The following is a 114,667-nucleotide window of genomic DNA, read 5'->3' as shown; positions in this document are numbered from 1 at the left end:
GCTCCCGTCCCCTCCGCCGGGATCCGGGGCGGCCCCGCCCCGTCCCGTCCGCCGCTGACGGACCCGGCGCCGCCTCCGCCGGAGCCCGCCGCCCCGATACGCCCGCCCGGCCGGCCGCGGTCGGCGCGGGGCCGGGCTCTCGGGTTCGGCCTGATCGGGCTCTCCGGATTCCTGCCCAACCTCGGAGTGCTGTGGCTGCTCACCTCGCCCGCCGGTATGCACGAGGCGCCGGCCGTGGTCCTCGCCAACCAGGCCGGGATCCTGTGGAACTTCCTGCTCACCGACCGGCTGCTGTACGGCGGGACGTCTCCGGTCCCCCGCCGCGCCGCCTGGCTGCGGCTGCTGCCGTACGCCGCCGTCAACAACGCCGACCTGCTCGTCCGCGTGCCGGCGACCACCTGGCTGGTGTCCGGGCTCGGCTGGCCTCCCCTGCCCGTGTCGGGAGCGCTGCTGATCGCCTTCGCGGCGGCGCGCTTCCTGCTCGTGGACCGCCTGCTGTACCGCGCCCACCGGCCGGAGCGCTCCGGCCCGGACGTCCGGGCGCCCCTCACCGACCTGATCCCGGACCCGGTCCCGGGCCGAGCCCCGGACCGGGTCCCCGAGCCGACGACGCACGATCCGAGGAGCTGAAGGAGCCGCCATGAGCGCCCGCGCCCGTCCCCCGGTCCGCACCCCCGCCCGTCTCCACCGCCGCGCCGGCCGGCTGCGCCGGACCACCGCGGTGCCCCTGCTGCTGCTCTCCGCGCTGCTGGCGACGGGGCTCTCCCTGTCCCCGGCCGCCGCCGACCCGGAGCCCGCCGGGGAGAACCTGCTGGTCAATCCCGGTTTCGAGGCGGCCGACGGCGACGGCTTCGCCGACTGCTGGCAGCGGGCCGGATGGGGCGACAACACCTACGAGTACTCCCTCACCGCCGATGCCCGCAGCGGAGACCGCGCGGCGAGGCTGACGGTCACCGACTGGACGAGCGGCGACCGCAAGATAATGATCAAGGAGACCGCCGCGTGCGCCCCCGAGGTGGAACCGGGCGCGCAGTACGACCTGGCGGTCCACTACACCTCCACCACCGACAACACCGTCTTCACCGCCTTCCGCCACGACCCGCAGCAGGGCTGGCTGTACTGGACGGACCTCAAGACGCTGCCCGCCGCCGGCACCTACACCCGTGCCGAGGTGCGCACCCCGCAGGTCCCCGAGGGCACCGACCGGATCGCCTGGGGCGTCACCGTCTACGGCGGGGGCGGCACCGTCACCCTCGACGACGCCGAGATGACCGCCGTCGAGGTCGAGCCCCAGGAACCCCCGGACCCCGGGGCGCCCGGCGCGCGGGGGACCTGGGAGGTGCAGCGGATGGACGCGAAGGCGCGCGCCATGCACTTCGTCCAGCTCCATAACGGCAAGGTGCTGATGATCGCCGGTTCGGGCAACGACCCGGACCGCTTCGAGGCGGGCACCTTCACCTCCCACCTGTACGACCCGGCCACCGGGGAGATGACGGACGTCGACACCCCCGAGGACCTCTTCTGCTCCGGGCACGTCCAGCTGGAGGACGGCCGGGTGCTGGTCATGGGCGGCAACCTGGACTACCCGGCCGCCGACGGCTCGCACGGCTACAAGGGGCTGAAGAGCTCCTACGTCTTCGACCCGGCCACCAACGAGTACACCCGGGTGAACGACATGAACACCGGGCACTGGTACCCGTCGGCCACCGTGCTGGGCAACGGTGACGTGCTCTCGCTCGGCGGTCTGGACGAGAAGTCCGAGGGAACGGTCACCGCCGAGTACTTCTCCTCCGACGAGCAGCGCTGGCTCGGCCTCCACGAGGTCAACCAGACCTGGTCGTTCTGGGGCCTGTACCCGTCGATGATCCTGCTCCAGGACGGCCGGCTCTTCTACAGCGGCAGCCACGTCTTCGGCAACGGCCTGCCGGGGACGGGAGCCTCGCTGTACGACTACGGCACCGGGACGGTCACCGACGTGCCCGGGCTGCGCCGCAAGGACGAGCGGGACCAGTCGATGAGCGTCCTGCTGCCCCCGGCCCAGCGGCAGCGGGTGGCGACCTTCGGCGGCGGCAACGTCGACAGCAACCCCGCCGCCCACCGGCTCACCGACCTCATCGACCTGAGCGTGCCCGACCCGGCCTACACGCCCGGCCCGGACCTGCCGCGGGGTCACTACGCGGACGGCACCCCGCAGAAGGGCGACGAGGGCAAGATGTACGTCTCGGCGGTGATCCTGCCGGACGGCACCGTGCTGGAGACCGGCGGAGCGCTGCACAACCGGGCCGTGCCCGTGCACGAGACGTCGATCTTCGACCCGGCGACCGACACCTTCACCCCGGTGGCCCCCGACCCCGAGCCGCGCGGCTACCACTCCGGCTCGCTGCTCCTGCCCGACGGCCGGGTGCTGAGCTACGGCGACAACCCCGGCGACGGCAGCTACTCCACCACCCTGTCGCTGTACTCGCCGCCGTACCTGTCCAAGGGACCGCGCCCCGAGATCGCGCCACCGGCCTCGCGGGAGTGGAGGTACGGCACCGAGAACCGGATCACCGTCTCCGGGGGCGGGCAGATCACCAAGGCCGCGCTGATCCGGCCCGAGGCGGTCACCCACTCCTCCGACCCCAACCAGCGCTACGTCGACCTGCCGATGACGGTGCACGGCGAGGCGCCCGGCGGGGGCACCGAGATCGGCCTGAACCTGACCGACAACCCGAACCTGGCCCCGCCCGGCTGGTACATGCTCTTCGTCACCGACGCGAACGGCGTGCCGTCGGTCGCCCAGTGGGTGAAGGTCGAGGGCGAGGAGGAGGCGGCCCGGACGCTGCGGGCCGGCACCGACACGGACGCGCCCTCGCCGCGGGCGGGCACCGGGGACGGCTCCGGCAAGGCCGAACGGGGGAAGGCCGGGAACGGAAAGGCCCGGGGCGGCGAGGACCGGGGTGGGAAGCACGCGCACCACCGTCCGGCCGCCGAGGACGTCGAGGCGTGGGTGGACGGCTGCGACCGCTCCTACGGCGACCCCTCGCAGTGCGTGCCGGGCGTCTTCCCCGAGGAGGTGAAGGGCTCCGCCGCCAAGTGCCGCTGGCTGGACGGCCAGGGCTGGAGGCCCTTCACGGTCCACGGCCGCGACCGGCACAAGCTGGACACCGACCGCGACGGCACCGCCTGCGGGCGGGGCGACCGGGGAGGCCCCATCGGCTGACGGCCGGCCGTGGTGCCGCGGGTCCGCCGCGGTCCGCCGCCCGGCGGACCGCGGCACCACGGGGACGGAGCACCCTCCGGCGTCGGGTATGCTGGTTCCCGCAGGTCGGCACGGTTCGGCGCACATCGCGCGGATCGCGGCCCCTGCGGGCGCCGCTAGCTCAGTTGGTTAGAGCAGCTGACTCTTAATCAGCGGGTCCGGGGTTCGAGTCCCTGGCGGCGTACCACCCGATCCGGGCCCCACCGTCTCACGGTGGGGCCCGGAGGCGTTTCCGGGAGCGGACGCGTCCGGTCCGCCGGGGTCAGTCGATGCCCCGGCAGATGTGCGACTCGCCCTCGTCGTCGTCGGTGTCCCCGGCGAGCCGCAGCGGCGGCGGGAAGAGCGGCAGTTCGCCGAGGGCCCGCGCGGCGGCAGGCTGTTCGTCGGCTTCCGGTTGCGCTGTGTCATACATGGCGGAACGACAGCCTCCGTGTGCTGGGGGATCTCGGCCTTCAAGTACCGCACGCCCCTCCGTTCAATCCCCGACACGCGGGAGGGACGACCGCTTCGGCCGCAAGGTTCACCCCTGCGGCCACACCCTGTGAACGACGGAACCGCCTCACCGGCACGGCTCCCCGCGCGCACGGCACGCCGTGCGCGCTCCTTTCCGGACGGGCCGGGGCGGGGTCCGGCTTCAGCCGCTCCGGGCCGGCTCGCCGGCGTCCGCCCCGAGGGCGGGACGGACGCCGGTGAGGTACGCCGAGACCACCAGGTTGGCGGTGTAGGAGCCGTCGGCGCGGTCGAAGGCCCCGGTGCAGGTGATGAGCCTGAGCTCGGCCCGCCCGGCGCGGCGGGCCCCGTAGACCTCCTCCGGGTCGAAGTCGGCGCGTTCGGCGACCGAGACGTCCTCGACGGTGAACTCCGCGACCGTGCCGTCCGCCCGGGTCACGTCCACCTGGGTGCCCGGCCCCACGGAGGCGAGCCGGTGGAAGACCGCCCGCCCGGTGTCCGTGTCCAGGTGGCCCACGAGCAGCGCCGCGCCCCCGGCTCCGGGGGCCGGTCCGCCGCCGTACCAGCCGACGAGGCCGGGGGCGTCCATCGGCGGGGGGTCGACCGCGCCGTCGCGGTTCAGTCCCCGTTCGACGATCCGGGCGTGGACGCCGATGGCGTCGATGTCGAGACGCCTGGGTTCGGAGTCCGGCAGCGGGGGGCGGGCCTCGGGCAGCGCCCGGGCCGCGTCGGCGTGCCCCGGGGGGCCGGACGCGCCGGCGGAGTCCCCGCCGGGCGCACCGCCGAAAGCGCGGCCGGCCACGGGGACGCCGGGCTCCGGGCCCGGCGGCGGACCGGAGCCGCCGGTCAGGTCCCGTCCCCACAGCCACAGTCCGAGCAGCAGGACCGCCCACACCGCGGCCGCCACGGCGCGCTCGGCGCCGCTCGCGCGCGGCTCGCGGGCGGTGGTGTCGTCGTACACGGCCGGAGGCGTCAGCGGTCGGTGTCGGAGCGGTTCCGGCGGCGCAGGACGACGGCCCGCCGGGCGACGACCAGGGTGGCGGCGCCCGCCAGCCCGACGCCCAGGGCGGTGTGGAGGGCGCCGGGGCCGGCGTCCCCGCTCCTCTCCCCGTCCCGCTCCGCGGTGCCGCCGCCTCCGGCCGGCACGGGGGCCACCGGGCTCGGGGAGACGGCCGGGGTCCCGGTCGGGGAGACGGCCGGTGAGGTCTTCGGGGACGCGGTGGGGGACGCCGCCGGGGAGGAGGGCGCCCCGGAGGCGGAGCGGCGCACGGTCAGCCGGCCGGTGAGCCCGCCGTCCGCGCCCTCGCACTCCACCGTGATCCGGTGGCGTCCCTCCTCGGCGTCCGAGCGGATCCTGGTCTCCCCGAAGAGTCCGCCGCCGGCCGAGGGCGCCAGCGCCGCGTCGGCGACGAACACCGCGGAGCGCGCGGTTCCGCGGGTTCCCCCGCAGCCGGGGGCCGTCACCATGATCTCGGCTCCGGGGCGGGCGGTCGCGGGCGTGACCCGTACCGGTGCCGTTCCCGTCGCCCCGGGGGAGGCGGTGCGGGAGCCCGCGGGGCCCGGCTCCTCGCCGACCGCTGCGGGTGCGGCGGAAAGGGCCAGGGCGCAGGCGGCGAGTGCCGCCGCGAGGGCGGGTCGGACCGGTCGGGCGGTGCGGCAGGTGACCATGTCGAACCTCCGGGTCGGTACTCCCGAAGATCCGCCGCACCGCCCCGGCCCGCATCCCGGCACCCGTCCGCGCTGCTCCGTTCGGGGGTGCGCCGAACGTGTCCGGGGCCGGGCGCGGCCGGGCCGGGCGGGCCCGGCCGGTCAGATCCGCTCGACCAGGTCGGCGATCGAGTCGACGACCGTCGAGGGGCGGAAGGGGTAGCGGTCGATGTCGCCGGCCCCGGTCAGCCCGGTCAGGACGAGGAAGGTCTCCATCCCGGCCTCCAGCCCGGCCAGGACGTCGGTGTCCATCCGGTCGCCGATCATCGCGCTGGACTCGGAGTGGGCGCCTATGACGTTGAGCCCGGCCCGCATCATCAGCGGGTTGGGCTTGCCGACGAAGTACGGCTCTCGCCCGGTCGCCTTGGTGATCAGCGCCGCGACCGATCCGGTGGCGGGCAGCGCGCCCTCGGCGGACGGGCCGGTCTCGTCGGGGTTGGTGGCGATGAACCGCGCCCCGGCGTTGATCAGCCGGATCGCCTTGGTGAGCGCCTCGAAGCTGTAGGTGCGCGTCTCCCCCAGCACCACGTAGTCCGGTTCGGTGTCGGTGAGGATGTAGCCGATGTCGTGGAGGGCGGTGGTCAGCCCGGCCTCGCCGATGACGTACGCGGTGCCGCCGGGCCGCTGGTCGTCCAGGAACTTGGCGGTGGCCAGGGCGGAGGTCCAGATGTTCTCCACCGGCACCTCCAGACCCATCCGCCTCAGCCGGGCGTGGAGGTCGCGGGGCGTGTAGATCGAGTTGTTGGTCAGCACCAGGAAGGGCTTGCCGGACTCCCTCAACCGCTTGATGAAGGCGTCGGCACCGGGGATGGGCACTCCCTCGTGGACGAGCACCCCGTCCATGTCGGTGAGCCACGACTCGATCGGTTTGCGCTCCGCCATGCGTCACTCCTGCCTGTCGTACACACGTACCGGGGGCGGCGGCACCGCGCCGTGCTGCGCCGACGGCCCCCAGCGTAGTCACTCTCCGACGACCGGTTTCCCGCCCGGCCGGCGGCTACGTCAGCGCACCGGGTCCAGCCGGCCGAAGACCGGCGCCAGGACCAGGTGCGCCGCCCCGTCCGCGACCAGCCGCGCGCCGCCGGGCGCGGTGGAGACCGGGACCGGGCGGCCGTCGGTGCGCCCGGCCCGGGCGGCCAGGACCGCCCCGACGCCCGCGCGGTACGGCTCCGGGTCGGCCAGCACGGTGCGCCCGCCCAGCACCACGCGGTCGATGTCCAGCAGCCCGGCGAGGTTGGCGGCGCCCACGCCCAGGACACGGGCGGCCTCCGCGGTGTCGCCCCGGGCGGCGGCGGCCAGGCACAGCGCCTCCAGGCAGCCCCGGTCCCCGCAGCCGCACTCCGGGCCGTCGAGCTGGACGACCTGGTGGCCGAACTCCCCCGCCCCGGTGCGCGCGCCCCGGTACAGCGTCCCGTCCAGGACGAGTCCGGCGCCCAGTCCGGTGCCCAGGTGCAGGTAGGCGAACGACTCGCCGCCGTGTCCGCCCGCCGGGCCGTTCCCGCCGCGCAGGGCGAGGCCGAGCGCCGCGGCGTTGGTGTCCTTGTCCAGGGCGACGGGCAGCCCCAGGCGTCCGGCCAGCGCGTCCCGCAGCGGGAAGCCGTCCCAGTGGGGGAAGCCGGTCACCCGCCGCAGCACTCCGCTCCGGTGCTCCAGCGGCCCGGGGCAGGCCACCCCCACGCCCAGCACGCCGGCGTGCGGCCCGGTGCCGGGCGCCGTGGGGGCGAGCAGGGCGCGTACGGCCCCGGCCGCCGTCTCCAGGGCGTGCTCCGGGGGCGCGCCGAGGTCGAAGGGGGCGCGGTGGACCGCGACCGGGTCGCCCAGGAGGTCCGCCAGGACGGCGGTGAGCTCGTCGCGGTCCAGGTGGAGCCCCACCGCGTACCGGGCGTCGCGCACCAGGCGCCAGACCGTGCGGGGTTTGCCGCCCGTGGAGGGGCGGCGGCCCGCCTCGGCCACCAGGCCCGCCCCCCGCAGCCGGGCGGTGATCTTGCTGACGGCCTGCGGTGTGAGCCCCGTGCCCTCGGCCAGTTCCGTTCTGCTCGCGCCGGTCCCGCCCGCCGCGCGCAGCAGGTCAAGGACGAGCGCCGCGTTGTGGCCGCGCAGGGCGGGCAGGTTCGCGGCGCCGGAGAGGGACGCGGAGATGCCGTGGGGGAGGCCGCCGGGGAAGACAGGGGTCACCCGGTCATTGTCGCCCCCGCTTGCACTTCCGCAACACTGTTGCCAAAGTGGGCGCATGGACGCCACCGCCTCTGCCGCCGCCCCCTCCGCTCCCCGATCCTCCGGTCCGCTGCGCGTCGGGCTGATCGGCTACGGCCTGGCCGGAGCCGTCTTCCACGCCCCGCTGATCGCCGCCACCGACGGCCTCGTCCTGGACACCGTCGTCACCTCCAGCCCCGAACGGCAGCGGCAGGCCCGGGCCGAGCACGGCGAGGACGTGCGCATCGCCGCGGACGCCGACGCGCTGTTCGCCCGCGCCGGCGAGCTGGACCTCGTCGTCGTCGCCTCCCCCAACCGCACCCACGTCGAACTGGCCCGCCGCGCCCTGGAGGCGGACCTGGCCGTCGTCGTCGACAAGCCGCTCGCGGCCACGGCCGCCGAGGCGGAGGACCTCGCCGACCTCGCCGAACGCCGGGGCCTGCTGCTGTCGGTGTTCCAGAACCGCCGCTGGGACGGCGACTTCCTCACCCTCCGCGGTCTCCTGGAGGAGGGCGCGCTCGGCGAGGTGTGGCGCTTCGAGTCCCGCTTCGAGCGGTGGCGCCCCGCCCTCAAGGGCGGCTGGCGCGAGTCCGGCGACCCGGCCGACGTCGGCGGCCTCCTGTACGACCTGGGCAGCCACCTGGTGGACCAGGCGCTCACCCTCTTCGGCCCGGTCACCGCCGTCCACGCCGAGTCCGACGCCCGCCGCCCCGGCGCCCTGACCGACGACGACACCTTCATCGCCCTCCACCACGCCTCCGGCGTCCGCTCCCACCTGTGGACGAGCGCCACCGCCGCGCTCCTCGGCCCCCGCTTCCGCGTGCTGGGCAGCAAGGCCGCCTACGTCAAGTACGGCCTCGACCCGCAGGAGGACGCCCTGCGCTCCGGCGCCCGCCCGGTCGCGGGCGAGCGGTGGGGCGTGGAGCCGGAGCCAGCCTGGGGCGTCCTGGGAGCGGGGGACGCGACCGAGCCGGTGCCCTCCCGCGACGGCGACTACCCCGCCTACTACGCCGCCGTCGCCGCCGCCCTGCGCACCGGCGGCGAGCCCCCGGTCACCGCGCGGGAGGCCGCCCGGTCCCTGCGGGTGCTGGAGGCGGCGCGCGTCTCGGCGGCCGAGGGACGGACCGTGCGGCTCGGATGACCCGGCGGCGGTGGGCGCGGTCAGCCGCCCAGCAGGTGCGCCACCGTGTGGATCGCCAGCCCGGCCAGCGCGCCCACCACCGTGCCGTTGATGCGGATGAACTGCAGGTCCCGGCCGATGTTCGCCTCGATCTTGCGGGAGGTGTGCTCGGCGTCCCAGCTCTCGATCGTCTCGGTGATCAGGGACGTGATCTCGTGCCGGTAGGTGGTCACGACGTGCGCCGCCACGCCCTCGATCCAGCCGTCGACCTTGCCCCGCAGCCCGCTGTCCGCAGACAGCCGCCTCCCCAGCGAGAGCACCGAGGCCCGCACCCGCAGCCGCAGTGCGCTGCGCTCGTCCTCCACCGCCGCGACGATCATGGCCCGCACCGACGTCCAGACCGAGGCGATCACGTCCTGCACCTCGCCGCGGGCGATGATCTCCGACTTCACCCGCTCCACCCGGGCCCGGGTGTCGGGGTCGGACTGCAGGTCCCCGGCGAAGTCGCGCAGGAAGCGGTCCAGCGCCCCGCGCGCCGGATGGTCGGGCATGTCCCGCATCTCCGACACGAAGCGCAGCAGCTCCTTGTAGACCCGCTCGCCGATCTTGCGGTCCACGAAACGCGGCGTCCACCCCGGCGCGCCGCCGGCGACCGCGTCCATCACCGAGTCCTGGTGCCACACCAGCCAGTCGTAGGCCCGCACGCACACCAGGTCCACCGCCCGGCGGTGGCCGCCGTCCGCGACGATCCGCTCCAGCGTCCGGCCCAGCGTCGGCGCGATCTCCCGGGCGTGGACGCGGCGGGTGACGGCCTCCGTCACCACCGCCTGCACGTCGTTGTCCCGCAGCACCGTCAGCGCCCCGCGCAGCGCCGTCGACATCTCGGCCGTCACCCGGTCGGCGTTGTCGGGCTGGGCCAGCCAGTGCCCCAGCCGCCCGGCGATGCCCACCGCGCGCAGCCGGCGCCGCACCACCGCCTCCGACAGGAAGTTCTCGCCGACGAAGTCCCCCAGGCTGCGGCCCAGTTGGTCCTTCTTGGTCGGGATGATCGCGGTGTGCGGGATCGGCAGCCCCATCGGCCGCTTGAACAGCGCGGTCACCGCGAACCAGTCGGCCAGCGCGCCCACCATGCCCGCCTCGGCCGCCGCCGCCACATAGCCCGCCCAGGCCCCCGCCCCCGCGTTCTCCGCCCAGGTGGCCAGCGCGAACACCACGGCCGCCACGAGCAGCGCGCCCGTCGCGATGGCCTTCATCCGGCGCACCCCGCGGCGCTTCTCCTCGTCGGCGGCCGTGAACGCGGTCGGGTCGAACGCCGGCCGTGCCGCACGGGGCGCCGCCGCGGTGTCCCCGGGGGCTCCTCGGTCCGTCTTCTCGTCCGCTGTCGTCCGTTCCATCCCGCTCCACCCGTTCGAGACCCGTTCGAGCCGTCCCCCTCTGCATTGTCGCAAGGCACGGCCCGGTGGAACGCGAACGGCGCCACGGGCGTCCGACAGGACGGACCCGGTGGCCGACGACGCCCGCCGGCCGACCGCTCATCGATCGCGTAACGGACGGGGGATCCCGGCCGGACCGCCCCACCGCCCGTGGGATCATGGGCTTTTGCCGATCACTTCGCACACCTGTGGGCATCTTCACGCCCAGAGGGGGGACACCTTCGTGTACGAACGAGGCTGCCGCTCGTGACCAGGAACATGGGATACGCCCTGCTGGCAGGGCTCGCGGCCGTCGTCATCCTGGTCTCCACCGCCATCTTCGTCGGCGCCGGAGGCCGCAGACCCGCCCCGGACGCCTCCGCTCCGCGAGGCGGCGAGTCCGCCGCGCCCGCGTCCTCGGGCGCCTGGGTGGGCACTTGGTCCACTTCCCCGGCCTCCGCCGAGCCAAACGCGCCAGCGGACGGCTATCCGGACGCCTCCCTGCGGAACGTCGTCCACACCTCGGTCGGCGGGACCGCCGCGCGCGTCCAGTTCTCCAACCTCTTCGGCACCCGCCCCCTGACCATCACCCACGCCACCCTCGCCCTGGCCGCCGAGCCCAGCAGCCCCGCGGCCGCCGCGGGCAGCATGCGCCGGCTGACCTTCGACGCCCGGAACGAGGTGACCGTCCCGGCCGGCTCCACCGTCACCAGCGACGCGGTGCGGCTGAACGTGCCCGCCGCCGCCGACCTGCTCGTCACCCTCTACACCCCCACCGGCTCCGGCGCCGTCACCCACCACCCCCACGCCCGCCAGACCAGCTACCTCGCCCGCGGCGACCGGGCCGCCGACACCACCGGCACCCCCTACACCGAGCAGACCACCTACTGGCGCTACGTGACCGCCGTCGACGTGTGGACGAACGAGGCCGAGGGGGCCGTCGTGGCCCTCGGCGACTCCATCACCGACGGCGTCACCTCCAGCCCCGGGGCCAACCGCCGCTGGACCGACTTCCTCGCCGACCGGCTGCGCACCGAACGCGGCGCACCCCGCTACAGCGTCCTCAACCAGGGCATCAGCGGGAACCGGATCCTCCTCGACGCCTCCCCCCTCGACCTCAAGAACGGCCCGAGCGCCCTGAACCGGCTGGAGAGGGACGCCCTCTCCCGCACCGGCGCCAAGGTCCTGGTCGTCCAGCTCGGCATCAACGACATCCTCAAGACCCCCCACCAGACCGACCCCCAGAAGATCGTGGACGGCCTGGAACTGATCACCCAGCGCGCCCACCAGCGCGGACTGCGCGTGATCGGGTCGACGCTGACCCCGTTCGCCGGGCACCGCAAGCACACCCCGCAGCTGGAAGCCGTACGGCGGCAGGTCAACGAGCAGATCCGCCGCGGCGGCGTCTTCGACACGGTCGTCGACTTCGACGCGGCCCTGCGCGACCCCGCGGCCCCGCAGCGGCTCCGTCCCGCCTACGACTCGGGCGACCACCTCCACCCCAGCGACAGCGGCTTCCGCGCGATGGCCCAGGCCGTCGACCTCAAGGCCCTCAAGGGCGCGTCGCCCGCCGCGCTCTGACCGGCCCGGGACGTCCCGGCGGCACGGCGGCTACGCCGTCGGGACGTCCCCGGCGTCCACCGCGCGGGAGGGAGCGTCCTCGCCCCCGCCGCGGACCGCGGCGCCCCGCTCGTACATCCGGGCGATGACGTCCTCGATGTCCGGCTCCCGCACCGACAGGTCCACCAGCGGGTACTCCGCCGCGATCCGCGCCACCAGCGGCGCCGCGGACGCGCCCGCCGGAAAGGCCAGCCACTGGCGCGGACCCTCCACCCGGACCGGCCGCGCCCCCTCCACCCGGATCGGCTCCGCCTCCCGCTCCAGGTCCACCACCAGGACGCGCTCGCTGCCGCCCACCCGGTGCAGGCCCTCCAGCCCGCCGTCGTACACCAGACGGCCGTGGTCGATGACCATCACCCGGTCGCACAACTGCTCGATGTCCGTCAGGTCGTGAGTGGTCAGCAGAACCGTGACCCCGCGCTCGGCGTTGACGTTCCGCAGGAACTCCCGCACCCGCGCCTTGCTGACCACGTCCAGCCCGATGGTCGGCTCGTCCAGGTACAGCACCTCCGGGTCGTGCAGCAGCGCGGCGGCGATGTCGCCGCGCATCCGCTGCCCCAGCGAGAGCTGCCGCACCGGCACGTCCAGCAGCGCGCCCAGCTCCAGCAGCTCCACACACCGCTCCAGATTGGCCCGCCAGCGCGCCTCCGGCACTCGGTACAGCCGCCGCACCAGCACGTACGACTCCCGCAGCGGCAGGTCCCACCACAGAGTGGTGCGCTGCCCGAACACCACCCCGATGCGCCGCGCCAGCCGGACGCGCTCCCGGGACGGATCCGTGCCCGCCACCCGGATCCGGCCGCCGCTCGGCGTCAGAACACCCGTCAGCATCTTGATCGTGGTGGACTTCCCCGCCCCGTTCGGCCCGATGTACCCCACCATCGCGCCGCGCGGCACCCGGAAGGAGATCCCGTCCACGGCCCGCACCTCCCGCACCTCGCGGCGCCACCGCCCGGTGCGCCGCCGCACCCGGAAGACCTTCTCCACCCCGTCCAGCTCGATGAACCCGTCCACGTCCCCGCTCCCGTCCACGCCCGCCTCAGCTCCCCGTGCTCCGATGCCCCCGCAGCGCCGCCCGCCACACCCACCCGGCCGCCGCACAGCACACCAGCGCCACCGCCGGCGAGAGGAAGTCCGCCCACCCCGGCAGCCCCAGCGGATCGTCCCTGCCCAGCACCCGCAGCGCCGGCAGCCAGTTGACGAAGGCCAGCGGCACCACGAACGTCACCCCCCGCACCAGCTCCTGCGCGAAGAGCGTCGGCGGATACTGCAGCAGCGTGTTCCCGCCGTAGGTGAACGCGTTCTGCACCTCGGAGGCGTCCTGCGCCCAGAACTGGAAGGCCGCCCCCGCCACCAGCAGCGCGCCGAAGATCAGCGAACCGGCCACCACCGTCACCACCACCAGGACGGCCAGGCCCGGCGTCCAGTCCACCTCCAGCCGCGTCAGCGACCACAGCAGCACCCCCAGCCCCTGCACGACCCGCCCCACCCGGCGCAGCGCGAAACGGTCGGCCGCCGCCTGGGCCAGCACCGGCGCCGGACGCACCAGCAGCGTGTCCACCGTCCCGTCCCGCACCCGCGCGCCGATCCGCTGGAGGGAACCGAGCAGCAGGTCCGCGATCCCGAACGCGGTGGTCGCCGTCCCGTACAGGAACGCCACCTCGGCGAAACCGAACCCGCCGAGCACGTCGACGTGCGAGAACATGATCGAGATGCCGACGAACTCCAACCCGCTCACCAGCAGGTTCACCAGCACCACCATCGCGAACGACGCCCGGTAGGCCATCGTCGAACGCACCCACATCGCCACGACCAGCCCGTACGCCCGCAGCCCCTGCCACAGCACCCCGGCACGTCCCCCGGGCCGGCCCGGGACCTCCCCCGGCCCCGCGCCGGCCGCCCCCTCAGCCACCCTGCACCACCACCTTGCGCGTGGCCGCCGACTGCGCCACCCGCCCCGCCGCCAGCAGCACCACCGCCCAGCCGCCCTGGAACGCCAGCGCGCCCGCCAGGCCCGCGCCCCGGTACTCCCCCAGCAGCACATCGGCGGGCACCTGGAGCATCGCCGCCCACGGCAGCGTCCGCACCACCTCGCCGAACGCCCCCGGAAAGACCGTCAGGGGCAGCAGGTTCCCCGAGAAGAACACGCACAGCAGGCCGCTGACCGCGCTCACCCCCGAACCGTCCAGCAGCCAGAACGCGCTCAGCGCCACCAGGTAGCGCACCGCGAAACCCACCAGCAGTCCCAGCAGCACCGACAGCGCGAACGCCGCCCACACCAGCGGATCGGCCGGCAGCACCAGCGGGAAGACCAGAGCCCCCACGGCCATCGGCACCACACCCCGCCCCAGCAACTGGAAAGCGGCCCTCCCCAGGTCGGCCGAGAGCCACCACACCTGCAGATCGGCGGGGCGGTACAGGTCGACCACCACGTCCCCCGAACGGATGCGCTCCTGCAGCTCCTCCTGGAACCCCCCGCCCAGCAGGGCCATGGCCGCCAGCAGCGCCTGCCCGGTCCACACGAACGTCAGCGCCTGCTCCCGGTCGTAACCGCCCAGACCGGGACGCTCGCCCCACAGGGCCATGAACGCGAACGACAGAATGAACCCGAAGACGGTGTTGGTGAAGACCCCCGCGGCGGTGGCCGCCCGGTACGCCGCGTAGCGGCGGAAACCGCCGACCGCGACGGCGGGGAAGAGGCGTAACGAGTGCATCCGGCGGCCTCCGGGGTGACGGCGGAGCGTGACAGCTTAGCCACCCCGGCGGCAGGGCCGCAGAGGATTTCCGCCGCCCCGAAAGCCCGTTCGTCCTCTTGGACCCCTCACGCGCCGCCGCAGGTGTGATCCGGCCTCGCCCCCCGGGGCGAATGATGCAAAAGTTACCTCTGGGGCTATCCATGCAAAAGGTATGAAGGCGTCATAACGACAAGGAGCCCTGCTGCCATGAGCGAGGAGCCGAACAGCGAGGAGCCGCACGGCGAGGAGCGCGCCCGGCGCACCCGGCCGCGGCGACTGTCACCCACCTGGCGGGTGATCCTGGGCGCCGCCGTCCTGACCGCCCTGGCGGCCTCCGGCGCCTTCGTCGCCGGCTACCTCCTTGTGGACATCCCCGCCCCCAACACGGCCGCCGCCGCCCAGAACAACGTCTACCTCTACTCCGACGGCACCCAGCTCGCCCGCGACGGCGAGATCAACCGCCAGAACGTCGACCTGGACGACATCCCCGAGACCACCCGCCGGGCCGTACTCGCCGCCGAGGACCGCGACTTCTACAACCAGGCCGCCGTCGACGTCACCGCCATGATCCGCGCCGGCTGGAACATGCTCCGCGGCGAGGGGAAGCAGTCCGGCTCCACCATCACCCAGCAGTACGTGAAGAACTACTACCTCGGACAGGAGCAGACCCTCACCCGCAAGACCAAGGAGTTCTTCATCGCCCTCAAGCTCGACAGCCAGGTCGGCAAGGACGACATCCTCGCCGGCTACCTCAACACCAGCTACTTCGGGCGCAACTCCTACGGCGTCCAGGCCGCCGCCCAGGCCTACTACGGCAAGGACGCCGCCGACCTCACCACCGCCGAGGGCGCCTACCTCGCCGCTCTCCTCAACTCCCCCAACCTCTACGACGTCGCCGCCCACCCCGAGAACCGGGAACGCGCCCTCGCCCGCTGGAACTACGTCCTGGACGGCATGGTCGCCGAAGGCTGGCTCAAGCCCTCCGAACGAGCCGACATGACCTTCCCCGCCCCCGGCCCCGCCAAGCCCCCCCACGGCCTCTCCGGCCAGCGCGGCTACATCGTCGAAGCCGTCAACCGGTACCTCACCGGCAACGGCATCCTCAGCGAACGCCGGCTCTCCCGGGGCGGCCTCCGCATCACCACCACCATCGACCGCCGCAAACAGCGGGCCATGGTCGAGGCCGTCGAGAAGGAACTCCTCTCCCGGCTCAGCGACGACCGCGCGGTGGACCGCTACGTCCGCGCCGGCGGCACCTCCATCGACCCCCGCACCGGCGAGGTCGTCGCCATGTACGGCGGCGTCGACTACACACGGCAGTTCGTCAACAACGCCACCCGCCGCGACTACCAGGCCGGCTCCACCTTCAAGCCCTTCGTCTACGCCGCCGCCCTCGAACACGGCGCCAGGACCCGCGACGGCGAACGCATCGGCCCCGGCACCGTCTACGACGGCACCAGCGGCCGCACCGTCATCGGCCCCCACGGACCCACCACCTGGAAACCCGAGAACGAGGACGAGACCGACTACGGCGACATCCCCGTCACCACCGCCATGAACAAGTCCGTCAACGCCGTCTTCGCCCAGATGGGCGTCGACGTCGGCCCCGAGAAGGTCAAGAAGACCGCCCTCGCCCTCGGCCTCCCCGAGCAGACCCCCGGCGTCGCCGACGCCCACGCGTCCCTCTCCCTGGGCACCGCCTCCCCCAGCACCCTCGACCTCGCCCAGGCCTACGCCACCCTCGCCAACCACGGCAAACGCATCGATTACACCCTCGTCAAGGAGATCACCCGGAACGGGGAACCCGTTCGAATCCCCGAGCAGCGCACCGAACAGGCCGTCTCCCGCGCCACCGCCGACGCCACCACCGCCGTCCTGCGCGGCGTCGTCGAGGAGGGCACCGGCGCCACCGTCAAGGCCGCCGGCCGCCCCGCCGCCGGCAAGACCGGCACCGCCGAGGAAGACCGCGCCGCCTGGTTCGCCGGCTACACCCCCGACCTGACCACCGTCGTCGCCGTCATGGGCCAGGACCCCGAGACCGGCGTCCACAAGCCCCTCTACGGCGCCGGCGGACTCGCCCGCGTCAACGGCGCCGACTTCCCCTCCCGGATCTGGGCCGCCTACACCGCCCGGGCGCTCCAGGGCAGCCCCGTGAAGAAGTTCCAGCTCAAGCCCGGCGGAAAGCACCGCATGCCCAAGGCCTCGCCCGACCCCTCCCAGGAGGCCTCACCCGACGCCGACCCCACCCGGGTCGCCGACGAGCCCGGCGCCTCCCCCGCCCCCGAGCCGGACACCGGCGAGGACTCCACCACCGACGGCCGGGGACGAGCGGCCCCGGACCACCGCGACGGGGACGACGGAGCACACGACGGGGGCGGGACGGACCCGGCCCCGGGAGACGGCGACCGGAAGAACCCGGGCCGGAAGAACGACGACCGGAAGAACGACGACCGGAAGACGCCGTCCCCCGGGAACACGGACCGGGGGAACGACGACCGGAAGAACGGCGGCGGGGACCGGGGCAGGGGCCGCGACGGCACGGACACCCCGGGCCAGCCGGCCGACCGGGGCGGAACCGCCCCGGATCACAGGACCGGCAGCGCACACCACGGCGGCGGAACCGGCGACGCCGGGGAGGGCGACAGGACGAGCGGAGAACACGGCGAAACCGGCCGCGGCGCTCCCGGCGACCACGGGGAGAGCGCCCGCGCCACCCCCGGCGGCACCCCCGGACCGGCCCCGGCCGGCACGGCGAACGCCCCCCGGTAGGACACCGCCGGGCCGCCCGGCACACGGTCCGGCCCGCACCTGCGGGCCGGACCCTCCCTCACAGATACAGACCGGTGGAGTCCTCCGACCCCTGCAGCCGCTCGGCCGCCACGGCGTGCAGGTCGCGCTCGCGCATCAGCACGTACGCGACCCCCCGCACCTCCACCTCGGCGCGGTCCGCCGGGTCGTACAGCACACGGTCACCGGGCTCCACCGTCCGTACGCTCTGCCCGACGGCGACCACTTCGGCCCAGCTCAGCCTGCGGCCGACCGCCGCCGTCGCGGGAATGACGATGCCTCCGGAGGAACGGCGCTCGCCCTCCGGGTTGTCGGTACGGACCAGCACCCGGTCGTGCAGCATCCGGATGGGTAGCTTGTCGTGGTGGGACGTCTGGGAACTCACGGTACGACCGTATCTCAGCCGCTACCGGCGCCGGCGCCGAGCCGACACCAACAGCCCGGCCACCCCGACCACCACCAGCACCACCGGCACGATCCGCTCCGGCCGCGGCCGCCCCTCCTCGTCCACGAACCTCTCCCGCACGTCCGACACGGCACGGTTCACCGCCACGTACGCCCGGCCCGCCGTACGGTCCACGACCGCGGCCGCCCGCGCCTTCGCGTCCTCCGCGATCGTCCTCGGATGCACCCGCACCGCCAGTTCGTCCAGCGTCGCGGCGAGCTCCTGCCGCCTGCGGACGATCGCCGCCTCGATCTCCGCCGGGGTCCTGGCTTCCGACACCGCACTGCCTCCGTCGTCTCGTCCGTCTCATCCGCCCCACAAGGGCTGCCGCGCACCGGAATTCGGCTATCCGACAGTCTGGCAGCTCCGCCCCCTCCGATGCCCCGCGCCACCCCCGGCACACACCGTGACTAGGCTTCGAAGCGGTAACGCCCCAGAGAGACCCCGCCCGAGGAGCACCCATGAGCGAGCGACTGCAACCCGGCGACACCGCCCCCGCCTTCACCCTGCCCGACGCCGACGGCAACCCCGTCTCGCTCTCCGACTACGCCGGGCGCAGGGTCATCGTCTACTTCTACCCCGCCGCGCTGACCCCCGGCTGCACCAAGCAGGCCTGCGACTTCACCGACAACCTCGACCTCCTCGCCGGCGCGGGCTACGACGTGATCGGCGTCTCCCCCGACAAGCCCGAGAAGCTCGCCAGGTTCCGCGAGAAGGAGAACCTGAGGGTCACCCTCGTCGCCGACCCGGAGAAGAAGGTCCTGGAGGCGTACGGCGCCTTCGGCGAGAAGAAGCTCTACGGCAGGACCGTCACCGGCGTCATCCGGTCCACCGTGATCGTCGACGGGGACGGCAGGGTCGAGCGGGCCCTCTACAACGTCAGGGCCACGGGCCACGTCGCCAAGCTGATCAAGGACCTCGCGATCTGACGCCTCCCCTCCCCGGCTCCTCCTCCGCCCCTCCCCGGTCGACCGGCGTAACCGAACGTCACCGGACTCGTTGACCAGTACGAGTCCGCGACACACGACCGAACACCCGCGGACGGTCCACCAGGGAAGCAGGGGAGGGGCCGTGGCCGTCCGCTGCACCCGGGAAGCACTCGCCGACGCCGTCCGCGCGTCGGCGACCCTCTCCGAGGCGATCACCCGCCTCGGCGCGACACCGACGAGCGGCAGACGCGGACACGTCCGCACGCTGCCGGAACGGTGGGGCGTCGACACCTCGCACTTCACGCCCGTACGCCCGCGCCGACCCGAGGGCTCTCTCGGCAACCGACTCGCCCTGGGTCGCCCGGCACGCGCGAAAGCGCTGTTCGCGGGGCACCATGCCGGCTGATGTCCCACGTGAGACCCTCGTCGAGGCCGTGGCTCGCTCGTCGACATGGGCTGATCTCATGCGCGCGCTGGGTGTCCCGTCCAATGGGGGAAGGCGCCGCGCTCTCCAGAGACTCGTGAGCGAGCACGGTATCGACACCGGTCACTTCACACAGCGGAGCCCCTGGCGGAAGTACACCGATACGGCGATCGCCGAGGCCGTTGCGAGCTCGACCACCTTGCGCGAGGTCGTGGCCAAGCTCGGTGCTACGCCCGCGACGGGAACGCTTTCCCACATCCGGCGCCGTATCGCCGCCGCCGGAATCGACACCGGTCACATCCCCGCGCTGCACCGTCCTCGGGTCGACCTTCCGTTCACGCCCGAGGAGGTGAGGAAAGCCGCGGTGTTCGCGTCCAGCGTTCGCGCCCTGGCACGCGCCCTGGGCGTTCCCGACGACGGCAGATCGCGTGCCGCGCTGCGTCGCATGCTCACCGAACTGGACATCGACACCTCGCATTTCACACACGCACGGAAATCCATCCCCGAGGCACCGCTTCGGGAAGCCGTTTCCGGCAGTACCGGTTACGCCGACGTCATGCGTCGCCTGGGGCTGCCGGTCAATGACGCGAATCACCGGCGGGTACACCGACACGTGGTCCGGCTCGGGTTGGACACCTCCCATTTCAAGCGGCGCACTCGGCGTGAGATGCGACCCAAGGCGCCGAAAAGGATCGCCGACGAAGTACTGCGGATGCGCCCCGAGGGCGCTCCCCGCACGAACCATGCCCGGCTGCGCCGGGCCCTGGACGAGATCGGCGTGCCCTACCGGTGCGTTCTGTGCGGTAACCAGGGCGAGTGGCTCGGGGTTCCCATGACGCTCCAGATCGATCATGTCAATGGCGCCCCGCACGACAACCGACGCGAGAACCTGCGCTATCTGTGCCCGAACTGCCATGCGACCACTGGGACATGGTGCCGCCGAAACCGGCGAGGAGCCTCGTGACCGCCGCCCCTCCGGGGGCGACCCAACCGGTACGATGGACGGCGACCAGCGGCCGTGATGGAACTGGCAGTCATGCTGGGTTTAGGTCCCAGTGGGGATTTCCCCGTGTGGGTTCGAATCCCACCGGCCGCACCATATTCTTCCTTGAAATCAAAGGCCCGGCTCGGTGAGCCGGGCCTTCGGCGTCGTCGGCGGGATCACCTCCACGGACCGGCGATCAGCCCAGCAGCTCCCTGATCACCGGGGCCAGGGCGCGGAACGCCTGGCCGCGGTGGCTGATGGCGTTCTTCTCCTCCGGGGAGAGTTCGGCGCAGGTGCGGGTGTCTCCGTCGGGCTGGAGGATGGGGTCGTAGCCGAAGCCGCCCGTGCCGGAGGGCTCGTGGCGGAGGGTGCCGGGGAGGCGGCCCTCGACGACGCGCTCGGTGCCGTCGGGGAGGGCCAGGGCCGCCGCACAGGCGAAGTGGGCGGTGCGGTGGGGGTGGTCGATGTCGGCGAGCTGGGCGAGGAGCAGGTCGAGGTTGGCCTTGTCGTCGCCGTGCCGTCCGGACCAGCGTGCGGAGAAGATGCCGGGGGCTCCGCCGAGGACGTCGACGCAGAGGCCGGAGTCGTCGGCTACGGCGGGGACACCGGTGGCCTGGGCGAGGGTGCGGGCCTTGAGGAGGGCGTTCTCGGCGAAGGTGAGGCCGGTCTCCTTGATGTCGGGCACTTCGGGGTAGGCGTCGGCGCCGACCAGGGCGAAGTCGAGTCCGGCGGCGGAGAGGATGGCCTCCAGCTCGCGGACCTTGTTGGCGTTGCGGGTGGCGAGGATCAGGCGCTTGCTCATGGGGACCGATTATCCGTCTCGCCCGGATGGATGACCGTCTCCCCCGAAGTCGCCTCCCGAAGCCTCCGGCCCTCGAAGCCGCCGCCTTTCCCGGCCGGGCGGCGGCCCGTTCCTCCCGTCTCGCCCGTTCGGCTCGGCCGGGGGTGCGGCTCAGTTGGGCGTGCAGACCTTGGTGAGTTCGTCGGCGGCGTCGAGCACGGGGGTGACGTCGGGGGTTTCGCCCTTGTCGGCGGCGGCGCGGACGTTGTCGACGGCCTTCTGGAGGTCGTCGACGACCTTGCCGAGGTCGCTGTCCCCGGTGCTCTCGCCGATCTTGTCGAGGTTCCGGTCGATGCGGTCGAGGGATTCGGTGATCTCGGCGGGGTTCTCGGCTCCGTCGGACACGGCCTGCTGGAGGTCGCCCGCGCTGTCGGCGATGACGACGGCGGTGTTGGCGCAGTCCAGTGCGTTCTGGACGGCGCTGCAGCCCAGCAGGGGAAGCGCGAGGGCGAGGGGTGCGAGGGCGGCGAGGGTGGTCCGGCGGCGCATGGTGTCCTCTCTGGTGGGTGGGGCACCTGGACGGGCCGTACGGCTCGACCCGTACGGCCCGCACCCTCTAGGACGTGCAAAGCGCTCGTAAAGTTCCGTGCGGTGCCGCGGTCCCGCGGCGGGTCACTGGGCGGCCAGTGCCCGGCGCTGGATGTCGTCGAGCCGTGCGCAGCCGGCGACGGCCAGGTCGAGGAGGGTGTCGAGTTCGGCGCGGTCGAAGGGAGTGGCCTCGGCGGTGCCCTGGACTTCGACGAAGCGGCCGTCGCCGGTGCAGACGACGTTCATGTCGGTCTCGGCGTTGACGTCCTCCTCGTAGCAGAGGTCGAGGAGGGGGGCGCCTCCCACGATGCCGACGCTGACGGCGGAGACGGTGCCGGTGAGGGGCTGGGCCTTGGCGCGGACGAGTTTGTTGTCGCGGGCCCAGGCGATGGCGTCGGCGAGGGCGACGTAGGCGCCGGTGATGGCGGCGGTGCGGGTGCCGCCGTCGGCCTGGAGGACGTCGCAGTCGAGGACGACGGTGTTCTCGCCGAGGGCCTTGAGGTCGACGACGGCGCGGAGCGAGCGGCCGATGAGGCGGGAGATCTCGTGGGTGCGGCCGCCGATGCGGCCGCGGACGGATTCGCGGTCGCCGCGGGTGTTGGTGGAGCGGGGGAGCATGGCGTATTCGGCGGTGACCCAGCCTTCTCCGCTGCCTTTGCGCCAGCGCGGTACGCCTTCGGTGAGGCTGGCGGTGCAGAGGACCTTGGTGTTGCCGAAGGCGATGAGGGCGGAGCCCTCGGCGTGTTTGCTCCAGCCGCGTTCGATGGTGACGGGGCGGAGTTGGTCGGCTGTGCGGCCGTCGATGCGTGACATGGGGGCGAGCCTAGTCGGGCGGGGGGTGGGCTCGTTCCGGGTGGGTGGGGGGCGCGGGGCGGGGTGTGCGGGGGTGAGCGGGGGTCACATCATGTCCTCGATTTCGGCGGCGATGGGGTCGGCGTCGGTGCCGATGACGACCTGGATGGCGGAGCCCATCCTGACGACGCCGTGGGCGCCCGCGGCTTTGAGGGCGGTCTCGTCGACGAGGGAGGGGTTCTCCACTTCGGTGCGGAGGCGGGTGATGCAGCCCTCGATTTCGATGATGTTGTCGATGCCTCCGAGTCCGGCGACGATGTTCTCCGCCTTGCTGGCCATGTTCTCTCCTCCGTCTGCGCCGGTTCCGTCTCCGCTGCTGTTCGTGCGACGTTCCGTGTGGCGTTCCGGCGTCGGCTTCCCCTACCTGACCGTATTGGCACATTAACCTACGGTATGCCCGTCTCGCGAGAGGGCGTCCGGAGTGGTCCGAACCGTCTTCCGCGGGTGGATCGCGCGGTCCCACAGTCCCATGGCCCCACAGGAGGAAGCTGATGTCCACGGCCGATGTTCCGGCGTCCGCCGACAGCAGGAGCGGCGGTTCGGACCGCGGTCCGGGCCGCGGTTCGGCGGCGATGGCGGTGGCCCAGCGCATCGGCCGCAGCCTGATGCTGCCGATCGCCACGCTGCCCGCGGCGGCCCTGATGGTCCGTCTGGGGTACGAGGACATGCTCGGCCGGGAGGGTTTCCCGGCCGCCGTCAACCGTGTGGCCGAGTTCCTGGCGGCGGGCGGCGGCGCACTGCTGGACAACCTTCCGCTGCTGTTCGCCGTGGGCATCGCGGTCGGTTTCGCCAGACGGTCCGACGGTTCGACGGGTCTGGCGGCGGTGGTGGGCTATCTGGTCTTCCGGCAGGTGATGGCCACCTTCACGGATCCCAACCTGCCGCCGGAGGACGGTGTGCCGCAGCCCGCGGACGCGGGGGTGCTGGGAGGCGTGGTCATGGGCCTCGTCGTGGCCCTGCTCTACCAGCGGTACCACCGCAAGAAGCTGCCGGACTGGCTGGGGTTCTTCGGGGGGCGCCGCCTGGTGCCGATCCTGGCGTCCTTCGCGGGGCTGGTGCTGGGCGTGGTCTTCGGGTACGCGTGGCCGGCGCTGGGGGCCGCGATCCACGGGTTCGGCGAGTGGCTGGTGGGCTCCGGGGCGGTGGGCGCGGGGATCTTCGGGGTGGCCAACCGCGCGCTGATCCCGGTCGGGATGCACCACCTGCTGAACTCGTTCCCGTGGTTCCAGGCGGGCTCCTACGAGGACGGCGGGGTGCGGTACCAGGGCGACATCGCCCGTTTCCTGCACGGGGATCCGACGGCGGGGCAGTTCATGACCGGGTTCTTCCCGATCATGATGTTCGCGCTTCCGGCGGCCTGTCTGGCGATCTACCACTGCGCCCGGCCCGAGCGCCGCAAGGTGGTGGGCGGGATGATGTTCTCGGTGGCGCTGACCGCCTTCGTGACGGGGGTGACGGAGCCGATCGAGTTCACGTTCATGTTCGTCGCGCCGGCGCTGTACGTGGTGCACGCGCTGCTGACGGGCCTGTCGATGGCGCTGAGTTGGGCGCTGGGGGCGAGGGACGGCTTCGGTTTCTCGGCCGGCGCGATCGACTTCCTGCTGAACCTGGGGATCGCGACCAGACCCTGGCTGCTGGTGGTGCTGGGGCTGTGCTTCGCGGCGGTGTACTACGCCGTCTTCCGCTTCGCGATCGTCAGGTTCGATCTGCCCACGCCGGGCCGGGAACCGGAGGAGGAGGCGGAGGAGCTGGAGAAGGCGCAGTACAGGGCGTAGCGGCACAGTCCGGCGGACTCGGGGCCGCGGGGGCGGAGTTGGCGGAACGGGTGCGGCCGCCCGCGGGGCGTGGGTTTCCGCGGGCGGCCGCCGTGGGTCCGTGTACCCGCCTCAGAGTTCGTACACGGCCCCGGGGCGGGCCAGTTCCGCCGGGCCGCCGAACGCGGTCGCGGCGTCGCGCAGGTTGACCCGGGGGTCGGTCCACGGCGGGATGTGGGTGAGCACCAGGCGTTCGACCCCGGCCTTCCTGGCGAACTCCCCGGCTTCCCGTCCGTTGAGGTGGAGTTCGGGGAGGTCCTCCTTGCCGTCGGTGAAGGACGCCTCGCACAGGAAGATGTCGGCGTCGCGGGCGAGGCCGGTGAGCGCGTCGCAGGGGCCGGTGTCGCCGGAGTAGGCGATGGTCCTGCCGTTGTGCTCGACGCGGAAGCCGTAGGTCTCCACGGGATGCCGCATCAGGTCGGCGTGGACGGTGAGGGGGCCGAGGCGGAAGGTGCTCGCGGGAGCCAGGTCGTGGAAGTCGAACACCTCGCTCATGGAGGTGTCGGACGGGGTGTCGGCGTAGGCCGCGGTGAGCCTCTGTTCGGTGCCCTTGGGGCCGTAGACCGGGATGGCCTGGCAGCGGCCGCCCTCGAAGCGGTAGTACCGAGCCACGAAGTACGCGCACATGTCGATGCAGTGGTCGGCGTGGAGATGGCTGAGGACGACGGCGTCGAGGTCGTAGAGGCCGCAGTGGCGCTGCAGTTCGCCGAGGGCACCGTTTCCCATGTCGAGCAGGAGCCGGTAGCCGTCGGCCTCGACGAGGTAGCTCGAACAGGCCGATTCCGCGGACGGGAACGATCCCGAGCAGCCGACGACGGTGAGCTTCATGGGGAAGGAACCTCCGTGGCCCGGGAAGAGGGGTTACCTGAGCGTACGGCGCGCGGGGGCCGGTGGCTCCTCCGTGTGGCTCCGTTGTGGGCGGAATCACCAGGGCGGGGTAGGTCCGTGGGGGCGCCCGCGGCGGCGCGTCCGGAGGGGTTGCGGCCGGTGGCACCGGGGTGCCGCCGGGGGACGGCCGCGGGCGTTCCGCGGCGGGGCGCGCCGGGGGCCGGTGAGTGGTGGTGCGCCGCCGCTCCCGGCCGCGCGGTGGCGGCGGGGAGCGTGGCGGCGGGGCGGGTGCGCCGTGCGGGGGGTGGCGCGGCGGGTTCCGCGCGCGGCCCGTCGGCGGGTGTCACGCGGAGGTCGTCGCGGGGCTCACGCCCAGAGCTGTCCGTGGAGTGCCTCGACCGCGGCTTCGGTGCTGGGGGCGGTGTAGATGCCGGTGGAGAGGTACTTCCAGCCTCCGTCGGCGACGATGAAGACGATGTCGGCGTTCTCGCCCGCCTTCATGGCCTTGCGGCCGACGCCGATGGCGGCGTGGAGGGCCGCGCCGGTGGAGACGCCCGCGAAGATGCCTTCCTGGGCGAGGAGTTCGCGGGTGCGGGTGACGGCGTCCTCGGAGCCCACGGAGTAGCGGGTGGTGAGGACGCTCTCGTCGTACAGCTCGGGGACGAAGCCCTCGTCGAGGTTGCGGAGGCCGTAGACGAGGTCGTCGTAGCGCGGTTCGGCGGCGACGATCTGGATGCCGGGGACCTTCTCGCGCAGGTAGCGGCCCGCGCCCATCAGGGTGCCGGTGGTGCCGAGGCCGGCGACGAAGTGGGTGATGGAGGGCAGGTCGGCGTAGATCTCGGGGCCGGTGCCGGTGTAGTGGGCGCCGGCGTTGTCGGGGTTGCCGTACTGGTAGAGCATGACCCAGTCGGGGTGCTCGGCGGCCAGTTCCTTGGCGACGCGCACGGCGGTGTTGGAGCCGCCGGCGGCCGGGGAGGAGATGATCTCGGCGCCCCACATGGCCAGGAGCTGGCGGCGTTCCTCGCTGGTGTTCTCCGGCATGACGCAGACCATGCGGTAGCCCTTGAGCCTGGCCGCCATGGCCAGCGAGATGCCGGTGTTGCCGGAGGTGGGTTCGAGGATGGTGCAGCCGGGGGTGAGCCGGCCCTCCTTCTCGGCCTGCTCGATCATGTGGAGGGCGGGGCGGTCCTTGATCGAGCCGGTGGGGTTGCGGTCCTCCAGCTTGGCCCAGATGCGGACGTTCTCGGAGGGGGAGAGCCGCGGCAGGAGCACCAGGGGGGTGTTTCCCACCGCGGCGATCGGCGAGTCGTAGCGCATCAGCGCATGCCCCCGGCCATGGCGGATCCTCCGGCCACCGCGGGCAGGATGGTCACGCTGTCGCCGTCGCTGAGCTTGGTGGAGATGCCGTCGAGGAAGCGGACGTCCTCGTCGTTGAGGTAGACGTTGACGAAGCGGCGCAGCTCACCGCCCTCGACCAGGCGCTCCCGGATGCCGCTGTGGCGGGTCTCCAGGTCGTCGATGAGTTCGGCGAGGGTGCCGCCGTTGCCCTCGACGGTCTTCTGGCCGCCCGTGTGGGTGCGGAGGATGGTCGGGATGCGGACCTCGATGGCCATGGGTGTGCTCCTGTGGGAGAGGCGGGAAGCGGACGGTGTGGGGCCGTGCGGGATGTGCGCGGGTGCGGCCGGCGGGGGCCGCGCGGGGACGCCCGGTCAGTCGCGGGCGCGGACGCGGGGCCGACATGCGGCACTGGCGAGGCGGCACAGGTCCACGTGCAGGCGTGCCACGAGCAGCGTGCCCGGGGCGCTGCCCGGGTGGGTGTCGCTCACGTCGTGGTTAACCATGGGCTCATCGTAACGATTCCCGGCCGGGGATTCGGATGGGCATGTCACGATGCGGACCGTGCCGTCTCACCTTTCGTCTCGTCTTCCGTGCCGGGCGGCTCCGCGGGGCGTTCCGGCCGTGTCAGTCCTCGTAGGCCGGGACGATCCTGACCTCTTCCTCCGTGATCTCGCCGTCCACGATGCGGAAGGACCGGAAGGAGAAGGGGCCCTCGTCGTTGCCGCACTCGGCGGTGGAGACCAGGACGTAGTGGGCGCCGGGCTCGTTGGCGTAGGCGACGTCGGTGCGCGAGGGGTACGCCTCGGTGGCCGTGTGGGAGTGGTAGATCACGACGGGTTCCTCGTCGCGGTCGTCCATCTCGCGGTAGAGCTTGAGGAGGTCACCGGAGTCGAACTCGTAGAACGTCGGGGAGCGGGCGGCGTTCAGCATGGGGATGAAGCGTTCGGGCCGGTCGCTGCCGGCCGGGCCGGCGATGACGCCGCACGCCTCGTCGGGGTGGTCCTGCCGGGCGTGCGCGACGATCTTGTCGTGCAGCTCCTGGGTGATGGTCAGCATGGCCCACAGCATAGGCAGGGGGGACGCGGGCGGGGCGGACGGGCGGGGCCCCGCCCGTACCGGTGGTCGGTACGGGCGAGGCCCCGGTGGTGCGGTGCGGACTGTCCGGCCGGTGGGCGGGGGTCACTTGGCGAGCGGGGCGGCCTCTCCGGCGGAGCCGGCCTCGTCGGCCTCGATCTGCTCCTCGGTCTCGCCGGCGTCGCGGCGGCGGACGTAGTCGAGGACCTTCCCGAGTTCCTTCTTGACCATGGGGGCCAGCAGGTACAGGCCGATGATGTTGAACACCGCGGCGATGAACAGGAAGGAGTCGGCCATGGCGACCAGGGAGCCCAGGGACATCAGGGCGCCGGCGACGACGATGAGGCTGAACAGGACGTTGTAGAGGGTCTCGCTGGCCTTGCTGCGGCCGAAGAAGTACGTCCAGGTCTTCAGGCCGTAGTAGCCCCAGGTGATGATCGTGGAGATGGCGAAGAGGAGGACCGCGACCGTCAGCACGTACGGGAACCAGGAGATGACGGTCTCGAAGGCGTCCGAGGTCAGGGCCACGCCGGACTCGGGGGCACTGCCGTCCGCCACGGCCTCGCGGGCCGCCTCCCAGCTCGGGGTGCTGGCGATGACGATGGTCAGCGCGGTCATGGTGCAGATGATGACCGTGTCGACGAAGGGCTCGAGCATCGCGACGACGCCCTCGGTGGCGGGGCGCTTGGTCTTCACCGCGGAGTGGGCGATCGGGGCGGAGCCGATGCCGGCCTCGTTGGAGAAGGCGGCGCGCTGGAAGCCGACGATCAGTGCGCCGATGACGCCGCCGGCGACGCCCTCGGGGGCGAAGGCGCCCTCGAGGATGGTGACGACGGCGGACGGGACCTCGGTGATGTTGACCAGGATGACCGCGAGGCAGGCGCCGACGTAGACGATCGCCATCGCGGGGACCAGCCGGCTGGTGACGGCGCCGATGGAGCGCATGCCGCCGACGAGGACCAGGGCGACCAGGACGGCGAGCAGGATTCCGAAGGCGAGGGCGCCGCCGGAGGTGGCGAAGACGCTGTCGTCCTTGCCGGTCACGGACCGGAGCTGCTCCAGGCTCTGGTTGACCTGGAAGAGGTTGCCGCCGAAGAAGGCGAAGAACATCAGCGCGAAGGCGGAGCCGGCCGCGAGGACCTTGCCCAGGGCGCCGTATCCGCGTTCGGCCATGCCCTTGCGCAGGTAGTGCATCGGGCCGCCGGAGACGGTGCCGTCGGCGTGGACCTCGCGGTACTTCACTCCGAGGGTGCACTCGACGAACTTGGTGGCCATGCCGAGGAGGCCGCAGACGATCATCCAGAAGGTGGCGCCGGGGCCGCCGATGGTGACCGCGATGGCGACGCCGGCGATGTTGCCGAGTCCGACGGTTCCGGAGACGGCGGAGGTGAGGGCCTGGAAGTGGCTCACCTCACCGGGGGCGTCCTTCTGCTCGTACTTGCCCCTGACCAGCTTGAGGGCGGTGCCTATGTGGCGTACCTGGGCGAACCCGAAGTAGGCGGTGAACACCAGGCCGGCCAGCACGAGCCAGCCGACGATCCAGGGGAACTCCGTGTCGCCGACGGGGATGGTGTAGAAGACGATGTCGCTCAGCTTCGAGGCGATGGGGTCGGCGAAGTCGCTGATCCCCTCGTCGATTCTGGTCGTCCAGGATTCGGTCTCTGCCATGGGGTACCTCTGGCTGGTGCGGCTGCGGGGGCATACGGCGACGGGTGGTCGCCGGGAATGCGGCGGACAGGGAGAACGTCGTTGTCCAAAAGGCCGAGCGCGGTTCTGCCCGGGTTTCCGCCGGGGTCGCGGCCTCGGCTGAGGCCCTGGCGGAAAATCGGGTTGGGTGTTCCTACCACGCTGCGCCACCGGCAAGGCGTGACCTGGATCACATGTTCATATTACGGTCGCATCACAGCAGGAAATACACAACCAAACTGGACACCGTGTTCGGAAATCGGACGCACCGCCCCGGCAACCGGACACACCTCGAATGCGGAGCGTAATCGGAGCGCTCCGCTCAGCGCGTCATCGTCTCCAGCAGGGATTCCTGCAGGGCTCCCAGCCACAGGTAGGCCATCGCGATCGGCTTGCGCGGATCGCCGTCCGGCAGGTCGTACAGCTCGTCGCTGTCCTTGTCGTCGGCGAGCTCCAGGCGCGTGCCGATCGCCAGCCGCAGGTCGTTGAGCGTGCCGAGCCACTGCCGCGACTGCTCGGGGGTGAGGGTGAGCACCGCGCCCCCCGCGTCCTCGGGTGCGAGCCCGTCCAGGGCGCGCACGACGGCGAGGCCGTCCTCGCGCTTGCGGGCGCGCAGGTCGTTCTCGGTGTAGCGGCGGAACTCCGCGGCGGCGGCCCGCGTCCGCTCGTCGGACTCGGCGCCGGGGCCGCCGTAGGCGTCGGGGAAGAGACGCGCCAGCGCCGGGTCGGCGGGGGGCTCGCTGGGGCCGTCGGCCATCAGCGCTGCCAGCGGGTCCTGCTCGGCACCTCCGGCCTGCTCGCCGCCGGGGCCGGGGCCGATCAGCTCCAGGAGCTGGACGACCAGGCTGCGCAGGATGGAGATCTCCACCTCGTCGAGCGCGACGGCGGCCCCTCCGGGCACGGCGGCGGCGGGTTCGAAGAGCCCGGGCATCAGCGGTCCTGCTGGAGGGTCGCCCACAGGCCGTAGCCGTGCATGGCCTGTACGTCGCGTTCCATCTCCTCGCGGGTGCCGCTGGAGACGATCGCGCGGCCCTTGTTGTGGACGTCCAACATCAGCTTTCTGGCCTTCTCCTTCGGGTACCCGAAGTAGGTCTGGAACACGTATGTCACGTAACTCATCAGGTTCACCGGGTCGTTGTGGACGACCGTGACCCAGGGGACGTCCGGCTCGGACACCGCCCCGGGCGCCTCGTCCGACTCCGGGCGGGTGATCTCGGCGGGCTCCGTGGGGGCGACCGACGCGAGGGCTCCGCAGGCGGCCTCCGGGCGCGGGACGGCCCCGGCCGTCCGGCCCCGTCCGGCGGCACGGCCCGCCGCGGGGCACGGCACGGGCACGGCGGGAGGCGTCGGTGTCCGGCGTGTGTCGTCGCTCACGGTTCCATGCTGCCACCCGCACCGGGTGGACGCGCAAACGGGTCGGCGGGGGCGCCGACGCCGCCGGAACAGATATCGTCAGTCTGACGAAATAGAGGTAGCATCCGTCGTATGAACACAGCAGACCTGGGCCTGCCGGTCGCGGTGCCGTCGACTGCGCTCTTCACCGACCACTACGAACTGACCATGGTGCAGGCCGCGTTGCGCGGCGGGACCGCCCACCGGCGCGCCGTCTTCGAGGTCTTCACCCGCCGACTGCCCGAGGGCCGCCGCTACGGCGTGGTGGCGGGCACCGGGCGCGTGCTGGACGCGGTCGAGAACTTCCGCTTCGAGCCGGAGATCCTGGAGTTCCTGCGCGAGCGGGGCGTCGTCGACGAACCCACCCTCGCCTGGCTCGCCGACTACCGGTTCAGCGGCGACATCGCGGGCTACCCCGAGGGCGAGGTGTACTTCCCGGGCTCGCCGATCATGCGCGTCACGGGCACCTTCGCCGAGTGCGTGCTGCTGGAGACCGTGATCCTGTCGATCCTCAACCACGACTCGGCCGTCGCCGCCGCCGCGTCCCGGATGGCCGTCGCCGCGCAGGGGCGCCCGCTGCTGGAGATGGGGGCCCGGCGCACCCACGAGCTGTCGGCGGTGGCCGCGGCGCGGGCGGCGTACGTCGGCGGCTTCTCCTCCACCTCCGACCTGGCCGCCGGGTACCGGTACGGGATCCCCACCGTCGGCACCAGCGCCCACGCCTTCACCCTGCTGCACGACACCGAGCGGGACGCCTTCACCGCGCAGGTGGAGTCCATGGGCCGCGGCACCACGCTCCTGGTGGACACCTACGACGTGGCCGAGGCCGTGCGCACCGCCGTGGAGGTGGCCGGCCCGCGCCTGGGCGCCGTCCGCATCGACTCCGGCGACCTGCTGCTGCTCGCCCACCGGGTGCGGCAGCAGCTCGACGAGCTGGGCGCGCGGAACACGAAGATCATCGTGACCAGCGACCTGGACGAGTACGCCATCGCCTCGCTCGCCGCCGCCCCGGTGGACGCCTACGGCGTGGGGACCCAGCTCGTCACCGGCAGCGGGCACCCGACCGCGTCGATGGTCTACAAGCTGGTGGCCCGCGCGGACTCCGACGACCCCGGCGCGCCGCTGCGGCCGGTCGCGAAGAAGTCCATGGGCGGCAAGATGTCGGTCGCCGGCGTCAAGTGGGCCGCGCGGCGCCTGGACGAGCACGGCGTGGCGGAGGCGGAGGTCGTCGGCACCGGCGAGGTCCCCGGGGAGCTGAGGGACCGGCTGCTGATGGTGGACCTGGTCCGCGGCGGCGAGATCGTGGCCCGGGAGCGGCTGGACGCGGCCCGTGAGCGGCACGTGCGGGCCCGCGACGGGCTGCCGCTGTCGGCGACGCAGCTCTCGCGCGGCGAGCCGGTCCTGCCGACCGAGTACGTCTGAGCAGGCCCGAGTACGCTCCGACACGTCCGGGTACGCCATGGGGAGCGGGACGGCCCGTGCCGTCCGCGGACTCCCGCACCCGCGGCGGACGCCGGGCTCCCCGGACCGGGAACGTCCCCGCCCGTCCGCTCCCCGTCCCCCCGCCGGCCCCGGCGGATCCCTTCCCTCCCACAACACTCCAGCCGAAAGGTGTGCGCCATGCACCGGGCCCTGATCGTCGTAGACGTCCAGAACGACTTCTGTGAGGGCGGCAGCCTCGCGGTGGCGGGCGGCGCCGACGTGGCCGCGGCCATCACCGATCTGATCGGGCAGACGACCGCCGGCTACCGCCACGTGGTGGCGACCCGCGACCACCACATCGCCCCGGGCGACCACTTCTCCGACCACCCCGACTTCCGCCGCTCCTGGCCCGCGCACTGCGTGGCCGGGACCGAGGGCGTGGGCTTCCACCCGAACTTCGCCCCCGCCGTCGCCTCCGGCGCGATCGACGCGGTCTTCGACAAGGGCGCGTACGCCGCGGCCTACAGCGGTTTCGAGGGTTCGGACGAGAACGGCGTCCGGCTGGCCGACTGGCTGCGCTCCCACGAGGTCACGGAGGTGGACGTGGTCGGCATCGCCACCGACCACTGCGTCCGCGCCACCGCCCTGGACGCGGCCCGCGAGGGCTTCCGTGCGCGGGTGCTGCTCGGCATGACGGCCGGCGTCGCGGCGGAGACGACCGGGAAGGCGCTCCGGGAGCTGCGGGAGGCGGGCGTGGAGCTGACCGGCGAGCCGGTGGTCCGGGAGCCCTGAGGCGGCCGCCGGGCCTTCCCCGCGCCCGGGGTGCCCGGGGGCGCCGGGCCGTGCGGGCCTGTGCCGGGCCGTGCGGGGATCCTGCCGGAGCGGGCGGCGCGGCCCGTGCGGGGGGCGGTTTCCGGCTATCCGGCGGCGGGGCTGCGGAGCAGGGCGCCCACGGGTCTCCAGAAGTCGGTCTCGCGGGGCGTCGCCGAGCGCCAGACCAGGCCGTCGGGGTGGTGGAGCACCGCGCTGACCTCGTCCGGCGTGGGCGGCTCGGTGTTGCCGCGCAGGTAGACCGCGCGCAGGCCCAGGTTCCGCAGCCGGGTCAGGGCCCGGGCGCGGTTGGCGGCGTGGACCAGGAAGCGCACGCGCTGCCCCGCGGCCCCCGGTCTGGGCAGCGAGAGGGCCACCACCACGCTGCCGTCCGGCAACCGGATCCAGCCGCCACCTGCCATGCTCACCACTCCCCCGTTATACAACACGTCAGCAAAGGGTCTCGCAGGCGCATTCTCAACACGATCGGCCGCCGCCCGCTAGGGGGCGGCGGCCGACCTGTTCCCTCATTCCCGCAGTGACCTGCGGAAACGCGGTTCTACCTCTTGCTGGAGGGTCCGACCCGGACGGTGATCGTCTTGCCGTTCAGCGGCTGGCTGACGATCGAGATCCGCGTGTTGGTGTCGGGCACCTTCACACCGGCGGTCGGGTTGGACTCGTCCCAGTAGTCACCCTTGCGGTCGTCGAAGACCGGGTTGCCCAGCTTCCAGCTCACCTTGGCGGGTTCGCCGTTCTTGTGCAGGGTCATCCCCTTCGTCGGCCACCAGCTGAAGGGGGAGTCGTAGGACTGCACGCGGTTGCGCATCAGCGTGCCGTCCGACCACTTCTCGGCCTTCGGGTGGGCGTCGACCGGCAGGATCAGGCCCTCGCCCGGGTGGACGCTGGTGTTGTTGTCCAGCTGGGAGGTGTCCCACAGCCAGATCAGCAGACCGGTCTGGTACGCGTAGCGCTCGGTCCAGTCCGGGCGGCTGTTCTGCCAGCCGAAGTTGTACGGGCCGACCTTCAGGGTCTCGTCGTAGGAGACGTACTGGCGGTTCTCGGCGATGTAGAACTGCGGGTAGGAGTTGGTGAACGACCCGCCGATGCGGGAGAAGCCGTCCGCGGTCCAGCCGTTGTCGTCACCCTCGGCGCCGTCGGTGAGGACCTCCTCGCCGTCGGCGGTGACGGTGATCTCGTCGGCCGTGAAGCCCTTCTCCGCCACGCCGCCGTCGGTGCGGTAGTGGAAGCGGAGCTGGATCTTCTTGCCCGCGTACTCGTCCAGCGGGTACGACAGGTCCACCCAGCCGCCGGACTCGCCGTCCAGCGCCGGGGCGCCGCTGGCGTCGCGGCCGAGCGGCTCGCCGTTCTTCGTGCCGTCCAGGGCGGTCCAGGTGGCGCCGCCGTCGGTGGAGACCTGGGTGTAGAGGTAGTCGTAGCCGGCCTCGATCTCCCACCAGCCCTTGAGGTCGAGCGACGCGGTGGAGGCACCGGTCAGGTCGACGGTACGGGTCAGGGAGTTGCGGAGGTCGTCACCGCTGCCGCTCCACCACTGCTTGCTGCCCGCGGCGGGCTCCACGACCTCGGTCGTGACCTCCTTCTCGGGCAGCTCGACGATCAGCGCCTGCGGGTTCTTGCCCGGCTTCGCCGAAGCGCCCAGCTTGTGCGTGGACTTGGTGGCGGCCTTGGCCGTCTCGTAGTCCAGCCAGCCCAGCGTCAGCTTGTCCCAGGCGGTCATCTCGCCCGCGGAGTCGCCGATGGCGGTCTTGCCCTTGCTCAGCCAGGAACCGGACGACATCAGGGTCCAGTAGGCGGTGGAGTTCTCGCCGCCGTTGGTGTCGTACAGGTCCGGCAGGCCGAGGTCGTGGCCGTACTCGTGGGCGAAGACGCCCAGGCCGCCGTTCTCGGGCTGCACGGTGTAGTCGCCGACCCAGATGCCGGTGTCGCCGATCTCGGTGCCGCCGGCCTTGTTGAACTCCGGCCCGCTGCGGCCGTAGTCGGTGCCGTAGGCGTACCAGCGGTGGGCCCAGATGGCGTCCTCGCCCTGCGCGCCGCCGCCGGCGGACTCGTCCTCGCCGGCGTGGACGAACTGGAAGTGGTCGATGTAGCCGTCGGCCTCGTTGAAGTCGCCGTCGGCGTCGAAGTCGTACCGGTCCCACTGGTCGTACTCGGCCAGCTGGGCCTTGATCTGCTCGGTGGTGCGACCGGCGGCCTTCTGGTCCTCGACCCACTGGTTCACACCGTCGCGGACGGCGTCCCAGACGGTGCTGCAGACGTTGTCGCCACAGGCGTTGTTGCCGTAACGGGCCTCGTTGTACTCGACCTTGACCCAGTCGGAGACCATGCCGTCCACGGAGTACTTGCCGGAGGACTGGGTCTCGTAGTAGGTCTTCAGCGAGTTCTCGCCCTCGCCGAAGTAGATCTCCTCGAAGTGCTTCTGGTCGAAGTCCTCCTCCCAGTAGGTGGAGTTGTCCTGCTTCCTGTCCGGCTTGGGGATCTGGTTGTGCAGCGGACCGGGGGTGCCGCCGTACTTCGGGTCCACCTTGTCGCCGAACTCGAGCAGGATCGTGAAGATCTTGTCGGTCTTGGTCTGCTCCATCTCGACGTACTTCTCGTCGTCGAGCTTCATGACCTTGGAGCCGTTCTTGGTCACGGGCTTCTCACCCGAGGCCAGGCGCTCGAGGGCCGCGAGGCGCTGGGCGCGCTGCTTCTCGGTCAGAGGACCGGGCAGATCGTGGGCCACGTGCTCGCCGTGCCCGCCCTTGCCCTTCTTGTGACCCTTGGCGTGGTCACTGAGGCCCGCGGCGGCCGGGTCGCGGCCGTCGGGTGCGGTGCCCTCGCTGGCGTAGGCGGTGCCGGCGGTCAGAAAGGTCGCCCCGATGACGGCGACCGTCGTGGCCAGTGCGGCGGATCTGATGGTCCTCCGTTGGCTCTTCACTAGGTATTGCCCTCCCCATGCATGGCCATGGCACGTGTGCACACACGTGTGGAGGCATTGGACATGAGCAGCGGCCGAAAAAACAGACCTTGATTTGAACACGCCACGCAAGTACGGTGTTCGGCCACCCCGTCACGGATTCCGGACACTTGACCCGGCGTGAGACGGCCGCCGGAACCGCGGCATGAACCCGTGCGCCCCCCGTGCACCGGTGTGGCGCCGGCCACGGGCCGATGAGGGCTTACCCAGTTCACCGCACGGGCATGCGGCACCGTAGAGTCGTCCGGCGGACCGCGACCGCCGTCGTGCGACGCCAACTCCCGACACCCGAGGACGGATTCCGCCATGCCGCGTCCGAATCCCGCACAACTCGCCTACGGTTCGGCCACCGTCATCCTCTCGGCCCTCGTCATGCTGCTGGTGACGCAGGCGCGTTCGGGGGCCGGGATCGCGGCCGTCGCGGGCGCGGCGCTCGCACTCGGACTGGTCGTCGCGGTCAGGGTGCCCGCCGGGCGCGCGGCGCACCGCTCCCGCCCGGTGCCGGGCGGGGTGCCCGGGCAGCGCGGCGCGGACCGCGCCGGAACCGGACGGCGGCTTCCGCAGCCCTCGGTGCGCCGCTGACCCCCGCGACTTCCGCGCGGACGACCCCCGGCCTCCCCGGGGGAAGCGGCGCCGCTGCTGTGTCCTCATGGCCCGAGTGCACCGTGCCGCCGCGCGCCGCGCATCCGGCGTGTGCCGTTCGGGCGACGGCCGCCGGGCCGGGGCCGGCCTACTCCGAACCGCGCGCCACGAAGGTGCGCGCCGCCTTGTCGTGCCAGCACTGCCGCCACGGCTTGTCGACGACGCACCAGAAGGCGTCCACCAGGCCGATCCCCACCAGCGACAGCGGGCCGTACACCAGCCAGCGGCGCAGCGCGGCGCCGAACGACGGGGTGTCCTGCTCCTCGATGTCGAGCACCGTGAGGCCGAACAGCTTCTTGCCGAGCGTGCGGCCCCAGCGGGCGGTGGGCAGCACCTCGTAGAGGAGACCGAAGAGGAGGAAGGCGCCCAGCACGATCGCCAGGTAGACCCCGGTGGTCCCGTCGACCAGCCAGACCTGCCGCGTCACGCCCGCCTGTTCGACGGCCTCGATCTCCTCCCGGACGTGCTCGACGCTCGGGCCGACGAACGGGAAGGCCACCGCGCCGGTCACCGCCGCGGTGACGATCCCGTCGACGGCCCGGGCCGCCAGCCGCCGCCCCAGCCCGGCGGGGCGGGCCTGGCGCTGGGCGGCCTGGAGGAAGGGATCGACGGTGGGCGGCTTCCAGGGCACGACCCGCTCCGGTCCGGCCGGCGCCCCGGCCGGGGACTGCTGGGCCGGCACGGCGGGAGCGGGCGCGGCGCCCGGGCCGGGGGCCGGTGCGCCGGACGCGGGGGCGCGCTGCGCCAGTTCCTGCACCTGCCGTGTCCACGAGGGCTGTTCGGACGCGGCGGGCGCGGGCGCGGGCATGGGCATGGGGGCGGGGGCGGGGGCGGGTGCGGGCATGGGCGCGGGTACGGGCGCCGGGCGGGCGGCCTCGGGGGTGTGCGGTCCGGTGGCCTCCCGGCGTCCCGCGGCGGGCGCGGCGGGAGCACCGCCGTCCGCCGGCCGTACGGGCCGCATCCGCATGGTGCCCTCCGTCCGGGGCGGGGCGTCGCCGCCGCCCGCAGGCCCGGCGTCCGCGCGCTTCCAGCCGCCGCGCGGGTCGGAGCCCGGTTCCAGGGCCTGCGGGGCGCGTCCGGCGCCCAGCGCCGGGGCCGCGCCCCAGGAGACGCGGTCGTCCCGCTCCCCGTCGAAGCCGGACTGCCGGGAGGCGTCGGCCTGCCAGGCGGAGGCGGGCTCGGACCGGCCGCCGGGCCGGAGGTCCACCTCGCCGCGTCCGCGCACCTCCGGAAGCGTGCCGCTGCGCGGGGGCGCCGCGGGAGCGTCCCCGGGACCGTCCTCCTCGTCCAGGAAGACCGGGCCCGTCTCCTCGCGCGGCGCTTCCTCCTGCCCGGACGGCCCGGACGGCCCGGACGGCGCGGCGGGCGCGGACGGCGCCGGCTGCGGCGGGGCCGCCCCGTCAGGCGGGGCGGGCATCGGTTCGCCGTCGGGCGGCGCGGGCCGGCTGGTGCCGGGTACCCATGCGGCGCCGTTCCAGTAGCGGATGTACCCCGGGATGGACGGGTCCGGGTAGTAGCCCGGACCCGGGGTGCCGTGGGCGGATGCTGACGGAGGGGCGCTCATGTGTCCGGTCCCGTATCTGCTCGGCCGTTGCTTGGCGTTGTGCCGCACCCCGCCCGCCGACGCGGCCGGGGAACGCTTGGTCCACTATCTACCAGAGAGAGCGGACTCCTCGCCCCGAGCACGGGGCGCCCCTCCCTCCTCCCGGCTGCGGGGAACGGTCCCGCCGCCGACCAGGGAGCGTGAGGGGCGGATGAGGGCGCGTGGGGGCGTGTGCGGGCGCGTGGCGAACGTCAGTCGGCGTCCCGGGCTGCCTGGCGCACCAGCGGGATGATCCGCAGCGGGACCGGGTTCTCCATGACGATGGCCGTCGAGGCCCGCACGATGCCCTCGAACCCCACCACCTTGTCGATCACCCGCTGGAGGTCCGCGTTGGAGCGGGCCACCAGGCGGCAGAGCATGTCGCCGCGTCCGGTGATGGTGTGCAGCTCCAGCACCTCGGGGACGGAGGCCAGGTGGGCCCGGACGTCGTTGCCCTGCCCCTGGCTGATCTCCAGGGTGGCGAAGGCGGTGACCGGGTAGCCGATGGCCGCCGGGTCCACGTCGGGGCCGAAGCCCCGGATCACCCCCTTGCCCTGGAGCCGGTCCAGCCGCGCCTGCACGGTGCCGCGGGCCACGCCGAGGCGGCGGGACGCCTCCAGCACCCCTATGCGGGGTTCGGCGGCGAGGAGTTCCAGCAGCCGCCCGTCCAGCTCGTCGATGCCCATGGCCCTACCTCCGGTGGTCATCCTGTACAGATCGCCCGGTGTGACTGGGTCGTCACTGAGCAAAGTGCCCAGCGATTGCACGAACTATTGCGCATCTTGTGGTTCGGCGGGAGCCTGCCGCCATGACTGAGACCACCCACCACACCCCCAGCACCGCCCGGCAGGCCGATCCCTTCCCGGTGAAGGGGATGGACGCGGTCGTCTTCGCCGTGGGCAACGCCAAGCAGGCCGCGCACTACTACTCCACGGCGTTCGGCATGCGGCTCGTGGCCTACTCCGGCCCCGAGAACGGCAGCCGGGAGACCGCCAGCTACGTCCTGGAGTCGGGGTCCGCCCGCTTCGTCCTGACGTCGGTCATCAAGCCCTCCACCGACCGCGGCCGGTGGCTGGCCGAGCACGTCGCCGCGCACGGCGACGGCGTGATCGACCTGGCCATCGAGGTGCCGGACGCCCGGGCCGCCTACGAGTACGCCGTCGCCCACGGCGCCACCGGCCTGGAGGAGCCCCACGAGCTGAAGGACGAGCACGGCACGGTCGTGCTCGCCGCCATCGCCACCTACGGCGAGACCCGCCACACCCTGGTGGAGCGCTCCGGCTACGAGGGGCCCTACCTGCCCGGCTTCGTCGCCGCCTCCCCGATCGTCGAGCCCCCGGCCCACCGCTTCTTCCAGGCCATCGACCACTGCGTGGGCAACGTCGAGCTCGGGAGGATGGACGAGTGGGTGGCCTTCTACAACAAGGTCATGGGCTTCACCAACATGAAGGAGTTCGTCGGCGACGACATCGCCACCGAGTACTCCGCGCTGATGTCGAAGGTCGTCGCCGACGGCAGGCGCAAGGTGAAGTTCCCGCTCAACGAGCCGGCGATCGCCAGGAAGAAGTCGCAGATCGACGAGTACCTGGAGTTCTACGGCGGCCCCGGCGTGCAGCACATCGCCCTCGCCACCAACGACATCGTCGCCACCGTGCGGGCCATGCGCGCCGCCGGCGTGGAGTTCCTCGACACCCCCGACTCCTACTACGACACCCTCGGCGAGTGGGTCGGCGAGACCCGGGTGCCGATCGACGAGCTGCGCGAGCTGAAGATCCTCGCCGACCGCGACGAGGACGGCTACCTGCTGCAGATCTTCACCAAGCCCGTCCAGGACCGTCCCACGGTGTTCTTCGAGATGATCGAGCGCCACGGGTCCATGGGCTTCGGCAAGGGCAACTTCAAGGCCCTGTTCGAGGCGATCGAGCGCGAGCAGGCCAGGCGCGGCAACCTCTGACCCGGCTCCCGCCGCCCCCTCCGTACTCCGTGGCCCCGCCTTCCTGACGGCGGGGCCACGGCCCGTTCCCGGCACCGTCCGGCCCGCCGGCGCCCCGTTGCCGGGGCGGCGCGCCGGTGCCAGGCTGACGCCATGAGCGCGCTGATCGAACGGCTGCGGGACGGCCTGCCGCAGGACGCGGTCCTCACCGACCCCGACGTGACGGGCTCCTACGCCCGCGACATGGCGGGCTTCTGCGAGGCGGGCACGCCCGCGGTGGTGGTCCTGCCCCGCACGGTCGAGCAGGTGCGGCACGTGATGCGCACCGCGACGGCGCTGCGGGTGCCCGTCGTCCCGCAGGGCGCCCGCACCGGGCTGTCCGGCGGCGCCAACGCCGTCGACGGGTGCATCGTGCTGTCGCTGGTGCGGATGGACCGCATCCTGGAGATCGACCCGGTCGACCGGATCGCGGTCGTCGAGCCGGGCGTGGTCAACGCCGACCTCTCCCGGGCCGCCGAGGAGCTGGGCCTGTCCTACCCGCCGGACCCCTCCAGCTGGGAGCAGTGCACCATCGGCGGCAACATCGGCACGGCCGCCGGCGGACTGTGCTGCGTGAAGTACGGGGTCACCGCCGAGTACGTCCTGGGCCTGGACGTGGTGCTGGCCGACGGGCGGCTGATGTCCACCGGGCGCCGCACCGCCAAGGGCGTGGCGGGCTACGACCTGACCCGGCTGTTCGTCGGCTCCGAGGGCTCCCTGGGCATCGTCGTCGGCGCCACCCTGGCCCTGCGCCCCAGGCCGCCCCGGCAGCTCGCGCTGGCCGCCGAGTTCCCCTCGGCCGCCGCCGCGGGCGACGCGGTGTGCCGGATCATGGCCGCCGGGCACACGCCCGCGCTGCTGGAGCTGATGGACCGCACCACGCTGCGCGCGGTCAACGAGCTGACGCGGATGGGGCTTCCGGAGACCACCGGGGCGCTGCTGCTGGCCGCCTTCGACACCCCCGACCCGGCGGCCGACCTGGCCGCCGTCGGGGAGCTGTGCGCGGCGGCCGGGGCGAGCGGGGTCGTCCCCGCCGAGGACGAGGCCGAGTCCGCGATGCTGCTCCAGGCGCGGCGGTCGGCGCTGGTCGCCCTGGAGGCGGTCGGGGGCACGATGCTGATCGACGACGTGTGCGTCCCCCGCGGCCGGCTGGCCGACATGCTCCAGGGGGTCGAGGCCCTCGCGGAGAAGCACGGGCTGACCATCGGCGTCTGCGCCCACGCGGGCGACGGCAACACCCATCCCGTGGTCTGCTTCGACGGGCGCGACCCGGACGAGGCCCGCCGGGCGCGGGCGGCGTTCGGGGAGATCATGGCGCTCGGCCTGGAGCTGGGCGGCACGATCACCGGCGAGCACGGGGTGGGGATGCTCAAGAAGGAGTGGATGGCCCGCGAGCTGGGCCCGGTGGCCATGGAGATGCAGCGCGGCATCAAGCAGGTCTTCGATCCGCTGGGCCTGCTCAACCCGGGCAAGCTGTTCTGACCCCCGGGCCGCCTCCGGTCCGTCCCCGGGCCGCCGCCGGTCCGCCGCCTCCCCGTGCCGTCCGGTCGTCCGGCCGTCCGTTCCGGGCTAGCAGCTCGGCACGCGTCCGCCCTCCCGCAGCGCCCTGAGGGCGTCGAGGGCGCCGTCCAGGGTGGCGACGGGAACCAGGCGCAGACCGTCGGGGAGCTCCTCCCGGGCCGTACCGCACTCGGCCTCGGGCACCAGGAAGACGGTTGCCCCGTCGCGCCTGGCGGCCTGGGTCTTCAGCGGGACGCCGCCGACCGGCCCGACCTTCCCGGCCCGGTCGATGGTGCCGGTGCCGGCGATCGTCCGGCCGCCGGTGAGGTCCTCGCCGTCGAGCTTGTCGACGATGCCGAGGGCGAAGACCAGGCCGGCGCTGGGACCGCCGACGTCCTCCAGCCGCAGGTCCACCTCCACCTCGCCGGCGGACAGGCCCAGTTCGCGCAGCGCGGCGGCGACGGCCACGTCCTGCGACTCCTCCATCTGGGCGGTGGTGTGCTCCTCGATCTCCTCCGGGTCGTCGCCGACCGGGTAGACCGCGTCGCGCGGCATCACCGCGCGGTCGGTGTCGAACCAGCTCCCCAGCACGTCGGCCAGGCGCACGGTCGTCTCCGGAGCGGTCGCCACGATCGTGGTGGCCAGCAGCTCGCCCTTCGAGGGGCGGTCGCCGGCCCCGGGGTCCCCGTCCCCCGAGACGGTGATGACCGGCCTGTCCCGGTGTTCGCCCAGGACGTCCGCGGTGATACCGGGATGGGCGACCGAGAACGGCAGCGGGGCGAGGGCGGCGACCGCGAGCAGCGCGGTGACGAGCGCCCCGCAGACCGCGAGGGTCCGTGCGCGAGGGGTCAGAGCTGGCATGGGGGTGAATCTAGTTCACCTCGGCGGCGGGCGCGGCGGTGGGCGGGCGGCCCGCCGCCGCGCGGCCGGCCCCGGCGGGCGGCTACCTCAGGAAGTCGGCGACCTCCTGCGCCGCCTGGACCACGCGCGGCCCCACCTTCTGGGGCACCGACTCCGAGAGCATCACCACGCCGACACTGCCCTCGATGCCGTTCACCCCGAGCAGCGGGGCGGCGGCGCCGCAGGCGCCCGCCTCCAGTTCACCGTGGGTGAGGACGTAGCCCTCGGGCAGGTCCCGCTCCGGATTGCGGCCGGCGAGGATCGCGCGGCCGGCGGCCCCCTTGTCGAGGGGGTGGCGGAACCCGGTGCGGTAGGCGACGTGGTAGTCGGTCCAGCTCGGCTCGACGACGGCGACGGCCAGGGCGTCGTTGCCGTCCACCAGGGTCAGGTGCGCGGTGGCGCCGACGTCCTCGGCCAGCGCCCGCAGCGCGGGCAGGGCCGCCTCCCGCACCAGCGGGTGCACCTGCCGTCCCAGCCTCAGCACGCCGAGCCCGACGCGGGCGCGGCCGCCCAGGTCCCTGCGGACCAGGGAGTGCTGTTCGAGGGTGGCGAGCAGTCGGTAGACGACCGTGCGGTTGACCCCGAGCTTGTTGGACAGCTCGGTGACGGTCAGGCCGTGGTCGGTGTCGGCGAGCAGTTTGAGGACGCGCAGTCCTCTGTCGAGCGTCTGGGAAGTCTCCGCGGTCACGACGCCCCCTCCTCGGGTGTGTGCCGACGGTTCCGCTCCGGGGTGTGCCTCGCCGGTCCCGTCGGCGGGCACGAGTGCCTGGTTGTTCCCGGAAGGCCGCCGATCGGTCTGGCGGGTCGCACCGGCTGCGCTCCGGGGCAGAGCTGCCACGGGGCGTGTGCGTGTCGGGAAACTTAGCGACCTTCGACACACCTTCGAAAGAGCCCGTCCAGAATCCGGGCGTTGGTGAACTGGTTTATCCGCATTGCGTACAGCGGCCGCCTCCGGCGGTCCGGTCCATTCTCTTTGTACTGCCCAGTATGCGGACCGCGCCCGGACGTGCGCGGAGGGTCTCCGCCGGCCGGCGGAGACCCTCCGCGGACGGCGCGGACGTCACCGCATCCGCGTCGCCCACTCCCGCACCTTGGCGATCCGCTGCTGCAACTGGCCCGCCGTCGCCTGCGCCGTGGGCGGCCCGCCGCAGACCCGCCGCAGCTCCGTGTGGATCACGCCGTGCGGCTTGCCGCTCTGGTGGGCGTACGCGCCGACGAGCGAGTTGAGCTGCCGGCGCATCTCCAGCATCTCCTTGTGGGTGACCACCGGCCGGTTCTCGGCCGGCGTCTCCAGCAGGTCGGCCTCGCTGTCCGGCTTGCGGCGGCTGTGCGCGATCTGCCGCGCCTGCCGCTTCTGGAGCAGCAGCTGCACCTGGTCGGGCTCCAGCAGTCCGGGGATGCCCAGGTAGTCCTGCTCCTCCTGGCTGCCGGGGTGGGCCTGCATGCCGAACTCGGCCCCGTCGTACATCACCCGGTCGAAGACCGCCTCGGACTCCAGCGCCTCGAAGGGGAGCTGGTCCTGGTCGCCGGTGTTCTCGTCCTTCTGCTGCTCGGCCTCCTTGAGGAGGCCGGCCTCCTCCGCGTACGGGTCCTCGTCCTCCCCGCCCTTCTTGGGCTTGTCCAGGACGTGGTCCCGCTCGACCTCCATCTCGTGGGCGAAGCCCAGCAGCATGGGGATGGTGGGCAGGAAGACGGACGCGGTCTCGCCGCGCCGTCTGGAGCGGACGAAACGGCCGACGGCCTGGGCGAAGAACAGCGGTGTGGAGATGGTCGTGGCATACACGCCGACCGCCAGGCGCGGCACGTCCACGCCCTCCGAGACCATTCTGACGGCCACCATCCAGCGGTCCTCGGAGGCGCTGAACTCCTCGATCCGCTTCGAGGCGCCGCTGTCGTCGGAGAGCACGACGGTCGGCCCGGTGCCGGTGATCTCGCGGAGCAGCTTGGCGTAGGCGCGCGCCGAGTCCTGGTCGCTGGCGATCACCAGCCCGCCCGCGTCGGGGATCGACTTGCGGACCTCCGTCAGCCGGGTGTCGGCCGCGCGCAGGACGCTGGGCATCCAGTCGCCGCGCGGGTCGAGGGCGGTGCGCCAGGCCTGGGAGATGGCGTCCTTGGTCATCGGCTCGCCGAGCTTCGCCTCCAGCTCGTCGCCGCTCTTGCTCCGCCAGCGCATGTTGCCGCTGTAGGAGAGGAAGATCACCGGCCGCACGACGCCGTCGGCCAGCGCGTTGCCGTAGCCGTAGGTGTAGTCCGCCACCGACCGGCGGATGCCCTCGGCGTCCTCGGCGTAGGTGACGAACGGGATGGGGTTGCTGTCGGAGCGGAACGGGGTGCCGGTGAGGGCCAGCCGGCGGGTGGCGGGCTCGAACGCCTCGAAGCACGCCTCGCCCCAGGACTTGCTGTCGCCGGCGTGGTGGATCTCGTCCAGGATGACCAGCGTCTTGCGCTGCTCGCAGCGGTTGCGGTGCAGCATCGGGCGTACGCCCACGCCCGCGTAGGTCACCGCGACCCCGTGGTACTCCCGGCCGAGCGGGCCCGCGCTGTACTCGGGGTCCAGTCTGATGCCCACTCTCGCCGCGGCCTCGGCCCACTGCTTCTTCAGGTGCTCGGTCGGCGCGACGACGGTCACCTGCTGGACGACGTGGTGGTGCAGCAGCCAGGAGGCGAGGGTCAGCGCGAAGGTCGTCTTTCCCGCGCCCGGGGTCGCCACGGCGAGGAAGTCCCGCGGCTGCTTCTCCAGGTAGAGGTTCATCGCGGCCTGCTGCCAGGCGCGCAGCTTGTTGGCCGTGCCCCAGGGGGCGCGGCCGGGGAAGGCCGGCGAGAGGTGGTGCGACGCGGTGGTAGTCACGGTCTCCGTCGTGCTGGGTCGGCGATCGAACCGCGTCAGCCTATCGGGACCGCCCGGCCGTCCTCCGGTGACGCCCGGGGGACGGGACGGGGTGCGGCGGAGGTCACAACGCCGGTGCCTCCCTGAGCAGGCGCGGCCGTTCGCCGATCACCTTGACGTCCTCCGCCTCTCCCGTGGCCACGGCGATGACCAGAGCCTCAGCGGCGTCGATGTCCGGGCGCAAGCGCTCCCCGTGCAACGAGAGGAACGTGACACAAGGACAGCCACGCCGTGCGCTTGCCGCCGTCCGCGAAGGGGCGGTTGGCGGCCAGGGACCGGAGCAACGCGGCTGCCTTGTCGAACAGGTCCGGGTACGCCTCCTCCCCGGACATCGAAGCCGGAGGGCGGTGCACCGCCGATTCGAGCAGCCCGGGGTCGCGTAGCGCCACCCGCATGTCGTCACACGCGTACTCGGCGACGGCCAGGACGTCCTCGGACGTGAGGTACGGGAAGGTCACTCGAGCCGCTCCATCAGCTCGCGCCGCTTGACCGCTTCCTTCTTCGCGGTCTCGCGCACCATGGCTTCCCGCGCGTTCCGTGCCAGGTGGTCGTCCACCGCCCGGAGCACTACGGCGTGCATGCTGCGTCCTTCCGGCTCGGCCTGCTTCTTCAGCGCCTCGGCGCGTTCGCCGTCAAGACGGAGGTTCATGGCCATACCAGGACGGTGCCGGACACGACCCCGATGCGGTACCGGATCACTTGCCGGCCGGTTCCTCCGCGCGCAGCCGTCCCGCCACCAGGACGCCCACCAGGGCGACCGCCGCCGACGGGAGGTAGACGGCCAGGAACGCCACCGGGTGGGAGGTGGAGGCCGCCGCCTGGCCCGCCCCGTGGCCCACGTCCACCGAACCGCCGCCCAGGGCCGCGAAGACCGCGCCGCAGGCGGCGAGCAGCACGATGTTGGACAGGCCGTCGCTGAGCTGGAGGGCGGCGGAGTTGGCGCCCGCCTCCTCCGGCTTCGACAGCTTCATCAGCAGCACGCTCGTGGAGGAGATCACCACGCCCATGCCGAAGCAGCCCGTGGCCTGCGCGACGGTCGCGATCCACACCGGAACGGCCTCCAGCAGCACCAGCGGGGTGGCCGCGATCCCGGCGGTCACCACCACCATGCCGATCCGCACCAGCCGCTCGCGGTGCGGTTCCATCGCCGGGCGGGACTGGACGAAGGAGCCCGCCGCCCAGGTCGCGCCGCCCGCCGCCAGCGAGAGGCCGGCCATGGTCACCGACAGCCCGCGCTGGGTGACGAGCATCAGCGGCACGAAGCTCTCGGCGACGATGAAGGCGCCGGCCGCTATGCCGCGCATCAGCACCACCGTCGGCAGTCCGCGCGCCGCGCGGAACGTGCCCCGCGGCAGCAGCCCGAGCGCGGCCGGGACCATCAGCGCGGCGCCGGCCACCGCCGGGACGAGCGAGAGCCAGCGCAGGTCCTGCCCGGCGTACTGGAGGAGCCCGGCCCCCAGCGCCACCGCCACCGCCAGCTTCATCCGCCGCCGGTCCACGGGCCGCACCTCGCCGGGCGGCGGGCCGGAGGCCGCGCGGCGCAGCGCCGGGAACATGACCGCGGCCGGCAGGACGACCAGGGCGGGAATGCCGAGGAACACCCAGCGCCAGCCGAACTGCTCGGTGACCGTCCCGGAGATCAGCGGCCCCACGACGGAGGGGATCACCCAGGACGCGGCGAAGGCCGCCATCACCGTGGGCTGGAGGCGGGCGGGGTAGGCGCGGCTGACGGTGACGTACAGCGCGACGATCACCAGACCGCCGCCGATGCCCTGCGCCGCGCGCCCGAGGACGAACACCCACATGGACGTCGCCGTCCCCGACAGCAGCAGCCCGGCCGCGAAGGCCCCGATGCCCGCGGCGAGCGGCGGCAGCGGCCCCTTCCGGTCGGACCACTGGCCGGAGGCCACCATGCCCAGCAGGCTGGTGGTGAAGTACGCGGAGAAGGCGAACGCGTACAGCGCCACCCCGTCGAGCCGGTCGGCGGCGACGGGCATGGCCGTGCCGACGGCCGTCGCCTCGAAGGCGATCAGGAGGACGACGGTGACGATGCCCAGGGTCAGCGCCCGGTAGGACCGGCCGAGCACCCCTTCCCCGGTCCCCGGCTCCGGCGCGGGCGGCGGGGGCGCGAGGTCGGGGGCGGCGGGGGCGACGCTGCCCAGGGGGCCGCCGAGGTCGTCGTCGAGTGCGGTCATGCGGCTCAGCGTAAGGCCCGTCACCGACACTGGCGCCTGTCGGGGGACGGTGGCCGGCTCGTCCGTCGGTCCTGGGTCCGGTGCCGCCGCGTATCCGCCCGTCTCCGCGGTGTGATGTCCGGCACTGAAGCGGGAAGCCGGGGCATACGGACGGTGAGGAGCCGGTGCGGGCGCGAGGGGGCTCGGCATAGACGGACACGGGTTCGAGGGACGGGAGTCGGTGATGGCAGTCGGGTACGGCACCGAGCGGAGCACCCACACGGGGATCCTGGCGGCGGCCGAGGCCGCGTCGCCGGTGGCGTCCGTGGACGTGGTCGCGCACGAGCTCAGACGGCGCTTCGGCGCCACCTCGGTGTCGTTCCTGATCACCGACATGACGGGGCAGGCCGTGGTGCGGCTGAGCACGGCGGGCGAGGTCGGCACCACCGAGAGCGCCGAGCGGGTCGGGCTGTCCGGCACCGTCTACGGCGACGTGATCCGCACCCAGCGGCTCCGGCTGGCGGACGCCGTCGACGGGGACGGCGGGCAGCGGGTGATCGCCCCGGTCACCAACCGGGGCGATCCCATCGGCCTGCTGGAGGTGCGGGTGCCGGGCGGCCCCTCCACCAGGACGCTGCGGGAGATCAGCCGGGCCGCCCACACCCTGGCCTACATCGTCATCGCCAACCGGCGGTTCACCGACCTGTACCAGTGGGGCCGCCGCACCTCCCCGGTCAGCCTGGCCGCCGAGATCCAGCACAACCTGCTGCCCTCCTCGCTGTCGTGCGAGGCCGCGCAGTTCGCGGTGGCCGGGGCCCTGGAGCCGGCGGGCAACGTGGGCGGCGACACCTTCGACTACGCCCTGGAGCGCGAGGTCCTGCACCTGTCCGTCACCGACGCCATGGGCCACGACGTGAAGGCCGCCCTGATCGCCTCCCTGCTGGTCGGCGCGCTGAGGGGCGCCCGGCGCGAGCGCTGCGAGCTGGCGGAGCAGGCGCGCCGCGCCCACCGGGCGATGCTCGACCACAGCGACGGCGCGCTGGCGACCGGTCTGCTGCTGCGCGTCGGGCTGGGCGACGGCCGCGTCGAGCTCGTCAACGCCGGCCACCCCTGGCCCCTGCTGCTGCGGGACGGCGGGGTCCGGGAGGTCAGGCTGGCCGTGGACCTGCCCTTCGGGGTCCGCTTCCCGCACGGCTACCGGGTGCAGAGGCTGGGCCTCAGGCCGGGCGACCGGCTCGTCATCCTCACCGACGGCATGCTGGACCACCGCTCCGAGATCGCCCATCTGTTCCCCCTGATCGCGGGGACCGGGGGCCTCCACCCCCGCGAGGCGGCCCAGGTCCTGACCACCGCCGTCCTGGAGGCCCACAGGGGCGACCTCAGGGACGACGCGACGGTGATGTGCATGGACTGGTACGGCCCCGGAGCCATGCGCCTGAACGCCGACACCGGCGCCAGCCTCACCCAGGCCTCCCCCGCCGCGCTCCCCTCCCACCGGCACCGGATGCGGCTGCCGGCCTCCGGGGCCGACGGGGCGCCGGGCGACCGGGGAAGGGCCGACGGGGCGACCGGGAAGTCCTGACGGCGCGTCACCCGCCGTCCCGCCGGCCGGCCTCCCGTCCGGGCCGCACCCCGGCGCGGCCCGCTCCGGCGATTCCGGGCCGCGCGGCCGTCCGGCGGCGTTCCACAAAGGCCGAAACCGAGCACACGGCACACCTTGCCCGGGCCGCCCCGGGCCCGTACAGTCCGCCCAGTACCTATGGGAGCGCTCCCATGATCTTGGTAACCGCCGCCCCACCGGAGGGACCCATGAGATCCGACGCACGCTCCACCACGAGACCCCCCACCGCCGCCCCGCCCGGGCACCGGTCCGGGAGGCGGTCGTGAGAAGGCGGGGCGTCCTCGCCCCGGGAGAGGACCCTCCCGCCGTGCCGGACGGCCCGGCGACGGGAACGGCGGTGGCCGACCCCGTCGGCCGGCAGGGAGTGCGCCCCCCGCGCGGACCGCGCGCGATCCCCGCCTTCTGCCGCCGGCACAGCATCACCGCGCTGCGGGTCTCCGTCGGGCTGCTGTTCCTCTGGTTCGGGGCCCTCAAGATCCTGCCCGGCGTCAGCCACGCCGAGGACATGGCCACCCGTGTGATGAGCGTCCTGACCTCCGGCCACGTCCCCGCGGACCTCTCCAGACCGCTGCTGGCCATGATGGAGATGCTGATCGGAGCCGGCCTGGTCACCGGACTGCTGCTCCGCCTGACGCTGCTGGTCTTCTTCGTCCACATGGCCGGGACGTTCTCGGCCCTGGTCGTCCTGCCCGCCGAGATGTGGGAGGGCGGCCTCCCCGTCCCCACCATGGCGGGGCAGTACGTCCTCAAGAACGTCGTCCTCGTGGCGGCCGGACTCGCCGTCGCCGTCCACACGCCCCGCCCCGGACCCGGCGGACCGGAGGACGGCCGGTAGGCGGACCGGCGCCGCCTACCGCTGCGCCGTCACCGCGGCCTGCGGGCGGATCGGCAGCCGGTTGACCGGGCGCCCGGTGGCCGCGCGCACCGCCGCGGCCACCGCCGCCGGGGAGACCACCACCGGGACCGCGCTCACCGACTTCGCCCCGAACGGGGCGACCACGTCGCGCTCCTCGACCAGCTTGACGACCTTCACGTCCGGGGCGTCCAGCGCCGTCGGCAGCGGATAGGCCGTCAGGTCGGGATGGCGCACCACGCCCCTGGACACCCGCAGGTGCTCGGTGAGCGCCGCGCCCACGCCCTGGGTGACGCCCGCCTCGATCCGGGCCCGCACCTGCTGGGGGTTGAGGACGCGGCCCACGTCCTGGGCGACGGCCATCTCCACCACCCGGATCGCGCCCAGCTCCACGTCCACGTCCACCACGGCCCGGATCGCGGCGAAGGCCAGGCCGACGAAGGCGTCGCCCTGGCCGGTGTCGTCCAGCGGCTCGGTCGGATGCGGGCGGCACTGGGCGGTGGCCCACAGCTCCTTGCCCTCCAGCGCCTCGGCGACGGTGGTGCTGAGCACGCCGTCGTAGGAGGTGATCCTGCCGTCGGCGATCGTCAGCAGTTCGGCGGACATCCCGAACTTCGCGGCCAGCGGCTGGAGGAGCTGGGTGCGCACCATCTTCGCCGCCCGTTCCACCGCGCCGCCCGAGACCCAGGTGTGCCGTCCGCGCGCACCGGGTCCGGCCGGGGGCTGGTCGGTGTCCACGGGGACGACGTGGACCTCCTCGACGCCCAGCACCTCCTGCACGATCTGCCGGGCGAGGGTGGCGAAGCCCTGGCCGGTCTCCACCGCCGCGCACATCACCGTCGCCACGGGGCCGTTGACCTTCACCGTGGCCGTGGACACCTCGTCGGCGCCCTCCGCCCCCAGCATGTGGACCATGCCGAGCGCGTAGCCGATGCCGCGGCGCACCGCGCCCGGCTCCCCCGCGCCCTCGGGGCCGCCCGGCAGCAGCCACTCCTCCTCGGGACTGTCCTTGGGCAGCGGCGGCAGCGGTGCCTCCCGCACGGCGGTCAGCAGTTCGGCCACGGGCGCCGGGCAGGTGACGGTCTGTCCGGTGGGCAGCAGGTCGCCGGTCGCCATGACGTTGCGCATCCGCAGCTCGACCGGGTCCATGCCCAGCTTGGCGGCGAGCTTGTCCATCTGGCCCTCGTAGGCGGCGCACACCTGCATCGCGCCCTCGCCCCGCAGATGGCCCGACGGGGGGTTGTTGGTGCGGACGGCCCAGCCGTCGACCACGGCGTGCGGCACGACGTAGGGACCGGCGGCGAAGGCCACGGCGGCGGCCAGCGCGTCGGCGGAGTCGTCGGCGTAGGCGCCCGCGTCCAGCAGGATCTGCGCCTCCACCTTGACCAGGCGCCCCTCGGCGTCGGCGTGGTGCCGGTAGCGCAGCAGGGTGGGGTGGCGGTGGGAGTGGCCCAGGAACGACTCCTCGCGGGTCGCGGTGAGCTTCACCGGGCAGCCGGTCCGCATCGCCAGCAGCCCGAGGGCGAGCTGGACGCTCAGGTCCTCGCGGTCGGCGGTGGCGCCGGGGACGCCGGTGACGACGACCTTGACCTGCTCGGGCCTGAGGCCCAGGCAGGCGGCGGCCAGGTCGCGGTCGGTGTGCGGATCGGTGGAGGCCGTGTAGATCTCCACCCCGCCGTCGGTGCGGGGCACGGCGAGCCCGGCCTCGGCGCCGATGGGGGCCGGGTCCTGGCGGCCGATGCGGTACAGGCCCTCGACGATCACCTCGCCGGTGGCGGTCTCGTCGCCGTACCGCAGGGGGATGTGCCGGATCACGTTGCCGTCGGGGTGGATGGGCTCGGCCTCGAACGCCTTCTCCGGGTCGGTGACCGGCTCCAGCACCTCGTACTCGACGGCGATGGCGGCGGCGGCCAGGCGTGCGGTGTCGGGGTGGTCGGCGGCGACGGCGGCGATGGGCTCGCCGTGGTGGCGCACGACGTCGCGGGCGAAGGCCGGCCGGTCGGCGACGCGGCGGCCGTGGGTGTCCTGGCCGGGCACGTCCTCGTGGGTGACGACGGTCCGGACGCCGGGCATCGCGGCGGCCTGCGAGGTGTCGACGGAGACGATGCGCGCGTGCGGGTGCGGGGAGCGCAGGACCGCGGCCCACAGCAGCCCCTCGGCCCACAGGTCCGCGGCGTACGGGAAGGTGCCCTGGGTCTTGGCGAGCGCGTCGGCGGGCTGGAGCGAGGCGCCCAGCCCGTACCGTGGCGCGTCCCCGTTCGCCGTCTCCGCGGGGATGCCGGTGACGGGCAGTCCCCCGGCCGGGGTGGCGGTCGCCGCATCGCTGGTCACTGCGCGCCTCCGTCCTGCGGCAGGTGGTGGTCGTGGGGCGGCTGCCCTCCCGGTGCGTAACCGCCCTGGTGGGGGATCCGGGCCTGGGGGCCGTCCCCCTGCCCGGCCTGGGCGCCCTCCGCCTCCCGTGCCTCGGCGAGCGCGGCGGCCGCCGCCTCCCGCTCGGCGACGACCATGCGCACGGCGTCGAGGACGCCCCGGTAGCCGGAGCAGCGGCAGAGGTTGCCGCTGAGGGCCTGGCGGGCCTCCAGTTCCGTCGGTCCGTGGTTGCCCTCGAGCAGGTCGTGGAGGGTCATCGCCATGCCCGGGACGCAGAAGCCGCACTGCACGGCGCCGCAGGCGGCCAGGGCCCGCTGCACGTCGCAGGGGGCGCCGTTCTCGGCCAGCCCCTCGACGGTGCGGACCTCGGACCCGGCGGCGGTCGCGGCGGGCACCAGGCAGGAGGCGACGAGCCGCCCGTCGACCTGGACGGAGCAGGCTCCGCACTCCCCCTGCGAGCAGCCGTCCTTGGCCCCGGCCAGGCCGAGGCGCTCGCGCAGCACGTAGAGCAGGGACTCGCCGATCCAGGCGTCGACCACGGGCCGGTCGGCCCCGTTGACGCGCAGGACGTACGAGACGTGCGGGTGCTCGCTGTCGACCGCGGACGCCTCCGGGACGCTTCCGTCCCCGCCCAGCACGCCCCCGCCCGGGTCCGCCTCCCCGCCGTCCGGGGCGGGGACGTCCGGGACCTCCGGCGCGTCCGGGGTGCCCGGTGTGCCCGCGGCGTCCTGGGCGGGGGGCTCCTCCGCTGCCTCCGGCGCCTCCGGTCCGCGCATGTCCTCGGCCGGGGCCCCGGGGACCTCCGCGGCGGGTTCCGCGGTCGGCTCCGCGGCCGGTTCCGCGGCCGGCTCCGGAACCCGGTACGGCCCGGGGGCCGCCCCGGCCGCGGGGGCCAGGTACTCGCCGGAGTCGTCCGGGCCGCCCTCCGCCGCGAACGGGATCGACCACTGGCCGGTCGCGCCCGGAGCGGGGGACGCGCCCCAGTCCGCGCCGGGTACGGGCGCCTCCGCGGAGCCGCCGTGCGCCTCCCCGTGCGTCCCGCCGCCGTCCTCCTGGGTGTGGGGGGCGGGGCCGGCGTCCGGAGAACGGCGTGCGCGGGCCTCGTGCGAGCCGGCCAGGGCCGCTGCGGCACCCTGCCCGAGGGCGGCGGCGGGCGACGGCGCACGGGTCCCGGAGGCGTCCGGCGTCCCGTGGTGGGCCCCGGACGTCTCGGGCATCCCGTCGGCGGGGCCCGCCGGGCCGCCGGCGAACGGCATCGTCCACTGGCCCGGGGCGGCCGGGTCGGTGGTGGCCGCCGGGGTCACGGGAGGCCGGGAGTCGATGGGGGGCGGGGTCCAGCCCTGCCCGGTGCCCGGCGCGGCGAGCGGGTCGTACGCGCCTCCGGGCCCGGCGTGCCCGGGCTGGTACGGCCCGGGAAGCTCCCCGGGCAGCTGTATGAACGCGGTGGCGTCACCGTCGTACTCGCCGCCCCAGCCGCCCGGCGGCGCGGGCGTCCGGCCGGGCCGGTCCGGCTGGATCGGCTGCTGGTCGTTGCTCATGCGAGTGCCCTCCCGAGTCCCCGGCGGGCCAGTGTGGCCACCGTACGCCGCACGTGCAGCGCCGCGGGCGGAAGTACGGGGGGTTCCCCCCCGTCCTCCGGCGCCGGCGGGTCGGGGATGCAGGCCATGGCGACGTAGTCCCCGAAGGCGGCGAGCACTTCGGGGGCCAGGGCCCGCTGCCCGTCCCAGTCGATCAGCGAGGCCACCCACTGCTCGGCCTCCAGCGGGCGCAGCGGCATCGGGGCGACCGCGCCGACCGCGCAGCGGACCCCGCGCCGGGCGGGGTCGAGCACGACGGCGACGGACGCCAGGGCGCGCCCGGGGCCGGTCCGTCCGGTGGCCTTGAGGAAGGTCTGCGGGGCGTGGAGCAGCGGCACCCGGACGTAGCCGACGAGTTCGCCCGGTCCGAGCATCTCCATGCCGGTGAGCAGGTGGCTCACCGGGATCTCGCGGCGCGTCCCCCCCGGTCCGGCGATCAGCAGGGTGGCCTCCAGGGCGGCCAGGACGGGCAGGGCGTCGCCGGTCGGGGAGGCGGTGACGATGTTGCCGCCGAGCGTCCCGGCGTTGCGGACCTGCGGCGGGCCGGCGGCGCGCGCGGCGGCGGCGAGGGCGGGGATGAGGGCGGCGAAGTCGGGGCGGCCCATCCGGGCGTGGGTGAGGCCGGCGCCGAGCAGCGCGTGGCCGTCCTGGTACTCCCAGCCCCGGATCTCGCTGATCCGCCCCAGGCCGACGAGCCCGGCGGGCCTCAGCAGACCGGCGTTGACCTCCGCCATGAGGTCGGTGCCGCCCGCGACGGGCACGGCGGCAGGCGCGGCCTCCAGAGCGGCCACGGCCTCGTCGAGCGTGGCCGGCAGCATGACCGGCTGCGCCGCCCGTGGTGCGTGCGGTGCGTGCGTGCTCAATCCAGCGCCCCTTCCCCGGTCGTCCCGGCTGCCAGCCGTACGGTACGTGCTGGGAACCCGGACGTGGCAACTCTGGCACATCCCGGGGGGCGGCCGGTGCGGGGGTCCATGAAGGGACCATCCGTCCCCGACCTGGCCGATGACCCGCTTTCGGCGGTTGTCGCCGACAGGCGCGGCTTGCCACCCCTGGGAGACCTTGTCTTACTTTAAGCGCCCGCCGCGGGGCGTCCCCGTGCGTTCGCTCACAGGTTCGCCCATCCCCCGCCGGAGGGACGTCCGGGGATGCCGGGGCGGCGCTGCCAGGGGCGGGGACCGGACGGCGGACGGTAGGCCACGCCGAGCGCGTCGAGGCGGGCGTAGTGGGCGCCGGCCATCCGCCGCTCGAACCCCTCCCAGTCGCGTGCCTCCCGGGGCGACCACACCGCCTCGGCGAAGGCGGCCAGCCGGGGGAACGCCTGGTAGTCGGCGCGCTGCCGGTCCTCCACGACCTCGGTCCACAGGTTGGCCTGTGCTCCGAGGACGTGCTTCTCCGCCGCGGTGCCCGCCAGTTCCGGCGGCACGGGATCGAAGCGGTGGACGTCGCGCAGGGTGCGCGGGTCCCCGATGGGCACCGGCTCGTCCTCGCCGGCGTCCTGCCGGTAGTCGAGGTAGACGTACTCCTCGGGGCACATCACCACGTCGTGTCCGGCCCGCGCGGCGGCGATGCCCCCGGTCCAGCCGCGCCAGGAGGCGATCACGGCCCCGGGGCCCAGCCTGGTCCCCTCCGCCGCGCCGTCCCCCACCGCGCCGCCCTGGAGGATCTCGTCCCAGCCGACGAGGCGCCGGCCGCGCTCGGCGAGCCACGCGTCGAAGTGCCGCACGAACCAGGCCTGGAGCGCGTCCTCGCCGTCCAGCCCGAGTTCCGCGATCCGCACCCGCGCCGCCGGGGAGCGCCGCCACTGGTCCTTGACGCACTCGTCGCCGCCGATGTGCACGAACTCGCCGGGGAAGAGCTCCAGCACCTCCTCGAGGACGCCCTCGTAGAACCGCAGGACGGTCTCGGTGGGGGCCAGGACGTCGGGGCTGATCCCCCAGTCCGTCCAGACCTCCAGGGCCGCGGTGTCCACGACGTCCGTGTTGCCCAGCTCCGGATAGGCGGCGATGGCCGCCCGGGAGTGGCCGGGAACGTCGATCTCGGGGACGACGGAGATGTGCCGTTCGGCGGCGTACGCGACGATCTCGCGGATGTCGTCGTGCGTGTAGAAGCCGCCGTGCGGGCGCTCGTCCCACAGCGGGGAGGTCCGGTGGCCGAGCCGGCTCCGCCGCCGCCAGGAGGCGACCTCGGCGAGCCGGGGGAAGCGCCGGACCTCCAGGCGCCAGCCCTGGTCGTCGGTGAGGTGGAGGTGCAGGACGTTCAGCTTGTGGGCGGCGAGCAGGTCGATCCAGCGCAGCACGTCGTCCTTGGGCGCGAAGTGCCGTGCCACGTCGAGCAGGAAGCCGCGCCAGGGGAAGCGGGGCGCGTCCTCGATCTCCACGTGCGGCAGCGACCGGTCGCGGCCGGGCAGCGGGGCGCGGCGGTGGGCGTCGGGGCCGAAGAGCTGCCGCAGCGTCTGCGCCCCCCAGAAGACGCCGGCGGCCGATCCGCCGGACAGGTCCACGCCGTTCGCGGTCACGCGCAGGCGGTAGCCCTCGGGTCCGAGTCCGGCGGCGGTCCGTTCGTCCACGCGCAGCCTCAGGGCCCCGCCGTCCGTCCCGTCCCGCCCGGCCGCGGGCGGCGGCAGCGGCAGTCCGGTGGCCGCGCCGAGCGCGGCGCGCAGCCAGCGGGCGGTCCCCTCTGTGCCGGGGCCGGCGTCGAGCACCGTCGAGGCGCCGGGCGTGAACCGCGGGCCGCCCTCGGCGACGGACCGCGGCACGGGGACCAGGTTCGTTCCGGAGCCGGGCTCGGGCATGCTCAACCCCCTGTCGGGCGCGGGTGTCCGGGCCGTGCGGCGGCCCCCGCGCCGGACGTCCCGTCCCCACGGCCTCCGCAGGAGCGTAGGGACGGCCGCGCGACCCGGGCAAGGGCACGTGCCCTCCGGGCGGGGACACGCGGCGGCCCCCGGAACACACCGGGTGTTCCGGGGGCCGCCGGGAGACGCGTCCGGGAGCCCTACACGGGGGAGCCGGGGCGGACGGCCTGCCCCGGGGGAGGCGGCGTCACTTCTTGCCGCCGTCCTTGCCCTTGTCGCCGCCGGACCCCAGGGACTCGTAGATCTCCTTGCACATCGGGCAGACCGGGTACTTCTTGGGGTCGCGCCCCGGTACCCAGACCTTGCCGCAGAGCGCCACGACGGGGGTGCCGTCGAGCGCGCTGGCCATGATCTTGTCCTTCTGGACGTAGTGGGCGAAGCGCTCGTGGTCGCCATCGCCGTGGGACACCTGCGGGGTGGGCTCGACGAGGGTGCCGGTGCCCGTCCCGCGCTCGGGCTCTGGAGTGCTCATGGGGCCAGAGTACTGCGGTCCGTCCCGGAGCGGTCCCCGCCCCGTCCGGCCTCCGCTAGTTCAGCGAGGGGTCGTCCGGGTACGTCGCCACCATCGCCAGTTCGCTGCGCTGGCGGCGCAGCACGGCCCGCCACAGCCGCTGCGGATCGGGCGCGTAGACGTCGCCCGGTTCGGACTCCACGACGTACCAGGCCCCTTCCTCCAGCTCGTTCTCGAGCTGGCCGGGGCCCCATCCGGAGTAGCCGGCGAAGATCCGCAGCGAGCCCAGCTCGGCGGCGAGCAGCTCGGGGGGCGCCTCCAGGTCCACCAGGCCGATGGCGCCGTGCACGCGTCTCCATCCCAGCGGTCCCTCGCCGCCGGGGACGACGGCGATGCCGAGCGCCGCGTCCAGCGAGACGGGGCCGCCCTGGAAGACCACGCCCGGCTCGCCGGCCAGGGCGGCCCAGGGCTCCAGGACGTCCTTGACGTCCACGGGGGTGGGCCGGTTGAGGACGATGCCGAGCGAACCCTCCTCGTCGTGGTCCAGGAGCAGCACCACCGCACGGTCGAAGTTCGGGTCGGTCAGCGCCGGCGTCGCGACGAGCAGCCGCCCGGTGAGCGAGGTCACCTCGGTCATGTCCCCAATGATCCCGCACTTCGGGCTCCCGCGGGGACCCAACCCCTCCATGACGTTGCGGAACGGCGCGGAAAAGGAGCGGGGACGGAGCGGGAGGGGCGCGTCGCGCGGGCCCCTCCCCCGGGGCCCCGGCGCCCTTCCGTCCGCCGAGCGGCGGGCACGGGGCGGGCGGTCGGCCATTACCATTCGACGTGCCCCTGCTCTTTTACATCCTGGAACGCGAGGCCCATGACCGGCACTGACGACGTACTCCTTGTCCACGGCGGAACCCCGCTGGAGGGCGAGATCAGAGTCCGCGGCGCGAAGAACCTCGTGCCCAAGGCCATGGTCGCCGCACTGCTCGGCAGCGAACCGAGCCGCCTGCGCAACGTCCCCGACATCCGCGACGTCCGCGTCGTCCGCGGCCTGCTGGAGCTGCACGGCGTCACCGTGCGCAGCGGCGAGGAGCCGGGGGAGCTGGTGCTCGACCCCTCCCACGTGGAGAGCGCCAACGTCGCCGACATCGACGCCCACGCGGGCTCGTCCCGCATCCCGATCCTCTTCTGCGGTCCGCTGCTGCACCGGCTGGGCCACGCCTTCATACCGGGCCTGGGCGGCTGCGACATCGGCGGACGGCCGGTGAACTTCCACTTCGACGTGCTGCGCGAGTTCGGCGCCGTCATCGAGAAGCGCGAGGACGGGCAGTACCTGGAGGCCCCGCGCGGGCTGCGCGGCTGCAAGATCCGCCTGCCGTACCCGTCGGTCGGCTCCACCGAGCAGGTGCTGCTGACGGCGGTGCTGGCCGAGGGCGTGACCGAGCTGTCCAACGCCGCCGTCGAGCCGGAGATCGAGGACCTCATCTGCGTGCTGCAGAAGATGGGCGCGATCATCTCCATGGACACCGACCGGACGATCCGCATCACCGGTGTGGAGAAGCTGGGCGGCTACAACCACCGCGCCCTGCCGGACCGCCTGGAGGCGGCCTCCTGGGCGAGCGCGGCGCTGGCGACCGAGGGCAGCGTGTACGTCCGCGGGGCCAGCCAGCGCGAGATGATGACGTTCCTCAACACCTACCGCAAGGTCGGCGGCGCGTTCGAGGTGGACGACGAGGGCATCCGCTTCTGGCACCCGGGCGGCGCGCTCAACGCCATCGCCCTGGAGACGGACGTCCACCCCGGTTTCCAGACCGACTGGCAGCAGCCGCTGGTCGTGGCGCTGACCCAGGCGTCGGGCCTGTCGATCGTGCACGAGACGGTGTACGAGTCGCGGCTGGGCTTCACCTCCGCCCTCAACCAGATGGGCGCGCACATCCAGCTCTACCGCGAGTGCCTGGGCGGTACGCCGTGCCGTTTCGGCCAGCGCAACTTCCTCCACTCGGCGGTCGTCTCCGGCCCGACGAAGCTCCAGGGCGCCGATCTGGTCATCCCCGACCTCCGCGGCGGCTTCTCGTACCTGATCGCCGCTCTGGCGGCCCAGGGCACCTCCCGGGTCCACGGCATCAGCCTGATCAACCGGGGCTACGAGAACTTCATGGAGAAGCTGCCGGCGCTGGGCGCGCGGGTGGACGTCTCCTCCTGACCCGCCGGCGGCCCGGGAACGGCGAGAGGGCGGTCACCCCGACCGGGGTGACCGCCCTCCTTCATGCGCCTGCGGGGTCGCACGCCAGGGGCTCACTTGCCCTTGGCGGCCTCCTTCAGCTTGGAGCCCGCGGAGACCTTCACGCTGTAGCCGGCCGGGATCTCGATGGGCTCGCCGGTCTGGGGGTTGCGCGCGGTACGAGCGGCACGGTGGGTGCGCTCGAAGGTCAGGAAGCCGGGGATGGTGACCTTCTCGTCGCCCTTGGCGACGACCTCGCCGACGGTCTCGGCGAACGCGGCCAGCACGGCGTCGGCGTCCTTGCGGGTCACCTGGGCGCGCTCGGCCAGCGCGGCCACCAGCTCACTGCGGTTCATATTTCGTACTCCTGTGTTTTTCTTGCCTGTGAGGCGTGGGATCAAGCCGATGCTGCCAGGGCCCTCGGACAGTCTCCGGACCCGGGTCTGCTTTCCAGACCCTCGCGCCCGTAGGGGGACCCCCTGGACGCAGTCCTCGGGGGAGAATCCTGCCCCCATTTGAGGCGGGAACGCCAATCCGGCACCCTGCGATGTCACACGAAGACCACCTGTGACACGCCGCTATTACGCTCCGTAGCCACGCCTGGCGTCGTTTCCGCCAGCCTAAGGGGCCATCCGGGTGCCGTGTCCCCGGCGCGCCGTCCGGCGCCCCCGGGCGGACGGCTTCCGGGCGGGCGGCTCCCGTCAGGCGGACGCGGCGGACTCCCCGGTCGTCCTGACGGCGTCCCGCACCGCCCCGGCCACGGCCCCGGCGACCTTCTCGTTGAAGACGCTGGGGATGACGTAGTTCGCGTTCAGCTCGTCCTCGTGGACCACGTCGGCGAGGGCCCGCGCGGCGGCCAGCATCATCTCCTCGTTGACGGTGCGCGCCTGGGCGTCGAGGAGGCCGCGGAACACGCCGGGGAAGACGAGCACGTTGTTGATCTGGTTGGGGAAGTCCGAGCGGCCGGTGGCCACCACCGCCGCGGTCTGGCGGGCGATCGCCGGGTCCACCTCCGGGTCGGGGTTGGCGAGCGCGAAGACGATCGCGCCGTCGGCCATCGCCGCCACGTCCTCGGCGCCGAGGACGTCCGGGGCGGAGACGCCGATGAACACGTCGGCGCCGACGACGGCCTGCTTGAGGGTGCCGGTCAGGCCCTCGGGGTTGGTGTTGTCGGCGATCCAGCGCAGCGGCGAGTCGGGGGCGGCGTCCACCAGGTCCGGGCGCCCGGCGTGCACCACGCCGTGGATGTCGGCGACCACCGCGTGCTTGACGCCGGCGGCCAGCAGCAGCTTGAGGATGGCGGTGCCGGCCGCTCCCGCGCCGGACATCACCACCCGCACGTCGCCGATGCCCTTGCCGACCACGCGCAGCGCGTTGGTCAGGGCGGCGAGCACGACGATGGCGGTGCCGTGCTGGTCGTCGTGGAAGACGGGGATGTCCAGGGCCTCGCGCAGCCGCGCCTCGATCTCGAAGCAGCGGGGGGCGGAGATGTCCTCCAGGTTGATGCCCGCGAAGCCGGGGGCGACGGCCTTGACGATCTCGACGATGGCGTCGGTGTCCTGGGTGTCCAGGCACAGCGGCCAGGCGTCGATGCCCGCGAAGCGCTTGAAGAGGGCCGCCTTGCCCTCCATCACCGGCAGGGCGGCCCTGGGGCCGATGTTGCCCAGACCCAGCACGGCCGAGCCGTCGGTGACGACGGCGACGGCGTTGCGTTTGATGGTCAGGCGGCGGGCGTCCTCGGGGTTGGCCGCGATCTGGGTGCAGACCCGGGCCACGCCCGGCGTGTAGATCATGGACAGGTCGTCGCGATTGCGAATGGGGTGCTTGGACGCCATCTCGATCTTGCCGCCGAGGTGCATCAGGAAGGTCCGGTCGGAGACCTTGCCGATGGCGACGCCCTCGATGTCCCGCAGCTTGGCGACGATCTCGTCCGCGTGCGCGGTGGAGGACGCCGCGATGGTGACGTCGATCCGCAGCCGCTCGTGGCCGGAGGCCGTGACGTCGAGGCCGGTGACCGAACCGCCGGAGGACTCCACCGCCGTGGTGAGCTGGCTGACCGCCGATCCCCCGGCGGGCACCTCCAGACGGATGGTCATCGAGTACGAGACGCTGGGCGCCGTTGCCATGGCGGGTTCCTCTACTTTTCCGTGGTGCAGTGACGTGGGCCCGGCCGCCGGGCCGGGTCACGTCACCCGATCGTCGCACTTACCGACGAGTACGCGGTAACCCGGCCCGGTGGGCGGAAAGTGTTTTCCGCCATAGGCGGCCCCGCGGAAGGGCGGACGGCCGCGGAGCACGCCCGCGGAGGGCGGCCACGGAAAAGGGCCCGCCCCGCCTGGCCGGCGGAGACGGACCCCTGTCACTTCTCACGTTGTACGACACCGACCCGCCATGCTCGCCTCGCGGCAAGTGGTCGCTCGAAGCGACGAAGGTTGGGCCCGGGGGCTTGGATCGGGCCGGTGCCACTGCCAGGCTAACAAACGATCGGCCCCGGTGAGTCCACCCGCCGGACGCCGTCTCCGCCCGGCCCCGCGGACCTCACTCCCGCAGCAGGTCCGGGACGCCGTCCCCGTCCGGCAGGTCCCTCTCCCCCGACAGGACCGTCAGCCGCTGCGTGGCCCGCGTCAGCGCCACGTACAGCACCCGCAGCCCGGCGGGGGACTCGTCCGCGATCTCCGCCGGGGAGACCACGAGCGTCGCGTCGTACTCCAGGCCCTTGGCCTCCAGGCTGCCCAGCGGCACCACGCGGTCGCCCAGCCCGTCCAGCCAGGCGCGCGCCTCCTCCCGGCGGCCCATGGCCACCACCACGCCGACCGTCCCCTCCACCTCGTCCAGCAGCCGCCGCGCCTCCTCGCGCACGGCCTCGCCCAGGCCGCCGCCGGACGCCACGGCGAAACGCGGCACGAGCCCCGTGGAGCGCACCGCCCTGGGCGGCCGCACACCGGGCATGGCCAGGGCGAGCACCCGGGCGGACAGCTCGGCGATCTCGGCCGGGTTGCGGTAGTTGACCGTCAGCTCGAAGCGGCGGCGCGGCCGGGCTCCCAGCGCCTCGTCGCGGGCGGCGGCCGCCTCCTCCGGGTCGGACCAGGAGCTCTGCGCCGGGTCGCCGACGACCGTCCACGTCGCCTGGCGGCCGCGGCGGCCGACCATCCGCCACTGCATCGGGGTGAGGTCCTGGGCCTCGTCCACGATGACGTGCGCGTAGTCGGCGCGCTCCTCCGCCCGCCGGTCGGCACGGGCCGGGCGGGCGGCGAGGCGGTCGGCGTAGGTGGTCAGCTCCTCCAGGCCGGTGAGCTGGTCCAGCGGGTCCGCCTCCTTCACCCGCGGCCGGGCCGGGGTGCCGAGCAGCACCCGCAGCTCGTCCAGGAGCGCCACGTCGTGGACCGACAGCGGGCCGGACCCGTCGGCGTCCAGCCGGGACAGCGAACGCGCCAGCCTGCGCGCCTCCCGCGGCTGGAGAACCCGGCGCGACCAGCGGCCGAGCCGCCTCTCGTCGCCCATGGCGGCGAGCACCCGGCGCGGGGTCAGCTCCGGCCACCAGGCGTCGAGGAAACCGGTGAAGTCCGTCTCGGTGGAGACGTCCTCGTCGAACCCCTGCCGCGCCTCGGCCTCCAGCTCGGGGTCGGTGTACCGCCGGCCGGCCCCGGACTTCCGCCACAGGGCGTCCAGCAGGAGCCGCCGGGCGCGCGGGCGCAGCAGGTTGACGGGAGCGGTGCCGCCCAGCGCCTGGGCACGGATCCTCCGCAGCTCCTCGGCGTCCAGCTCGATCCGCGCGCCGAGGGCGACCACCCGCAGGCTCTCCGGCACCCCGTCCGATCCCGGCGCCCCGAGGTCCAGGGTGCCGCGCACCGCGCGGCGCAGCACCTTCACCATGCGGGAGGAGCCCTTGATCCGGGCGACGGCCTGCTCGTCGTAGGTGTCGGCCTCGGCTCCCTCCACCAGCGAGCCCAGCGCGCGGATGGCGACCTGGCCCTCCTCGCCCAGGGACGGCAGCACGCCCTCGGTGTAGGAGACCAGCAGCGGGGTGGGGCTGACGATCAGGATGCCGCCCGCGTACCGCCGCCGGTCCTGGTACAGCAGGTACGCGGCGCGGTGCAGGGCCACCGCCGTCTTGCCGGTGCCGGGGCCGCCCTCGACCTCGGTGACGGAGACGGCGGGGGCCCGGATGACCTCGTCCTGCTCGGCCTGGATGGAGGCGACGATGTCGCGCATGGAGTGCCCGCGGGCCCGGCCCAGCGCCGCCATCAGGGCGCCGTCGCCGACCACCGCCAGCTCCTCGCCGTCCAGGTGGGCGGTCAGCTCCGGGCGCAGCAGGTCGTCCTCCACGCCCAGCACCTTCCGGCCCCGGCTGCGGATCACCCGGCGCCGCACCACCCGGCCCGGTGCCACGGGGGTGGCCCGGTAGAAGGGCGCGGCGGCCGGGGCCCGCCAGTCGATGACCAGCGGGGTGTAGTCGGCGTCGAGCACGCCGAGCCGCCCGATGTGGAGGGTCTCGGCGATGTCCGCGGTGTTGTCCGGGCGCACCGCGTCGTCGGCGGGCTCCACGGAGGTGTACGCGCCGTCCGGGCCGCGCTCGCCGTCCTTGCCGAGCAGCAGGTCCACGCGGCCGAAGAGGAAGTCCTCGAACTCGCTGTTGAGCCGGTTGAGGTGCACCCCGGCGCGGAAGACCTGCGCGTCCCGCTCGGCGAGGGCTCCCGGCGTGCCCACCTGGGCGCGTTTGGCGGCGTCCGCCATCAGGAACTCCGCCTCGTGGATCTTCTCCTCCAGGCGCCGGTAGACCGCGTCGAGGTGCTGCTGCTCCCCGCGGATCTCCCGGTCCCGGACGCCGTCGTGGCCGCCGCGCCGGTCCTCGCCACTGTCCTCGCCGGTGGTCCGCCGCACCGACGGCACTGTCTCCTGCGCTCCCAACGCACGGGCCCCCTTCTGGTGTACTCAGGGCAGCCGTCCACCGTACGCGACGCCGGGTGTGCCGCGCACGCGCGTGCGCGCGAAAGGGGGCCCGGACCCGGGCGCCGGGCGGTCAGCCGCCGGCGGCCTCCCCGTGCGCCGCGCCGCTCTCCGGGTCGAAGGCGAGCCGGTAGCCGCGCTTGACCACCGTCTGGATCAGCCGCGGCCGGCCGAGCGCCGAGCGCAGCCGCGCCATGGCCGTCTCCACGGCGTGCTCGTCGCGTCCCGCGCCGGGCAGGACGCGCAGCAGGTCGGCGCGGGGGACGACCCAGCCGGGCCGCCGGGCCAGCGCCCGCAGCAGCGCCATCCCGGCGGGCGGCACGGGCCGCAGCTCGCCGTCCACGAGCACCGCGTGGCCGCGGATCTCCAGCCGGTGCCCGGCCACGGGCAGGACGGCCGCGCGGCCGGGCAGTTCGGCGCACAGGAGCTGGACCAGCGGTCCGATCCGGAAGCGTTCGGGGCGTACGGAGGGCACGTCGTGGGCGGCCAGGGGCGAGGAGGTGACCGGTCCGACGCAGGCGGCCAGCACGTCGCGCCGGAGCGCGGCGAGCAGGTCGTCCCGCAGGCCGCGCTGCCCGGCCCGGTCCAGCAGCGAGGCCGCGGCGGGGGCGCTGGTGAAGGTGACGGCGTCCACGGCGCGGGCCACGACGGCGTCGACGAGCCGGTCCAGCGGGGCGGTGTCCTCCGGCGGCAGCCAGCGGTAGACCGGCACCCCGACGACCTCCGCCCCCGAGTCGCGCAGGGACTCCACGAAGCCGGGCACCGGCTCGCCGTGGAGCTGGACGGCGACGCGGCGCCCCGAGACGCCCTCCGCCAGCAGCCGGTCCAGGACCTCGGCGAGGGACTCGGAGGGCGGCGACCAGTCCTCGGTCAGCCCGGCGGCGCGGACCGCGCCGCGCACCTTGGGGCCGCGGGCGAGGAGTTCCGCCCCGCCCAGCACGGCCCGCAGCGTGTCGCCCAGGCCCCAGCCGTCCGCGGCCTCCACCCAGCCGCGGAAGCCGATCGCGGTGGTGGCCACCACCACGTCGGGCCTGTCGTCGAGCAGGGCCCTGGTCGCGGCGAGGAGTTCGCCGTCGTCGGCCAGCGGCACGATCCGCAGGGCCGGGGCGTGCAGTACCTCGGCGCCGCGCCTCCTCAGCAGCGCGCCCAGTTCGTCGGCGCGCCGGGCGGCGGTGACGCCGACGGTGAAGCCTTCCAGTGGTCCGACCTGGTGCATGGGGTCCTCGTCCGCAGTCGTTCGCACGGGCCGCTCCGTACGGGTCGTGGGCGGACCGAGCCTGCCAAGTATCCGTGACGGGCCCGGTTCGCCGCGATGTCCCCCGTGTTACGGGTGCCGTGCCCGGGCTTCCTCAGACCTCCGCGCGGGCGGGGCGCGTCCCGGCTCCGGCCGGGGCCGCCCGCTCCCCGTCCGGGGTGCGGGGGGACGCGGGGGCCGTCCGCCGCAGGTATACGGACCGGGTCACCGCCGCGCAGAGCACGTAGTAGCCGAGGAAGACGGCGAACGCTCCGGTGCCGGTGCCGAAGGAGGCGAAGGACTGGCGCAGGGCCATGTTGATGCCCACGCCGCCGAAGCCGCCGATCGCGCCGATCAGCGCCATGGACGCGCCCGACAGCCGCCTGGCGTGGGCGGCGGCCGCCTCCCCGGCCATGCCCGCCGCCAGGGCCCTGGCCTGGAAGATGCCCGGGATCATCTTGAACGTGGAGCCGTTGCCCAGGCCGGTGAGCACGAACAGGACGGCGAAGGAGGCGGTGAACAGCGGCAGCGACTCCCGCAGGGACGCGATGACGACGGCGCCGGCCGCGGCCGTCATGGCGGCGAAGTTCCACAGCGTCACGCGGGCGCCGCCGAACCGGTCGGCGAGTCTGCCGCCGACGGGGCGGACCAGCGAGCCCAGCAGGGGGCCGATGAAGGTCAGGGAGGCGGCCTGGAGGGGGGTGCGGCCGAACTGGGTCTGGAGCACCAGGCCGAAGGCGAAGCTGTAGCCGATGAAGGAGCCGAAGGTGCCGATGTACAGGAACGCCATGATCCAGGTGTGGCGGTCCCCGGCGGCCTCCCGGGCGGCTCCGGTGTCGTTGCGGACCGGGCCGAGGTTGTCCATGTGCCGCGCGCTGAGCACGGTGGCCGCGACGATCAGCGGCAGGTAGGCGGCGAGCAGCAGCCTGGGGTGCGACGCCCCCGCGACGGCGATGACCAGCAGGCCGGCGAGCTGGACGGCGGCGACGCCGATGTTGCCGCCGCCCGCGTTCACCCCCAGCGCCCAGCCCTTCAGGCGCAGCGGGTAGAAGCTGTTGACGTTGGTCATGGAGGAGGCGAAGTTGGCGCCGCCGACGCCGGTGAGGACCGCGACCGCCATGAAGGCGGTGTACGAGGTGCCCGGCTCCATCACGACCAGCAGGGCGGCGGTGGGCAGCAGCAGCATCGCCGCGCTGACCACCGTCCAGTTGCGGCCGCCGAAGCGGGCCACGGCGAAGCCGTAGGGGACGCGCAGCGCGGCGCCGACCAGCGAGGCGACGGCGACCAGGAAGAACTTCCCGGCCGGGTCGATGCCGTACTCGGGGCCCATGAAGAGGGTCAGCACCGAGAACATGCTCCACACCGAGAACCCGATGTGCTCGGAGAGCACCGACAGGGCGAGGTTGCGCCGTGCGACCCGCCGGCCCTCCCGCTCCCAGAACCCCTCGTCCTCCGGGTTCCAGCGCTCGATCCAGCGGCCTCTTTCCCGTGCGCTGCCGCGTGTGCTGCCGCGTGCGGTGGTCGGAGCGGTCATGGGGCCTCCACGGTGTCGGGTCGTCGCCCCGACGCTAGGGACGGCGCGTTTCACCCCGATGCCGGAAGGTGACCTCCGCGCAACCTTGCTCTCACCCCCCGCTCAGCGCGCCTGTGAGCCCCCGGCGCCCGTTCCGGTGCCTCCTTCGCCGCCCGCGCGCCGCGGGCGGCGGCAGGACCCGCGGCGCCGAACCGGCCTCCTCCTCCCCCTCACCCCGCGCCGGTGACGGCGCCGGTGACGAGGACGTCGGGTTCGGGGAGCCAGGAACCGGCGGGGCGTTCCAGCCAGCCCCCCTCCGCGGCCAGCCGCCGGGCGGCCTCCAGGAGGGCGTCCAGCCCCGGGTGCCGCAGGCCGCGCCGCCACACCAGGGAGATCGGCGAGAGGGGCACCGGATCGACGAGCGGGCGCAGGACCGTGCCGGGCACCGCCACGAAGACCTCGCTGGCCAGCACCGCCCAGCGGCGTCTGCGCACGATCCGGGCGAACTCCTCCTCCCCCTCGATCTTCGGGAAGGACTCGGCGGGTACGATGCCGCGGCCCGCGAAGAGCCGGCGGGCGTAGTCGGTCCACTCGGCGGTCTCGGGGTTGCCCTCCCCCGCGTACAGCGTCTCCCCCGCCAGCGCCTCCAACGGGACCCTCGGCAGCGGGGCCAGCCGGTGGTCCTCGGGAAGCAGGACGGAGACCCTCTCGTACCGGACCAGCCGGTGGTCCAGGCCGGCGAGCACGGCCGGGTCCAGTCCGGCGACGCGGCCGAAGGAGACGTCGAGCCGTCCGCCGGCGATCTCGGCGGCGGCGCCGGTCAGACCCGTGTGGTGGCGGGCGACGAACTCCGGCTCGGGGACCAGCCGCCGGGCCTCGTCCAGCACCCGCCGACCGGTGGCGACCGGTGCGCGGACATCGACGATCAGGGGGCGCTCGTCGCGCACGGCGGCCGCGTTGAGCTCGTCGTGCGCTGCCAGTACGCGCCGGGCGTACGGCAGCAGCCGCTCCCCTTCCGGGGTGAGGGCGACATGCCGGGTGGTGCGGACGAACAGCGCGGCGCCGAGGGCGCCCTCAAGCCGCCGGATGTCCCGGCTGAGTGCCTGCTGGGCGACGTACAGCCGGGCGGCGGCGCGGGTGAAGTGCAGTTCGTCGGCGACCGCGACGAAGGCGCGCAGCAGCCGGGGATCGGTGTCTCGGGGCACGCCTCATGGTCCCGCCCGCCCGCCGCATTGACAACGGATATGAGTGAGTGGCCGCTGAGCAGGTGTTGGACGCGCCCCGAGCCCCTGCCCGACGGTATGTACATGCCGAATCAGTCCTTCCATCCCGTCCTCGCGCGCCGTCCCGAAGCGCCCGCCTCCCCGCTGTTCGCCCTGGGCGGCGAGGCCCTGGTGGCCGTGCCGAGGGAGCCGGCCGCCGGATCCCGGAACGGGGACCGGCGCGGGCGCCCGCGCGGCAGCCGCTCGCCGTCCCGCCGGTTCGGCCCCTACGCACGGCTGTTCGCCGCCCCCGGAACGGTCGCCTTCACCCTCGCGGGGCTGCTCGCCCGGCTGCCGATGGGCATGTTCGGCATCAGCGCGGTCGTCATGATCGCCGGTACGCGCGGCTCGTACGCCCTGGCCGGGGCCGTCACCGCCACCGGCCTGGCCGTGAGCGCCGTCGTGGCACCGCTGACCGCCCGGCTGGTGGACCGGTACGGGCAGGCCCGGGTCGCCGTCCCCGCCGTGTCACTCGCCGCCGCCGGCTCGCTGGCGCTGGTGCTGTGCGTGCGGTACGACGCCCCCGACTGGACGCTGTTCGCCGCCCAGACGGCCACCGTCACCGCCCCCAACACCGGAGGCATGGCGCGGGCCCGCTGGGCGCACCTGTACCGCGGCTCCACACCGGAGGCCGAGGCCGCGCGGCACACCGCGAACTCCTTCGAACAGGCCCTGGACGAGCTGTGCTTCATGCTCGGCCCGGTGCTGGCCGTCTTCCTGTGCGTCTCGCTCTTCCCCGAGGCCGGCACCCTCACCGCCGCGGTCCTGATGCTGGGCGGCACCCTGCTGTTCGCCGCCCAGCGCCGCACCGAGCCGCCCGTCGGACCGCGCGGCGACGGCACCCGTGCGGCCGCTCCCCTGCGGGCCCCCGGCCTGCCGCCGCTGCTGCTGGTCTTCCTCGCCACCGGAGCGGTCTTCGGCTCGCTGGAGGTGGTGACGGTGGCGTACGCCGACGGGCTGGGGCAGAAGGGCGCGGCGGGGACCGTGCTGGCCCTCCAGGCGCTGGGCTCGGGAGTGGCCGGACTGGTCTTCGGCGCGCTGCGTCTCGACGGCTCCCCGGGCGCGCTGCGGCGGCGCTTCACGGTGTGCGTGGGCGCCATGGCCGTCCTGATGGCGCTGCCGCTGTCCGCCTCGGCCGCCGGCAGCCTGCTGGTACTGGCTCCCGCGCTGCTGGCCGCCGGGATGGCGACGGCCCCGGCGATGGTCACCGGGATGACGCTGGTCCAGCGGCTGACCCCGCCCGGCCGGCTCAACGAGGGGATGACCCTGGCCGTCACCGCGCTGCTGGGCGGGATAGCCGCCGGCTCGGCGGCGGGCGGCTGGGCGGCGGAGCACCTGGGCGGCTCGTGGGGGTACACGGTGCCGCCGGCCGCCGCGGCGCTCGCCGCGGCAGCGGCCCTGGTGGCGGTCGCGGGCCGGCGGAGGACCCCGTGACGTCCGTCCCTGTGCGGCGCGTCCCGCCCGTCCGCGCCCCCGCGCCGGCGGCGGGACGCGCCCGTACCGGGGGGGACACAACGAAAGCGGCGGGAGAGTCAGAGGACTCTCCCGCCGCTTTCGTCAGTGGAGATGGCGGGAATCGAACCCGCGTCCAACGGTGCAGAACCAGGGCTTCTCCGAGCGCAGTCCGCTGTGATTTTCTCAGCCCCGGCAGTCACGCGGACAAGCTGCCGACGGGCTCAGTCACTGTTGGATGTCCCACACACCCCCGTGACCGGGATGGGTGGTGAGTTCCCTAGCTGATGCCAGGATCCAGGGCGGGAACGCCCCTGGGCTGACACTTCACCAGTCGCTGATCAGGCAGCGAGGGCGAAGGAATCGCGCTTGGTGTTGGCGATTATTTTTTCGCGGCACATGGTTAACGAGATCATTGCCGCGTTCCTCGGCTCGCTTCCCCTGCTTCAACAGCCGCTGTCGAAACCGATCATCCCCATGTTGAGTTGACAAGCACATCCGGCCGGAGCCGGATGGCGCTGCTGCCATTGTACGGGATCAACGCAAGAGGCTGCCAGTGCGTTCCCCGCCGGGGAACCGTCCGGGCGACCCGCGCCGACCGCCGTACGCATGGTCCAACCGGGGCGGGCACCGGATTGTTCCCCGCCGGACGATCCGCCCCACGCGTGCGGGCGGCCGGGCGGCGCGGCGGACGGGCCGACGCCGGCGCGCGCCCGGCCGTGGAGGACGGCTACGCCCGCTGCCGCCGCCGCACGGCGGACATCACCCGCTCGGCCTCGCGCCGGTCCTGCCGCTCCCGCAGCGCCTGCCGCTTGTCGTACTCCTTCTTGCCCCGCGCCAGCGCGATCTCGACCTTGGCCCGCCCCTCCTTGAAGTACAGCTGGAGCGGCACCAGCGTCAGACCCGTCTCCTGGAGCTTGCCGATCAGCTTGTCGATCTCCGCGCGGTGCATCAGCAGCTTCCGCTTGCGCCGCGCGCTGTGGTTGGTCCACGTCCCCTGGGCGTACTCGGGGATGTGGACGTTGTGCAGCCATGCCTCACCGCCGTCGATCTGGGCGAACCCGTCCACCAGCGACGCGCGGCCCTGCCGCAGCGACTTCACCTCGGTGCCGGTGAGCACCAGCCCGCACTCGTAGGTGTCGAGGATGAGGTAGTCGTGCCGCGCCTTCTTGTTCTGCGCGATGAGTTTGCGACCCGTCTCTTTAGCCATAGCCGGGTCATTGTCCCACTACGACCGGGTGCCGAGGCCACTCAATACCGTGCGGGCCTCCTCCAGCGCGTTCTCGCCGGGACGCACCTCCAGGTCGGGGGTGATGCCCTCCTCCTCGACGGTCCGGCCGGAGGGGGTGGCGTACTCCCCGACGGTCACCTCGGCCACCGAGCCGTCCGGCTGCTCCAGGGGGACCTGCACCGTTCCCTTGCCGAAGGTGCGGGTGCCGACCACGACCGCGCGCCCGCGGTCCTGCAGGGCCCCGGTCAGCAGTTCGGCGGCGCTCATCGTGCCGCCGTCGACCAGCACCACCAGCGGGGAGCCGGTGTTCCCGCCGGGGTCGGCGTGGAGGGCGTGCCGGACCTCGCCGTCCCCGTAGGTGGCGACGAGGCCGCCGTCGAGGAAGGCGGAGGCGGCGTCGGCGGCCTCGGCGACCAGGCCGCCGGGGTTGCCCCGCAGGTCGAGCAGGATCCCCTCGTCCGGCGGAAGGCGGTCGGCCGCGCGCCGCACCCGGTCGCCGGAGCCCTTGGTGAACGAGTCGACGCGGATGCGGGTGACGTCGCCGCCGAGGGGGGAGACGGTGACGGTCTCGACGGCCAGCCGGGCCCGTCTGAGTCTCTCCTTCCAGGTGCGGCCGTCCCGTTCGAGGCCGAGGACGACCTCGCTGCCGGGCGGGGATCCGGCCGCCGACCGGCCGCCGCGCAGCAGGGCCACGACATCGGTGACGGGACGGCCTGCGGTGCCGGTGCCGTCGACGCCGAGCAGCCGGTCGCCGGCCCGGATCCCCGCCTCGTCGGCGGGGCTGCCCGGCTGGACGCGGGCGACCTCGATCCGGTCGGCGGACGAACTGCGGACGGTTATGCCGACGCCCACGTACTCGCCGTCCAGGGCCCTGCGCACTCCCTCGTACTCGCGGGCGGTGTAGGCGGCGGACCAGCGGTCGCCGCTGCGGCTGACGAGCTCCTCGGCGTCGTGCGCGCCGCCCTCCCCGCCGTCCCGCGGAGGTCCGTCCTCACCCGGCCGGGGCGGTCGCGGGCTCACCGGAGACGCGTCACCCTGGGTGACGCCTCCCCACGATTCGGTGACGGCCCCGGTCGCCAGTACGGTCACGAAGACCAGGGTCAGTCCGGCCCCGCGGAGGACGCGGTGAGGGCGGCGCCCGCCGTCCGCGGACCCGCTGGCGGTCCGGACAAAGTCTCGTGGGGCGAACATCGACGGACCCGACATGCTGCGGAGTCTAGGACACGGACGGGCGTCACACGGAAGGTCGCCCGCGCGTCCGCTGCGTCGCCGGTCACATCCGGGCGGCGCCCGGGGGCGTCCGAACCGCCCCCGGGCGCCCCGGGTTCACGCCCCTCGTCACACCTTCAGGTACTTACGCAGGGTGAAGAAGGCGGCCAGCGAGGGCATCAGCACACCGACCACGAAGACCAGCGGGAGCACCTTGAACAGGGCGTCCCAGCCGATGAAGTTGATCAGCGGCATCTGCTCGGCCAGGGCGAGGCCCCCGTCGATCAGGAGGTAGCGGCTGACCACCAGCAGCACGGTGGCCCCGACGGCGCCCAGCAGGCCCGCGAAGGCGGCCTCCGCGATGAACGGCATCTGGATGTAGAAGCTGGAGGCGCCCACCAGCCGCATGATCCCCGTCTCCCGGCGCCGGCTGAACGCCGCCACCCGCACGGTGTTGACGATCAGCAGCAGGGCGACGATCAGCATCAGGCCCATCAGGCCGAGGGCCGCCCAGTTCATGCCGTTGAGCATCCGGAAGAGGTTCTCCAGGAGGTTCCTCTGGTCCTGCACCTCCTGGACGCCCTCACGGCCGGAGAAGGCGGTGCTGATGACCTCGAACTTGGTCGGGTCCTTCAGCTTGACGCGGTAGGACTCCTGCATCTGGTCCGGGGTCAGCGAATCGGCCAGCGGGGAGTCCTTGAACTGCTCCTGGTAGTGCTTGTACGCCTGCTCCGCGGTCTCGTGGTAGACCCGGTCGACGATGTCGAGCTTCTTGAGGTCCGCCAGGATCTGCCGCTTCTGCTGCGCGGTGACCGCTCCCCTGGTGCAGTTGGGGTCGGTCTCGGCGTCGTTCTCGTTGCAGAGGTAGATCGACACCTGGACCTTGTCGTACCAGTACCCCTTCATGCTGTCGACCTGCTCGCGGGCGAGCAGCGCACCGCCGAGCAGGGCCAGCGAGAGGGCGACGGAGACGATCACCGCGAAGGTCATCGTGAGGTTGCGACGGAGACCGACGCCGATCTCCGACAGTACGAACTGGGCGCGCATGGCGTCCTTTCAGTGCTGGTAGCCGTAGACACCGCGCGACTGGTCGCGCACGAGACGGCCCTTCTCTAGTTCGATCACGCGCTTGCGCATCTGGTCGACGATCTGCTGGTCGTGGGTGGCCATGACCACGGTCGCCCCGGTGCGGTTGATCCGGTCCAGCAGCTTCATGATGCCGACGGAGGTCTGCGGGTCGAGGTTGCCGGTCGGCTCATCGGCGATGAGCAGCTTCGGCTTGTTGACGAACGCCCGGGCGATGGCGACGCGCTGCTGCTCACCACCGGACAGCTCGCCGGGCATGCGGTCCTCCTTGCCCGCGAGACCGACCAGGTCGAGCACCTGGGGGACGGACTTGCGGATGTCGCCGCGCGACCTGCCGATCACTTCCAGGGCGAAGGCGACGTTCTCCCCCACCGTCTTGTTGGGGAGCAGCCGGAAGTCCTGGAAGACGGTGCCGATCTGGCGCCGCATGTGCGGCACCTTCCAGTTGGACAGGCGGGCGAGGTCCTTGCCGAGGACGTGCACCTGCCCGTGGCTGGCGCGCTCCTCGCGGAGGATCAGCCGCAGGAAGGTGGACTTGCCCGAGCCGGATGAGCCCACCAGGAAGACGAACTCGCCGCGCTCGATCTCCAGCGAGACGTCGCGGAGGGCGGGGCGGTTCTGCTTGGGGTAGAACTTCGAGACGTTGTCGAATCGGATCACGGATTTACACCACGTCGACCTGGGTAGGGGCAGCGGGAGCCGCGGAGTGGTTCCCCGTCGGTGGGGTGACACTACGCGATGCGCGGCGAGGGCCGCAGTCGGCATCCGGTGTTGACGGGTTTGCCCACCGGAACATCAGGCACAATCCAGGCATTGACCGCCACCCTCTGCGCTCCGGGGCCGCTCCTGGCACAGTGGAGGCGGTGGAGGCGTCCCTTCCGGGCCCTCCGGGAACAATGTGGGACAACGGACCGGGAACAGAACGCCGCCCGGCGGCGTTGGCGCTACATAAGGAGGACATCGCATGACGTGCGACCGACTGGTGTGCGCCAACTGCGCAGGGCCGGTGAGCGAGGGCCGTTGCAAGGTGTGCCGCGCACACCGCGAGCGGTTCCACCAGGAGAACGGGCTGTTCTCGGTGCTGGGATCCCTTTCCCCGGCGGCGCTGGCCGCCCTGCTGCTCACCCTGATCGCGGTGGCCCTGCTGGCGCGCCAGGCGACGGCGTAGCCCGCCGCGAGGGCCCCCGGGGCCCGCACCCGCCCCGCCGGCGCCGCCGAGGCCCGGACAGCGGGCGGGGAACACCACGGACATCCGAGACACCCACGAGAGCCCGACACCCGCGAGGGCCCGGGGCGCGTACGCGCCCCGGGCCCTCGTCCGCGTTTCCGCGTTCCGTCACCGGCTGTGACGGACGCGTACCGAGCGGGTGGTTCAGGCGGCCGTGCGGCGGCCCGCCATGCGCGGCATCAGCCGGAAGGCGACACCGCCCGCGATCATCGTCGCGGCACCGATCAGGAGGAAGGCCGTCTCGGTGGCACCGGTCTCGGCCAGCTCCTCCTTCGGCTTCTCCTGGCTGATCGGCTTGGTGCCCACCGAGTCGGTGTCGGTGCCGTCGCCGCAGCTCACGGAGTCCTCGTCCAGGACGCAGGTGTTGGGGTCGTCCCCGCCGTCGCCCGAACCGCCGGTGGCACCGCCGTCGGCACCCGGGTCACCCGGCCCGGGTTCCGGCTCGGGCTCCGGCTCCGGCTCGGGCTCGGGCTCGGGCTCCGGCTCCGGCTCCGGCTCGGGTTCCGGCTCCGGCTCGGGTTCCGGCTCGGGCTCGGGCTCGGGCTCCGGCTCCGGCTCGGGCTCCGGGTCGGCGCCGGTGGTGGTGCCCTGGTTCTCGTTGCCCTGGTTGGTGTTGCCCTGGTTGGTGTTGCCCTGGTTCTCGTTGCCCTGGTTGGTGTTGCCCTGGTTCTCGTTGCCCTGGTTGGTGTTGCCCTGGGTGATGCCTTCCAGGGCACCCTCGGTGGCGCCCTCGGTCTCGCCCATCACGCCGAATTCCAGGGCCGCGCCGACCTCCAGCGCCGAGGCGGTGCCGACGGCGGTCAGGGACGCACCGGCCAGGAACACCGCACCCGCGGCGACACGCGCGACACGCAGCCGCGTCGTGGATTTCGTCATATGCCAACTACCCCCAGTAGTGGTCATCGTCAGTGGGGCAGCCGTGCGGAGCTTCCTGCGTGCCGGGGGGTGTCATGCGCCGAGCCGTCCGGCGATCGTCGATCGGGCTCTGCCCGCCCCCGTGCCCACGCGCCCCGAACACGCGCATGCCAAACCGCATGCTTTCCCAGCCGTCGCACCGCCGTCAAGCCGGGCCAAACCGAAATGTCCAGTACGGAAGGGCACTTGGGGAGTATCCGGTCCGGGTTGTGACCGGACCGCGACATACGGGACCGGCCGGGGATCAGCCGACGTTCTGCTTCTGTTCCTGCTCCTGCTGCTTGCGCCAGCGGATGCCCGCCTCCAGGAAGCCGTCGATGTCGCCGTCGAGAACGGCCTGGGGGTTGCCGACCTCGTAGTCGGTGCGGAGGTCCTTGACCATCTGGTACGGCTGGAGGACGTACGAACGCATCTGGTTGCCCCAGGAGTTGCCGCCGTCGCCCTTGAGGGCGTCCATCTTGGCCTGCTCCTCCGCCCGGCGGTGCGCCAGGAGGCGGGCCTGGAGGACGCGCATGGCGGCGGCGCGGTTCTGGATCTGGGACTTCTCGTTCTGGCAGGAGACCACGATGCCGGTCGGCAGGTGCGTGATCCGGACCGCCGAGTCGGTGGTGTTGACCGACTGGCCGCCGGGGCCGGAGGAGCGGAACACGTCGATGCGGATCTCGTTCTCCGGGATCTCGATGTGGTCCGTCTGCTCCACGACCGGCAGCACCTCGACGCCCGCGAAGGACGTCTGGCGGCGGCCCTGGTTGTCGAAGGGCGAGATGCGCACCATGCGGTGGGTGCCCTGCTCGACGGAGAGGGTGCCGTAGGCGTAGGGGGCCTTGACCGTGAAGGTGGTGGACTTGATGCCCGCCTCCTCGGCGTAGGAGGTGTCGAGGACCTCCGTCGGGTAGCCCTTGCGCTCGGCCCAGCGCAGGTACATCCGCATGAGCTGCTCGGCGAAGTCGGCGGCGTCCACGCCGCCCGCCTCGGCGCGGATGCTGACCATGGCCTCGCGGGGGTCGTACTCGCCGGAGAGCAGGGTGCGGACCTCGAGCTCGTCCACGGCCTTCTGGACCGACTTCAGCTCGGCCTCGGCCTCGGCCCGGGCGTCGGCGTCGTTCTCGGCCTCGGCCAGCTCGAACAGCACCTCCAGGTCGTCGATCCGGCCGTGCAGCTCCTCCACCTTGCGGAGCTGCCCCTGGAGGAAGGAGAGCCTGCTGGTGACCTGCTGGGCGTTATCGGGGTCGTCCCAGAGGGAAGGAGCCGCCGCCTGCTCTTCGAGCGCGGCGATGTCGGCCCTCATCTTGTCGAGGTCCAGGACGGCCTCGATCGACTCCATGGTCGAGGTGAGGGACTTCAGTGTTTCGGATACGTCGACGACTGCCACGCATCCAGACTAACGGCTGGAGGAGGCGTTGCCGCCGTCCCGGCGGCCGCCCCCGACCGGCCGGTAACCGGGCGGATGCCCCGAAAGGGGCATCCGCCCTGGTCAGGACCCTTCCGGCTGGTCGCTCTCCGAGCGGGAGGGAACCGCGGGACCGTCGTCCCCGCCGCCGGCCAGGGCCAGCCAGCCGCCCACCCCCAGCGCCGCCGCGACGGCCGTGGCCGTGACGCCCAGCCGGATGCGGCGGCGGCGCTCGGCCGCCCGGTGCCGTGCGGAGCCGGCCCGCGGGATGCCCGGCATACGGGGGGCGCGGGCCGTGCCGTGGGCGCCGCCCGCCAGCTCGTCCGCGCCGGGGACGCGCATGCTGGTGTGGGTGTCGCGGGTGGAGTCGGGCGCGGAGCCGTGCACGAGCGGGACGGCGCCGCGCGCGGGGGCGTCGTACGGCTCGGCGGCGTACTGCGCGCTCTCGTAGCCGCCGTACTCCCCGTACGGTTCCGGCTCCGGCTCCGGCTCGTCGATGTCGAGCGGCGGGAGACCGGCCAGCGCAGGGAGCTGCTCCCGCAGCCGCGCCGCCAGCTCCGAGGCGCGCAGCCGGGAGGCGGGGGCCTTGGCCAGGCACTGGTGGACGATCTGCCACAGCTCGTCCGGGACGCCCGGCAGCGGGGCGACGCGCTCGGTGACGTGCCGCCGCAGGACGGCGCCGGGGTGCCCGCCGCCGAAGGGCGTGAAGCCGGCGAGCAGCTCGTAGAGCACCGTGGCCAGGGCGTAGACGTCGACGGAGGCCCGCGGCGGCAGGCCCTCGACGATCTCGGGGGCGACGTAGTCGGGGGTGCCGACCACCCGGCTGCCGTTGCCGCGGCTGGGCGCGTCGATCAGTTTGGCGATGCCGAAGTCGGTGAGCAGCGCGGGCGGCGCGCCGCCCGGGCCGGCCGGGGCGTGGACGTCGAGCAGGACGTTCTCGGGCTTGACGTCGCGGTGGACGATCCCGGCCGCGTGGGCGGCGGCCAGCGCGTCGGCGACGTCGGCGGCGACGGCCACCGCCACCTGCGGCGCGAGGCGGCGCTCGCGCTCCAGCCGGGTGCGCAGGTCCGTGCCGCGCACGAGGTCCATGACGAGGGCGAGGTCGTTGCCGTCGACCACCAGGTCGCGCACGCCCACGACGCGCGGGTGGTTCAGTCCGAGCAGCGCGGTGCGCTCCTGGACGAAGCGGCCCACCAGCTCCTGGTCCGCGGCCAGGTCCTCGCGGAGCAGCTTGATGGCGACGGGCCCCTGCGGCCCCTCGCCCAGCCACACCGTGCCGGCGCTGCCGCGACCCAGGATCTGGTGGGCGGTGTACCGACTGCCGATCTTCCGTGACATGGCGACAAAACTACGCGGCCGAAGGGGTGTCATGCCCCTCGGATGGCGGCAACCGTCACCGTGGCGGCGGAAATCCGGGCCCGAAAGTCGACAAAGCGCCTGAGTCGCCGCCCTGCCGTCGCCCTGCCCGCCGTCCCGGCCGCCGGCTCAGCCGTTGCCGCCCGGGACGTCCGGCAGGTTGTCCTGCACGTCCTGGATGCCGTCCTGCACGTCCTGGATGTCGTTCTGGACGTCCTTGACGTTGTCGGCGGCCTCCTGGCCGGCGCCCACCAGGTTCTCCAGCCACGTCCAGGCGTCGTCGAACCAGGCCTTGGTGTCCTCCCAGAACTGCCTGCCCTGGTCCCACCACTCGGGCAGCGGCGTGAAGTTCCACACCAGGACGCAGACCAGGACGACGATCAGCACCATGAACAGGCAGCCCTTGAGGCAGCCGAGCCCGGGGATGCGCATGGGGCTGGAGCTGCGCTGCCGCGGCTGCCGGGGGGCGCGCTGGGGCGCGGACGGGCGCGGGGGCTCGTACCGCTGCGGCTGCGGCTCGGGCCGCCGGGGCGGGGCGGGCGTGTACGGCTGCTGCTGCGGTTGCGCCTGCCGCCGGCGCGGCTGGGGCGCCGGCTGGGGTGTCGGCTGCGGCTGCTGCCGCGGGGGCTGGGGAGGCTGCTGGGGCTGCGGGGCCGGGCGGCGCCGGGGACGGCGGCGCAGCGGGTCCAGCTCCGGGTCGAGCGGCTGGAACTGGGTCTGCTCGTTGCGGTCCCGCGCGGCGCGCAACTGGTTCTGCCAGGGGTGCGGGTCCTCCGGCCGCGGCCCGTCGCCCTGTCCGGGCGGGCCGCCCGGCACGGGCGGCAGGACACGGGTGGCGTCGGCGTCGGAACCGCCCCGGCCCCCTCCCTGCCCCGGGCCGCCCGTCTGCGGCAGGACGCTGGTGGCGGCCTCGGGATCGTGCGCGGGGCCGCCCCCGGGACCGCCCGACGCCGGCAGCACCTGGGTGGGGTCCGACGCGCCGGGCGGGACGGCCGGGCCCTGCGGCCCCCCGGGCACCGGGGCGGGCGACGGGTCGGGGCCCAGCAGCGCGGCGACGCCCATCGCCGCCTCGGCCTGCTCGGGCGTGGCGTGCACCCCGACGCCCGCGGCGACCGTCCGCAGGGCGCGGGCGAGGTTCTCCGCGCCGGGCCGCTCGTCGGGGTTCTTGCGCAGACAGCGCTCGATGACCGTCCACAGCGGCAGGGGCACGTTGCCGGGGCGCTGCGGCTCCTCGGTCAGATGCCGCTGGATGACCTCCAGGGAGGTGCCGCCGCCGAACGGCGGTCTGCCGGTGACCAGCTCGTACAGCAGGATGCCCGCGCCGTAGATGTCCACCGCGGAGGTCTGCGGCCGTCCCTCGGCGGACTCGGGCGCCACGTACGCCGGGGTGCCGACGAACTCGTGGGTGCGGGTCAGCCCCGGGGAGTCGGCGAGGCGCGCGATGCCGAAGTCGGTGAGCATCGGGCGCAGACCCGCCGGATCGTCCTCGGACCCGGCGAGCAGCACGTTGGCCGGTTTCAGATCCCGGTGGACGATCCCGTCGGCGTGGCTGGCGGCCAGCGCGTCGGCGATCTGGGCGGTCAGCAGCGCGGCGGCGACCGGTGAGAGGGGCCCGTTCTCGCGCAGGTAGCGGTGGAGGTCCGGCCCGTCGATCAGGTCCATGACGAGGGCGAGCAGGTCGCCCTCGACCACCAGGTCGCGGGTGCGGACGATGTTGGGGTGGGTGAGTCGGAGCAGGACGGAGCGCTCGCGCAGGAAGCGCATCACCACGTCCGGATCGTGCGCCAGCTCCTCCTTGAGCACCTTGATCGCGACCGTCTCGCCGGGATGCCCGGCCACGGCCGCCTCGGCGCCCGCCGCTTCCCTCTGACGCGCACGCCAGACGGTGCCCGTCGCGCCGCGTCCGAGCGGCTCTTCGAGCAGGTACTTGCTGCCTACCGGCCGCACGTCTGCGCTCCCTGGTCGTGATCGGTGCTCCCGGGCGCCCCCGGCGGGCGCCCCGTCGGCCCACTGTAATGCCGAGGGGAAGGAGGTCCTACGGGCCGGGACGCACCGGACGGGGCCGGTTCGCCCGGTGCCGGACCCCTTCCCGTCTTCTCCCGGTTCCTCCCCCGCCTCCGTCCTTTCTCCGCCCTTTCTCCGCATTCCGGCCGTTCCGGTTCCGTTCCCCGCCGCTCCCCGGCGTCCTCCGGGCCGTTCCGCCGTCCTCCGTCTGGGACGCACCGCACCGGTGGGCGGTTGCCCCACGGCGGCCACCGGGCAGCGGTCCGCATCGGAGGGAAACGCTCAGCGGACAGGCAATTACCGGCCACATTTGCGAGCACAGCCGACCAATCAAGATCATTCGATCGGGGACCGCGGGCGCGGTGACAGTGGACGGTGCGAGGATGCACCCAGCATCACAGGACTGAAGGGGCCGATGTCGATGCAGATCCGGCTGACTGTCCTCGGGCCGCGGGGCGGCTCCGCGGAACAGACCGCGAGCGGGTGCGACGTGCTGGTGACCGCCCCTCCCGGTACCGCCCTCTCCGCCGTGACCGGCGCCCTCGCGGCCACCGCCGCCTCGGCCGGCGTCGCCCCCGCCGCCGGCTCCGGGGACGCGGTGCCGGTGTTCGCCGGAGCCCAGCGGCTGGACCCGGCGCGCCAGATCCTCGGGGTTCCGCCGCTGGTGGACGGCGCGGTGGTCTCCCTGTACGGGCCTGCCGCCCCCTGGGGCCACGGCCCGGCGCCCGCCGGCACCCGCGCCCGGCTGCACGTGGTCGCCGGGCCGGACGCGGGCGGCGTCCACCTGCTGCGGGGCGGGCAGGTGCGCGTGGGCCGCTCCGCCGAGGCCGACGTGCCGCTGGACGACCCGGACGTCTCCCGGCTGCACTGCCTGGTCACCGTGGCCGACACCGGCGAGGTGACCGTCACCGACCTGGCCTCCACCAACGGCACGACGGTGGACGGCGTCCCCGTCCACGACCGTCCCGTCCCCCTCCCGCCGGGCGCGACGCTGCGGCTGGGCGAGTCCGCCGTGCGGCTGCGGGCCGAGCCCGGCGCGGACGGCGCACCGGGCGCACCGTCCGCACCGTCCGCCCTGCCCACCGTCCCGGACGGCGAGGGCCGGCTGCGGATCGCCCCGGACACGGCCACCACGGCCGGGACGGGCGCCTCCCCCCTGCGTCCCGCCCGGCCCCAGGCGCCCGCCGGCGGAACGGTCGCCGGGCTGGGCCGTGCGACGCTCCCCGCCGCGCCGGACGGGCCGGCCACCCCGTACGTGCCCGGCCGCGGCGGGACGCCCGGGGAGACCGGGCACGGGCACACCGGCCACCACCCCTTCCCCGGCGGCGGGGGCACCCACGGCGCCGGGGTCGTCCGGCCGCGCGGCGGGGCTCCGGGCGAGCGGCGCGGGCGCGGCGGTCTGGGCGCCTGGACGCGGTGGCTCACCGGAGGCCGGACGGAGGGGGACGACCGGGCGGGGACGGCGTGGCCGGCCGCCCCGTCGTCCGCCGCGGCGCCGCCGGACGACGAGCGGTGGCCCGACCCGTCGGAGATCCTGCTCACCGCGCTGGGGCCGGGCCCCCGGCTGTGGGAGCGCGGCCCGGGCCACCCCGACGCGCTGGCCGTCCGTCTCGGCACCACCCGCCGCGCGGGCGGGGGCGTCGCCCCGGTCACCGTCGGCCTGCGGGAGTCCGGTTCGCTGGGGCTGGCGGGCCCCCGGGCCCGGCTGCTGCCGCTGGCGCGCTCGGTGCTCGCCCAGCTCGCCGCCCTCCACGGACCCGGCAGCCTGGAGATCGTGCTGCTGGCCCCGGACCGGGCGCACGCGGACTGGTCCTGGCTCGGCTGGCTGCCGCACCTGCGGCCGGCCCGCGGCCAGGACTGCCGCCTGCTGCTGGCCTACGACCACGAGCAGGCCGCCGCCCGCACCGGGGAGCTGCTCCGGCTGCTGGACGAGCGGCCGGAGCAGCGGGATCCGGGCACCGGCCCCCTGACGGTCGCCGTGGTCGACGGCGACCCCGGAACGGCCGAGCTGCGCGAGGCCGTGGAGCGGCTGGCGGCCCACGGGCCGACCGCCGGCGTCCACCTGCTGTGCCTGGCCGAGACCCCGGCCGCCACCCCCGCCTCCCCGCTCGCCGTCACCCTGGAGGCCGCGGCCGCCGCCTCCCCCGCCTTCCGGCTCTGCGGCACCACCGGCCTGCTCAGCGGCGACGTCGCCACGGCGGTCCGGGTGGTGCGCCGCGGCGCGGACCCGGCCGACGCCCCCGTGGCGACCGTGGACGGCGTCTCGGACGCCTGGGCCGAGCGCCTGGCGCGGGCGCTGGCCCCGCTGCGCGAGGCGGACGAGGGCGGCGGCGCGGCGTCGGCCCGTCCCGCACCGCTGCCGGCGAGCTCCCGCCTCCTGGAGGAACTGGGCCTGGCCCGGGCCACGCCCGCCGCGCTGCTGGCCCGCTGGACCGATCCGGGGGACCCGGCCGCTCCCCCGGCGCCGGCCGGACCGCGGGCCGGCGCGGTCCTCGGCGCCGGGCCGCGCGGCCCGGTGAGCGCGGACCTGGTGGCGGCCGGCGGCCCCGTGCTGGTCAGCGGCGCGGCCGGGACGGGCAAGACGGAACTGCTGCGCTCGCTGGCCGCCTCGCTGGCCGCCGGGGAGCGCCCCGACCGGCTCTCCCTGGTCCTCGTGGACGGCGACGGGGACGGCCTGCGGATCTGCGGCGACCTGCCGCACGCCTCGACGTACCTGGCCGCCGGCGACCCGGTGCGGATGCGGGAGTTCGCCCAGGCCCTCAGCGGCGAGCTGAAGCGCCGCGCGGAGCTGCTCGGCGACCACTCCTACGAGGCGCACGCGGCGCTGGAGGCCCGGCGGGCCGTCGCCGCCGGCGCCGTCGCCCGGGTGGTCGCGCAGCGCCGGGCCGGCGACGGCCTCCCCACGGGCGGGACGGGCCCGGCCCCGCGGTCCGAGACCGGTCTCGGCGCCCTCAAGCTCCGGGCCCGCGGCCAGGCCCCGGCGCCGGCCGCTTCCGGACCGCTGCCGCGTCTGGTGGTCCTCGTCGACGACTTCGACACGCTGGTCGATCCCGCCCTGGGCAACCCCGGCCGTCCCGCGGCCGGTTCGGTGGTCCGGGCGCTGGAGGCCGTGGCGCGGGACGGCGCCCGGCTGGGGATGCACCTGGTGGCCGCCACCGGCCGCCCGGACCGCACGGCACGGACCGCTGCGGACCGGGGGGCGGCGCTGCGGGTGTCGCTGGGCTCCGACGACCCCGACGGCGGGCCGCAGCCCGGGCGCGGTGTGCTGCACCTGCCCGACGGCTCGTCGACCGCCTTCCAGACGGGCCGGGTGACGGGCCGTATACCGAGGACCGCGACCCTGCGGCCGACGGTGGTCCCCCTGGACTGGGCCCGGGCCGGTGACCCGCCCGCCCGCAGGCCCGTCCGCGAACTCGGCAACGGGCCCACCGATCTGGCGCTGCTGGCCAGCGCGATCGAGCGCGCCGCGCGCGAGGCCGGCGCCGCGGCCGCCCCGCCGCTCCTGTGACGGCGGCGCGCCGAACGGCTCCGGGACACCCCGGGAAACCCTGTGACACCGGCCAAAGCACTTAACTAGAAAGGGAGTTGGGAAACCCGAGGATCACGACACGGTCACGAACAGCGGGTTGACACGTAAACCGCTATTGCCCGGCAAGGTGTCGGGGCGTAGGACTGATCACACGGGACGTACGGCACGGCCGGCCGACCACCGGCCGGCGCCCACAGTTGGGGACGGTGAGCAATGCGCACTTCTGTCCATGCAACTCGATCGCGGGCCGCGAGAGCGGGCGCCGCACTGGTCGCGGCACTGGCTCTCTCCCTCACCGCGGCCTGCGGCGGGGGGAGCGGAGACGGGGACGGCGACAAGGGGCCCGGGAAGAGCACCCAGAGCCGGAAACCCACCGTCGACCTCCCCAAGCTGGACGGGGAGAGCCTCCAGGTCGCCGCGGTCTGGACCGGTGAGGAGCAGAAGAGGTTCGGCAAGGTCCTGGAGGAGTTCGAGAAGCGCACGGGCGCGGAGGTCGACCTCGTGCCGACCGGCGACAACGTGGCCACCTTCCTCGGCTCCAAGATCGAGGGCGGCGCGCCGCCGGACGTGGCGATGCTGCCCCAGGTCGGCGTGCTCAAGCAGTTCGCCGAGAAGGGCTGGCTCAAGCCGCTCGACGACGCCACCCGCGAACAGCTCGACAAGAACTTCTCCCAGGGCTGGCGGGACCTCGGCGCCCACGAGGGCGAGCAGTACGGCGTCTACTTCAAGGCCGCCAACAAGTCCCTGGTCTGGTACAACACCACCGCCTTCGAGAACGCGGGCGTGAGCGAGCCCAAGACCTGGGACGAGTTCCTCGAGACCGCCCGGACGATCTCCGACTCCGGCGTCCAGCCGGTCTCGGTCGGCGGCGCGGACGGCTGGACGCTCACCGACTGGTTCGAGAACATCTACCTCTCCCAGGCGGGCCCCGAGAAGTACGACCGGCTCGCCAGGCACGAGATCAAGTGGACCGACCCCTCCGTCAAGGAGGCCCTGACCACCCTCGGCGAGCTGTTCGGCGAGAAGCGGCTGCTCGCGGGCGGCAACAGCGGCGCGCTGCGGACGGAGTTCCCCAAGTCCGTCACCCAGGTCTTCGCCGACCCCCAGGCCCCGAAGGCCGCGATGGTCTACGAGGGCGACTTCGTCGCCGTCAACATCGCCGACACCGAGGCGAAGATCGGCGAGGACGCCAAGGTCTTCCCCTTCCCGGCGGTCGGTGACAAGGCCCCCGTGGTCAGCGCCGGCGACGCGGCGGTGGCGCTGAAGGACGGCAAGGGCGCCCACGCCCTGCTCACCTTCCTGGCCTCCACCGACGCCGCGGCGATCTGGGCCGAGCAGGGCGGCTTCATCTCCCCCAACAAGGAGCTGGACACCTCCGCCTACCCCGACGAGGTGCAGCGCGACATCGCCGAGGCGCTGATCGCCGCGGGCGACGACTTCCGCTTCGACATGTCCGACCAGGCGCCGGCCTCCTTCGGCGGCACCAAGGGCGAGGGCGAGTGGAAGGCGCTCCAGGACTTCCTGGCCGACCCCGAGGACGTGGAGGGCGCCCAGCGCGAGCTGGAGGCCGCCGCGGCCAAGGCGTACGGCGACTGACGCGGGACGGAGCGACTGCCATGTCGACCGCCACAGCGGGCGGCCCGGCGGCCCCAGGCCTGCCGGGCCCGTCCGTCCCCGAGACTCCGCGCCGGGCCTCCGTCGTCCGCACCCGCCCCTGGCTGGCCGCCTGCTTCCTGCTGCCCGCGCTGGTGCTGCTGGGCGCGCTGGTCGTCTACCCCATCGTCTACTCGGTCTACCGCAGCCTCTTCGACGCGTCCGGCACCGGCTTCGTCGGCCTGGGCAACTACGTCGAGCTGTTCACCGACGGCGGCACCCTGACCGCGATCAAGAACAACGCGGTCTGGGTGGTCGTCGCCCCGACCGTCTGCACCGCACTGGGCCTGATCTTCGCGGTGCTGACCGAACGGGTGCGCTGGGGCACGGCGTTCAAACTGGTCATCTTCATGCCCATGGCCATCTCGATGCTGGCCGCGGGCATCATCTTCCGCCTGGTGTACGAGCAGGACCCGGACCGCGGCGTGGCCAACGCCGTCTGGGTGGGCATCCACGACACCTTCAACGAGGCCTCCGCCTGGCCCGGCGCCCGGCCCCGTCCCGACTCCGGCATCGAGGAGGCCGGAGGCGGCTCCTACGCCACCGCCGCCGCGGTGGACGCCACCGGGCCGGCCAACCTGCCGCTGGTCGGCGTGCCGCCGCAGGACCTCGCCGACGCCGCCGGGGCCAGGGCCGCCGAACCCGCCGGCGACGGCACGGTCACCGGCACGGTCTGGATGGACTTCACCAAGGGCGGCGGCGGGAAACCGAACGCCGTCGACCCGGGCGAGAAGGCCCTGGCCGGCATCACCGTCGAGGCGGTGAAGGACGGGAAGGTCGTCGCCACCGCCACCACCGGCGAGGACGGCGTCTACACCCTTCCCGCCGAGGCGGACGGCGCACGGCTGCGGCTGCCCGCCTCGAACTTCACCGAGGCCTACAACGGCATCGGCTGGCTCGGCCCGTCCCTGGTCACCCCGGCCATCATCGCCTCCTACGTGTGGATGTGGGCGGGCTTCGCGATGGTGCTGATCGCGGCCGGCCTGGCGGGCGTGCCGCGCGAACTGCTGGAGGCCGCGCGGGTGGACGGCGCGAACGAGTGGCAGGTCTTCCGCAGGATCACGGTGCCGGTGCTGGCGCCCGTGCTCGCGGTCGTCCTCGTCACCCTGATGATCAACGTGCTGAAGATCTTCGACCTCGTCTACATCATCGCCCCGGGCGCCACCCAGTCCGACGCGAACGTGCTGGCCCTCCAGCTGTACCTCACGTCCTTCGGCGCGGACGCCGACCACGGCGCGGGCAGCGCCATCGCGGTGCTGTTGCTGCTGCTGGTGGTGCCGGTGATGATCTTCAACATCCGGCGTCTGAGGAGGGAGAACCGACGGTGAGCACTCTCTCCAAGGCCACTTCCGGCCCCACCCCCGCACCCGCTCCGGCCCCCGTGAGGAAGGAGGAGGGACGGGCCCGGCGGCCGCTCGGCACGCGGATCGCGTCCCTGACCGGCCACTGGGCGGTGCGTTTCGGCCTGGTCGTGATCGCCCTGCTGTGGCTGCTGCCGACCACCGGGCTGCTGATCTCGTCCTTCCGCGACCGCTCCGACATCGCCTCCTCCGGCTGGTGGACGGCGCTGGGCGACTGGTCGCAGCTGACCGCGTCCAACTACCAGGCTCTGCTGGAGAACGACGCGATCACCGGCTCCCTGCTGACCACCCTGCTCATCACCGTCCCCTCCACGGTGCTGGTCGTGGTCATCGGCGCACTGGCCGGCTACGCCTTCGCCTGGCTGGACTTCCCCGGCCGCGACTGGTGGTTCCTGGCGGTGGTCGGGCTGCTGGTGGTGCCGGTGCAGGTCGCGCTGATCCCCGTGGCGAAGCTGTTCAACTCGCTGGGCATCTTCGAGACCACCATCGGCGTGGTGCTCTTCCACACCGCGTTCGGGCTGCCGTTCGCGATCTTCCTGCTGCGGAACTTCTTCGCGGAGATCCCGCGCGAACTGCTGGAGGCGGCCCGGCTGGACGGCGCGGGCGAGATGCGGCTGTTCACACGCGTCGTCATGCCGCTGGGCGGACCGGCGATCGCCTCACTGGGCATCTTCCAGTTCCTGTGGGTGTGGAACGACATGCTGGTGGCGCTGATCTTCGCCGACTCCGGCAACCCGCCGATCACGGTCGCCCTCCAGCAGCAGGTGCGCCAGTTCGGCAACAACATCGACGTCCTCGCCTCCGGCGCGTTCGTCTCGATGGTGATCCCGCTCGTGGTGTTCTTCGCCTTCCAGCGGCAGTTCGTCTCGGGCGTGATGGCGGGCGCGGTGAAGTGAGCCCGCCCGTGTGAGCGGTTGCGCGCGGGGGAGGGGCGGCCGGACGGCCGCCCCTCCCCCGTGTCCTTCCGCGCGTCTCAGCGGTTGCTGCGCAGCAGCGTGCGCATCGTCCGCATGGCCACCGAGAGGTTCGCCAGGTCGAACGTCTCGGACCTGCGGATCTCCTCCAGGGTGGCGCGGGCCCGGCCCAGCACGGCGGCGTTCTTCTCCTCCCAGGCCGTGAAGCGCTGGTCGGGGGTGGCGCCGCCGTCCCCGGCGGCCAGCACGTCCGCCGTGAGGAGCTGGTGGGCGGCGTAGAGGTCCTCGCGGATCGCCGCGCGGGCCATGGACTGCCAGCGGTCGGCCCGCGGCAGCTCGCTCACCCGGTCCTGGAGCTCGGTGATGCCCAGCCGGTCGGCCAGGTCGTAGTACACCTCGGCGACGTCCAGCAGCTCCCGGCCGGTGCGGTCGGCGACGGCCACCACGTCCAGGGCGGGGAAGGCGGAGGAGAAGCCCGCCACCCGCAGCGCCAGGTCGCCGGGGACGCCGGCGGCGGTCAGCTCGTCCTCGACGCTCTGGAACCACTCCAGGTCGGTGCCCCTGAGCAGCTTGGGCAGCTCGGACCAGACCACCTCCACCCGGTCCCGGAAGACCTCGACGGTCTCGGCGATCCTCAGCGGCTGCGGCCGGTTGTTCAGCAGCCAGCGGGTGCCGCGCTCGACCAGCCGCCGGGCGTGCAGCCGGATGCGGGTCTGGACCTCGGCGGCGACCGCGTTGTCCAGCCCCTCCACCTCGTCCCAGACGCGGGCCAGGCCGAAGATCTCCCGGGCCGCGACGTGCGCCCGGACGATCTCCTCCGCCGACGCCCCGGACTCCTCCTTCATCCGGTGCACCAGGGTCGACCCGCCGGTGTTGACCGTGTCGTTGACCAGGACGGTCGTGATGATCTCCCGGCGCAGCGCATGGCCCTCGACCCGCTCGGGGAAGCGCTCGCGCAGCGCGCTCGGGAAGTACGCGTGCGCCAGCCGCTGGAGGTACGGGTCGTCCGGCAGGCCGGTGTCCGCCAGCTCCTCGGAGAGGGCGATCTTGGCGTATGCGAGGAGGACCGCCAGCTCGGGCTGGGTGAGGCCGCGGCCGTGCGTCAGCCGCTCGCGGACCTGCCGGTCGGTGGGCAGGAACTCCAGCTCCCGGTCCAGCCTGCCCGCGCGGCCCAGGGTCCGCATGAACCGCTGGTGGGCGTGGAGGAGGCCGGACGCCTGCTGCATCCCGTTGGCCAGCGCGACGTTCTGCGCGTAGTTGTTGCGCAGCACCAGCTCGGCGACCTCGTCGGTCATCTCGGAGAGCAGGGCGTTGCGCTGCTTGACGGTCATGTCGCCGTCGGCGACCACCGAGTTGAGCAGGATCTTGATGTTCACCTCCAGGTCGGAGGAGTTCACGCCCGCGCTGTTGTCGATGGCGTCGGTGTTGACCCGCCCGCCCTTCATCGCGAACTCGATCCGGCCCAGCTGGGTGAGGCCCAGGTTGCCGCCCTCGCCGACGACCTTGGCCCGCAGGTCCCGGCCGTCCACGCGGATCGCGTCGTTGGCCTTGTCGCCGACGTCGGCGTGGGTCTCGGTGGACGCCTTCACATAGGTGCCGATGCCGCCGTTCCACAGCAGGTCCACCGGCGCCCTGAGGATGGCCTTCATCAGCTCGGCCGGGGTCATCTTGGTGACGCCGTCCTCGATGCCCAGCGCCTCGCGCACGTGCGCGTTGACGGGGATGGACTTGGCGCTGCGGGGGTGGATTCCGCCGCCGGGCGACAGCAGCGAGGTGTCGTAGTCCGCCCAGGACGACCGCGGCAGCTCGAACAGGCGGCGGCGCTCGGCGTAGGAGACGGCCGGGTCCGGGTCCGGGTCGAGGAAGATGTGGCGGTGGTCGAAGGCGGCCACCAGCCTGATGTGCTCGCTGAGCAGCATCCCGTTGCCGAACACGTCACCGGACATGTCGCCGATGCCGACGACCGTGAAGTCCTCGGTCTGGGTGTCGTGGCCCAGCTCGCGGAAGTGCCGCTTGACCGACTCCCAGGCGCCGCGGGCGGTGATGCCCATGGCCTTGTGGTCGTATCCGGCCGAACCGCCGGAGGCGAAGGCGTCACCGAGCCAGAAGCCGTAGGCGGTGGCGACCTCGTTGGCGATGTCGGAGAAGCTCGCGGTGCCCTTGTCCGCCGCGACGACCAGATAGGTGTCGTCGCCGTCGTGCCGCACCACGTCCTTGGGCGGCACGACCTTGCCGCCCACGAGGTTGTCGGTGATGTCGAGCATCCCGGAGATGAAGGTCTTGTAGCAGGCGATGCCCTCGGCCAGCCACGCGTCGCGGTCCACCGAGGGGTCGGGCAGCCGCTTGCCGACGAAGCCGCCCTTGGCGCCCACCGGCACGATCACCGTGTTCTTGACCTCCTGGGCCTTCACCAGGCCGAGGATCTCGGTGCGGAAGTCCTCCCGCCGGTCGGACCAGCGCAGACCGCCGCGGGCGACCTTGCCGAACCGCAGGTGCACGCCCTCCACGCGCGGCGAGTACACCCAGATCTCGTACGCCGGGCGGGGCGCGGGCAGGTCCGGGATGGCCCGCGGGTCGAACTTCATCGACACGTAGGCGTGCGGGCGCCCGGACTCGTCGCGGGGCTGGAAGTAGTTCGTGCGCAGGGTGGCCCTGATGAGGGTGAGGAACGAACGCAGGATGCGGTCCTCGTCCAGCGAGGCGACCTGGTCCAGCGCCCCGTCCAGCTCCTCCAGCAGCCCGTCGGTCAGCTCGTGGCCCGCGCTCGCGCGCTCCGGGGAGAGCCTGGCCTCGAAGAGGTTGACCAGCAGCCGGGTGGTGTGGACATTCCGGCGGAGGGTGTCCTCCATGTAGTCCTGGCTGAAGGGTGAACCGGCCTGCCGCAGGTACTTGGCGTAGGCGCGCAGCACCATCGCCTGACGCCACGTCAGACCGGCGGAGAGCACCAGCGCGTTGAAGCCGTCGCTCTCCGCGTCACCGCGCCAGACGGCGGCGAATGCCTCCTGGAAGCGCTCGCGGGCGTCGCCGTCCAGGTTCTGCGCCTGCCCCGCGGGCACGCGCAGCCCGAAGTCGTAGATCCACGCCCGGGAGCGGTCGGCGCAGCGCAGCTCGTAGGGGCGCTCGTCGACGACCTCGACGCCCAGCGCCTGGAGGATCGGCAGCACCGCGGAGAGGGAGACCGGCTCACCGGTTCGGTAGATCTTGAAGCGGCGCTCCCCGGCGGCCGCCCCGACCGGCTCGTACAGGCTGAGCGCGAAGTCGCTGACGTCCTCCCCGCTCTCCAGCCTCCTGAGGTGCTGGAGGTCGGCGACGGCCGCGCGGGGCGGGAAGTCCGCCTTGTAGCCCTCGGGGAAGGCGTGGGCGTAGCGGTGCGCCAGCCGGGAGGCCTGCTCCTCGCCCACCTCGGCGACCAGCGCCTCGGAGAAGCCGTCGTCCCAGGAGCGCGCGGCGTCGGCGAGCCGGGACTCGATGCGTTCGACGTCGGCGTCGGTCGGCTCGGCCAGGTCCGTGCCCTGCGGGACGCGGATGACGAAGTGGAGCCGCGCCAGGACCGACTCGGTGTTCCAGGCGGTGAAGTCGACGCTGGTGCCGCCCAGTTCCTCCAGGAGGATGTCGATCAGCCGCAGCCGCACGGCGGTGGTGTAGCGGTCGCGCGGGAGGTAGACCAGCGCGGAGTAGTACCGGCCGTACTCGTCCTGGCGCAGGTAGAGCCGGAGCTTGCGGCGCTCCTGGAGGTACAGCACGGAGGTGACGATGCCGCGGAGCTCGCCGGCCGGGATCTGGAAGAGCTCGTCGCGCGGGTAGGTCTCCAGGATCTGGAGCAGGTCGCGGCCGTCGTGGCTGTCGGGGGTGAAGCCGGAGGAGGCGATGACCTCCTCGACCTTGCGCCGGATGACGGGCACACGGCGCACCGACTCGGTGTAGGCGGCCGACGAGAACAGGCCGAGGAAGCGGCGCTCGCCCACCACGTTGCCCGCCTCGTCGAACTTCTTCACCCCGATGTAGTCCAGGTACGAGGGGCGGTGGACGGTGGCGCGGCTGTTGGCCTTGGTGAGCACCAGCAGCCGGTGCTCGCGGGCCTTGGCGCGGACGCCCGCGGTGAGCCGGTTGAAGGCGGGGGAGCCGCCGTGCGCCTGGTCCCCGTCCTCACCGCCGTCGCCGCCGTCGCCGTCCTGGCGCGGGTCGGAGCGCAGGATGCCCAGCCCGGTGCCGGGGACGGCGGTGAGCAGCAGCTCCTCGGCACCGTCGGCGCCGGCCTCGGAGGTCAGCTCGTACTCGCGGTAGCCGAGGAAGGTGAAGTGGTCGGAGGCGAGCCAGCGCAGCAGCTCGCGGGCCTCCTCGACCTCCTGCTCGGGCACGTCGTCCGCGATCGGCTCGTCGGGCAGCCCGTCGGCGATCCGCAGGGCCGCGGCCCGCATCTTCTGCCAGTCCTCGACCGCCTCGCGGACGTCGGACAGCACCCGCCGCAGATCTGCGGCGATTCCCCGCAGGGCGTCGTGCTCGGTCTCGCGGTCGATCTCGACATGGATCCAGGACTCCACCGCCGCGTCGTGCGGAAGGTCGTCCCGGCCCCCGGCGTCCGGCAGTTGCGGGTCGGGGCTGGTGTCCAGCACCTCCAGCAGCCTGCCGGTGACGTCGCGGCGGACGACCACCTGGGGGTGGACCACCAGGTGGATGCCGCGGTCCTGCCGGGTCAGCTCGTTGGTGACCGAGTCCACCAGGAAGGGCATGTCGTCGGTGACGATCTCGACGACGGTGTGGGTGCAGGTCCAGCCGTTCTCCTCGACCGACGGCGTGTGGACGCGGACGTTCGCGGTGCCCTGGGGCCGCTCCTGCGCCAGCCGGAGGTGGGAGACCGCGGCCCCGTAGACGTCGACCGGGTCGCGGTCGAGGAGGTCCTCGGGTGCGGTGTGCAGGTAGTAGCGCTGGAGGTACGGGCCGAGCGTCCCGGAGTCCAGACCCGGAACCGGGTGGGCTCCGGCCGGGCTCTGCTCAGCCACCCGTGCGGCTCGTTCGAGCAGTTCGGCCTTCTCTTCGTCCAGCTTGGTCTGCATGTCGTCTGGCTCCTGTCGCGCGCCGTTGCGTGACGTCAAGGTGGTGAAAGCGTGACGCCGACTCACTCAGTGTCCGCCGGAGCGGGGCGTCATGCCGGTGGGAAGCGTGATCGGTGACGGCCCGGGCGCTGTCGCACGGGCGGCTCGGAGCGGAGGCGGCACTGCCTTCCGCGGTCACCACACTGATCACGTGGTCAGGCTATCGCCCTGCCCTGGAGGGACGCTCTGCTCCGGTCCCCAAAAAAGGAGCGCCGAGTTGGCCATAGTGGACAGCAACCGGGCGGTCCCGCCGGACGTTCCGCACGCGGCGGCCTCGCCGTCCGCGCCGGCGGCGGGCCCGGGTCCCCGGTCCCGCGCGGGCCCGTGCGGTCTCGCGGCGCCTCGGCACGGCGGCCGGACCGGCCGCCTCGCGTCCCTCCCCGGTGTCCGCGGGCCCGCGGCCCGCCTCACCCCGCCGCCGCCTCCTCGACCACGCGCCGGGCCGTCTCGACGGCCTCGGCGAGGCTGTCGACCACCGGCACCCCCGCCGCCTCCAGGCTGGCACGGCTGTGCGAGCCGCCGGTGTACAGCACGGCTCTCGCGCCCACGTGGGCCGCGGCCACCGCGTCGTCCACCGCGTCGCCCACCACCACGGTACGGCGCGGGTCGAAACCGTCGAGCGCCGCCACGTGCGCCGCCATCTGCCGGGCCTTGCCCTGCCTGGGCCCGTCGAGGCGGCTGCCGTCCACCCGGACGAAGTGCTCCTCGATGCCGTGGCGGCGCACCAGCGGCAGCAGGTGGTCGTGCGGGGCGAGGGAGCACAGCGACTGCGTCGAGCCCGCCCCCCGCCAGTCGGCGAGCAGTTCCGCGGCTCCCTCGGCGAGGCCCGCGTTCTCGGCGCGCTCGAAGTAGTGCCGGTGGAAGACCGCGTCCATCTCGGCCCACTCCTCCTCCGTGGGCGGCCGTCCCATCAGCCGCTCGTAGAAGCGCGGCACCGGCACGCAGTACAGCTCCCGGTAGCGCGCGGCCGTGATGGGCGGCAGCCCGATCTCGGCGAAGGCGGCGTTGCTGGCGTCGACGACCGCGTCGATGTCGTGCAGCAGCGTTCCGTTCCAGTCCCACACGATGTGGGCTCTCCCCGTCCCCGAATCCATGACCACGACGGTACGGCCCCGCGGTGACATCCGGGGAGGGGCTGCCGGGAACACCCGTCAGCCGAGCTCCTCCAGGAGGTTGCCGATCTCCTGGGTGGCGTACCACAGCAGATCGTGGTCGTCCGCCCCGTCCACGACGAACTGGGCGTCGCCGTCGCCCTGGTCGGCCGCGCCCAGCGCGTCCGCCGCCGCGGCGACGTCCCTCTCGGCGTCCCTGCCGTCGATGTGCACGGCGGCGGCCCTGGCGAGCGGGACGGGCCGCTCGATGCGCACCTCGCCGAGGGCGGACGGGTCCAGGCTCCGGTCCGGGTCGGCGACCGCCTCGCGGTCGGGCACGTCCGCGGCCACCACCACCCGCAGCCGCGGGGCGTCCGGGTCGGCGGCCAGCCGCCGCAGCGAAGCCTGTGCGGCCCGGCCGAGCGCGGCGTACTCCAGTTCCTCGATGTCGTCCGAGACGTACCACTCGCGCAGCCCGGGCGTGACCGCGTAGGCGGTCAGGGGGCCTGGGCCCAGCTCACCTTTCCGGTGCGCGTCCGCGAGGCCGGGCAGGGTCAGGGGTACATAGACGCGCATCGCTACCGCTTTCGTGTAAGGCCGGTCCGACTGCTCCGACAGCATACGGCGGACGAAGCGCCCCCACCGCCTCCGGTCCCGCCCCGCCGCGCCCCGCCCCACGCCGCGGCACCACAGGTCAGGGGCACCGCGCGTCAGCCTCCGTGTCCATTTCCTCCGGATAGGTGAACTGCCCGGAGGACGCCACGGCCGGTCGGCGGTCGTTGCCGCCCCGGGAACGTCCCAGTAGAACCAGTACGAAAGCTACCGCTTAGTACGCACCGCGCCGTGCCGGTGCGTGGAGAGCAACGGGGAGACACCATGTCCACCACCAGCCGTACCGCTCCGCCCCAGCGCAGGGACTCCCGCCGACCGGCCCACTCGGCCGTGCTCGCCGCCCGGCGGCGCGAACGCGACCGACTGCCCCACTACTGGTTCGCGCACCGCCTGGTGCTCGTCCTCAGCGGCCAGCGACCGGTCCACCTGCTGCTCGGCCACACCCGCGGCGAGGCCTACGAGCAACTGGCCCGGCTCGCCCCGCACACCCCGCTGCGCCCGCCGGCGAACGGTCCGGCCCCCGTGGTGCGGGAGGTCGGCTGGGCCGAGCCCCGCCCCGGTGCGGTCGAGGCGTTCGCCCGCGTCTGGGCCGGGGACCGGCTCCGCGCCCTGGCCTTCCGCCTGGAACGGGGCCGCGACCAGCGCTGGAAGTGCTCCGCCGTCGAACTCGACACGGTGCCCCGGCGGTGAACCGGGCGGCCCCGGCGCTGTCCGCAGGCCCCGCGGACACGCCGGGGCCGGGCCCCCGGAGGGAACCCGGCCCCGGCACGGCGATCACCGTGTCACTTCTTGCGGCGACGGCCCTTCTGCGCCTTGCGGCGCTCGGCGCGCGTCAGACCGTCCGCGGGGGAGCGGACCGGGCCGCCCTCGCCGTCGCTGGAGAACTCGCCCTCGATGACACCGCCCGCACCGGCCTCGCCGTCCACCGCCGGCGCGGAGAAGTGCAGCCGGTCCGGCCGCTGCGGGGCGTCGAGGCCCTTGGCGCGGATCGCCGGACGGGCCCCGGCCGGCACCGCCGCCTCCTCGGGCTCCTTCTCCAGCGAGGGCGCGGGACCGGCCTCCTCGACCGGCACCTCCTCGACCTGCTGCTCGACCTGGACCTCCAGGTTGAACAGGTAGCCGACGGACTCCTCCTTGATGCCCTCCATCATCGCGACGAACATGTCGTAGCCCTCGCGCTGGTACTCCACCAGCGGGTCGCGCTGCGCCATGGCGCGCAGACCGATGCCCTCCTGGAGGTAGTCCATCTCGTAGAGGTGCTCGCGCCACTTGCGGTCGAGCACGGAGAGCACCACGCGACGCTCCAGCTCACGCATGATCTCCGGGCCGAGCTGCTTCTCGCGCTCCTCGTACCGCTCGTGGATGTCGTCCTTGATGGCCTCCGCGATGAACTCCGCGGTGAGTGCCTCCCGGCCCCCGGCGGCCTCCTCCAGGTCCTCGATGGTGACCGTCACCGGGTAGAGCTGCTTGAAAGCGCCCCACAGCCGCTCCAGGTCCCACTCCTCGGCGAAGCCCTCGACCGTCTCGGCCTGGATGTAGGCGTCGATGGTGTCGTCCATGAAGTGGACGATCTGCTCGCGCAGGTCCTCGCCCTCCAGGACGCGGTGGCGCTCGCCGTAGATGACCTCGCGCTGCCGGTTGAGGACCTCGTCGTACTTCAGGACGTTCTTGCGGATCTCGAAGTTCTGCTGCTCGACCTGCGACTGCGCCGAGGCGATGGCACGGGTGACCATCTTGTTCTCGATCGGGACGTCGTCGGGCACGTTGGCCATGGACATCACACGCTCGACCATCTGCGCCTTGAACAGCCGCATCAGGTCGTCGCCGAGCGAGAGGTAGAAGCGGGACTCGCCCGGGTCGCCCTGGCGGCCGGAACGGCCGCGGAGCTGGTTGTCGATACGGCGCGACTCGTGCCGCTCGGTGCCCAGGACGTACAGACCGCCCAGCTCGGCGACCTCGTCGTGCTCCGCCGCGACCGCCTGCTCGGCGCGCTCCAGGGCCGCGGGCAGGGCCGCCGCCCACTCCTCGGCGTTCTCCACCGGGTCCAGGCCCTTGGCGCGCAGCTCCGCCTCGGCGATGTTGTTCGGGTTGCCGCCGAGCATGATGTCCGTACCGCGGCCGGCCATGTTCGTGGCGACCGTCACTGCGCCCTTGCGTCCCGCCTGGGCGACGATCGCGGCCTCGCGCTCGTGGTTCTTGGCGTTGAGCACCTCGTGCGGCACGCCGCGCTTCTTGAGCTGCTGCGACAGGTACTCGGACTTCTCGACCGAGGTGGTGCCCACCAGGACCGGCTGGCCCTTCTTGTGCCGCTCGACGATGTCCTCGACGACCGCCTCGAACTTCGCCACCTCGGTGCGGTAGATCAGGTCGGGCTGGTCCTTGCGGACCATCGGGCGGTGCGTCGGGATCGGGACCACGCCCAGCTTGTAGATCTGCTGGAACTCGGCGGCCTCGGTCATGGCCGTACCGGTCATGCCCGACAGCTTGTCGTAGAGGCGGAAGAAGTTCTGGAGGGTGATCGTGGCGAGCGTCTGGTTCTCGTCCTTGATCTCCACCCCCTCCTTCGCCTCGATCGCCTGGTGCATGCCCTCGTTGTAGCGGCGGCCCGCGAGGATACGGCCGGTGTGCTCGTCGACGATCATGACTTCGCCGTTCAGGACGACGTAGTCCTTGTCCTTCTTGTAGAGCTCCTTGGCCTTGATGGCGTTGTTGAGGTAGCCCACCAGCGGGGTGTTGACCGACTCGTAGAGGTTGTCGATGCCCAGCCAGTCCTCGACCTTGGCGACGCCCGACTCGTGGATGGCGACCGTGCGCTTCTTCTCGTCGACGTCGTAGTCGCCGGTCTCGGGCTGCTGCCTGAGCGGGTTGGCGGGCTCGCCGCGCTCCAGCCTCCGCACCAGCTTGGCGAAGTCGCTGTACCACTTGGTGGCCTGGTCGGCCGGGCCGGAGATGATCAGCGGCGTGCGCGCCTCGTCGATCAGGATCGAGTCGACCTCGTCGACGATCGCGAAGTTGTGGCCGCGCTGCACCAGTTCGTCCTTCGACCACGCCATGTTGTCGCGCAGGTAGTCGAAGCCGAACTCGTTGTTGGTGCCGTACGTGATGTCGCAGGCGTACTGCTCGCGGCGCTGCGCCGGGCTCATGTTGGCCACGATGCAGCCGACCGACAGGCCCAGGAACTTGTGGACCCGGCCCATCAGCTCGGAGTCGCGCTGTGCCAGGTAGTCGTTGACCGTGATGAGGTGCACGCCCTTGCCGGAGAGCGCGTTGAGGTACGCGGGCAGGGTGCCGACGAGGGTCTTTCCCTCACCGGTCTTCATCTCGGCGACGTAGCCCAGGTGCAGCGCGGCGCCGCCCATGATCTGCACGTCGTAGTGGCGCTGGCCGAGCACGCGCTTGGCCGCCTCGCGGACCGTCGCGAAAGCCTCGGGAAGCAGGTCGTCCAAGGTCTCGCCGTCGGCGAGGCGCTCCTTGTACTCGTCCGTGAGCGCCCTCAGCTCGGCGTCGGAGAGGTTGACGAAATCCTCTTCGATCGACGACACCTGGTCCGCGATGCGGTGCAGCTTGCGCAGGATCTTCCCTTCACCTGCACGCATGATCTTGCCGAAGACGGACACGTAGGCTGGCTCCTTGCCGGTCGGGCCTGGCACGGGTCTGGTGCGCTGGCACGGCGGGCCTCATCCCTTGCTCTCGGACCTGCCGCACCGGCCATCGTATGCGAGGGGCACCGGCCCCTGTACCCCCCAACGTGCCGGAGGCTCGGAAGGTGCCGGATCCGCCCGATCGGATGACCGGCAGAATCCCCCCATGCGACCAGTGACCCTCCACACCGAACGCCTGCTGCTGCGCCCCTTCGAACCGCGGGACGTCCCCGCCGTCCACGCCGCCTGCCAGGACCCGGACATCCTGCGCTGGACCGCCCTGCCCGAGCCGTACGAGCGGCGGCACGCGCAGGACTTCGTGTCCGTCGTCGCCCCGGCCGGCTGGCGCGAGGACAGCGCCTACACCTTCGGCGTCTTCACCCGGGACGGAGAACTGGTCGGCGCGATGGGACTGGTGCGGATCACACCGCCGGGCCCGGAGGGGCGCCTGGCGGAACTGGGCTACTGGACGGCCCGGGAGCAGCGGGGCCGCGGTCACACCGTGGAGGCCGCGCGGGCGGTGACCGACTGGGCCTTCACGGAGCTGGGCGTGGAGCGCCTGGAGTGGTTCGCCGAGGTGGGGAACACCGGGTCCCGGGCCGTGGCGGAGCGGCTGGGCTTCGTCATGGAGGGCACCCTGCGGGCGCGGATACCGTTCCGCGGCACCCGGCGGGACTCGTGGGTGGCGTCGCTGCTCCCCTCGGACCAGGGGCGGCCGGCGACCGTGCCGTACCTGCCCGCTCCGTAGGCGGCCGCGGCTCGGGGGACGGGCCGGGAAGGGGACGGCGGACTCCCGGCCGATACCCGTCGCCCGCTGTCGGTGGCAGCCTCTATCGTCGGCGCATGACCACCGCCGCGTACTCCCTCTCCGCCGACGAAGCCCGCCGGATCGCCCTGCGCGCGCAGGGGTTGCTGGGCGCCCCCGACCGCCGGGCCGGGGTGCGGGGCGTGCTGCGCCGGCTGGGGGCCGTGCAGCTGGACACCATCTCGGTGCTGGCTCGCTCCCACGAACTGGTGCCGTACGCGCGGCTGGGCGCGGTCGGCCGCGACGCGGTGGAGGCCGCGTACTGGTCGGGGGACGGCGCCTTCGAGTACTGGTCGCACGCCGCGTGCGTCCTGCCGATCGAGGAGTGGCCGCACTTCGCCTTCCGGCGCCGGGCGAACCGGGCGAAGGGCCACCGCTGGCACCGGCTGGAGGACTCCGAGCGCTCCTGTGCCACCGTACGGGACCGGCTGAAGACCGACGGCCCGCTGACCGCCACCGAGCTGGGCGGCGCGAAGAACGGCGGCGAGTGGTACGACTGGTCCGAGACGAAGATCGCGGTGGAGTGGCTGCTCGACACCGGCGAGGTCGTCTGCACCCGGCGGCGCGGCTGGAAGCGCGTGTACGACCTGGCCGAGCGGGCCATCCCCGGTGAACTGCTCCACGACGACCTGGACGACCGGGAGTGCCTGCGCCGGCTGGTCTCCCAGGCCGGGGCGGCGATGGGCGTCGCCACCCGCGCCGACCTCGCCGACTACCACCGGCTGAAGGGCGAGCAGGTCGACGCCGTGGTGGCGGACACGGGCCTGGTGCCGGTGGAGGTCGAGGGCTGGGGCAGACCGGCCTGGGCGGACCCGGCGGCGCTGGAGGCCGAGTCGTCGGCGTCCCCGGCGGGCCGCCGGGGACGGCACCGCACGACGCTGCTGTCGCCGTTCGACTCGCTGATCTGGGACCGCAGGCGCACCGAGCGGATCTTCGGCTTCACCCACCGGCTGGAGGCGTACGTGCCCCGGGCCAAGCGGATACACGGCTACTTCGCGATGCCGCTCCTGTCGGGAGGGCGGTTGCTGGGCAGGGTCGACCCGGCCCGTGAGGGCCGGACCCTGGTGGCCCGGCAGGTGTCGGTGGCGGGACGCGAAGCGGTGGAGCCGATGGCGAGGGCTCTGCGGGAGGCGGCGGGCTGGGTGGGCTGCGACGCGGTCCGCGTCGAACGCTGCGACGACCGGGAGTCGGCCGCCGCCCTCGCCGCGGCCCTCGTCTGAGCCCCGGCTCCCGGCCGGCGGAGAACCCGCCTCGTCCGCCCCGGGTCCCATCCGGTCCCGGAGCTCACCTGATCTCGAGGATCTTCTCCCGCATCGCGTAGACCACCGCTTCCATCCGCGAGTGGAGCTGGAGCTTCTCCAGGATGTTGCGGACGTGGTTCTTCACCGTGTTCTCGCTGATGAAGAGCTCCTTGGCGATGTCCCGGTTGTTCATGCCGGTGGCGACGAGTTTGAGCACCTCCAGCTCCCGGTCGGTGAGGCGGGGCGCGGGCACCAGCCGCTTCTCGTCGGTGCGCTGGATCATCGACTTGAACTCGGTCAGCAGCTTCGCCGCCATCGACGGGCTGATCTGGGACTGCCCGTCGGCCACCGCGCGGATCGCGGTGGAGACCTCGTCGGTGGAGATCTCCTTGAGCAGGTAGCCGGTGGCCCCCGCCTTGATGGCGTCGTAGAGGTCGGCCTCCTCGTCGCTGATCGTCAACATGATGATCTTCGCGCTGGGGGCCACCTCCTTGATCGAGGTGCAGGCCTCGATGCCGCCGCGCCGGGGCATCCGCACATCCATCAGAACGATGTCGGGCAGCAGGTCGGCGGCCTTCTCCACGGCCTCGGCACCGTCGGCCGCCTCGCCGACGACCTCGATGTCCTCCTCCTGCGCCAGGACGATCTCCAGTCCGCGCCGGAAGAGGGCGTGGTCGTCGACCACCAGGACCCGGATGGGTTCCTTGCGCGTTCCGTCTTCCCGCGCGTCCGCGGGGGCGGCGCTGCCGCCGTCGTGCGCGCCGGACCTCACGGGCCCGAAGCTGTCCGCCATCGTTCCTCCCCCTGCAGGCCAGGCTACGCGTCACCAACCGGCCGGTGCGGCGGTCCGGTTGGGCGTGAGGCCATGATTCCATGCCCCCGCCCCCGGCCGGATTCCTCGTTCGGCTGGGGGCGGGGGTGGTTCACGGTGTCAGCGGCTGATATCAGCCACCGAGGGTGCCCCCGGCGCCGCGCGGCGGCTCCTCGGCGAACGGATCGGGTTCCAGATGGATGACGCCGTAGTCGTAGCCGTGCCGCCGGTAGACGACGCTCGGCAACTTGGTCTCGGAGTCGACGAACAGATAGAAGTCATGCCCGACCAGCTCCATCTCGTACAGGGCCTGGTCCAGCGACATCGGGGCCGCGGTGTGGGTCTTCTCGCGTACGACCAGCGGCCCTTCCCCCTGGATCTCCAGCGGTCCGATCCTGGTGGTGGGCGGCTTCTCCTCTTCCGCCGTCCGCCGGGGTCCCAGGGTGCCGTCCTCGCCGACGCGCGCCGCGTTCGGGACGGTCACGGCCACGTCGCGCGCCGGGATCCGGTTGTGGCCGTTCCCCCGCCGCGCGCAGACCCGCTTGTCGTGCTGCTTGCGCAGCCGCGTTTCCAGCTTCTCCGTGGCCAGATCCAGCGCCGCATACGGGTCGGCCGCGGACGCCTCGGCACGGATCACCGGCCCCCTGGAGCGCAGGGTGATCTCCACCCGGTCGCTGCGGTCGGCCTGGCGGGGGTTGGGCTCCTTGGTCACCTCGACGTCGAGACGGATCGCCTTGGCATCGATCTTCTGGATCTTCTCCAGCTTGAGCTTGTCGACCACGTGCTTGCGGAATCGCTCCGGCACCTCTGTCTTACGGCCCTTGACGACGATGTCCACGCAGAACTCCGTTCCCGGGCGGTTCCGCGGAACAGGGGGCGGAACTCGCCCTTTGTGCACTGAGTCCGGATGGTGTCGGTCACATACGGTCACCGTCCGGCGCTACGTCGGGTTGCGACTTTCACCTCCTCCTCCCTGTCCGGGGGGATCACCATCTCCCCCCTGCGGAGAGAATGGCCAGCAAAGCCGGGCAAACGCCTGATAGCGCACATGTCCCGCTGTACGGAACAGCTTTCGCCATTCCTCACAACCGAAGCTACCCCCACCGGGGGAAGCTCGGCACCCCCTACCGGCACTTACCTCCGATCGGGTGTATCCCGCCTCTGTAACCGCAACGAGAGTTCTCAAACACCGGTTCCGCGCCGGCCGGCGCCGCCCCGCTCCCCGGCTGTCCGGAAAACACCGGCCTCCGTCACCGCGACCACCGCCGCGCCGACCACCCGGCCGCCCGCCCCGGTCAGCGCCCGTGCCGCTTCCGCGAGCGAGGCGCCCGTGGTCACCAGATCGTCCACCACGATCACCGGCCCCTGTGCCGCCAGACGCCCGGCGCCGGCCGCGGTGCCCAGCGCACCGGCCAGATTGGCCGACCGCCGCGAGGCCGTCAGTCCCGCCTGGTCCTCGACGGAACGCCGCTGGCGCAGCACGGGGAGCACCCGCGCGGGCCGCCCGGCGCGTCTGAGCTCCGCGGCGGCGGCCAGGGCCGTGCGCCGCACCGGGTCGTGGCCGCGCGCCGCCACCGCCCGGCGCGCGGACGGCACCGGCACCAGCAGCAGCGGTCCGTCGGCCGCGGCCGCTCCCGCGGCGTCCGCCGCCGCCCGCACGGACCGGGCCAGGACGAACCCCAGCGGGGCAGCCAGCCACAGCGCACCGCGTTCCTTGTGCGCGAGGAGCACGGCCCGCGCCTCGTCGGCGTACGGCAGGGACGCGTACACCGCCGGCGCCTCCACGGCCACCGGGGGGCGTACCCGCCGCGCCTCCGCCCCGTACAGCACCTCCCGGCACCGCTCGCACAGGCCGGTGCGCGGTGCTCCGCACCCGGCGCAGTCGGCCGGCAGCACCAGATCGGCCAGTTCCCGCCACCATCCCCGCATGGGGGGATGCCTACCCCGGGTAGACCGGCATCGACCCCTTGTCCGTGACCAGTTCCCAGTCCCCGTCGCGGGAGAGCCGGGCGATGCCCTCGCTGGTGCGGGCCAGCAGCGGCTTCTCCTCGTCCTCCGAGGCCGCCACCCCCGTCACCTCGTTGAGGCCGGGCAGCGCGGACGGGCTCGCCGGCGAACCGTCCGTCGCCGTGTACCGGAGCTGCTGCACGCCCCCCGCCTCCCGGCCGACGACCACCAGCCTGCTGTCCCCCGCCCAGGACACGTCCGTCACGTTCTCCATCTGCGGTGCGATCGGCCGCAGGGCCTCCACCGTCGCCCTGGACCCCCCGTCGGCCCCGCTCCGCTCGATGCGCCCGAGCTGCAGCGTCGTACGACCGTCCGCACTGACCAGCAGAGCCATCCGCACACCGTCCGAGGAGACCCTCAGCGCCTCGATGCGGCCCTCGCCGAGGCCGATCACCTCGACCTCCTCCGGCTCCTCCTGGCCCCTGCGCAACCGCAGCAGCCCGGGCCCGTCCGGGGCGCGGTCGGCCACCCACAGATCACCCAGCCCGTCCCAGCTCGGAGCCGTCAGTCCGTCCACCTCCCGTTCCGCCTCGCTGACCACCACGGGATCGCCGAGCCCGGTGTCCCCGGTCAGCGGGGCGACGTACAGCATCCGGCCGTCCAGCGACACACCCGCGCCGCGCTGCTCGTCCCGGCTCACCGCGACCGGCCCCAGCCGGATCTGCCCGGAGCTGAACGGCCCGTCGACCGGGACGGCCCGGTCGGCGCCCTCCACCACCGTGGCCAGCCGGTTCTCGCCGTCGACGAAGTACCCGTCGCCCATGTCGCCGTTCAGCCGCCCCGGCATGTACGCCTCGGCCTTCTCACGGCTCTGCGCGCACAGCTCCTCACCGCCCCGGCCGGCCGTCAGCCTGACGCGGTTGACCTTGCTCGACACCTGGTCGGCCACCGTGTGCATCACCTGCGCGGCCATCCGGTCGCAGCGGGCGTTCCCCGCCGGGATCGGCCGCTCGCGGTCCCCCTCCGTCCCCCTGGTCAGGGGGACGGTCAGCGTGCCGGAGTCGTCCGGGGAGAGCCGCACACCGTCGGCCAGCCGCACGTCGTGGGGGAAGGCGGACTCCACCACGGGCGCCAGCCAGCCGGTCGGCCCGTCCAGCAGGGCCCTGACCGCGTCCGTCACCGGGTCTATCCGCTCCCGGATGTAGACCGGATCGGCGACCAGGACGTCCCCGCCCCGCGCCACCGCGCCGGCGTCCGGACCCAGATCCGCGTAGTGGTACGTGTCGACCGGTTCGTAGTTGCGCTGGAAGTCGGACTCGGCCACCACCAGCCCGTCCGGCAGGCGGTCGATCCGCCACTGCCCGTCGACCTTGACCAGGTGGAACGTCTCCCGGTACGTCCCCTCCTCGGGCCGGTAGGAACGTTCGCCGTCCACCCGGGCGAGAGTGGAACCGGTCACCTCCAGCGTGGCGCCCCTGCTCTCCCGCTCGTCGAGGTCGTTGCGCGGCGAGAGCACGCTGGGCGCGTTGTCGAGCACCGTCGTACGGGCGAAGGGGTCCCATGCCCTCGCCGCGCCGTCGGTCAGGTACTCGCGGGCGGTCCTGAAGTCCGGCTCGTCGCTCGTCGTGGCCTCCAGGAAACCGCGGACGATCTCCCACGGCGACGCGCCGCTGCGCGGGCTCACCCCGAACACCCGCACCTGCGAGTCGGCGTCGGCACGGGGAGAGGGCTCCACCCGGCGCACCTCTCCCCTGTCGGGCATCGACGCGCACCCCGCGAGCAGCAGGACGGCGCCCAGCGCCGCCGCGGCCCCGCGGCGTCCCGGACGGCCCGTACGGCCTCCCCCGAGACGTTCAGCCATCCTGCCGTCCGCCATGCCGTCCGTACTCCTCGGTCGTCCGTGTGCGTGCCTGCGACCCGCTTCCCTCCGCGCCGTCCGCCTGCCGCGGCGGTGCTGCCGCCGTCCCGCGGTGCGGCTCCTCCGGCGCGGACGTCCCCGCCCCGCCGGACGGGGCGCCCGCCGCTCCGCGCCTGCGGCGGGAGTCCGCGGGCTCCAGGGGGATGGGGGAGCCGCGCAGAGGTCCGCCCGCGGTCTGCGGAATGGTCAGCCGGAACTGCGAGCCGCCGCCCGGCTCGCCCCAGGCCTGCAGCCAGCCGCCGTGCAGCCTGGCGTCCTCGACCGCGATGGACAGCCCCAGGCCGGTGCCGCCCGTGGTGCGGGCCCGGGCGGGGTCGGCGCGCCAGAACCGGTTGAAGACCCGGCCGGCCTCGCCCGGCTTGAGTCCCACGCCGTAGTCGCGCACGGCCACGGCGACCGCACCGTCCCCCGCGGCGAGCCGGACCACGATGTCCCGGCCCTCGCCGTGCTCGACGGCGTTGACCACGAGGTTGCGCAGCACGCGTTCGATGCGGCGGGCGTCGGCCTCCGCCACCACCGGCCGCTCGTCGCCGTACACCAGGAAACGGCTGCCCTTGCGCTCGGCGAGCGGCTCGGCCCCCTCCAGGACGCGCCTGACCACGTCGCGCAGGTCCGTCGGCTCGGCCTCCAGGGCGGCGGCCCCGGCGTCGAAGCGGCTGATCTCCAGCAGGTCGGCGAGCAGCGACTCGAAACGGTCGAGCTGGCCCAGCAGCAGCTCGGCGGAGCGCTTGGTCACCGGGTCGAACTCGTCGCGCGCCTCGTGGATGACGTCCGCCGCCATCCGCACCGTGGTCACCGGGGTGCGCAGCTCGTGCGAAACGTCCGACACGAAGCGCCGCTGCATCCGGGACAGCTCCTCCAGCTGCAGGATCTTCGACTGGAGGTTCTTGGCCATCTTGTTGAACGACTCGCCCAGTCGTGCGATGTCGTCCTCGCCGGTGACCTTCATCCGCTCCTGGAGACGCCCGGCGGCCAGCCGCTCGGAGATTCTGGCGGCCATCCGCACGGGCGTGACGACCTGGCGCACGACGAGCCAGGCGATGGCCCCGAGCAGCACCACCACGAAGACCCCGGCCGTGGCGAGGGTGCCCGCCACCAGGCTGAGGGACTTCTCCTCCTGGTTGAAGGGGAAGAGATAGTAGAGCTGGTAGGGGGCTCCATTGGGGTCGTTGAGCCGCTTCCCTATGATCAGCGCGGCCTCGGTCCGGCCGTCCTCCAGCACGATCCGGCCGTACTGCTCGTGGGTGTCCGGGCTCTGCTCCAGCGCCTCGCGCAGCTCCGGCGGCACGCTCTCCTCGTGCTGCACCGTGCCGGAGGCGCGCGGACCGTGCCTGCCGGTGCCTCCGTTGACGCCGAAGGTGCTCGCGTCCTCCTCGGAGCTGAGCGCAACCAGGTAGTAGACGCCCTGTCCGCCGCTGGCGAGCTGCGTCACCAGGTTGGTCAGCCAGATGCCGGTGTCCCGGACTCCCCGGTGGCCGTTCCCGGCCTCCCCCTCGGTCTCTCCGCCGACCGCTTCGTCGGCCATCCGCTCGGCCACCGCGAAGCCCCCCGCCGCCTGGCTCTGCGCCGCCTGCCGCTTGGCCTCCAGCAGCCCGCCGCGGACCTGCCCGATGACGACCAGACCGAGCACCAGGACGACGGCGAGCGACATCAGCAGGGTGGCGGCCACCACCCGCAACTGGATGTTGCGCCGCCACAGGCGTGCCACCGCCAGCAGCGGGCGTCGCACCCAGCGGACGAACATCCGGAAGACGGGACGCGCCCGGCTGCCCGTCGCCCCTTCGGACAGCAGCCCGTCGGGGAGGAAACGACCGCCGTGCCACATGTCAGCTGGGCCCGGCCTTGTACCCCACGCCGCGTACGGTCACCACGATCTCGGGCCGCTCCGGGTCCTTCTCCACCTTGGAGCGCAGCCGCTGCACATGGACGTTGACCAGACGGGTGTCCGCCGCGTGGCGATAGCCCCACACCTGCTCCAGCAGCACCTCACGGGTGAAGACCTGCCACGGCTTGCGGGCGAGGGCCACCAGCAGGTCGAACTCCAGGGGTGTCAGCGCGATCGACTGCCCGTCCCGCTTCACCGAGTGACCCGCCACGTCGATGACCAGGTCGCCGATGGTGAGCTGCTCGGGTGCGGGCTCCTCCGAGCGGCGCAGCCGCGCCCGGATCCGGGCCACCAGCTCCTTCGGCTTGAACGGTTTGACGACATAGTCGTCCGCACCGGACTCCAGCCCCACCACCACGTCGACGGTGTCGCTCTTGGCGGTGAGCATGACGATCGGCACCCCGGACTCGGCGCGGATCAGCCGGCACACCTCGATGCCGTCCCGGCCGGGCAGCATCAGGTCGAGCAGCACGAGGTCGGGCTTGGTCTCCCGGAAGGCGGCGAGCGCCTTGTCACCGTCCGACACGAACGACGGTTCAAAGCCTTCGCCGCGCAGCACGATGCCGAGCATCTCCGCCAGTGCGGTGTCGTCGTCGACGACCAGGACGCGTCCCTTCATGCCCCCATCATCCCATTACCCGATCGTGACTTTTCCGTGGGTGACGGTGACCGCGAGCACAGCTCGGCAAGGGCGTCCCCGGTGACCGGTGACACCACGCCACGCTCGGTGACGATCGCCGTGATCAACTCCGCCGGGGTGACGTCGAAGGCGGGGTTGTACGCCTGCGCGCCCAGCGGGGCCACCGGGATGCCGCTGCCCGCCTCGGTCCCGGCTCCCGGCGCGGACGGCGCGGCGAACTCCGTGATCTCGTGGCCCGGCCGCTGCTCCACCTCGATCGAGGCGCCGTCCGGCGTCCCGAGGTCCACCGTGGTCACGGGAGCCACCACCACGAACGGCACGTGGTGATAGCGGGCCAGCACCGCCAGCGGGTAGCTGCCCACCTTGTTCGCCACCGAGCCGTCGGCCGCGATCCGGTCCGCGCCGATCAGCACCGCGTCGACCTCTCCGGCCGCGAACAGCGAGCCGGCCGCGTTGTCCGTGAGCAGCGTGTACGCCATGCCCTCGCGAGCCGCCTCGTACGCCGTCAGCCTGGCGCCCTGGAGCAGCGGCCGGGTCTCGTCCACCCACAGCCTGCGCAGCTCCCCGGCACGGTGCGCGGCCCGCACCACCCCGAACGCCGTGCCTCCTCCACCGGACACCAGCGCGCCGGTGTTGCAGTGGGTGAGGATGCGATAACCGCCTCCGGTCAGCAGCTCTCCCAGCAACGCCAGGCCGTGCTCGGCCATCCGCTCGCTCGCCTCGGCGTCCTCCCGGTGCAGCGCCCGGGCCTCGGCGAGGGCCGCGGCGACCGCCTGCTCCTCGTCCGCGCCGCCCTCGACCGCGGACCGGTACGCCCGCTCGGCCCGCCGCACCCCGTACTCGAGGTTGACCGCGGTCGGCCGGGCGTGCCTGAGGTGTTCGGCGGCCTCGGTCACGTCGTACCCGCGGGCGGCGGCCAGCGCGACGCCGTACGCACCCGCCAGTCCCAGCAGCGGCGCTCCCCGCACCGCGAGCGAGCGGATCGCCTCCACCAGGGCCGGCACGTCCGTGCAGACGAGTTCGACCTCCTCGACGGGCAGCCGGGTCTGGTCGAGCAACACCACCACCGGCCCCTCCGGGGGCTCCTCCCAGCGCAGGGCGGGCACGGAGACCGCTGCGTCACCAGGGGCCAGCGCCGTGGCCCGATTCTCTGTCTGGTCAACCATTCGAACAGTCTGCCCCTTCTCTCAACCATCAGTCGAAGGCAGCCGGGAGCCGCAGGGGCCGCCCCGCTCGGCAGCGGCCCGTGGCACGATGGCTGCCAGACCAGCCGACACATCCCACGGACGGGCCGCGAGAACACGAGGTGAACTGCAGTGAGTGACTCTCCGGGCTGGGCCTCGCCCGGATCCTCCCCCTCCGATCCTCCCCCTGCCTCCGGGGGAAACGCATCCGGTGGCGACGCCGCCGGGCGGCCCTCCGACCAGCCGCCCGCGGGGCAGCAACCCACGAACTGGTCGGCGCAGCAACCGCCCCCGGCTCCTCAGGGCTGGGGTGCGCCTCCTCCCCCGCCTCCGGGGCAGCCCGGCTGGGGGGGCTGGGGCCGGCCGCCGGCCGCCAAGCCAGGGGTCATCCCGCTCCGCCCCCTGGGAATCGGCGAGATCCTCGACGGAGCGGTCTCCACCGCGCGCGCCCACTGGCGGACGGTCCTGGGCGTCTCCCTCGGCGTCGCGGTCGTGGTCCAACTCGTGTCCACCGTCGCCACCGGTCTCTGGCTCCGGGGGAACAGTGGCTTCGAGGCCATCCAGACCAAGGTCGAACCCACCACCGAGGAACTGCGGGACGCCCTCAGCGGCACGATGAGCGCCCTGGGTGTCGAGATGCTGGCCACCTTGGTCGGCACGGTCATCGCCACCGCGATGCTCACCATGGTGGTCAGCCGCGCCGTTCTGGGCCGTCCGGTCTCCCTCGGGGAGGCCTGGCGGGACTCGCGGCCGCAGCTTCTGCGCCTGCTCGGTCTCACCCTGCTGGTGGGCCTGATCGTGACCGCCGCGATCGTCGTGTGCGTCCTTCCCGGCCTCCTGCTGAGCCTGGCGGGCTCGGTACTGGCGGGCATAGGCCTCTTCTTCCTCGGAGGCCTCGGGGGTGTCGTGATCGCTGTCTGGCTCTGGGTCCGCTACTGCCTCTCCGCTCCCGCGCTGATGCTGGAGCGGCAGGGCGTGACGGCCGCCATGCGCCGCTCCGCCAAGCTCGTGCGGGGCTCCTGGTGGCGTGTCTTCGGCATCCAGATCCTCACGTTCGTGCTGGTCATGATGGTCGGAATGATCGTCCAGCTCCCCGCCTCCCTGCTGGCCCCGGTGCTCGGCGGCGGCGGTCTCGACAGCTTCGTCTCCGGGGAGCCCCTCGAGATGTCGTGGACGTACCTGGCCGTCATCGGTATCGGCGCGGTACTCGCCTCCACCATCACCCTGCCACTGAGCGCGGGCGTCACCGCCCTCCTCTACATGGACCAGCGCATCCGCCGCGAGGCCCTCGACCTGGAGCTCGCCCGCGCCGCGGGCGTGTCCGGTCACGAGGGGCACCCCGGCGGCGCCGCACCGGGGAACTGATGTGCTGACGGGAGGCACGGGGAGCGGCGCGGCGTTCGGGGGAGCCCCGTTCGCCGCGCGCCCCGACGACGAGGCACCGGTGACGATCCCGCGCGGCCCGGCGCGCGAGGCCGCCGAGGACGAACTGTCCAGGCCGATGTACCACGAGAACGACCCGAGCCTGATGCGGCGCCTGCTCGACTGGGTGTGGGAGAAGGTCGGCGACATCCTCGACGCCGCTTCCGGAGCCACTCCCGGCGGCTGGGTCGGCCTCACCGCCGTCGCCGTGCTCGCCGTGCTGCTGCTGATCGCCCTGCGCCTCCGCATGGGCGCGCTGCGCCGGAGCCCCGGCACGGACGACCGGGGGGAGCTCTTCGGCGACCGTCCGCGCAGTGCCGCGGAGCACCGGGCCGCAGCGGAGCAGTACGCGGCCGGCAACCGCTGGAGCGAGGCCCTCCAGGAACGGATGCGGGCGATCGTCCGCTCCCTGGAGGAGCGCGCCCTGCTCGATCCGCGGCCCGGCCGCACCGCCGACGAGGCCGCCCGTGAGGCCGCCCGCGTCCTCCCCCGGCACACCGCGGCCCTGCGTGCCGCCGCCGTCGCGTTCGACGAGGTCACGTACGCCGGACGCCCGGCCGACCAAGCCGCGTACCTCCGGGTGCGCGACCTCGACGACGCCGTCGTCCGCAGCAAGCCCCGGCTCGACGGGGAACGGCTCAGTACTGCCGCCCAGGGTGGAGGCGCCCCGTGACGACCACTCCGTCCGCCGCTCCCGCGGCGACGACCTCGGTGTCCCCCACGTTCCGCCAGGTGTGGAACCGGGCCAGGGGCCTGCTGCTGGCAGCGGCGGTCCTGGCACTGGCCGGCCTGGTCATCGCCGCCCTGCGCTCCGGCGAGCAGCACGGCCGGCTCGATCCCCGCTCCGCCGACCGCTATGGCAGCCGCGCCGCCGCCGAACTCCTCGCCGACCGCGGCGTGGAGACCACCGTCGCCACCACTCTCGCCGATGCGACCGCGGCGATGGGTCCCGACACCACACTGCTGGTAACCAACCCCGACCTGCTGAGCGCCCGCCAGCAGTCGGCGCTGCGCGCCGCCACGTCCGGCAGCGGCGGCCGTACCGTCCTGCTCGCTCCCGGCCCCGCCTCGCTGGACACCCTGGCGCCCGATGTCCGCGCCGTGGAGCCCACGTCCGTGCGGCCTCTCCAGCCGTCCTGCGATGCCCCCTACGCCCGGCGGGCGGGGGACGTCGAGCTCGGCGGCATCACCTACACCACCTCCGCTCCCACCGTCGAAGCCTGCTACCCCAGCGGCGAGTTGCCCACGCTCCTCCGGCTGCCGGACGACTCCGGCGGCGACGCCGTACTGCTCGGCGCCCCGGACCTGCTCTACAACGACCGTCTCGACGAACACGGCAACGCCTCGCTCGCTCTGCAGCTCCTCGGCTCCCGCCCCCATCTGGTCTGGTACCTCCCCTCCCTCGACGACGCCTCCGCCGGTGACGGCGGCGACCAGAGCTTCTTCGATCTCATTCCTCCGGGCTGGAAGTGGGGGACGCTCCAACTCGCCGTCGCCGCGGCCCTCGCCGCCCTGTGGCGAGCCCGGCGGCTCGGCCCCCTCGTTCCGGAACGGCTGCCTGTGGTCGTTCCGGCTTCCGAGGCCACCGAAGGCCGCGCCCGTCTCTACCGTCAGGCGAACGCACGCGACCGCGCCGCCGACGAGCTGCGCTCTGCCACCCGTACCCGGCTCGCGCCGCTGCTCGGGGTGTCCGCCTCACGAGCCCACGACCCCGAAGTCCTGTGCCCGGCCGTCGCCGCCCACCTCGGCGGTGACGACGCACCCCGCCTGTACGCCCTCCTCTTCGGGCCGGCCCCCACCGACGACGGAGCGCTCGTCCGGCTGGCCGATGAACTCGATTCCCTCGAACACCGCATCACCCCGTCACCGAGAGACAAGGACCGCACTCCGTGAGCGCCCCCTCCGCAGACAGCGCCCGTGCCGCCCTCGAAGCCGTGCGCAGTGAGATCTCCAAGGCCGTGGTCGGTCAGGACGCCGCCGTGACAGGGCTCGTCGTGGCTCTGCTCTGCCGTGGCCACGTACTGCTGGAGGGCGTGCCCGGCGTCGCCAAGACCCTTCTCGTCCGTGCCCTGGCCGCCACTCTCGAACTCGACACCAAGCGCGTCCAGTTCACCCCGGACCTGATGCCGAGCGATGTCACCGGCTCGCTCATCTACGACAACCGCACGGCGGAGTTCTCCTTCCAGCCCGGTCCTGTCTTCACCAATCTCCTCCTCGCCGACGAGATCAACCGCACCCCGCCCAAGACCCAGGCATCCCTGCTGGAGGCCATGGAGGAACGACAGGTCTCGGTCGAGGGCACCGCTCGCAAGCTCCCCGATCCCTTCCTGGTGGCCGCCACCCAGAACCCTGTCGAGTACGAGGGCACCTATCCTCTTCCCGAGGCCCAGCTCGACCGTTTCCTGCTCAAGCTGCAGATTCCGCTGCCGTCGAGGGAGGAGGAGGTCAAGGTCCTCGCCCGGCATGCCGAGGGGTTCGATCCCCGTGATCTCGTGGCGGCCGGTGTGCGGCGCGTCGCCGGTCCCGCCGAACTCGACGCGGCGCGAACCGCGGTCGCCAAGACGTCCGTCTCGCCCGAGGTCGCCGGCTACATCGTCGACGTCTGCCGTGCCACCCGTGAATCCCCCTCGCTCTCCCTGGGCGCCTCCCCTCGCGGTGCCACCGCACTGCTCGCCACTGCCCGTGCCTGGGCCTGGCTCACCGGACGCGACTACGTCACCCCGGATGACGTGAAGGCCCTGGCTCTGCCCACCCTGCGCCACCGCGTCCAGCTGCGGCCCGAAGCCGAGATGGAGGGCGTCACCGCGGACAGCGTGATCTCCTCGATCCTTGCCCATGTCCCCGTTCCCCGCTGAGACGGCGTGAACTGACCGATGGCCATCACCGGACGAACAGCTCTGATCGCCGCTCTCGGCGCGCTCCTCGTCGGCTTCCTGCTTCCCGGCTGGACCGGCCTGCTCGCCGTCGAACTCCCCCTGCTACTCGCAATCCTGTACGACCTGGGGCGAGCGGCACCAGTCCGAAAGCTCCTTTTCACCCGTTCCGGTGATACATCAGTTCGACTCGGTGATTCCGCCCAGGTGCAGCTCACCGTCACCAACCCCTCGGGGCGCCGACTCCGGGCCGATCTCCGCGACGCCTGGCCTCCCAGCGCCTGGCTTCCGGGCGCGGAAGTCGCCTCTTCCCGGCACCGGTTGACCGTCCCCCCGGGCGAACGGCGCCGCGTCACCACCTTCCTGCACCCGACCCGCCGGGGCGATCACCGGGCCGCCCGCGTCACCGTGCGCTCCTACGGCCCTCTCGGGCTCGCCGCCCGCCAGGGAAGCCACTCCGTGCCCTGGACCGTACGGGTCCTGCCGCCCTTCACCAGCCGCAAGCACTTGCCCGCGCGGCTCTCCCGCCTCCGTGAACTCGACGGACGCACCAGCGTTCTCACCCGGGGCGAGGGCACCGAGTTCGACAGTCTCCGCGAATACATTCCCGGGGACGACACCCGCTCCATCGACTGGCGCGCCACCGCCCGTCAGAGCACCGTCGCCGTCCGAACCTGGCGGCCCGAACGCGATCGCCGCATCCTGACCGTCCTCGACACCGGCCGGACCTCGGCCGGCCGTGTCGGCGACATTCCGCGCCTGGATGCCGCGATGGACGCCGCCCTGCTGCTGGCCGCGCTGGCCGCCCGCGCCGGCGACCGCTTCGATCTCCTGGCCTACGACCGCCAGGTGCGCACCGCCGTTCAGGGCCGCACCGCCCACGACCTGCTGCCCGCCCTGGTCTCGGCGATGGCCCCCCTCGAATCGGCGCTGATCGAGTCCGACGCCCGGGGCATGGCCTCCGCCGTTCTGCGCAACGCCTCCCAGCGCTCGCTGGTGGTCCTGCTCACCGGCCTCGATCCCTCTCCTGTGGAGGAGGGACTGTTGCCGGTGCTTCCCCTGCTCACCCAGCGCCACACCGTCGTGGTGGCCTCGGTCGCGGATCCGCGTATCGAGGAGATGGCCTCCGCCCGCGGAACCCTCGACAACGTCTACGCGGCCGCCGCCGCGGCCCGGACGCAGGCCGAACGCCGCCACACCGCGGCCCGGCTCCGCCGTCATGGGGTGACGGTCGTGGACGCCACCCCCATGGAGCTGGCTCCTGCTCTGGCCGACACCTACCTCGCTCTCAAGGCCGCCGGCCGGCTCTGAATCCTCTGGAGCTCCTCAGCCGCTCACCGTGAAGCCCGGAGCAGCTCCATCTCGTAATCGGGATCCGAGGAGCAGGAGTCGGTGCCGCCTGTGGCCTGGAAGCCCTGACGTCGGTAGAAGGCTGCGGCCCGGTGATTGTTCTCGTGCACGTACAACCGGATGCCCCGCACCTCCGGACGCGCCCAGGACCATTCGCGGGCCGCTTCGAAGAGCTGTGCCGCCAGTCCCGTCCCACGGTGCTCGGGCCGCATGTAGACACCGACCAGCTGTGTCCGGTCACCTTCGACCAGAACGGTCAGCATCCCACCCCACTGCCCGTCGGCGGCCTCGCCGACGAACGTCGCCTTGTCCTCCTGACGCTCGCCCTCAGCTGCTCTCTGCTGCCAGGTGCTGTCCGGATACGCGACGGCTTTTTCATAGCGTTCGAGGAATGCCACCGGTGCAATGGGGTCGGCAAGAGCTTCCAGCCTGAGTTCCTTGATGCGGCGCCATTCATCGGCCCGCGCGATTCTGACTGTGTACATCGCCATCCGGCGATACTGACACCAGAACCGTTGTCCCCACAACGCAAAAATGCCGTGGTCCCCGGGACGAAATCCCGGGGACCACGGCAACGAATTGTTCGGCGGCGACCTACTCTCCCACACGGTCCCCCGTGCAGTACCATCGGCGCTGGAGAGCTTAGCTTCCGGGTTCGGAATGTAACCGGG

At 73.4% G+C, this 114,667-nt stretch carries 94 protein-coding genes, 2 tRNA genes, 1 rRNA gene, 1 other RNA gene and 2 pseudogenes (1 of these 100 cut by a window edge); 33 read left to right on the top strand and 67 right to left on the bottom strand.

Annotated features, from left to right (window positions below; genetic code table 11):
- From ABD358_RS11650 to ABD358_RS11640, 3 genes are all read left to right on the top strand, one after another.
- Positions 1–630 carry the 3' portion of a GtrA family protein gene (locus tag ABD358_RS11650; RefSeq protein ID WP_344630849.1) on the top strand. The gene continues 9 nt to the left of window position 1, outside the view, so 630 of the gene's 639 nt are visible here — the last part of the coding sequence; the start codon falls outside the window, past its left edge; its stop codon occupies positions 628–630.
- Between the two features lie 10 nt (positions 631–640).
- Positions 641–3,202: a galactose oxidase early set domain-containing protein gene (locus tag ABD358_RS11645; protein ID WP_344630848.1), complete on the top strand. Its 2,562-nt coding sequence runs from the start codon at positions 641–643 to the stop codon at positions 3,200–3,202.
- 149 nt (positions 3,203–3,351) lie between these two features.
- Positions 3,352–3,428: transfer RNA gene (locus ABD358_RS11640), tRNA-Lys, on the top strand.
- A gap of 75 nt (positions 3,429–3,503) precedes the next feature.
- On the opposite strand, the gene ABD358_RS11635 is transcribed toward ABD358_RS11640, so the two are convergent.
- The 5 genes from ABD358_RS11635 to ABD358_RS11615 all read right to left on the bottom strand — a co-directional run bounded on the left by ABD358_RS11635 (position 3,504) and on the right by ABD358_RS11615 (position 7,630).
- Positions 3,504–3,653, bottom strand: coding sequence for a hypothetical protein (locus tag ABD358_RS11635; RefSeq protein WP_344630847.1), 150 nt, complete (start codon positions 3,651–3,653; stop codon positions 3,504–3,506).
- Between the two features lie 222 nt (positions 3,654–3,875).
- Positions 3,876–4,652: a class F sortase gene (locus tag ABD358_RS11630; RefSeq protein WP_344630846.1), complete on the bottom strand. Its 777-nt coding sequence runs from the start codon at positions 4,650–4,652 to the stop codon at positions 3,876–3,878.
- Positions 4,653–4,663: 11 nt separating this feature from the next.
- Positions 4,664–5,359 (bottom strand): hypothetical protein, encoded by a 696-nt coding sequence (locus ABD358_RS11625; protein ID WP_344630845.1) that lies wholly within the window; start codon positions 5,357–5,359, stop codon positions 4,664–4,666.
- Between the two features lie 141 nt (positions 5,360–5,500).
- Positions 5,501–6,280 (bottom strand): HAD-IIA family hydrolase, encoded by a 780-nt coding sequence (locus tag ABD358_RS11620; protein WP_344630844.1) that lies wholly within the window; start codon positions 6,278–6,280, stop codon positions 5,501–5,503.
- Between the two features lie 120 nt (positions 6,281–6,400).
- Positions 6,401–7,630 (bottom strand): ROK family transcriptional regulator, encoded by a 1,230-nt coding sequence (locus ABD358_RS11615; protein WP_425576304.1) that lies wholly within the window; start codon positions 7,628–7,630, stop codon positions 6,401–6,403.
- Here ABD358_RS11615 and ABD358_RS11610 point away from each other — a divergent pair.
- Positions 7,629–8,732 (top strand): Gfo/Idh/MocA family oxidoreductase, encoded by a 1,104-nt coding sequence (locus ABD358_RS11610; RefSeq protein ID WP_344630843.1) that lies wholly within the window; start codon positions 7,629–7,631, stop codon positions 8,730–8,732. The two genes, ABD358_RS11615 and ABD358_RS11610, sit on opposite strands and share 2 nt — an antisense overlap.
- A 20-nt stretch (positions 8,733–8,752) precedes the next feature.
- Here ABD358_RS11610 and ABD358_RS11605 read toward each other — a convergent pair whose 3' ends face one another.
- Positions 8,753–10,105 (bottom strand): DUF445 domain-containing protein, encoded by a 1,353-nt coding sequence (locus ABD358_RS11605; RefSeq protein ID WP_344630842.1) that lies wholly within the window; start codon positions 10,103–10,105, stop codon positions 8,753–8,755.
- A gap of 297 nt (positions 10,106–10,402) precedes the next feature.
- Between ABD358_RS11605 and ABD358_RS11600 the strand changes: the two genes are divergently transcribed.
- Positions 10,403–11,704 (top strand): SGNH/GDSL hydrolase family protein, encoded by a 1,302-nt coding sequence (locus tag ABD358_RS11600; RefSeq protein WP_344630920.1) that lies wholly within the window; start codon positions 10,403–10,405, stop codon positions 11,702–11,704.
- Between the two features lie 30 nt (positions 11,705–11,734).
- Here the strand turns inward: ABD358_RS11600 and ABD358_RS11595 are convergent, their stop codons facing one another.
- From ABD358_RS11595 to ABD358_RS11585, 3 genes are all read right to left on the bottom strand, one after another.
- Positions 11,735–12,775, bottom strand: coding sequence for an ABC transporter ATP-binding protein (locus tag ABD358_RS11595; RefSeq protein WP_344630841.1), 1,041 nt, complete (start codon positions 12,773–12,775; stop codon positions 11,735–11,737).
- 7 nt (positions 12,776–12,782) lie between these two features.
- The gene (locus tag ABD358_RS11590; protein ID WP_344630919.1) at positions 12,783–13,547 is read right to left on the bottom strand and encodes an ABC transporter permease; all 765 of its coding nucleotides are present in this window, start codon (positions 13,545–13,547) and stop codon (positions 12,783–12,785) included.
- A gap of 100 nt (positions 13,548–13,647) precedes the next feature.
- Positions 13,648–14,457 (bottom strand): ABC transporter permease, encoded by an 810-nt coding sequence (locus ABD358_RS11585; RefSeq protein WP_344630840.1) that lies wholly within the window; start codon positions 14,455–14,457, stop codon positions 13,648–13,650.
- Positions 14,458–14,685: 228 nt separating this feature from the next.
- Here ABD358_RS11585 and ABD358_RS11580 point away from each other — a divergent pair, with 228 nt between their 5' ends.
- Positions 14,686–17,247 (top strand): transglycosylase domain-containing protein, encoded by a 2,562-nt coding sequence (locus ABD358_RS11580; protein ID WP_344630839.1) that lies wholly within the window; start codon positions 14,686–14,688, stop codon positions 17,245–17,247.
- 58 nt (positions 17,248–17,305) lie between these two features.
- Here the strand turns inward: ABD358_RS11580 and ABD358_RS11575 are convergent, their stop codons facing one another.
- Complete coding sequence (locus tag ABD358_RS11575; RefSeq protein WP_344321345.1) at positions 17,306–17,608, bottom strand: GroES family chaperonin; 303 nt, start codon at positions 17,606–17,608, stop codon at positions 17,306–17,308.
- A 63-nt stretch (positions 17,609–17,671) separates the two neighbouring features.
- The gene (locus ABD358_RS11570) at positions 17,672–17,989 is read right to left on the bottom strand and encodes a DUF3618 domain-containing protein (protein ID WP_344630838.1); all 318 of its coding nucleotides are present in this window, start codon (positions 17,987–17,989) and stop codon (positions 17,672–17,674) included.
- Between the two features lie 182 nt (positions 17,990–18,171).
- On the opposite strand from ABD358_RS11570, the gene bcp reads away from it, so the two are divergent.
- The 4 genes from bcp (at position 18,172) to ABD358_RS11550 (ending at position 20,162) form a co-directional block, all read left to right on the top strand.
- Complete coding sequence (gene bcp / locus ABD358_RS11565) at positions 18,172–18,639, top strand: thioredoxin-dependent thiol peroxidase (RefSeq protein ID WP_344630837.1); 468 nt, start codon at positions 18,172–18,174, stop codon at positions 18,637–18,639.
- 142 nt (positions 18,640–18,781) lie between these two features.
- Positions 18,782–19,045, top strand: a complete 264-nt coding sequence (locus ABD358_RS11560) for a hypothetical protein (protein WP_344630836.1) — start codon at positions 18,782–18,784, stop codon at positions 19,043–19,045.
- A gap of 115 nt (positions 19,046–19,160) precedes the next feature.
- Positions 19,161–20,027 carry an HNH endonuclease gene (locus ABD358_RS11555; protein ID WP_344630835.1) on the top strand — a complete coding sequence of 289 codons (867 nt, stop codon included), beginning with the start codon at positions 19,161–19,163 and terminating at the stop codon, positions 20,025–20,027.
- A gap of 48 nt (positions 20,028–20,075) precedes the next feature.
- Positions 20,076–20,162: transfer RNA gene (locus ABD358_RS11550), tRNA-Leu, on the top strand.
- Positions 20,163–20,244: 82 nt separating this feature from the next.
- Here ABD358_RS11550 and rdgB read toward each other — a convergent pair.
- The 4 genes and pseudogenes from rdgB to ABD358_RS11530 form a co-directional block, all read right to left on the bottom strand.
- Complete coding sequence (gene rdgB, locus ABD358_RS11545; RefSeq protein ID WP_344630834.1) at positions 20,245–20,850, bottom strand: RdgB/HAM1 family non-canonical purine NTP pyrophosphatase; 606 nt, start codon at positions 20,848–20,850, stop codon at positions 20,245–20,247.
- A gap of 150 nt (positions 20,851–21,000) precedes the next feature.
- Positions 21,001–21,378 carry a hypothetical protein gene (locus ABD358_RS11540; RefSeq protein ID WP_344630833.1) on the bottom strand — a complete coding sequence of 126 codons (378 nt, stop codon included), beginning with the start codon at positions 21,376–21,378 and terminating at the stop codon, positions 21,001–21,003.
- Between the two features lie 123 nt (positions 21,379–21,501).
- Positions 21,502–22,230, bottom strand: a complete 729-nt coding sequence (rph, locus tag ABD358_RS11535) for a ribonuclease PH (protein ID WP_344630832.1) — start codon at positions 22,228–22,230, stop codon at positions 21,502–21,504.
- Between the two features lie 84 nt (positions 22,231–22,314).
- Positions 22,315–22,578, bottom strand: a pseudogene (locus ABD358_RS11530) (PTS sugar transporter subunit IIB); the annotation flags it as partial.
- A 182-nt stretch (positions 22,579–22,760) separates the two neighbouring features.
- Between ABD358_RS11530 and ABD358_RS11525 the strand changes: the two are divergent.
- Positions 22,761–24,044: a PTS transporter subunit EIIC gene (locus ABD358_RS11525; RefSeq protein WP_344630831.1), complete on the top strand. Its 1,284-nt coding sequence runs from the start codon at positions 22,761–22,763 to the stop codon at positions 24,042–24,044.
- Between the two features lie 111 nt (positions 24,045–24,155).
- Here ABD358_RS11525 and ABD358_RS11520 read toward each other — a convergent pair whose 3' ends face one another.
- From ABD358_RS11520 to clpS, 8 genes are all read right to left on the bottom strand, one after another.
- Entirely contained in the window at positions 24,156–24,911 is a 756-nt protein-coding gene (locus tag ABD358_RS11520; RefSeq protein ID WP_344630830.1) for an MBL fold metallo-hydrolase, read from the bottom strand.
- A 366-nt stretch (positions 24,912–25,277) separates the two neighbouring features.
- Positions 25,278–26,228, bottom strand: a complete 951-nt coding sequence (locus ABD358_RS11515; RefSeq protein ID WP_344630829.1) for a PLP-dependent cysteine synthase family protein — start codon at positions 26,226–26,228, stop codon at positions 25,278–25,280.
- The gene (locus tag ABD358_RS11510; RefSeq protein WP_344630828.1) at positions 26,228–26,524 is read right to left on the bottom strand and encodes a MoaD/ThiS family protein; all 297 of its coding nucleotides are present in this window, start codon (positions 26,522–26,524) and stop codon (positions 26,228–26,230) included. Before ABD358_RS11510 ends, ABD358_RS11515 begins: the two co-directional genes overlap by 1 nt.
- 96 nt (positions 26,525–26,620) lie before the next feature.
- Positions 26,621–26,752 carry a putative leader peptide gene (locus tag ABD358_RS11505; RefSeq protein WP_344630827.1) on the bottom strand — a complete coding sequence of 44 codons (132 nt, stop codon included), beginning with the start codon at positions 26,750–26,752 and terminating at the stop codon, positions 26,621–26,623.
- 121 nt (positions 26,753–26,873) lie between these two features.
- The gene (locus tag ABD358_RS11500) at positions 26,874–27,305 is read right to left on the bottom strand and encodes a M67 family metallopeptidase (protein ID WP_344630826.1); all 432 of its coding nucleotides are present in this window, start codon (positions 27,303–27,305) and stop codon (positions 26,874–26,876) included.
- Between the two features lie 123 nt (positions 27,306–27,428).
- A complete protein-coding gene (locus ABD358_RS11495) occupies positions 27,429–28,991 on the bottom strand; it encodes an alanine/glycine:cation symporter family protein (RefSeq protein WP_344630825.1) in 1,563 nt (520 codons plus the stop codon).
- A gap of 340 nt (positions 28,992–29,331) precedes the next feature.
- Positions 29,332–29,940, bottom strand: coding sequence for a DUF2017 domain-containing protein (locus ABD358_RS11490; protein ID WP_344630824.1), 609 nt, complete (start codon positions 29,938–29,940; stop codon positions 29,332–29,334).
- On the bottom strand, positions 29,940–30,221 hold the full coding sequence (gene clpS / locus ABD358_RS11485; protein WP_344630918.1) for an ATP-dependent Clp protease adapter ClpS: 282 nt from the start codon (positions 30,219–30,221) through the stop codon (positions 29,940–29,942). Before clpS ends, ABD358_RS11490 begins: the two co-directional genes overlap by 1 nt.
- 273 nt (positions 30,222–30,494) lie before the next feature.
- Between clpS and ABD358_RS11480 the strand changes: the two genes are divergently transcribed.
- Together ABD358_RS11480 and ABD358_RS11475 are read left to right on the top strand one after the other, a co-directional pair.
- Positions 30,495–31,823, top strand: coding sequence for a nicotinate phosphoribosyltransferase (locus ABD358_RS11480; protein ID WP_344630823.1), 1,329 nt, complete (start codon positions 30,495–30,497; stop codon positions 31,821–31,823).
- 198 nt (positions 31,824–32,021) lie between these two features.
- Positions 32,022–32,615 carry an isochorismatase family protein gene (locus tag ABD358_RS11475; RefSeq protein WP_344630822.1) on the top strand — a complete coding sequence of 198 codons (594 nt, stop codon included), beginning with the start codon at positions 32,022–32,024 and terminating at the stop codon, positions 32,613–32,615.
- Positions 32,616–32,740: 125 nt separating this feature from the next.
- Here the strand turns inward: ABD358_RS11475 and ABD358_RS11470 are convergent, their stop codons facing one another.
- Positions 32,741–33,055 (bottom strand): hypothetical protein, encoded by a 315-nt coding sequence (locus ABD358_RS11470; RefSeq protein WP_344630917.1) that lies wholly within the window; start codon positions 33,053–33,055, stop codon positions 32,741–32,743.
- A 137-nt stretch (positions 33,056–33,192) separates the two neighbouring features.
- Positions 33,193–35,568, bottom strand: a complete 2,376-nt coding sequence (locus tag ABD358_RS11465) for an immune inhibitor A domain-containing protein (RefSeq protein WP_344630821.1) — start codon at positions 35,566–35,568, stop codon at positions 33,193–33,195.
- 345 nt (positions 35,569–35,913) lie between these two features.
- Here ABD358_RS11465 and ABD358_RS11460 point away from each other — a divergent pair, with 345 nt between their 5' ends.
- Positions 35,914–36,189 carry a hypothetical protein gene (locus ABD358_RS11460; protein WP_344630820.1) on the top strand — a complete coding sequence of 92 codons (276 nt, stop codon included), beginning with the start codon at positions 35,914–35,916 and terminating at the stop codon, positions 36,187–36,189.
- 148 nt (positions 36,190–36,337) lie between these two features.
- Here ABD358_RS11460 and ABD358_RS11455 read toward each other — a convergent pair whose 3' ends face one another.
- Together ABD358_RS11455 and ABD358_RS11450 are read right to left on the bottom strand one after the other, a co-directional pair.
- Entirely contained in the window at positions 36,338–37,813 is a 1,476-nt protein-coding gene (locus ABD358_RS11455; protein ID WP_344630819.1) for an RDD family protein, read from the bottom strand.
- A 230-nt stretch (positions 37,814–38,043) separates the two neighbouring features.
- Entirely contained in the window at positions 38,044–38,517 is a 474-nt protein-coding gene (locus tag ABD358_RS11450; RefSeq protein WP_344630818.1) for an Lrp/AsnC family transcriptional regulator, read from the bottom strand.
- Positions 38,518–38,639: 122 nt separating this feature from the next.
- Here ABD358_RS11450 and hppD point away from each other — a divergent pair, with 122 nt between their 5' ends.
- Together hppD and ABD358_RS11440 are read left to right on the top strand one after the other, a co-directional pair.
- Entirely contained in the window at positions 38,640–39,785 is a 1,146-nt protein-coding gene (gene hppD / locus ABD358_RS11445) for a 4-hydroxyphenylpyruvate dioxygenase (protein WP_344630817.1), read from the top strand.
- Positions 39,786–39,917: 132 nt separating this feature from the next.
- Positions 39,918–41,285, top strand: a complete 1,368-nt coding sequence (locus tag ABD358_RS11440) for an FAD-binding oxidoreductase (protein ID WP_344630816.1) — start codon at positions 39,918–39,920, stop codon at positions 41,283–41,285.
- Positions 41,286–41,372: 87 nt separating this feature from the next.
- Here ABD358_RS11440 and ABD358_RS11435 read toward each other — a convergent pair whose 3' ends face one another.
- From ABD358_RS11435 to ABD358_RS11410, 6 genes and pseudogenes are all read right to left on the bottom strand, one after another.
- Positions 41,373–42,164 carry a S16 family serine protease gene (locus tag ABD358_RS11435; protein ID WP_344630815.1) on the bottom strand — a complete coding sequence of 264 codons (792 nt, stop codon included), beginning with the start codon at positions 42,162–42,164 and terminating at the stop codon, positions 41,373–41,375.
- 82 nt (positions 42,165–42,246) lie between these two features.
- Positions 42,247–42,891 (bottom strand): IclR family transcriptional regulator, encoded by a 645-nt coding sequence (locus tag ABD358_RS11430; RefSeq protein WP_344630814.1) that lies wholly within the window; start codon positions 42,889–42,891, stop codon positions 42,247–42,249.
- Positions 42,892–43,263: 372 nt separating this feature from the next.
- Entirely contained in the window at positions 43,264–45,051 is a 1,788-nt protein-coding gene (locus ABD358_RS11425) for a DEAD/DEAH box helicase (protein WP_344630813.1), read from the bottom strand.
- Between the two features lie 103 nt (positions 45,052–45,154).
- Positions 45,155–45,548: pseudogene (locus tag ABD358_RS11420) on the bottom strand (type II toxin-antitoxin system death-on-curing family toxin).
- Entirely contained in the window at positions 45,545–45,739 is a 195-nt protein-coding gene (locus ABD358_RS11415; RefSeq protein ID WP_425576303.1) for a CopG family transcriptional regulator, read from the bottom strand. The pseudogene ABD358_RS11420 and the gene ABD358_RS11415 overlap by 4 nt, the downstream one beginning before the upstream one ends.
- A 46-nt stretch (positions 45,740–45,785) precedes the next feature.
- Positions 45,786–47,285 carry an MFS transporter gene (locus tag ABD358_RS11410; protein WP_344630811.1) on the bottom strand — a complete coding sequence of 500 codons (1,500 nt, stop codon included), beginning with the start codon at positions 47,283–47,285 and terminating at the stop codon, positions 45,786–45,788.
- Positions 47,286–47,508: 223 nt separating this feature from the next.
- Here ABD358_RS11410 and ABD358_RS11405 point away from each other — a divergent pair, with 223 nt between their 5' ends.
- Both ABD358_RS11405 and ABD358_RS11400 read left to right on the top strand, forming a co-directional pair.
- Positions 47,509–48,846, top strand: coding sequence for a PP2C family protein-serine/threonine phosphatase (locus ABD358_RS11405; RefSeq protein WP_344630810.1), 1,338 nt, complete (start codon positions 47,509–47,511; stop codon positions 48,844–48,846).
- A 346-nt stretch (positions 48,847–49,192) separates the two neighbouring features.
- A complete protein-coding gene (locus tag ABD358_RS11400) occupies positions 49,193–49,720 on the top strand; it encodes a DoxX family protein (protein ID WP_344630809.1) in 528 nt (175 codons plus the stop codon).
- A gap of 15 nt (positions 49,721–49,735) precedes the next feature.
- On the opposite strand, the gene ABD358_RS11395 is transcribed toward ABD358_RS11400, so the two are convergent.
- From ABD358_RS11395 to ABD358_RS11370, 6 genes are all read right to left on the bottom strand, one after another.
- Complete coding sequence (locus tag ABD358_RS11395) at positions 49,736–52,069, bottom strand: xanthine dehydrogenase family protein molybdopterin-binding subunit (RefSeq protein WP_425576302.1); 2,334 nt, start codon at positions 52,067–52,069, stop codon at positions 49,736–49,738.
- Positions 52,066–53,646 (bottom strand): (2Fe-2S)-binding protein, encoded by a 1,581-nt coding sequence (locus tag ABD358_RS11390; protein ID WP_344630808.1) that lies wholly within the window; start codon positions 53,644–53,646, stop codon positions 52,066–52,068. Before ABD358_RS11390 ends, ABD358_RS11395 begins: the two co-directional genes overlap by 4 nt.
- Positions 53,643–54,503 carry an FAD binding domain-containing protein gene (locus tag ABD358_RS11385; RefSeq protein ID WP_344630915.1) on the bottom strand — a complete coding sequence of 287 codons (861 nt, stop codon included), beginning with the start codon at positions 54,501–54,503 and terminating at the stop codon, positions 53,643–53,645. Before ABD358_RS11385 ends, ABD358_RS11390 begins: the two co-directional genes overlap by 4 nt.
- Before the next feature lie 287 nt (positions 54,504–54,790).
- Positions 54,791–56,476, bottom strand: coding sequence for a beta-N-acetylhexosaminidase (locus tag ABD358_RS11380; RefSeq protein WP_344630807.1), 1,686 nt, complete (start codon positions 56,474–56,476; stop codon positions 54,791–54,793).
- A 247-nt stretch (positions 56,477–56,723) separates the two neighbouring features.
- Positions 56,724–57,008, bottom strand: coding sequence for a DUF3039 domain-containing protein (locus ABD358_RS11375; protein ID WP_344630806.1), 285 nt, complete (start codon positions 57,006–57,008; stop codon positions 56,724–56,726).
- Between the two features lie 55 nt (positions 57,009–57,063).
- Positions 57,064–57,624, bottom strand: a complete 561-nt coding sequence (locus ABD358_RS11370) for a YqgE/AlgH family protein (protein ID WP_344630805.1) — start codon at positions 57,622–57,624, stop codon at positions 57,064–57,066.
- Positions 57,625–57,852: 228 nt separating this feature from the next.
- On the opposite strand from ABD358_RS11370, the gene murA reads away from it, so the two are divergent.
- The gene (gene murA / locus ABD358_RS11365; RefSeq protein WP_344630804.1) at positions 57,853–59,181 is read left to right on the top strand and encodes a UDP-N-acetylglucosamine 1-carboxyvinyltransferase; all 1,329 of its coding nucleotides are present in this window, start codon (positions 57,853–57,855) and stop codon (positions 59,179–59,181) included.
- A 92-nt stretch (positions 59,182–59,273) separates the two neighbouring features.
- On the opposite strand, the gene ABD358_RS11360 is transcribed toward murA, so the two are convergent.
- From ABD358_RS11360 to ABD358_RS11335, 6 genes are all read right to left on the bottom strand, one after another.
- A complete protein-coding gene (locus ABD358_RS11360) occupies positions 59,274–59,555 on the bottom strand; it encodes an HU family DNA-binding protein (RefSeq protein WP_344328094.1) in 282 nt (93 codons plus the stop codon).
- Positions 59,556–59,900: 345 nt separating this feature from the next.
- Positions 59,901–61,325: an NAD-dependent malic enzyme gene (locus tag ABD358_RS11355; protein WP_344630803.1), complete on the bottom strand. Its 1,425-nt coding sequence runs from the start codon at positions 61,323–61,325 to the stop codon at positions 59,901–59,903.
- Between the two features lie 412 nt (positions 61,326–61,737).
- Entirely contained in the window at positions 61,738–64,080 is a 2,343-nt protein-coding gene (locus ABD358_RS11350) for a HelD family protein (RefSeq protein WP_344630802.1), read from the bottom strand.
- Between the two features lie 139 nt (positions 64,081–64,219).
- A complete protein-coding gene (locus ABD358_RS11345) occupies positions 64,220–65,362 on the bottom strand; it encodes a uroporphyrinogen-III synthase (RefSeq protein ID WP_344630914.1) in 1,143 nt (380 codons plus the stop codon).
- 133 nt (positions 65,363–65,495) lie between these two features.
- The gene (locus ABD358_RS11340) at positions 65,496–66,914 is read right to left on the bottom strand and encodes a nitrate/nitrite transporter (RefSeq protein ID WP_344630801.1); all 1,419 of its coding nucleotides are present in this window, start codon (positions 66,912–66,914) and stop codon (positions 65,496–65,498) included.
- A 209-nt stretch (positions 66,915–67,123) separates the two neighbouring features.
- Entirely contained in the window at positions 67,124–68,098 is a 975-nt protein-coding gene (locus tag ABD358_RS11335; RefSeq protein WP_344630800.1) for a LysR family transcriptional regulator, read from the bottom strand.
- A gap of 102 nt (positions 68,099–68,200) precedes the next feature.
- On the opposite strand from ABD358_RS11335, the gene ABD358_RS11330 reads away from it, so the two are divergent.
- Positions 68,201–69,589, top strand: a complete 1,389-nt coding sequence (locus ABD358_RS11330; RefSeq protein ID WP_344630799.1) for an MFS transporter — start codon at positions 68,201–68,203, stop codon at positions 69,587–69,589.
- A 124-nt stretch (positions 69,590–69,713) separates the two neighbouring features.
- Here ABD358_RS11330 and ssrA read toward each other — a convergent pair.
- From ssrA to ftsE, 5 genes are all read right to left on the bottom strand, one after another.
- Positions 69,714–70,084: a transfer-messenger RNA gene (gene ssrA, locus ABD358_RS11325) on the bottom strand.
- A gap of 253 nt (positions 70,085–70,337) precedes the next feature.
- The gene (gene smpB / locus ABD358_RS11320; protein WP_344630798.1) at positions 70,338–70,817 is read right to left on the bottom strand and encodes an SsrA-binding protein SmpB; all 480 of its coding nucleotides are present in this window, start codon (positions 70,815–70,817) and stop codon (positions 70,338–70,340) included.
- A gap of 18 nt (positions 70,818–70,835) precedes the next feature.
- Positions 70,836–72,044: a S41 family peptidase gene (locus tag ABD358_RS11315; RefSeq protein WP_425576301.1), complete on the bottom strand. Its 1,209-nt coding sequence runs from the start codon at positions 72,042–72,044 to the stop codon at positions 70,836–70,838.
- Positions 72,045–72,176: 132 nt separating this feature from the next.
- Entirely contained in the window at positions 72,177–73,094 is a 918-nt protein-coding gene (gene ftsX / locus ABD358_RS11310; RefSeq protein ID WP_344630797.1) for a permease-like cell division protein FtsX, read from the bottom strand.
- A gap of 9 nt (positions 73,095–73,103) precedes the next feature.
- Positions 73,104–73,793, bottom strand: coding sequence for a cell division ATP-binding protein FtsE (gene ftsE / locus ABD358_RS11305; protein ID WP_344328074.1), 690 nt, complete (start codon positions 73,791–73,793; stop codon positions 73,104–73,106).
- A 304-nt stretch (positions 73,794–74,097) separates the two neighbouring features.
- Here ftsE and ABD358_RS11300 point away from each other — a divergent pair, with 304 nt between their 5' ends.
- On the top strand, positions 74,098–74,301 hold the full coding sequence (locus ABD358_RS11300) for a hypothetical protein (RefSeq protein WP_344630796.1): 204 nt from the start codon (positions 74,098–74,100) through the stop codon (positions 74,299–74,301).
- A gap of 204 nt (positions 74,302–74,505) precedes the next feature.
- Here ABD358_RS11300 and ABD358_RS11295 read toward each other — a convergent pair whose 3' ends face one another.
- From ABD358_RS11295 to ABD358_RS11280, 4 genes are all read right to left on the bottom strand, one after another.
- Positions 74,506–75,237: a hypothetical protein gene (locus tag ABD358_RS11295; protein WP_344630795.1), complete on the bottom strand. Its 732-nt coding sequence runs from the start codon at positions 75,235–75,237 to the stop codon at positions 74,506–74,508.
- A 283-nt stretch (positions 75,238–75,520) separates the two neighbouring features.
- Positions 75,521–76,648, bottom strand: coding sequence for a peptide chain release factor 2 (gene prfB, locus ABD358_RS11290; RefSeq protein ID WP_344630794.1), 1,128 nt, complete (start codon positions 76,646–76,648; stop codon positions 75,521–75,523).
- A gap of 102 nt (positions 76,649–76,750) precedes the next feature.
- Positions 76,751–78,004 (bottom strand): serine/threonine-protein kinase, encoded by a 1,254-nt coding sequence (locus ABD358_RS11285; protein ID WP_344630793.1) that lies wholly within the window; start codon positions 78,002–78,004, stop codon positions 76,751–76,753.
- Between the two features lie 147 nt (positions 78,005–78,151).
- Positions 78,152–79,969, bottom strand: a complete 1,818-nt coding sequence (locus ABD358_RS11280; RefSeq protein WP_344630792.1) for a serine/threonine-protein kinase — start codon at positions 79,967–79,969, stop codon at positions 78,152–78,154.
- 478 nt (positions 79,970–80,447) lie between these two features.
- On the opposite strand from ABD358_RS11280, the gene ABD358_RS11275 reads away from it, so the two are divergent.
- The 4 genes from ABD358_RS11275 (at position 80,448) to ABD358_RS11260 (ending at position 87,465) form a co-directional block, all read left to right on the top strand.
- On the top strand, positions 80,448–83,534 hold the full coding sequence (locus ABD358_RS11275) for an FtsK/SpoIIIE domain-containing protein (RefSeq protein WP_344630912.1): 3,087 nt from the start codon (positions 80,448–80,450) through the stop codon (positions 83,532–83,534).
- A gap of 234 nt (positions 83,535–83,768) precedes the next feature.
- Positions 83,769–85,151, top strand: a complete 1,383-nt coding sequence (locus ABD358_RS11270; protein ID WP_344630791.1) for an ABC transporter substrate-binding protein — start codon at positions 83,769–83,771, stop codon at positions 85,149–85,151.
- A gap of 20 nt (positions 85,152–85,171) precedes the next feature.
- On the top strand, positions 85,172–86,536 hold the full coding sequence (locus ABD358_RS11265) for an ABC transporter permease (RefSeq protein ID WP_344630790.1): 1,365 nt from the start codon (positions 85,172–85,174) through the stop codon (positions 86,534–86,536).
- A complete protein-coding gene (locus ABD358_RS11260; RefSeq protein WP_425576300.1) occupies positions 86,533–87,465 on the top strand; it encodes a carbohydrate ABC transporter permease in 933 nt (310 codons plus the stop codon). Before ABD358_RS11265 ends, ABD358_RS11260 begins: the two co-directional genes overlap by 4 nt.
- Before the next feature lie 77 nt (positions 87,466–87,542).
- On the opposite strand, the gene ABD358_RS11255 is transcribed toward ABD358_RS11260, so the two are convergent.
- The 3 genes from ABD358_RS11255 to ABD358_RS11245 form a co-directional block, all read right to left on the bottom strand.
- On the bottom strand, positions 87,543–92,537 hold the full coding sequence (locus ABD358_RS11255) for an NAD-glutamate dehydrogenase (RefSeq protein WP_344630789.1): 4,995 nt from the start codon (positions 92,535–92,537) through the stop codon (positions 87,543–87,545).
- A 446-nt stretch (positions 92,538–92,983) separates the two neighbouring features.
- Positions 92,984–93,670: an HAD family hydrolase gene (locus ABD358_RS11250; protein WP_344630788.1), complete on the bottom strand. Its 687-nt coding sequence runs from the start codon at positions 93,668–93,670 to the stop codon at positions 92,984–92,986.
- A 57-nt stretch (positions 93,671–93,727) separates the two neighbouring features.
- Positions 93,728–94,243, bottom strand: a complete 516-nt coding sequence (locus ABD358_RS11245; protein ID WP_344630787.1) for a DUF6912 family protein — start codon at positions 94,241–94,243, stop codon at positions 93,728–93,730.
- Between the two features lie 300 nt (positions 94,244–94,543).
- Here ABD358_RS11245 and ABD358_RS11240 point away from each other — a divergent pair, with 300 nt between their 5' ends.
- On the top strand, positions 94,544–94,969 hold the full coding sequence (locus ABD358_RS11240; protein WP_344630786.1) for an Rv3235 family protein: 426 nt from the start codon (positions 94,544–94,546) through the stop codon (positions 94,967–94,969).
- Between the two features lie 92 nt (positions 94,970–95,061).
- Here the strand turns inward: ABD358_RS11240 and secA are convergent, their stop codons facing one another.
- A complete protein-coding gene (secA, locus tag ABD358_RS11235) occupies positions 95,062–97,896 on the bottom strand; it encodes a preprotein translocase subunit SecA (RefSeq protein WP_344630785.1) in 2,835 nt (944 codons plus the stop codon).
- 190 nt (positions 97,897–98,086) lie between these two features.
- Here secA and ABD358_RS11230 point away from each other — a divergent pair, with 190 nt between their 5' ends.
- Both ABD358_RS11230 and ABD358_RS11225 read left to right on the top strand, forming a co-directional pair.
- The gene (locus ABD358_RS11230; RefSeq protein WP_344630784.1) at positions 98,087–98,668 is read left to right on the top strand and encodes a GNAT family N-acetyltransferase; all 582 of its coding nucleotides are present in this window, start codon (positions 98,087–98,089) and stop codon (positions 98,666–98,668) included.
- A gap of 95 nt (positions 98,669–98,763) precedes the next feature.
- The gene (locus tag ABD358_RS11225; protein WP_344630783.1) at positions 98,764–99,945 is read left to right on the top strand and encodes a winged helix-turn-helix domain-containing protein; all 1,182 of its coding nucleotides are present in this window, start codon (positions 98,764–98,766) and stop codon (positions 99,943–99,945) included.
- A gap of 64 nt (positions 99,946–100,009) precedes the next feature.
- Here the strand turns inward: ABD358_RS11225 and ABD358_RS11220 are convergent, their stop codons facing one another.
- The 7 genes from ABD358_RS11220 to mtnA form a co-directional block, all read right to left on the bottom strand.
- Complete coding sequence (locus ABD358_RS11220; RefSeq protein WP_344630782.1) at positions 100,010–100,759, bottom strand: response regulator; 750 nt, start codon at positions 100,757–100,759, stop codon at positions 100,010–100,012.
- 151 nt (positions 100,760–100,910) lie between these two features.
- Positions 100,911–101,615, bottom strand: a complete 705-nt coding sequence (gene hpf / locus ABD358_RS11215; protein WP_344630781.1) for a ribosome hibernation-promoting factor, HPF/YfiA family — start codon at positions 101,613–101,615, stop codon at positions 100,911–100,913.
- Positions 101,616–101,959: 344 nt separating this feature from the next.
- The gene (locus tag ABD358_RS11210) at positions 101,960–102,706 is read right to left on the bottom strand and encodes a ComF family protein (protein WP_344630780.1); all 747 of its coding nucleotides are present in this window, start codon (positions 102,704–102,706) and stop codon (positions 101,960–101,962) included.
- Between the two features lie 10 nt (positions 102,707–102,716).
- The gene (locus ABD358_RS11205) at positions 102,717–104,585 is read right to left on the bottom strand and encodes an LpqB family beta-propeller domain-containing protein (protein ID WP_344630779.1); all 1,869 of its coding nucleotides are present in this window, start codon (positions 104,583–104,585) and stop codon (positions 102,717–102,719) included.
- Complete coding sequence (gene mtrB / locus ABD358_RS11200; protein ID WP_425576299.1) at positions 104,578–106,467, bottom strand: MtrAB system histidine kinase MtrB; 1,890 nt, start codon at positions 106,465–106,467, stop codon at positions 104,578–104,580. Before mtrB ends, ABD358_RS11205 begins: the two co-directional genes overlap by 8 nt.
- A gap of 1 nt (position 106,468) precedes the next feature.
- Positions 106,469–107,146: a two-component system response regulator MtrA gene (gene mtrA, locus ABD358_RS11195; RefSeq protein ID WP_031510767.1), complete on the bottom strand. Its 678-nt coding sequence runs from the start codon at positions 107,144–107,146 to the stop codon at positions 106,469–106,471.
- Entirely contained in the window at positions 107,143–108,333 is a 1,191-nt protein-coding gene (mtnA, locus tag ABD358_RS11190) for an S-methyl-5-thioribose-1-phosphate isomerase (RefSeq protein WP_344630778.1), read from the bottom strand. Before mtnA ends, mtrA begins: the two co-directional genes overlap by 4 nt.
- A gap of 150 nt (positions 108,334–108,483) precedes the next feature.
- On the opposite strand from mtnA, the gene ABD358_RS11185 reads away from it, so the two are divergent.
- From ABD358_RS11185 to ABD358_RS11165, 5 genes are read left to right on the top strand one after another with little or no spacing between them, the layout of a single operon-like run.
- The gene (locus ABD358_RS11185; RefSeq protein WP_344630777.1) at positions 108,484–109,716 is read left to right on the top strand and encodes a DUF7847 domain-containing protein; all 1,233 of its coding nucleotides are present in this window, start codon (positions 108,484–108,486) and stop codon (positions 109,714–109,716) included.
- Position 109,717: 1 nt separating this feature from the next.
- On the top strand, positions 109,718–110,446 hold the full coding sequence (locus tag ABD358_RS11180) for a DUF4129 domain-containing protein (protein WP_425576298.1): 729 nt from the start codon (positions 109,718–109,720) through the stop codon (positions 110,444–110,446).
- Positions 110,443–111,666 (top strand): DUF4350 domain-containing protein, encoded by a 1,224-nt coding sequence (locus ABD358_RS11175; RefSeq protein ID WP_344630776.1) that lies wholly within the window; start codon positions 110,443–110,445, stop codon positions 111,664–111,666. The genes ABD358_RS11180 and ABD358_RS11175 overlap by 4 nt, the downstream gene beginning before the upstream one ends.
- Positions 111,663–112,628: an AAA family ATPase gene (locus ABD358_RS11170; protein ID WP_344630775.1), complete on the top strand. Its 966-nt coding sequence runs from the start codon at positions 111,663–111,665 to the stop codon at positions 112,626–112,628. The genes ABD358_RS11175 and ABD358_RS11170 overlap by 4 nt, the downstream gene beginning before the upstream one ends.
- An 18-nt stretch (positions 112,629–112,646) precedes the next feature.
- Positions 112,647–113,957: a DUF58 domain-containing protein gene (locus tag ABD358_RS11165; RefSeq protein ID WP_344630774.1), complete on the top strand. Its 1,311-nt coding sequence runs from the start codon at positions 112,647–112,649 to the stop codon at positions 113,955–113,957.
- A 23-nt stretch (positions 113,958–113,980) separates the two neighbouring features.
- Here ABD358_RS11165 and ABD358_RS11160 read toward each other — a convergent pair whose 3' ends face one another.
- Positions 113,981–114,487 (bottom strand): GNAT family N-acetyltransferase, encoded by a 507-nt coding sequence (locus ABD358_RS11160; RefSeq protein ID WP_344630773.1) that lies wholly within the window; start codon positions 114,485–114,487, stop codon positions 113,981–113,983.
- Positions 114,488–114,577: 90 nt separating this feature from the next.
- Positions 114,578–114,667: ribosomal RNA gene (gene rrf, locus ABD358_RS11155) — 5S ribosomal RNA — on the bottom strand; the annotation flags it as partial.

The organism is Streptomyces glaucosporus (assembly GCF_039533345.1).
GTDB lineage: Bacteria > Actinomycetota > Actinomycetes > Streptomycetales > Streptomycetaceae > Streptomyces > Streptomyces glaucosporus.
The sequence above is the reverse complement of the archived record's forward strand: the minus strand, read 5'-3'. Positions and strand labels throughout refer to the sequence as shown.

Coding starts and splice junctions, on each gene's coding strand:
- ABD358_RS11645 (WP_344630848.1), top strand. CDS start 641: ATGAGCGCCCGCGCCCGTCCCCCGGTCCGCACCCCCGCCCGTCTCCAC.
- ABD358_RS11635 (WP_344630847.1), bottom strand. CDS start 3,653: ATGTATGACACAGCGCAACCGGAAGCCGACGAACAGCCTGCCGCCGCG.
- ABD358_RS11625 (WP_344630845.1), bottom strand. CDS start 5,359: ATGGTCACCTGCCGCACCGCCCGACCGGTCCGACCCGCCCTCGCGGCG.
- ABD358_RS11620 (WP_344630844.1), bottom strand. CDS start 6,280: ATGGCGGAGCGCAAACCGATCGAGTCGTGGCTCACCGACATGGACGGG.
- ABD358_RS11610 (WP_344630843.1), top strand. CDS start 7,629: ATGGACGCCACCGCCTCTGCCGCCGCCCCCTCCGCTCCCCGATCCTCC.
- ABD358_RS11615 (WP_425576304.1), bottom strand. CDS start 7,630: ATGCGCCCACTTTGGCAACAGTGTTGCGGAAGTGCAAGCGGGGGCGAC.
- ABD358_RS11605 (WP_344630842.1), bottom strand. CDS start 10,105: ATGGAACGGACGACAGCGGACGAGAAGACGGACCGAGGAGCCCCCGGG.
- ABD358_RS11600 (WP_344630920.1), top strand. CDS start 10,403: ATGGGATACGCCCTGCTGGCAGGGCTCGCGGCCGTCGTCATCCTGGTC.
- ABD358_RS11590 (WP_344630919.1), bottom strand. CDS start 13,547: ATGTGGGTGCGTTCGACGATGGCCTACCGGGCGTCGTTCGCGATGGTG.
- ABD358_RS11585 (WP_344630840.1), bottom strand. CDS start 14,457: ATGCACTCGTTACGCCTCTTCCCCGCCGTCGCGGTCGGCGGTTTCCGC.
- ABD358_RS11580 (WP_344630839.1), top strand. CDS start 14,686: ATGAGCGAGGAGCCGAACAGCGAGGAGCCGCACGGCGAGGAGCGCGCC.
- ABD358_RS11575 (WP_344321345.1), bottom strand. CDS start 17,608: ATGCTGCACGACCGGGTGCTGGTCCGTACCGACAACCCGGAGGGCGAG.
- bcp (WP_344630837.1), top strand. CDS start 18,172: ATGAGCGAGCGACTGCAACCCGGCGACACCGCCCCCGCCTTCACCCTG.
- rdgB (WP_344630834.1), bottom strand. CDS start 20,850: ATGAGCAAGCGCCTGATCCTCGCCACCCGCAACGCCAACAAGGTCCGC.
- ABD358_RS11540 (WP_344630833.1), bottom strand. CDS start 21,378: ATGCGCCGCCGGACCACCCTCGCCGCCCTCGCACCCCTCGCCCTCGCG.
- rph (WP_344630832.1), bottom strand. CDS start 22,230: ATGTCACGCATCGACGGCCGCACAGCCGACCAACTCCGCCCCGTCACC.
- ABD358_RS11525 (WP_344630831.1), top strand. CDS start 22,761: ATGTCCACGGCCGATGTTCCGGCGTCCGCCGACAGCAGGAGCGGCGGT.
- ABD358_RS11520 (WP_344630830.1), bottom strand. CDS start 24,911: ATGAAGCTCACCGTCGTCGGCTGCTCGGGATCGTTCCCGTCCGCGGAA.
- ABD358_RS11515 (WP_344630829.1), bottom strand. CDS start 26,228: ATGCGCTACGACTCGCCGATCGCCGCGGTGGGAAACACCCCCCTGGTG.
- ABD358_RS11510 (WP_344630828.1), bottom strand. CDS start 26,524: ATGGCCATCGAGGTCCGCATCCCGACCATCCTCCGCACCCACACGGGC.
- ABD358_RS11505 (WP_344630827.1), bottom strand. CDS start 26,752: ATGGTTAACCACGACGTGAGCGACACCCACCCGGGCAGCGCCCCGGGC.
- ABD358_RS11500 (WP_344630826.1), bottom strand. CDS start 27,305: ATGCTGACCATCACCCAGGAGCTGCACGACAAGATCGTCGCGCACGCC.
- ABD358_RS11495 (WP_344630825.1), bottom strand. CDS start 28,991: ATGGCAGAGACCGAATCCTGGACGACCAGAATCGACGAGGGGATCAGC.
- ABD358_RS11490 (WP_344630824.1), bottom strand. CDS start 29,940: ATGCCCGGGCTCTTCGAACCCGCCGCCGCCGTGCCCGGAGGGGCCGCC.
- ABD358_RS11480 (WP_344630823.1), top strand. CDS start 30,495: ATGAACACAGCAGACCTGGGCCTGCCGGTCGCGGTGCCGTCGACTGCG.
- ABD358_RS11475 (WP_344630822.1), top strand. CDS start 32,022: ATGCACCGGGCCCTGATCGTCGTAGACGTCCAGAACGACTTCTGTGAG.
- ABD358_RS11470 (WP_344630917.1), bottom strand. CDS start 33,055: ATGGCAGGTGGCGGCTGGATCCGGTTGCCGGACGGCAGCGTGGTGGTG.
- ABD358_RS11460 (WP_344630820.1), top strand. CDS start 35,914: ATGCCGCGTCCGAATCCCGCACAACTCGCCTACGGTTCGGCCACCGTC.
- ABD358_RS11455 (WP_344630819.1), bottom strand. CDS start 37,813: ATGAGCGCCCCTCCGTCAGCATCCGCCCACGGCACCCCGGGTCCGGGC.
- ABD358_RS11450 (WP_344630818.1), bottom strand. CDS start 38,517: ATGGGCATCGACGAGCTGGACGGGCGGCTGCTGGAACTCCTCGCCGCC.
- hppD (WP_344630817.1), top strand. CDS start 38,640: ATGACTGAGACCACCCACCACACCCCCAGCACCGCCCGGCAGGCCGAT.
- ABD358_RS11440 (WP_344630816.1), top strand. CDS start 39,918: ATGAGCGCGCTGATCGAACGGCTGCGGGACGGCCTGCCGCAGGACGCG.
- ABD358_RS11435 (WP_344630815.1), bottom strand. CDS start 42,164: ATGCCAGCTCTGACCCCTCGCGCACGGACCCTCGCGGTCTGCGGGGCG.
- ABD358_RS11415 (WP_425576303.1), bottom strand. CDS start 45,739: ATGAACCTCCGTCTTGACGGCGAACGCGCCGAGGCGCTGAAGAAGCAG.
- ABD358_RS11410 (WP_344630811.1), bottom strand. CDS start 47,285: ATGACCGCACTCGACGACGACCTCGGCGGCCCCCTGGGCAGCGTCGCC.
- ABD358_RS11405 (WP_344630810.1), top strand. CDS start 47,509: ATGGCAGTCGGGTACGGCACCGAGCGGAGCACCCACACGGGGATCCTG.
- ABD358_RS11390 (WP_344630808.1), bottom strand. CDS start 53,646: ATGAGCAACGACCAGCAGCCGATCCAGCCGGACCGGCCCGGCCGGACG.
- ABD358_RS11385 (WP_344630915.1), bottom strand. CDS start 54,503: ATGCTGCCGGCCACGCTCGACGAGGCCGTGGCCGCTCTGGAGGCCGCG.
- ABD358_RS11380 (WP_344630807.1), bottom strand. CDS start 56,476: ATGCCCGAGCCCGGCTCCGGAACGAACCTGGTCCCCGTGCCGCGGTCC.
- ABD358_RS11375 (WP_344630806.1), bottom strand. CDS start 57,008: ATGAGCACTCCAGAGCCCGAGCGCGGGACGGGCACCGGCACCCTCGTC.
- ABD358_RS11370 (WP_344630805.1), bottom strand. CDS start 57,624: ATGACCGAGGTGACCTCGCTCACCGGGCGGCTGCTCGTCGCGACGCCG.
- murA (WP_344630804.1), top strand. CDS start 57,853: ATGACCGGCACTGACGACGTACTCCTTGTCCACGGCGGAACCCCGCTG.
- ABD358_RS11360 (WP_344328094.1), bottom strand. CDS start 59,555: ATGAACCGCAGTGAGCTGGTGGCCGCGCTGGCCGAGCGCGCCCAGGTG.
- ABD358_RS11355 (WP_344630803.1), bottom strand. CDS start 61,325: ATGGCAACGGCGCCCAGCGTCTCGTACTCGATGACCATCCGTCTGGAG.
- ABD358_RS11345 (WP_344630914.1), bottom strand. CDS start 65,362: ATGCACCAGGTCGGACCACTGGAAGGCTTCACCGTCGGCGTCACCGCC.
- ABD358_RS11340 (WP_344630801.1), bottom strand. CDS start 66,914: ATGACCGCTCCGACCACCGCACGCGGCAGCACACGCGGCAGCGCACGG.
- ABD358_RS11330 (WP_344630799.1), top strand. CDS start 68,201: ATGCCGAATCAGTCCTTCCATCCCGTCCTCGCGCGCCGTCCCGAAGCG.
- smpB (WP_344630798.1), bottom strand. CDS start 70,817: ATGGCTAAAGAGACGGGTCGCAAACTCATCGCGCAGAACAAGAAGGCG.
- ABD358_RS11315 (WP_425576301.1), bottom strand. CDS start 72,044: ATGTCGGGTCCGTCGATGTTCGCCCCACGAGACTTTGTCCGGACCGCC.
- ftsX (WP_344630797.1), bottom strand. CDS start 73,094: ATGCGCGCCCAGTTCGTACTGTCGGAGATCGGCGTCGGTCTCCGTCGC.
- ABD358_RS11300 (WP_344630796.1), top strand. CDS start 74,098: ATGACGTGCGACCGACTGGTGTGCGCCAACTGCGCAGGGCCGGTGAGC.
- ABD358_RS11295 (WP_344630795.1), bottom strand. CDS start 75,237: ATGACGAAATCCACGACGCGGCTGCGTGTCGCGCGTGTCGCCGCGGGT.
- ABD358_RS11285 (WP_344630793.1), bottom strand. CDS start 78,004: ATGTCACGGAAGATCGGCAGTCGGTACACCGCCCACCAGATCCTGGGT.
- ABD358_RS11275 (WP_344630912.1), top strand. CDS start 80,448: ATGCAGATCCGGCTGACTGTCCTCGGGCCGCGGGGCGGCTCCGCGGAA.
- ABD358_RS11270 (WP_344630791.1), top strand. CDS start 83,769: ATGCGCACTTCTGTCCATGCAACTCGATCGCGGGCCGCGAGAGCGGGC.
- ABD358_RS11265 (WP_344630790.1), top strand. CDS start 85,172: ATGTCGACCGCCACAGCGGGCGGCCCGGCGGCCCCAGGCCTGCCGGGC.
- ABD358_RS11255 (WP_344630789.1), bottom strand. CDS start 92,537: ATGCAGACCAAGCTGGACGAAGAGAAGGCCGAACTGCTCGAACGAGCC.
- ABD358_RS11250 (WP_344630788.1), bottom strand. CDS start 93,670: ATGGATTCGGGGACGGGGAGAGCCCACATCGTGTGGGACTGGAACGGA.
- ABD358_RS11245 (WP_344630787.1), bottom strand. CDS start 94,243: ATGCGCGTCTATGTACCCCTGACCCTGCCCGGCCTCGCGGACGCGCAC.
- ABD358_RS11240 (WP_344630786.1), top strand. CDS start 94,544: ATGTCCACCACCAGCCGTACCGCTCCGCCCCAGCGCAGGGACTCCCGC.
- ABD358_RS11230 (WP_344630784.1), top strand. CDS start 98,087: ATGCGACCAGTGACCCTCCACACCGAACGCCTGCTGCTGCGCCCCTTC.
- ABD358_RS11225 (WP_344630783.1), top strand. CDS start 98,764: ATGACCACCGCCGCGTACTCCCTCTCCGCCGACGAAGCCCGCCGGATC.
- ABD358_RS11220 (WP_344630782.1), bottom strand. CDS start 100,759: ATGGCGGACAGCTTCGGGCCCGTGAGGTCCGGCGCGCACGACGGCGGC.
- ABD358_RS11210 (WP_344630780.1), bottom strand. CDS start 102,706: ATGCGGGGATGGTGGCGGGAACTGGCCGATCTGGTGCTGCCGGCCGAC.
- ABD358_RS11205 (WP_344630779.1), bottom strand. CDS start 104,585: ATGGCTGAACGTCTCGGGGGAGGCCGTACGGGCCGTCCGGGACGCCGC.
- mtrB (WP_425576299.1), bottom strand. CDS start 106,467: ATGTGGCACGGCGGTCGTTTCCTCCCCGACGGGCTGCTGTCCGAAGGG.
- mtrA (WP_031510767.1), bottom strand. CDS start 107,146: ATGAAGGGACGCGTCCTGGTCGTCGACGACGACACCGCACTGGCGGAG.
- mtnA (WP_344630778.1), bottom strand. CDS start 108,333: ATGGTTGACCAGACAGAGAATCGGGCCACGGCGCTGGCCCCTGGTGAC.
- ABD358_RS11165 (WP_344630774.1), top strand. CDS start 112,647: ATGGCCATCACCGGACGAACAGCTCTGATCGCCGCTCTCGGCGCGCTC.
- ABD358_RS11160 (WP_344630773.1), bottom strand. CDS start 114,487: ATGGCGATGTACACAGTCAGAATCGCGCGGGCCGATGAATGGCGCCGC.